The organism is Halomarina halobia, assembly GCF_029338575.1.
Classification (GTDB): domain Archaea; phylum Halobacteriota; class Halobacteria; order Halobacteriales; family Haloarculaceae; genus Halomarina; species Halomarina halobia.
In genome coordinates this window covers 1758439-1865379 of sequence record NZ_CP119992.1, presented here as the reverse complement: position 1 = coordinate 1865379, position 106941 = coordinate 1758439, and the positions used below count along the sequence as shown (strand labels likewise).

General features: G+C 69.9%; 122 protein-coding genes, 3 tRNA genes and 1 pseudogene (2 of these 126 cut by a window edge). 61 read left to right on the top strand and 65 right to left on the bottom strand.

All coding sequences use genetic code 11. The features are described 5' to 3' along the window. Positions 1–500, bottom strand: the 5' end (the start) of a protein-coding gene (locus P1K31_RS09875; RefSeq protein ID WP_276303158.1) for an elongation factor EF-2. The gene continues 1687 nt to the left of window position 1, outside the view; the window shows 500 of its 2187 coding nt (coding positions 1–500); its start codon is at positions 498–500; its stop codon lies beyond the left edge, outside the window. A 144-nt stretch (positions 501–644) separates the two neighbouring features. Then, complete coding sequence (locus P1K31_RS09870) at positions 645–1295, bottom strand: J domain-containing protein (RefSeq protein WP_276303157.1); 651 nt, start codon at positions 1293–1295, stop codon at positions 645–647. A gap of 113 nt (positions 1296–1408) precedes the next feature. Here P1K31_RS09870 and P1K31_RS09865 point away from each other — a divergent pair, with 113 nt between their 5' ends. Then, complete coding sequence (locus P1K31_RS09865) at positions 1409–2158, top strand: DUF5781 family protein (protein WP_276303156.1); 750 nt, start codon at positions 1409–1411, stop codon at positions 2156–2158. Between the two features lie 117 nt (positions 2159–2275). Here the strand turns inward: P1K31_RS09865 and P1K31_RS09860 are convergent, their stop codons facing one another. The 3 genes from P1K31_RS09860 to P1K31_RS09850 form a co-directional block, all read right to left on the bottom strand. Continuing rightward, on the bottom strand, positions 2276–2875 hold the full coding sequence (locus P1K31_RS09860; RefSeq protein WP_276303155.1) for a hypothetical protein: 600 nt from the start codon (positions 2873–2875) through the stop codon (positions 2276–2278). Positions 2876–3025: 150 nt separating this feature from the next. Continuing rightward, the gene (locus P1K31_RS09855) at positions 3026–3646 is read right to left on the bottom strand and encodes a 30S ribosomal protein S7 (protein ID WP_276303154.1); all 621 of its coding nucleotides are present in this window, start codon (positions 3644–3646) and stop codon (positions 3026–3028) included. Between the two features lie 84 nt (positions 3647–3730). Then, positions 3731–4159, bottom strand: a complete 429-nt coding sequence (locus tag P1K31_RS09850) for a 30S ribosomal protein S12 (RefSeq protein WP_276303153.1) — start codon at positions 4157–4159, stop codon at positions 3731–3733. Between the two features lie 170 nt (positions 4160–4329). Here P1K31_RS09850 and P1K31_RS09845 point away from each other — a divergent pair, with 170 nt between their 5' ends. After that, positions 4330–4605 (top strand): hypothetical protein, encoded by a 276-nt coding sequence (locus P1K31_RS09845; RefSeq protein WP_276303152.1) that lies wholly within the window; start codon positions 4330–4332, stop codon positions 4603–4605. A 130-nt stretch (positions 4606–4735) separates the two neighbouring features. Here P1K31_RS09845 and P1K31_RS09840 read toward each other — a convergent pair whose 3' ends face one another. The 6 genes from P1K31_RS09840 to P1K31_RS09805 form a co-directional block, all read right to left on the bottom strand. Further along, positions 4736–5161: a NusA-like transcription termination signal-binding factor gene (locus tag P1K31_RS09840; protein ID WP_276303151.1), complete on the bottom strand. Its 426-nt coding sequence runs from the start codon at positions 5159–5161 to the stop codon at positions 4736–4738. A 4-nt stretch (positions 5162–5165) separates the two neighbouring features. After that, positions 5166–6776 (bottom strand): DNA-directed RNA polymerase subunit A'', encoded by a 1611-nt coding sequence (rpoA2, locus tag P1K31_RS22055; protein ID WP_379801549.1) that lies wholly within the window; start codon positions 6774–6776, stop codon positions 5166–5168. A 230-nt stretch (positions 6777–7006) separates the two neighbouring features. Continuing rightward, entirely contained in the window at positions 7007–9928 is a 2922-nt protein-coding gene (locus tag P1K31_RS09820) for a DNA-directed RNA polymerase subunit A' (RefSeq protein WP_276303150.1), read from the bottom strand. 9 nt (positions 9929–9937) lie between these two features. Next, positions 9938–11764: a DNA-directed RNA polymerase subunit B gene (rpoB, locus tag P1K31_RS09815; protein ID WP_276303149.1), complete on the bottom strand. Its 1827-nt coding sequence runs from the start codon at positions 11762–11764 to the stop codon at positions 9938–9940. A 1-nt stretch (position 11765) separates the two neighbouring features. Continuing rightward, complete coding sequence (locus P1K31_RS09810; RefSeq protein WP_276303148.1) at positions 11766–13331, bottom strand: DNA-directed RNA polymerase subunit B''; 1566 nt, start codon at positions 13329–13331, stop codon at positions 11766–11768. Then, complete coding sequence (locus P1K31_RS09805) at positions 13328–13558, bottom strand: DNA-directed RNA polymerase subunit H (protein ID WP_254543145.1); 231 nt, start codon at positions 13556–13558, stop codon at positions 13328–13330. The genes P1K31_RS09810 and P1K31_RS09805 overlap by 4 nt, the downstream gene beginning before the upstream one ends. 262 nt (positions 13559–13820) lie before the next feature. Here P1K31_RS09805 and P1K31_RS09800 point away from each other — a divergent pair. After that, a tRNA-Asp gene (locus P1K31_RS09800) sits at positions 13821–13893 on the top strand. A gap of 177 nt (positions 13894–14070) precedes the next feature. Beyond that, positions 14071–14282 (top strand): annotated as a pseudogene (locus P1K31_RS21870) (tyrosine-type recombinase/integrase); the annotation flags it as partial. A gap of 47 nt (positions 14283–14329) precedes the next feature. On the opposite strand, the gene P1K31_RS09795 reads toward P1K31_RS21870, so the two are convergent. After that, on the bottom strand, positions 14330–14542 hold the full coding sequence (locus P1K31_RS09795) for a hypothetical protein (protein ID WP_276303147.1): 213 nt from the start codon (positions 14540–14542) through the stop codon (positions 14330–14332). Between the two features lie 737 nt (positions 14543–15279). Between P1K31_RS09795 and P1K31_RS09790 the strand changes: the two genes are divergently transcribed. Together P1K31_RS09790 and P1K31_RS09785 are read left to right on the top strand one after the other, a co-directional pair. Next, positions 15280–15834: a hypothetical protein gene (locus tag P1K31_RS09790; protein ID WP_276303146.1), complete on the top strand. Its 555-nt coding sequence runs from the start codon at positions 15280–15282 to the stop codon at positions 15832–15834. A gap of 178 nt (positions 15835–16012) precedes the next feature. Next, positions 16013–16082: transfer RNA gene (locus P1K31_RS09785), tRNA-Asp, on the top strand. 212 nt (positions 16083–16294) lie between these two features. Here the strand turns inward: P1K31_RS09785 and P1K31_RS09780 are convergent. The 3 genes from P1K31_RS09780 to P1K31_RS09770 all read right to left on the bottom strand — a co-directional run bounded on the left by P1K31_RS09780 (position 16295) and on the right by P1K31_RS09770 (position 20104). Beyond that, the gene (locus P1K31_RS09780) at positions 16295–18079 is read right to left on the bottom strand and encodes an SLC13 family permease (RefSeq protein ID WP_276305734.1); all 1785 of its coding nucleotides are present in this window, start codon (positions 18077–18079) and stop codon (positions 16295–16297) included. A 205-nt stretch (positions 18080–18284) separates the two neighbouring features. Beyond that, complete coding sequence (locus P1K31_RS09775) at positions 18285–19256, bottom strand: fumarylacetoacetate hydrolase family protein (RefSeq protein WP_276303145.1); 972 nt, start codon at positions 19254–19256, stop codon at positions 18285–18287. Continuing rightward, on the bottom strand, positions 19253–20104 hold the full coding sequence (locus P1K31_RS09770; RefSeq protein WP_276303144.1) for a cyclase family protein: 852 nt from the start codon (positions 20102–20104) through the stop codon (positions 19253–19255). The genes P1K31_RS09775 and P1K31_RS09770 overlap by 4 nt, the downstream gene beginning before the upstream one ends. A gap of 246 nt (positions 20105–20350) precedes the next feature. Here P1K31_RS09770 and P1K31_RS09765 point away from each other — a divergent pair, with 246 nt between their 5' ends. Both P1K31_RS09765 and crcB read left to right on the top strand, forming a co-directional pair. Continuing rightward, positions 20351–20740 carry a fluoride efflux transporter FluC gene (locus P1K31_RS09765; protein ID WP_276303143.1) on the top strand — a complete coding sequence of 130 codons (390 nt, stop codon included), beginning with the start codon at positions 20351–20353 and terminating at the stop codon, positions 20738–20740. Continuing rightward, on the top strand, positions 20740–21099 hold the full coding sequence (gene crcB / locus P1K31_RS09760; protein ID WP_276303142.1) for a fluoride efflux transporter CrcB: 360 nt from the start codon (positions 20740–20742) through the stop codon (positions 21097–21099). The genes P1K31_RS09765 and crcB overlap by 1 nt, the downstream gene beginning before the upstream one ends. 85 nt (positions 21100–21184) lie before the next feature. Here crcB and P1K31_RS09755 read toward each other — a convergent pair whose 3' ends face one another. Together P1K31_RS09755 and P1K31_RS09750 are read right to left on the bottom strand one after the other, a co-directional pair. Then, on the bottom strand, positions 21185–21622 hold the full coding sequence (locus P1K31_RS09755; protein WP_276303141.1) for a universal stress protein: 438 nt from the start codon (positions 21620–21622) through the stop codon (positions 21185–21187). Between the two features lie 44 nt (positions 21623–21666). Further along, positions 21667–22770 (bottom strand): ATP-binding protein, encoded by a 1104-nt coding sequence (locus tag P1K31_RS09750; RefSeq protein WP_276303140.1) that lies wholly within the window; start codon positions 22768–22770, stop codon positions 21667–21669. A 75-nt stretch (positions 22771–22845) separates the two neighbouring features. Here P1K31_RS09750 and P1K31_RS09745 point away from each other — a divergent pair, with 75 nt between their 5' ends. Next, positions 22846–23307 carry a DUF7382 domain-containing protein gene (locus P1K31_RS09745; RefSeq protein ID WP_276303139.1) on the top strand — a complete coding sequence of 154 codons (462 nt, stop codon included), beginning with the start codon at positions 22846–22848 and terminating at the stop codon, positions 23305–23307. A 75-nt stretch (positions 23308–23382) separates the two neighbouring features. On the opposite strand, the gene P1K31_RS09740 is transcribed toward P1K31_RS09745, so the two are convergent. From P1K31_RS09740 to P1K31_RS09720, 5 genes are all read right to left on the bottom strand, one after another. Then, positions 23383–24519 carry a pyridoxal-phosphate-dependent aminotransferase family protein gene (locus tag P1K31_RS09740; RefSeq protein WP_276305733.1) on the bottom strand — a complete coding sequence of 379 codons (1137 nt, stop codon included), beginning with the start codon at positions 24517–24519 and terminating at the stop codon, positions 23383–23385. 129 nt (positions 24520–24648) lie between these two features. Further along, positions 24649–25389 (bottom strand): protein-L-isoaspartate O-methyltransferase family protein, encoded by a 741-nt coding sequence (locus P1K31_RS09735; RefSeq protein ID WP_276303138.1) that lies wholly within the window; start codon positions 25387–25389, stop codon positions 24649–24651. A gap of 21 nt (positions 25390–25410) precedes the next feature. Next, positions 25411–26391 carry a class I SAM-dependent methyltransferase gene (locus tag P1K31_RS09730; RefSeq protein ID WP_276303137.1) on the bottom strand — a complete coding sequence of 327 codons (981 nt, stop codon included), beginning with the start codon at positions 26389–26391 and terminating at the stop codon, positions 25411–25413. A 49-nt stretch (positions 26392–26440) separates the two neighbouring features. Next, the gene (locus P1K31_RS09725) at positions 26441–27100 is read right to left on the bottom strand and encodes an HVO_0476 family zinc finger protein (protein ID WP_276303136.1); all 660 of its coding nucleotides are present in this window, start codon (positions 27098–27100) and stop codon (positions 26441–26443) included. 102 nt (positions 27101–27202) lie between these two features. Then, positions 27203–28159, bottom strand: a complete 957-nt coding sequence (locus P1K31_RS09720; RefSeq protein ID WP_276303135.1) for an aminopeptidase — start codon at positions 28157–28159, stop codon at positions 27203–27205. Positions 28160–28352: 193 nt separating this feature from the next. Between P1K31_RS09720 and P1K31_RS09715 the strand changes: the two genes are divergently transcribed. The 11 genes from P1K31_RS09715 (at position 28353) to P1K31_RS09665 (ending at position 36780) form a co-directional block, all read left to right on the top strand. Continuing rightward, positions 28353–29405: a type II glyceraldehyde-3-phosphate dehydrogenase gene (locus P1K31_RS09715; RefSeq protein WP_276303134.1), complete on the top strand. Its 1053-nt coding sequence runs from the start codon at positions 28353–28355 to the stop codon at positions 29403–29405. A 58-nt stretch (positions 29406–29463) separates the two neighbouring features. Beyond that, a complete protein-coding gene (locus tag P1K31_RS09710) occupies positions 29464–29859 on the top strand; it encodes an Hsp20/alpha crystallin family protein (RefSeq protein WP_276303133.1) in 396 nt (131 codons plus the stop codon). Between the two features lie 254 nt (positions 29860–30113). After that, positions 30114–30641 carry an amino acid-binding protein gene (locus P1K31_RS09705; protein WP_276303132.1) on the top strand — a complete coding sequence of 176 codons (528 nt, stop codon included), beginning with the start codon at positions 30114–30116 and terminating at the stop codon, positions 30639–30641. After that, on the top strand, positions 30638–31600 hold the full coding sequence (locus P1K31_RS09700; RefSeq protein WP_276303131.1) for a homoserine dehydrogenase: 963 nt from the start codon (positions 30638–30640) through the stop codon (positions 31598–31600). Before P1K31_RS09705 ends, P1K31_RS09700 begins: the two co-directional genes overlap by 4 nt. Positions 31601–31815: 215 nt before the next feature. Further along, positions 31816–33081 (top strand): translation elongation factor EF-1 subunit alpha, encoded by a 1266-nt coding sequence (gene tuf, locus P1K31_RS09695; RefSeq protein WP_276303130.1) that lies wholly within the window; start codon positions 31816–31818, stop codon positions 33079–33081. Next, entirely contained in the window at positions 33082–33390 is a 309-nt protein-coding gene (gene rpsJ, locus P1K31_RS09690) for a 30S ribosomal protein S10 (RefSeq protein ID WP_254543164.1), read from the top strand. 197 nt (positions 33391–33587) lie between these two features. Next, positions 33588–33659: transfer RNA gene (locus tag P1K31_RS09685), tRNA-Ala, on the top strand. Between the two features lie 110 nt (positions 33660–33769). Further along, a complete protein-coding gene (locus P1K31_RS09680) occupies positions 33770–34378 on the top strand; it encodes a hypothetical protein (RefSeq protein WP_276303129.1) in 609 nt (202 codons plus the stop codon). A 316-nt stretch (positions 34379–34694) separates the two neighbouring features. Further along, positions 34695–35426, top strand: a complete 732-nt coding sequence (locus tag P1K31_RS09675) for an enoyl-CoA hydratase/isomerase family protein (protein ID WP_276303128.1) — start codon at positions 34695–34697, stop codon at positions 35424–35426. A 130-nt stretch (positions 35427–35556) separates the two neighbouring features. Next, positions 35557–36015: an ester cyclase gene (locus P1K31_RS09670; RefSeq protein ID WP_276303127.1), complete on the top strand. Its 459-nt coding sequence runs from the start codon at positions 35557–35559 to the stop codon at positions 36013–36015. A 366-nt stretch (positions 36016–36381) separates the two neighbouring features. Next, positions 36382–36780, top strand: a complete 399-nt coding sequence (locus P1K31_RS09665; protein ID WP_276303126.1) for a DUF7344 domain-containing protein — start codon at positions 36382–36384, stop codon at positions 36778–36780. Positions 36781–36797: 17 nt separating this feature from the next. On the opposite strand, the gene P1K31_RS09660 is transcribed toward P1K31_RS09665, so the two are convergent. Continuing rightward, positions 36798–38177 carry an RNB domain-containing ribonuclease gene (locus P1K31_RS09660; RefSeq protein WP_276303125.1) on the bottom strand — a complete coding sequence of 460 codons (1380 nt, stop codon included), beginning with the start codon at positions 38175–38177 and terminating at the stop codon, positions 36798–36800. 60 nt (positions 38178–38237) lie between these two features. Then, positions 38238–38540, bottom strand: coding sequence for a DUF7562 family protein (locus P1K31_RS09655; protein ID WP_276303124.1), 303 nt, complete (start codon positions 38538–38540; stop codon positions 38238–38240). A 136-nt stretch (positions 38541–38676) separates the two neighbouring features. Here P1K31_RS09655 and P1K31_RS09650 point away from each other — a divergent pair, with 136 nt between their 5' ends. Beyond that, on the top strand, positions 38677–39156 hold the full coding sequence (locus P1K31_RS09650; RefSeq protein WP_276303123.1) for an RNA-binding protein: 480 nt from the start codon (positions 38677–38679) through the stop codon (positions 39154–39156). A 471-nt stretch (positions 39157–39627) separates the two neighbouring features. Here P1K31_RS09650 and P1K31_RS09645 read toward each other — a convergent pair whose 3' ends face one another. Next, complete coding sequence (locus P1K31_RS09645; protein WP_276303122.1) at positions 39628–40293, bottom strand: hypothetical protein; 666 nt, start codon at positions 40291–40293, stop codon at positions 39628–39630. A gap of 97 nt (positions 40294–40390) precedes the next feature. Between P1K31_RS09645 and P1K31_RS09640 the strand changes: the two genes are divergently transcribed. Further along, entirely contained in the window at positions 40391–40852 is a 462-nt protein-coding gene (locus tag P1K31_RS09640; RefSeq protein WP_276303121.1) for a CopD family protein, read from the top strand. Then, positions 40845–41351 (top strand): DUF7965 family protein, encoded by a 507-nt coding sequence (locus P1K31_RS09635; protein ID WP_276303120.1) that lies wholly within the window; start codon positions 40845–40847, stop codon positions 41349–41351. Before P1K31_RS09640 ends, P1K31_RS09635 begins: the two co-directional genes overlap by 8 nt. 57 nt (positions 41352–41408) lie before the next feature. Here P1K31_RS09635 and ygfZ read toward each other — a convergent pair whose 3' ends face one another. Continuing rightward, complete coding sequence (gene ygfZ, locus P1K31_RS09630) at positions 41409–42497, bottom strand: CAF17-like 4Fe-4S cluster assembly/insertion protein YgfZ (protein ID WP_276303119.1); 1089 nt, start codon at positions 42495–42497, stop codon at positions 41409–41411. A gap of 88 nt (positions 42498–42585) precedes the next feature. Next, positions 42586–42882: a DUF6432 family protein gene (locus P1K31_RS09625; protein ID WP_276303118.1), complete on the bottom strand. Its 297-nt coding sequence runs from the start codon at positions 42880–42882 to the stop codon at positions 42586–42588. Positions 42883–42979: 97 nt separating this feature from the next. Here P1K31_RS09625 and P1K31_RS09620 point away from each other — a divergent pair, with 97 nt between their 5' ends. Both P1K31_RS09620 and P1K31_RS09615 read left to right on the top strand, forming a co-directional pair. Beyond that, on the top strand, positions 42980–43741 hold the full coding sequence (locus P1K31_RS09620) for a DUF7093 family protein (protein ID WP_276303117.1): 762 nt from the start codon (positions 42980–42982) through the stop codon (positions 43739–43741). A gap of 25 nt (positions 43742–43766) precedes the next feature. Continuing rightward, the gene (locus tag P1K31_RS09615; protein WP_276303116.1) at positions 43767–44147 is read left to right on the top strand and encodes a DUF5611 family protein; all 381 of its coding nucleotides are present in this window, start codon (positions 43767–43769) and stop codon (positions 44145–44147) included. On the opposite strand, the gene P1K31_RS09610 is transcribed toward P1K31_RS09615, so the two are convergent. From P1K31_RS09610 to P1K31_RS09600, 3 genes are all read right to left on the bottom strand, one after another. Next, positions 44144–44929 (bottom strand): ABC transporter permease, encoded by a 786-nt coding sequence (locus P1K31_RS09610; RefSeq protein ID WP_276303115.1) that lies wholly within the window; start codon positions 44927–44929, stop codon positions 44144–44146. The two genes, P1K31_RS09615 and P1K31_RS09610, sit on opposite strands and share 4 nt — an antisense overlap. Then, on the bottom strand, positions 44926–45894 hold the full coding sequence (locus P1K31_RS09605) for an ABC transporter ATP-binding protein (RefSeq protein ID WP_276303114.1): 969 nt from the start codon (positions 45892–45894) through the stop codon (positions 44926–44928). The genes P1K31_RS09610 and P1K31_RS09605 overlap by 4 nt, the downstream gene beginning before the upstream one ends. Positions 45895–46109: 215 nt before the next feature. Further along, positions 46110–46460, bottom strand: a complete 351-nt coding sequence (locus tag P1K31_RS09600; protein ID WP_276303113.1) for a cell division protein SepF — start codon at positions 46458–46460, stop codon at positions 46110–46112. A 137-nt stretch (positions 46461–46597) separates the two neighbouring features. Between P1K31_RS09600 and P1K31_RS09595 the strand changes: the two genes are divergently transcribed. After that, positions 46598–47812, top strand: a complete 1215-nt coding sequence (locus P1K31_RS09595; RefSeq protein WP_276303112.1) for a S8 family peptidase — start codon at positions 46598–46600, stop codon at positions 47810–47812. Positions 47813–47845: 33 nt separating this feature from the next. Here P1K31_RS09595 and P1K31_RS09590 read toward each other — a convergent pair whose 3' ends face one another. Both P1K31_RS09590 and P1K31_RS09585 read right to left on the bottom strand, forming a co-directional pair. Next, entirely contained in the window at positions 47846–48928 is a 1083-nt protein-coding gene (locus P1K31_RS09590; RefSeq protein ID WP_276303111.1) for a geranylgeranyl reductase family protein, read from the bottom strand. A gap of 45 nt (positions 48929–48973) precedes the next feature. Beyond that, entirely contained in the window at positions 48974–49966 is a 993-nt protein-coding gene (locus P1K31_RS09585) for a beta propeller repeat protein (RefSeq protein WP_276303110.1), read from the bottom strand. Between the two features lie 130 nt (positions 49967–50096). Here P1K31_RS09585 and P1K31_RS09580 point away from each other — a divergent pair, with 130 nt between their 5' ends. Beyond that, entirely contained in the window at positions 50097–51206 is a 1110-nt protein-coding gene (locus P1K31_RS09580) for a DUF7537 family lipoprotein (protein ID WP_276303109.1), read from the top strand. Between the two features lie 30 nt (positions 51207–51236). On the opposite strand, the gene uvrA is transcribed toward P1K31_RS09580, so the two are convergent. Further along, positions 51237–54182 carry an excinuclease ABC subunit UvrA gene (uvrA, locus tag P1K31_RS09575; RefSeq protein ID WP_276303108.1) on the bottom strand — a complete coding sequence of 982 codons (2946 nt, stop codon included), beginning with the start codon at positions 54180–54182 and terminating at the stop codon, positions 51237–51239. Positions 54183–54357: 175 nt separating this feature from the next. Here uvrA and P1K31_RS09570 point away from each other — a divergent pair, with 175 nt between their 5' ends. Next, positions 54358–55287: a DMT family transporter gene (locus P1K31_RS09570; protein ID WP_276303107.1), complete on the top strand. Its 930-nt coding sequence runs from the start codon at positions 54358–54360 to the stop codon at positions 55285–55287. Between the two features lie 84 nt (positions 55288–55371). After that, a complete protein-coding gene (locus tag P1K31_RS09565) occupies positions 55372–55953 on the top strand; it encodes an LURP-one-related/scramblase family protein (RefSeq protein ID WP_276303106.1) in 582 nt (193 codons plus the stop codon). Between the two features lie 104 nt (positions 55954–56057). Here the strand turns inward: P1K31_RS09565 and P1K31_RS09560 are convergent, their stop codons facing one another. Further along, on the bottom strand, positions 56058–56447 hold the full coding sequence (locus P1K31_RS09560) for a DUF7475 family protein (RefSeq protein WP_276303105.1): 390 nt from the start codon (positions 56445–56447) through the stop codon (positions 56058–56060). Positions 56448–56523: 76 nt separating this feature from the next. Here P1K31_RS09560 and P1K31_RS09555 point away from each other — a divergent pair, with 76 nt between their 5' ends. Then, positions 56524–57081, top strand: a complete 558-nt coding sequence (locus tag P1K31_RS09555) for a metal-dependent hydrolase (protein WP_368410801.1) — start codon at positions 56524–56526, stop codon at positions 57079–57081. Here the strand turns inward: P1K31_RS09555 and P1K31_RS09550 are convergent. Then, the gene (locus P1K31_RS09550; RefSeq protein WP_276303103.1) at positions 57059–57892 is read right to left on the bottom strand and encodes a CDP-alcohol phosphatidyltransferase family protein; all 834 of its coding nucleotides are present in this window, start codon (positions 57890–57892) and stop codon (positions 57059–57061) included. The genes P1K31_RS09555 and P1K31_RS09550 overlap by 23 nt on opposite strands. Positions 57893–58269: 377 nt before the next feature. Between P1K31_RS09550 and P1K31_RS09545 the strand changes: the two genes are divergently transcribed. Next, the gene (locus P1K31_RS09545; protein WP_276303102.1) at positions 58270–59040 is read left to right on the top strand and encodes an FkbM family methyltransferase; all 771 of its coding nucleotides are present in this window, start codon (positions 58270–58272) and stop codon (positions 59038–59040) included. A gap of 12 nt (positions 59041–59052) precedes the next feature. On the opposite strand, the gene P1K31_RS09540 is transcribed toward P1K31_RS09545, so the two are convergent. Continuing rightward, a complete protein-coding gene (locus P1K31_RS09540) occupies positions 59053–59790 on the bottom strand; it encodes an SDR family NAD(P)-dependent oxidoreductase (protein WP_276303101.1) in 738 nt (245 codons plus the stop codon). 60 nt (positions 59791–59850) lie between these two features. Here P1K31_RS09540 and P1K31_RS09535 point away from each other — a divergent pair, with 60 nt between their 5' ends. From P1K31_RS09535 to P1K31_RS09525, 3 genes are all read left to right on the top strand, one after another. Next, positions 59851–59979: a hypothetical protein gene (locus P1K31_RS09535; RefSeq protein ID WP_276303100.1), complete on the top strand. Its 129-nt coding sequence runs from the start codon at positions 59851–59853 to the stop codon at positions 59977–59979. 121 nt (positions 59980–60100) lie between these two features. Next, positions 60101–61072, top strand: coding sequence for an ROK family protein (locus P1K31_RS09530; protein WP_276303099.1), 972 nt, complete (start codon positions 60101–60103; stop codon positions 61070–61072). A 54-nt stretch (positions 61073–61126) separates the two neighbouring features. Next, entirely contained in the window at positions 61127–62566 is a 1440-nt protein-coding gene (locus P1K31_RS09525) for an LVIVD repeat-containing protein (protein ID WP_276303098.1), read from the top strand. Positions 62567–62576: 10 nt separating this feature from the next. Here P1K31_RS09525 and P1K31_RS09520 read toward each other — a convergent pair whose 3' ends face one another. Together P1K31_RS09520 and P1K31_RS09515 are read right to left on the bottom strand one after the other, a co-directional pair. Then, positions 62577–63959, bottom strand: coding sequence for a ribonuclease FAU-1 family protein (locus P1K31_RS09520; protein ID WP_276303097.1), 1383 nt, complete (start codon positions 63957–63959; stop codon positions 62577–62579). Continuing rightward, positions 63956–64330 (bottom strand): DUF7532 family protein, encoded by a 375-nt coding sequence (locus P1K31_RS09515; protein WP_276303096.1) that lies wholly within the window; start codon positions 64328–64330, stop codon positions 63956–63958. Before P1K31_RS09515 ends, P1K31_RS09520 begins: the two co-directional genes overlap by 4 nt. A gap of 87 nt (positions 64331–64417) precedes the next feature. Here P1K31_RS09515 and P1K31_RS09510 point away from each other — a divergent pair, with 87 nt between their 5' ends. Continuing rightward, complete coding sequence (locus P1K31_RS09510; RefSeq protein ID WP_276303095.1) at positions 64418–65425, top strand: PrsW family intramembrane metalloprotease; 1008 nt, start codon at positions 64418–64420, stop codon at positions 65423–65425. A 525-nt stretch (positions 65426–65950) separates the two neighbouring features. Here P1K31_RS09510 and P1K31_RS09505 read toward each other — a convergent pair. Beyond that, positions 65951–66577 (bottom strand): riboflavin synthase, encoded by a 627-nt coding sequence (locus P1K31_RS09505; protein ID WP_276303094.1) that lies wholly within the window; start codon positions 66575–66577, stop codon positions 65951–65953. 123 nt (positions 66578–66700) lie between these two features. Here P1K31_RS09505 and P1K31_RS09500 point away from each other — a divergent pair, with 123 nt between their 5' ends. Beyond that, the gene (locus P1K31_RS09500; protein WP_276303093.1) at positions 66701–66937 is read left to right on the top strand and encodes a DUF7533 family protein; all 237 of its coding nucleotides are present in this window, start codon (positions 66701–66703) and stop codon (positions 66935–66937) included. Here P1K31_RS09500 and P1K31_RS09495 read toward each other — a convergent pair. The 4 genes from P1K31_RS09495 to P1K31_RS09480 form a co-directional block, all read right to left on the bottom strand. Beyond that, positions 66934–68769 (bottom strand): UvrD-helicase domain-containing protein, encoded by a 1836-nt coding sequence (locus P1K31_RS09495; protein WP_276303092.1) that lies wholly within the window; start codon positions 68767–68769, stop codon positions 66934–66936. The two genes, P1K31_RS09500 and P1K31_RS09495, sit on opposite strands and share 4 nt — an antisense overlap. Positions 68770–68856: 87 nt before the next feature. Next, a complete protein-coding gene (locus P1K31_RS09490; protein WP_276303091.1) occupies positions 68857–69024 on the bottom strand; it encodes an HVO_0416 family zinc finger protein in 168 nt (55 codons plus the stop codon). A gap of 132 nt (positions 69025–69156) precedes the next feature. Beyond that, the gene (locus tag P1K31_RS09485; protein WP_276303090.1) at positions 69157–71025 is read right to left on the bottom strand and encodes a DUF2070 family protein; all 1869 of its coding nucleotides are present in this window, start codon (positions 71023–71025) and stop codon (positions 69157–69159) included. Positions 71026–71043: 18 nt separating this feature from the next. Beyond that, entirely contained in the window at positions 71044–71595 is a 552-nt protein-coding gene (locus tag P1K31_RS09480) for a GMP synthase subunit A (RefSeq protein ID WP_276303089.1), read from the bottom strand. Between the two features lie 265 nt (positions 71596–71860). Between P1K31_RS09480 and P1K31_RS09475 the strand changes: the two genes are divergently transcribed. Continuing rightward, a complete protein-coding gene (locus P1K31_RS09475) occupies positions 71861–72682 on the top strand; it encodes a TrmB family transcriptional regulator (protein ID WP_276303088.1) in 822 nt (273 codons plus the stop codon). A 1-nt stretch (position 72683) separates the two neighbouring features. Here P1K31_RS09475 and P1K31_RS09470 read toward each other — a convergent pair whose 3' ends face one another. The 4 genes from P1K31_RS09470 to P1K31_RS09455 all read right to left on the bottom strand — a co-directional run bounded on the left by P1K31_RS09470 (position 72684) and on the right by P1K31_RS09455 (position 76580). Then, a complete protein-coding gene (locus P1K31_RS09470) occupies positions 72684–73124 on the bottom strand; it encodes a VOC family protein (protein ID WP_276303087.1) in 441 nt (146 codons plus the stop codon). A 45-nt stretch (positions 73125–73169) separates the two neighbouring features. After that, positions 73170–73601, bottom strand: a complete 432-nt coding sequence (locus tag P1K31_RS09465; protein WP_276303086.1) for an ester cyclase — start codon at positions 73599–73601, stop codon at positions 73170–73172. Positions 73602–73705: 104 nt separating this feature from the next. Continuing rightward, positions 73706–74269 carry a DUF7097 family protein gene (locus P1K31_RS09460; protein WP_276303085.1) on the bottom strand — a complete coding sequence of 188 codons (564 nt, stop codon included), beginning with the start codon at positions 74267–74269 and terminating at the stop codon, positions 73706–73708. 121 nt (positions 74270–74390) lie between these two features. After that, positions 74391–76580, bottom strand: coding sequence for a M6 family metallopeptidase (locus P1K31_RS09455; RefSeq protein ID WP_276303084.1), 2190 nt, complete (start codon positions 76578–76580; stop codon positions 74391–74393). A gap of 122 nt (positions 76581–76702) precedes the next feature. Here P1K31_RS09455 and P1K31_RS09450 point away from each other — a divergent pair, with 122 nt between their 5' ends. Continuing rightward, positions 76703–77038, top strand: coding sequence for a DUF192 domain-containing protein (locus P1K31_RS09450; RefSeq protein WP_276303083.1), 336 nt, complete (start codon positions 76703–76705; stop codon positions 77036–77038). An 81-nt stretch (positions 77039–77119) separates the two neighbouring features. On the opposite strand, the gene P1K31_RS09445 is transcribed toward P1K31_RS09450, so the two are convergent. After that, a complete protein-coding gene (locus P1K31_RS09445) occupies positions 77120–77407 on the bottom strand; it encodes an ArsR family transcriptional regulator (RefSeq protein WP_276303082.1) in 288 nt (95 codons plus the stop codon). A gap of 154 nt (positions 77408–77561) precedes the next feature. Between P1K31_RS09445 and P1K31_RS09440 the strand changes: the two genes are divergently transcribed. Genes P1K31_RS09440 through P1K31_RS09430 form a run of 3 tightly spaced genes read left to right on the top strand, consistent with a single transcriptional unit; the run spans position 77562 to position 80534 of the window. Next, positions 77562–77861: an EMC6-like membrane protein gene (locus P1K31_RS09440; protein ID WP_276303081.1), complete on the top strand. Its 300-nt coding sequence runs from the start codon at positions 77562–77564 to the stop codon at positions 77859–77861. Further along, positions 77861–79708 (top strand): ribosome biogenesis/translation initiation ATPase RLI, encoded by a 1848-nt coding sequence (locus P1K31_RS09435; protein WP_276303080.1) that lies wholly within the window; start codon positions 77861–77863, stop codon positions 79706–79708. The genes P1K31_RS09440 and P1K31_RS09435 overlap by 1 nt, the downstream gene beginning before the upstream one ends. 52 nt (positions 79709–79760) lie before the next feature. Next, complete coding sequence (locus P1K31_RS09430; RefSeq protein ID WP_276303079.1) at positions 79761–80534, top strand: PHP domain-containing protein; 774 nt, start codon at positions 79761–79763, stop codon at positions 80532–80534. Between the two features lie 401 nt (positions 80535–80935). Here the strand turns inward: P1K31_RS09430 and P1K31_RS09425 are convergent, their stop codons facing one another. Continuing rightward, positions 80936–81457, bottom strand: a complete 522-nt coding sequence (locus P1K31_RS09425; protein WP_276303078.1) for an archaemetzincin family Zn-dependent metalloprotease — start codon at positions 81455–81457, stop codon at positions 80936–80938. Between the two features lie 39 nt (positions 81458–81496). On the opposite strand from P1K31_RS09425, the gene P1K31_RS09420 reads away from it, so the two are divergent. The 3 genes from P1K31_RS09420 (at position 81497) to npdG (ending at position 83547) form a co-directional block, all read left to right on the top strand. Continuing rightward, positions 81497–81898, top strand: coding sequence for a UPF0146 family protein (locus tag P1K31_RS09420; RefSeq protein ID WP_276303077.1), 402 nt, complete (start codon positions 81497–81499; stop codon positions 81896–81898). Continuing rightward, the gene (locus P1K31_RS09415; protein ID WP_276303076.1) at positions 81895–82773 is read left to right on the top strand and encodes a TIGR01548 family HAD-type hydrolase; all 879 of its coding nucleotides are present in this window, start codon (positions 81895–81897) and stop codon (positions 82771–82773) included. Before P1K31_RS09420 ends, P1K31_RS09415 begins: the two co-directional genes overlap by 4 nt. Positions 82774–82878: 105 nt before the next feature. After that, complete coding sequence (npdG, locus tag P1K31_RS09410; RefSeq protein ID WP_276303075.1) at positions 82879–83547, top strand: NADPH-dependent F420 reductase; 669 nt, start codon at positions 82879–82881, stop codon at positions 83545–83547. A 142-nt stretch (positions 83548–83689) separates the two neighbouring features. On the opposite strand, the gene P1K31_RS09405 is transcribed toward npdG, so the two are convergent. Beyond that, positions 83690–83959 carry a thioredoxin family protein gene (locus tag P1K31_RS09405; RefSeq protein WP_276303074.1) on the bottom strand — a complete coding sequence of 90 codons (270 nt, stop codon included), beginning with the start codon at positions 83957–83959 and terminating at the stop codon, positions 83690–83692. Between the two features lie 100 nt (positions 83960–84059). On the opposite strand from P1K31_RS09405, the gene P1K31_RS09400 reads away from it, so the two are divergent. The 4 genes from P1K31_RS09400 to hisE all read left to right on the top strand — a co-directional run bounded on the left by P1K31_RS09400 (position 84060) and on the right by hisE (position 86038). Next, positions 84060–84218: a preprotein translocase subunit Sec61beta gene (locus P1K31_RS09400; protein WP_276303073.1), complete on the top strand. Its 159-nt coding sequence runs from the start codon at positions 84060–84062 to the stop codon at positions 84216–84218. Between the two features lie 434 nt (positions 84219–84652). After that, positions 84653–85249: a pyridoxal 5'-phosphate synthase glutaminase subunit PdxT gene (pdxT, locus tag P1K31_RS09395; RefSeq protein WP_276303072.1), complete on the top strand. Its 597-nt coding sequence runs from the start codon at positions 84653–84655 to the stop codon at positions 85247–85249. 61 nt (positions 85250–85310) lie between these two features. After that, positions 85311–85754 (top strand): bifunctional nuclease family protein, encoded by a 444-nt coding sequence (locus P1K31_RS09390; RefSeq protein WP_276303071.1) that lies wholly within the window; start codon positions 85311–85313, stop codon positions 85752–85754. Next, the gene (gene hisE / locus P1K31_RS09385) at positions 85751–86038 is read left to right on the top strand and encodes a phosphoribosyl-ATP diphosphatase (RefSeq protein ID WP_276303070.1); all 288 of its coding nucleotides are present in this window, start codon (positions 85751–85753) and stop codon (positions 86036–86038) included. Before P1K31_RS09390 ends, hisE begins: the two co-directional genes overlap by 4 nt. A 46-nt stretch (positions 86039–86084) precedes the next feature. On the opposite strand, the gene P1K31_RS09380 is transcribed toward hisE, so the two are convergent. Together P1K31_RS09380 and P1K31_RS09375 are read right to left on the bottom strand one after the other, a co-directional pair. Further along, a complete protein-coding gene (locus tag P1K31_RS09380; RefSeq protein WP_276303069.1) occupies positions 86085–86399 on the bottom strand; it encodes an ASCH domain-containing protein in 315 nt (104 codons plus the stop codon). A gap of 41 nt (positions 86400–86440) precedes the next feature. Beyond that, entirely contained in the window at positions 86441–86800 is a 360-nt protein-coding gene (locus P1K31_RS09375) for a DUF5518 domain-containing protein (protein WP_276303068.1), read from the bottom strand. Between the two features lie 90 nt (positions 86801–86890). On the opposite strand from P1K31_RS09375, the gene P1K31_RS09370 reads away from it, so the two are divergent. Continuing rightward, complete coding sequence (locus P1K31_RS09370; RefSeq protein ID WP_276303067.1) at positions 86891–87877, top strand: NOG1 family protein; 987 nt, start codon at positions 86891–86893, stop codon at positions 87875–87877. A 58-nt stretch (positions 87878–87935) separates the two neighbouring features. Here the strand turns inward: P1K31_RS09370 and P1K31_RS09365 are convergent, their stop codons facing one another. From P1K31_RS09365 to P1K31_RS09350, 4 genes are read right to left on the bottom strand one after another with little or no spacing between them, the layout of a single operon-like run. Further along, positions 87936–88673 carry an SIMPL domain-containing protein gene (locus tag P1K31_RS09365; RefSeq protein WP_276303066.1) on the bottom strand — a complete coding sequence of 246 codons (738 nt, stop codon included), beginning with the start codon at positions 88671–88673 and terminating at the stop codon, positions 87936–87938. A gap of 37 nt (positions 88674–88710) precedes the next feature. Beyond that, positions 88711–90030, bottom strand: coding sequence for a TIGR00341 family protein (locus P1K31_RS09360; protein WP_276303065.1), 1320 nt, complete (start codon positions 90028–90030; stop codon positions 88711–88713). A 47-nt stretch (positions 90031–90077) separates the two neighbouring features. Beyond that, on the bottom strand, positions 90078–90794 hold the full coding sequence (locus P1K31_RS09355) for a 5-formyltetrahydrofolate cyclo-ligase (RefSeq protein WP_276303064.1): 717 nt from the start codon (positions 90792–90794) through the stop codon (positions 90078–90080). A gap of 49 nt (positions 90795–90843) precedes the next feature. Beyond that, positions 90844–91245: a DUF5518 domain-containing protein gene (locus tag P1K31_RS09350; protein WP_276303063.1), complete on the bottom strand. Its 402-nt coding sequence runs from the start codon at positions 91243–91245 to the stop codon at positions 90844–90846. A 173-nt stretch (positions 91246–91418) separates the two neighbouring features. Between P1K31_RS09350 and engB the strand changes: the two genes are divergently transcribed. After that, positions 91419–92036 carry a GTP-binding protein EngB gene (gene engB, locus P1K31_RS09345; RefSeq protein WP_276303062.1) on the top strand — a complete coding sequence of 206 codons (618 nt, stop codon included), beginning with the start codon at positions 91419–91421 and terminating at the stop codon, positions 92034–92036. 493 nt (positions 92037–92529) lie between these two features. On the opposite strand, the gene P1K31_RS09340 is transcribed toward engB, so the two are convergent. From P1K31_RS09340 to dcd, 3 genes are all read right to left on the bottom strand, one after another. Continuing rightward, positions 92530–93198, bottom strand: a complete 669-nt coding sequence (locus tag P1K31_RS09340) for a class I SAM-dependent methyltransferase (RefSeq protein WP_276303061.1) — start codon at positions 93196–93198, stop codon at positions 92530–92532. Then, positions 93195–94091 carry a thiamine-phosphate synthase family protein gene (locus tag P1K31_RS09335; RefSeq protein ID WP_276303060.1) on the bottom strand — a complete coding sequence of 299 codons (897 nt, stop codon included), beginning with the start codon at positions 94089–94091 and terminating at the stop codon, positions 93195–93197. Before P1K31_RS09335 ends, P1K31_RS09340 begins: the two co-directional genes overlap by 4 nt. A gap of 72 nt (positions 94092–94163) precedes the next feature. After that, the gene (dcd, locus tag P1K31_RS09330) at positions 94164–94751 is read right to left on the bottom strand and encodes a dCTP deaminase (RefSeq protein WP_276303059.1); all 588 of its coding nucleotides are present in this window, start codon (positions 94749–94751) and stop codon (positions 94164–94166) included. A 144-nt stretch (positions 94752–94895) separates the two neighbouring features. Between dcd and pth2 the strand changes: the two genes are divergently transcribed. Beyond that, positions 94896–95234, top strand: coding sequence for a peptidyl-tRNA hydrolase Pth2 (gene pth2 / locus P1K31_RS09325; RefSeq protein ID WP_276305732.1), 339 nt, complete (start codon positions 94896–94898; stop codon positions 95232–95234). Here the strand turns inward: pth2 and P1K31_RS09320 are convergent, their stop codons facing one another. Further along, a complete protein-coding gene (locus P1K31_RS09320) occupies positions 95235–96314 on the bottom strand; it encodes an NADH:flavin oxidoreductase/NADH oxidase (protein WP_276303058.1) in 1080 nt (359 codons plus the stop codon). A gap of 190 nt (positions 96315–96504) precedes the next feature. Between P1K31_RS09320 and truD the strand changes: the two genes are divergently transcribed. The 7 genes from truD to P1K31_RS09285 all read left to right on the top strand — a co-directional run bounded on the left by truD (position 96505) and on the right by P1K31_RS09285 (position 100178). Beyond that, the gene (gene truD / locus P1K31_RS09315) at positions 96505–97821 is read left to right on the top strand and encodes a tRNA pseudouridine(13) synthase TruD (RefSeq protein ID WP_276303057.1); all 1317 of its coding nucleotides are present in this window, start codon (positions 96505–96507) and stop codon (positions 97819–97821) included. Positions 97822–97891: 70 nt separating this feature from the next. Next, positions 97892–98611, top strand: coding sequence for a DUF2103 domain-containing protein (locus P1K31_RS09310; RefSeq protein WP_276303056.1), 720 nt, complete (start codon positions 97892–97894; stop codon positions 98609–98611). Between the two features lie 114 nt (positions 98612–98725). Beyond that, positions 98726–98992: an eL43 family ribosomal protein gene (locus tag P1K31_RS09305; protein WP_276303055.1), complete on the top strand. Its 267-nt coding sequence runs from the start codon at positions 98726–98728 to the stop codon at positions 98990–98992. A 24-nt stretch (positions 98993–99016) separates the two neighbouring features. Next, the gene (locus P1K31_RS09300) at positions 99017–99151 is read left to right on the top strand and encodes a DNA-directed RNA polymerase subunit P (RefSeq protein WP_254543259.1); all 135 of its coding nucleotides are present in this window, start codon (positions 99017–99019) and stop codon (positions 99149–99151) included. A gap of 4 nt (positions 99152–99155) precedes the next feature. Beyond that, positions 99156–99431, top strand: a complete 276-nt coding sequence (locus P1K31_RS09295; protein ID WP_276303054.1) for a KEOPS complex subunit Pcc1 — start codon at positions 99156–99158, stop codon at positions 99429–99431. 98 nt (positions 99432–99529) lie between these two features. Continuing rightward, positions 99530–99931: a prefoldin subunit beta gene (locus tag P1K31_RS09290; RefSeq protein ID WP_276303053.1), complete on the top strand. Its 402-nt coding sequence runs from the start codon at positions 99530–99532 to the stop codon at positions 99929–99931. A gap of 1 nt (position 99932) precedes the next feature. Then, positions 99933–100178 carry a DUF3194 domain-containing protein gene (locus P1K31_RS09285; protein WP_276303052.1) on the top strand — a complete coding sequence of 82 codons (246 nt, stop codon included), beginning with the start codon at positions 99933–99935 and terminating at the stop codon, positions 100176–100178. A gap of 38 nt (positions 100179–100216) precedes the next feature. Here P1K31_RS09285 and P1K31_RS09280 read toward each other — a convergent pair whose 3' ends face one another. From P1K31_RS09280 to P1K31_RS09260, 5 genes are all read right to left on the bottom strand, one after another. Beyond that, positions 100217–100975, bottom strand: a complete 759-nt coding sequence (locus P1K31_RS09280; RefSeq protein ID WP_276303051.1) for a DUF7001 family protein — start codon at positions 100973–100975, stop codon at positions 100217–100219. A gap of 4 nt (positions 100976–100979) precedes the next feature. After that, positions 100980–101906 (bottom strand): sulfide-dependent adenosine diphosphate thiazole synthase, encoded by a 927-nt coding sequence (locus tag P1K31_RS09275; protein WP_276303050.1) that lies wholly within the window; start codon positions 101904–101906, stop codon positions 100980–100982. 126 nt (positions 101907–102032) lie between these two features. Continuing rightward, positions 102033–102779 (bottom strand): 4-phosphopantoate--beta-alanine ligase, encoded by a 747-nt coding sequence (locus P1K31_RS09270; protein WP_276303049.1) that lies wholly within the window; start codon positions 102777–102779, stop codon positions 102033–102035. Positions 102780–102824: 45 nt separating this feature from the next. Further along, positions 102825–103661, bottom strand: a complete 837-nt coding sequence (locus P1K31_RS09265) for a pantoate kinase (RefSeq protein ID WP_276303048.1) — start codon at positions 103659–103661, stop codon at positions 102825–102827. Between the two features lie 438 nt (positions 103662–104099). Continuing rightward, a complete protein-coding gene (locus P1K31_RS09260; RefSeq protein ID WP_276303047.1) occupies positions 104100–105359 on the bottom strand; it encodes a cation:proton antiporter in 1260 nt (419 codons plus the stop codon). A 184-nt stretch (positions 105360–105543) separates the two neighbouring features. Here P1K31_RS09260 and P1K31_RS09255 point away from each other — a divergent pair, with 184 nt between their 5' ends. The 3 genes from P1K31_RS09255 to P1K31_RS09245 all read left to right on the top strand — a co-directional run. After that, entirely contained in the window at positions 105544–106071 is a 528-nt protein-coding gene (locus tag P1K31_RS09255) for a DUF8159 domain-containing protein (protein WP_276303046.1), read from the top strand. 75 nt (positions 106072–106146) lie between these two features. Then, complete coding sequence (locus P1K31_RS09250) at positions 106147–106449, top strand: UPF0175 family protein (RefSeq protein ID WP_276303045.1); 303 nt, start codon at positions 106147–106149, stop codon at positions 106447–106449. Next, positions 106446–106941, top strand: partial view of a PIN domain-containing protein gene (locus P1K31_RS09245; protein WP_276303044.1) — the 5' portion only. Its footprint extends 17 nt past the window's final position; only the first 496 of its 513 coding nucleotides appear in the window; it begins with the start codon at positions 106446–106448; its stop codon lies off the right edge, out of view. Before P1K31_RS09250 ends, P1K31_RS09245 begins: the two co-directional genes overlap by 4 nt.

Genomic DNA, 106941 nt, shown 5'->3' with positions numbered 1-106941 from the left:
CGCTGCTGCATCTCCTGGGGGCCCTCCTGGAGCTCGGAGATGAGGCGGTCGACCTTGTTGATGAACAGCGCGGGCTTCACGCCCTCGCGGAGCGCCTGCCGCAGGACGGTCTCCGTCTGGGGCATCGCGCCCTCGACGGCGTCGACGACCACGAGCGCCCCGTCGACGGCGCGCATCGCGCGCGTCACGTCGCCGCCGAAGTCGACGTGGCCGGGCGTGTCGATGAGGTTGATGAGGTGGTTCTTCTCGTCGTACTCGTGGGTCATCGAGACGTTCGCGGCGTCGATCGTGATGCCGCGCTCCTGCTCGTCCTCCTCCGTGTCCATCGCGAGCTGGTGGCCCGCCGTGTCCTCCGAGATCATGCCCGCGCCCGCGAGGAGGTTGTCCGAGAGCGTCGTCTTCCCGTGGTCGACGTGAGCGGCGATCGCGATGTTCCGGATGTTCTCCGGCTTGTCCATCAGCCGCTCGCATTCCTGTACGATTTTCTTACGTCGGCCCATTACCGGGTCATACCGACAGCGTAGTGAAAAGGGTAGTGTTTCGACGGCAGGATTTCCCCCGTATACCGTGAGAATGCGCCTCATACTGCGCGAACTCGCTCGTTCGGAGGAGACGGTCTCCGCGCCGTTACTTCGCGAACCGCCTCACTCCCGAATCGCCCCCTCCGACTCCTGGACGCGCTCGTAGGCCCACCGGACGCGCTTGAACGCCTCCCGAGAACCGCCGGCGTCGGGGTGGGTCTCCTTCGCCCGCTCGCGGTACGCCCGCCTGACGGCGGCCTCGTCGGCGTCGGGGCTCACGCCGAGAACGCGGTAGGCCGCGGCGGTCGCCGGGTCGAGTCGGACGGTCGCCTGTCGGCCGTCCGCCGACGGCGCATCCGCGGCTCCGCGCCGGACGCCCCGGGCGTCCGGATCGCTCCCGTCGTCGCGGAGGTTCCCGGGACGTCCGGCGTCACGACCGTCCCACCCGCCGTCCGCCCAGCGCCAGTCGTCGCCGTCCCACTCGGCGTCCCACGCCTCGCGCCCGCAGACGGTCGCCCGCCAGCCCTCTCGGTGCCAGTCGTCGCTCGTCCGTCGTTCGCGCCCCTCGTCGGTCCACTCCGGATCGACGCCGATGCGCTCGTAGATGTCCCCGACGACGCGTCCGCGGCCGTAGCGCCAGCAGTGGTGGCTCCCCGCGCCGAGCGCGAGCGCGCCGAGCAGGGCCAGCGGCGTCCCGGTGACGCCGACGATGCAGGCGACGATCGCCGCGGCTCCGAGGACCGCGGCGAGCGCGAGGACGACCCAGCCGAACACGGTCCCCCTTCCGTCGCTCGCGTAGTAAATCTCCCGCCCCGACGGGTTCGTCGCCCTCCCTCGCACGCGCCGTCACAAGAGTCATACTCGCCCCGGCCGTGTTACACGTGAGCATGGACGTTCGAGTGTTAGGCGGCGGACCGACGGAGCCGTTTCTCAGCGCGCAGGGACTGTTCGAGACGGAGTACGACCTCTCGAAGCCGGTGCGCGTGCGCGTCCGGCGGGACCCCGACGAGCGGACGTGGACCGGCCACTACCCCGACCACCACGTCCTCAACATCTCCGCACAGGCGGCCACCAGCGCGATGTCGCGCGAACTCGCCCTCCACGAGTACGCCCACATGCGGCGCAACGAGGAGGCCCACCCATCGCACACCCAGTCGACCGCGGAGGCCATCTACATCGGACTGGCCGGGCGGCGCGTCGAGCAGCGCAAACTCACTCACTGCTACCAGATCGCGAACCACATGAAGGACATCTACGCCGACGACATCACGCTCTCGGTCGCCCCGGCGGACAAACTCGTCTCCTTCCTGGAGGCGAGCCTCGCGGCGGCGCTCGCCGACCGTCCGCACGACCCGCCGCGCGGCCACCGGCTCACGCCCGCCTCCGACCCCGACATCACTGCCGTGAACGCCGCGTTCGCCCTCGCGCTGGTCGAGCGCCACGACCTCGTCGCCCCGGACCACCGCCTCTACGACCTCGCGCACGCCGCGGCCGACGACGCGCCGGGCGTCCCCCTCGAGCGGTTCAAACACCACTTCGAGACGCTGGCGGACGATCCCGACGAGAGCGAGTACCGAAAGGCGCTGGTCGACGTCACCCGCCGGTACGCGGTCGAGACGGGGCAGGCGGCCGACTGACGCTTCCTCGTCCGCCGTCCCCGGTCGTTCGACGTGCGAGGCGGTCGCCCGCGAGGAGCGGTCGCGGTGACTGCCGGCCGGATCCGTTCCGGCCGCGGGCTCGCGGCTCCGACCCGTCTACTCCCTGTCGACTACGTCCTCGCCGGCCAGGTCCGCGCGGTCGTAGTCGACCTGGTCGGCCAGGTAGACGTTCGCGTCGGGGTGCTGATCCGCGTCCTCGACGACCTCGCCCTCCCTCCGCAGGCGTTCGACGGCGGCCTTCGCCTCCTGGCGATCGACGTGGCCGACGACGCTCATCACGTCGAGCAGGCGCTCCCTGGGGATGCCCGGGCTCCCGGTGGGGTTCTTCGGTTCGAAGGCGGCCTCCCCCTGGAGGAACCGCAGGTAGGACCGGGGGTCGTTCGACCCGGCCAGCCGCTCGTGCCAGTTCGCGGGGTAGGTGCTGAGCCGTCCCGAGGGGAGTTCGTACACCGCGTCGTCGCCGACCCACGTCTCGCTGTCCGTGCGCCGCTCGTCCAGGGCGCTCCACGGGTCCTGAATCTCGGTGGGAACGTTCCGATCGGCGAGCGCCGTCGCGTAGGCCTCGACGACCTCGCGCTCGGCCCCCGGCGTCTCGTCGCCGTGGTAGCGTTCGACCAGCGACAGGACCTCCTTCGGGAGGAGGTTCTCGCCGCGGTGCTCCGCCGTGTCGAGGACGCGCTCGTTCAGGTCGACCATCGTTCCGACCTTCACGCGCCGACTGTAAAAACCCGGTGCGAGCGTTCGCCGGATCGCCGCGACGGTCGCGAAAACGGCTTCGAGACGGGAGGAGGGAGGAGATGAGAGGAGACGGGTGGAGGGAGGAGATGCCGGAAGGGAGACCGAGCGTTACCGTGCCGCGGCGGCGACGCGCTCCTTCTCTTCCTTCTGGTTGATCGCGTAGGTCTGGACGTCGTAGTTGGCCGCGCCGACGATCTGGGAGGCGAGCGCCTCGGCCGCGGACGTCGACGTCTTGAACGACGCCTTGTGGGTGCCCTCCGCGATGAACTTGAGCGACTGGTCGACGCGGCGCTGGGGCGCGACGTCGACGGCCTTCGGGACCGAGATGCCGCCGTACTTGAGGCGGACCGTCTCCTCGCGCGGACCGGCGTTCTCGACCGCCTGCACGAGCACCTGCACGGGGTTCTCCTCCGTGCGCTCGTGGACGATGTCGAACGCGTCGCGGACGATCTTCATCGTCTTCTGCTTCTTGCCGGTGTTCTCCTCGGTCTGCATCAGGCGGTTCACGAGCCGCTCGACGACGCTGATCTCCGACTTCTTGAACTGCTTCCCGGAGTGGCGACCCATCGTGTGGGCGATGGGCGTGAGCGTGATGTACCGCTCCATCGAGGGGTCGGAGAAGGCGATGTCGGAGACGTCCCACTTCGCGAAGAGCAGCGCGTCGACGGTCCCCTCCTCCTCGTCGGTGCCGGCGGGCGGCTCCGGATCGGGGGCTTCGCTCTCGCTCACGCGAACCACCCTCGGTGGTGAGTGTGAGTAGATGAGTCACAGCCCGCACAGCGGAGCGAGCAGGAATGTCTTAGCGGACTCATGTTATCGCACCGGTTTCTCCGCGTTGCCGCGCACCAGTTCGATGAGCGACACGCCGTTTACCTTCTCGACCTTGTAGTTCACGCCCGAGAGGTCGCCCATCGCGCGACCCTTCGCGCCGCCGATCCCGGCGATGGTGACCTCGTCGTGCTCGTCGATGAACGAGATCGCGCCGTCGCCCGGACAGAACGCGGTGACCTGCTTCCCGTTCTTGATGAGCTGGACCCGGACGCACTTCCGGATGGCGGAGTTGGGCTGTTTCGCCTCGATCCCCACCTTCTCCAGGACGATACCTCGACCCTGCGGAGCGCCCTCGAGCGGGTCGGACTTCTTGCCGAGCCCGCGGGCGCGCCGCGCGTACTCCGAGTCGGACCACCGGTGGTTCTGGCGGTCCTTCTTGAGCTTCCGCGCGGCGTACTTGCCGTTCGCCATAGTGCACGTCGATACCTGTCCGAGCTACTTAAGGCTCCCCTTTCGAGCCAGCGCCGTTCGGGCCGTGTGTGGGGGTTTCACGCCCGTTCCCGGCGCGGCGGATCGCCGCGCGCGCCGCGTCGCGTCGCGTCTCCGAAGCCTCATGTAGGTCCGCGGTATAGCGAACCGACATGGCAGACACGTCGTCCCCGAGGGACGTGGGGAACGCGGCGGCCGCGAACGGCGCGGGAACCGACTGGTTCTCCAGCATCGCTCGACGCGTCGGCGGCTTCGTCGTCCTGATGGTCGGTTTCGCCGTCGCTCTCGAGTTTCTCATCTCGATCGGAGTGCTCGACGACACCGAGATGAACAACGTCTTCATCGGCATCGCGCTCAGCCTCGCCATCCTGACGGTGCTGACCGCGGCCGTCGCGTTCGTCGTCTCGGCCGTCCGACGCGCGCTCTGAGCGGGTTCGAGGGCGAGGTAGAGCGGCCTCGCCGGTCGACCGTTCGGTCGGCCGCGCGGGCGCAAGTCCTGAACCCTCTCGCGGCCGCGTCGACGCGCGGGACAGGCTCCCCCTCACGACTGTGCCGCCGTCACGTCAGCTGTATGTCGTCGATGTCGAAGTGCCGCCGGGCGAGCGTCCGCGCCCGCTCTATGTTCCTCCCGTCCGCCCCGATGGCGACGCCGCGGTCCTCGCGGGCGACCTCGGCGTACGCCACCACGTCCCGGTTTCGGCTGATCGTGACGTTGTACACGGCCGCCGGCGCGAGGACGTTCGCCACGAACGCCTCGGGCGTGTCCGCGTCCTCGACGAGTTCGACCCGCCGGTCGAGGCGTTCCTCGACCTGACGGACGGCCCGGCCGCCGGGGCCGATCGCCCGGCCCATGTCGCCGGGCGGAACGAGGTAGACGACCCGGTCGTACTCGTCGTCGACGATACAGTCGCGGGCGGCGACGTCCGTCACGTCCTCGAACAGCCCGATGTACCGGCGCGCCTCGTCCGAGAGGGTGACGCGCATCGGCTCAGTCGGCGTCGGCGCGCTCCCGGTCGCGCTTTACCGTTCCCATCCGCAGGTTCACGTCGCCGGTGCCGAGCCGGATGGGCTTGCCGACGATGACGTTCTCCGTCACGCCGTTGAGGTCGTCGACCTCGCCGTGGATCGCGGCGTCGAGCAGGTGGTTGACGGTCACCTCGAACGCCGCACGGGCGAGCACGGAGTCCTTGTTCCCCGAGATGCCGTGGCGACCGATCGATTCGATCTCGCCGCGGTTGGTCATGATGTCCGCCACGAGCATGAGGTGGCGGATGTTCACGTCGCCGAGCCCCTGCTCCTCGAGCGTGTTCATCGTCTCCTCGATGATCGCCTCGCGGGCGGCCTCGATGCCGAGCTGGCGGTGGACCTCGTGGATGTTGTTACACGTGGTCCGCGTGGCGTCCACGCCCTCGATGTCGAGCGTCTTACCGAACGCCGACCCCTCGGTGTAGAGGACGAACTCCTCGCCCCCGTCGTCGGTCGCCTCCTTCCGGATGACGACGCGGGAGACCTCGTCGATGCCCTTGAAGACGATGTCCCGGAGCTCCTCCACGAGCTGGAGCAGCCCGCGGTAGCTCGGCTCCTCGGGGCCGAACTCCACGACCGTCGGCTGGGGTCGGGCGGTCTCGACGTCGAGTTCGCCCTCGATGGTCGCCGCGATCTCGGCCGCGACCTCGTCGGTCGAGTCCACGGTCGGCCACCGCTCGCGCAGCGTGTCCTCGTTGAGGTCGATCCGCACGAGCATGTCCGCGACGTTCGTCGAGACGTCGCCGAGCGCGAGGATGCGCGTCGCCTCCACCTTCCAGACGACCTCGTGGGCGCGCTCGCGGTCGGTGGCGAACTCGTCCTCGAGGTAGACCGTCATCATCGGCGTGTCCGGCGTCTTCCGGGCGTCCACCAGCTCGATGAGCCGGGGGAGCCCCTGCGTGACGTCGATCTCCGCGACGCCCGCGTAGTGGAACGTGTTCATCGTGTTGTGCGTCACGACGCCCGACGCGGTCGTGAACGTCTCCAGCCCGGCGACCGAGAAGTCGTACACGTACTCGTGGTCGCTCGTCACCGGCTCGATGGATTCGATACGCTCCCAGTTAACCGCACCAAGACTCGCCGACTGGCTCGCGCTCTTACCCTGCGCGTCGATGAGTACTCCCCCGTCCGTTACGACTGGCTCACTCTCCGCAGGCGGGACATACGCCCCGAAATCGGCGGTTTTCGTGTCTGCGTTGTATTCTCCGACGGTGGGGAGCGTATCGTCGGTCGTCAGGGTGTCTGCGGCGACGGGACCTATCTTGCCATCCTCGCGCGTGACGAACGAGTGGCCCTTCGTCGCCCGAATGGTCCGTCCCGATTCGAGTTCGATGCGGAGGAGTTCATCCGGCGTCTCGTGTCGGCTGATCTCCTCGACCGGTTTCCACCGTACTTGTTCGTCGCGTCCGAGACTGAGTACCTCCAGTCCGTCGGGAGCGAGCGATACCTCGTGGCCGTCGAACGATCGCGTCTCCCGCGAGGCCATCAGACGATCGACGAGCGGTCCGATCTCCGTGATCGTCGTTTCGCCGTCGTTCCTGACGAGTACCCGCTCGTCGGCCGGGATTGACATCTGCGTTCCCGGTTCCCCGATGGACTGCGCGCTCACGGTCCCGACGGGGTCGAGCGGATCGACGCGCGTGTCGACGTAGCGCTCCTCGACGCGCTCGGCGATCTCCTCGACCGTGTCCGGATCGGAGACGCCCTTCTCCTCGATGACGCGGTACACCTCGTCCTTGAGCCGTCGGGGGAGGTCGGATCCCTCCACGACCGCCCTCACGTCGTTGTCGACTGTTGCTGCCATTAGTCGTCACCCAGTGCGAAGTGGTCCATGTGTTCGGAGAGGTTGGTCTGCCTGTCCTGGGCGGCCAGGAACTCCTCCCCCTCGTCCTCGAACTCCGCGTCGAGGACGCGCTCCGCGATGTCGTCCACGTCGATGTCGTTGTCCGCCGCCGAGGACACCTTCACCGGGCTGGTGCCGTCCTCGCCGAACTCGAACTGCACGATGGTGTCGCTGGTGTCGCGCACCGTGCCGTCGTACTGCGTCTCCAGCTCCGACAGCGCGTTGATGAGCCGCCGCTGGAGGTACCCGGACTTCGACGTGCGAACCGCCGTGTCGACCAGCCCCTCGCGGCCACCCATCGCGTGGAAGAAGAACTCCCGCGGGCTCAACCCGGCGCGATAGGACGACTCGACGAAGCCGTGGGCGTCCGCCGAGAGGTCGTTCTTCTGGTAGTGGCTGAGGGTGCGGTCCTCGTAGCCGCGGTTGATACGCTCGCCCCGGACCGCCTGCTGGCCGACGCAGCCGGCCATCTGGGTCAGGTTGAGCAGCGATCCGCGCGCCCCCGAGCGGGCCATGATGACCGCCGGGTTGTTCTCGTCCAGGTACTCCTCGGCGATGTCGCCCGCGCTGTCGCGGGCCTTCCCGAGCGTCTGCATGATCTTCATCTCCAGCGTCTCGTCGACCGTCCGCCCGGGCAGGGACTCGAGGTCGCCGTTCTCGTACGTCCGGATGAGTTCCTCGACGCGGTCGTAGGCGTTGCCGATGGCCTCGGTGATCTGCTCCTCGGCCTCGACGGGCACCGACTCGTCGTCGATGCCGACGGAGAACCCGAAGTGCATGATGGCGCGCATCGCGAGCGCCGCCACCTCGTTGATGAACATGCGGGCGCGGGTCGTCGAGTACTGTTTGCAGATCGTGTCCACGACCTCGCCGCCGAACGCCCCGACGGCGTCCTCGTCGACGGTACCGCCCGTGAGGACGCCGTCCTCGATGGTGACCGTGTCGCCGGCCGAGGAGGTGAACTCCAGGTTCAGCCCCGCCGGGAGCAGTTCGGAGAAGATGGTCCGACCGTTCCAGTAGGGGACGCCGCCGTCGTCGGTGCCGTCCGGTTCGGGGAGTTCGTCCACGCGCGTCGCGCGCAGGAGGTCGAGCGCCTGCGTCTCGTTGAAGCGCGGGTTCTCGTTGGTGAGCAGGTAGGTCCCGCTGATGTGGTCCTGGATCGCACCGATGATGTTCTCGCCGAAGCGCGGGCTGAGGATCTGCTCCTGTACGCGCATCAGCACGCGCGCCTCGGCGCGCGCCTCCTCGTTCTGGAGGGCGTGCATGTTCATCTCGTCGCCGTCGAAGTCGGCGTTATACGGCGGGCAGACGACCGTGTTCAGCCGGAACGTCTTGTACGGCATCACCACGACCTCGTGGGCCATGATGGACATCCGGTGGAGCGACGGCTGCCGGTTGAAGATGACGATGTCGCCGTCCACGAGGTGGCGGTTGACCTCCCAGCCGGGTTCGACCTTCTCCGACAGTTCCTCGCAGTTCTTCTCGGTCACCTTCAGACGGCGGTTGTCCGGGCGCTTGACGTAGTTCGCGCCGGGGTGGCCCTCGGGGCCGTTGCGGACGTACCGCCGGGCGTCCTCGAGGTTGCGCTCGGTGACGTTCATCGTCTGGGTCATCTCCGTCGCCACGCGCTCGGGGACGCCGACCTCGTTGAGCGAGAGCGTCGGGTCCGGCGAGATGACGGTGCGGGCGGAGAAGTTCACGCGCTTACCGGACAGCGAGCCGCGGAAGCGCCCCTCCTTGCCCTTGAGGCGCTGGCTGAGCGTCTTGAGCGGCCGCCCGGAGCGGTGGCGCGCGGGCGGCGTGCCCGAGATCTCGTTGTCCATGAACGTCGTCACGTGGTACTGGAGTAGCTCCCACAGGTCCTCGATGATGAGCTGGGGTGCGCCGGCCTCGCGGTTCTCCATGAACCGCTGGTTGATGCGGATGATGTCCACCAGCTTGTGGGTCAGGTCGTCCTCGGAGCGCTGGCCGTTGTCGAGCGTGATCGAGGGCCGTGCCGTCACCGGGGGTACCGGCAGGACCGTCAGGATCATCCACTCGGGGCGGGACTTCTCGGCGCTGATGCCGAGCACGCGGATGTCCTCGTCCGGGATGTCCTCGAACCAGTCCCGGATGTCGCTCGGCATCAGCTTGTTCATGTCCTCCTCGGTGAGGTCGATGTCGAGGGCCTTCTCCAGCGCCTCCCGGTCGGCCGGGCGGGGGCGGAACTCGCCCGAGATGATCTCGTTGACTCGCGAGACCTCGATGCCGGTCTCGTCCGCGAGTTCCGTGGGCGAGGTGGGCTCGCGCTCCGTCTCGTCGTCCTCGTCGACCGGACGGCCCTCCATGGCGGCCGCGATGCGCTCGGCGTAGTCCGAGGAGAGCACGTCCTGGACCTCGTAGTAGGTGGTCGGCTTCTCGTGATTGATGTCGTACTGCTTCGAGCCGCAGTACGGGCAGCGCGACTTCTTGCGCGCCTGTCGGATCGCCGCCTTCGTGACGTTGTTGAGGTCGTTCCCGAGCTGGCGGTCGCGCTCCAGGCGCTCGCGGAACTCGTCGCGCTCCTCCTCGGTCAGGAGGAGGCGGGAGCACTCCCGGCAGGTGCCGCGGAGCAACCGCCGGATGAGCTTCGAGAATCCGACGTGGATGACCGGCGCGGCGAGTTCGATGTGGCCGAAGTGGCCGTTGCACGACCCGGAGTGCTTCCCGCAGGTCTTACACTCGAGTCCGGGGTCGATGACGCCCAGCCGGGGGTCCATCAGCCCCATGTCGATGGGGAACCCGTCGTCGTCGTACGTGTCCGCGGTGATGACCTTCGTCGCGGACATGTCGCGATACTCTTCCGGGTTCATCAGCCCGAAGCTGATTGCCCCGATTTCCTTGGGAGACTGGTTTACACTCATTCGTTGGGGTTAGACTGCGTCCTTCAGTTCGATGCGCGGCGCGATGCCGAGCGCCTTCATCTCGTCCAGGAGGAGCTTGAACGCGTAGCTCATCTCGATCCGGTGGATGTCCGTCTCCTCGCCACAGTTCGGACAGTACACCCGCCGCTGCTCGACGTTCTCGACGGCGGTCATCCCGCAGTTGCCACAGACGTCGATGAACTCGCGGTCGGACTCGTCGAGCAGCCGCTCCTTGAGGGCCATGGCCGCCCCGTGGCCGATCAGCACGTCGCGCTCCATCTCGCCCACCCGCAGGCCGCCCTCGCGGGCCCGCCCCTCGGTGGGCTGGCGCGTGAGCACCTGCACCGGTCCACGCGAGCGGGCGTGGATCTTGTTCGAGACCATGTGGTAGAGCTTCTGGTAGAAGATGATCCCGACGAAGATCTCGGCCTCGATCTTCTCGCCGGTGACCCCGGAGTACATGACCTCCTTCCCGGAGGACTCGAACCCGTGGTCGACCAGCGCGTCGCGCAGCTCCTGCTCGCTCTCGCCCTGGAAGGCGGTCCCGTCGACGCGCCGCCCCTCGAGCGCGCCGACCTTCCCGCCGAGCATCTCCAGCACGTGACCGACCGTCATGCGCGAGGGCAGCGCGTGCGGGTTGACGATGAGGTCCGGGACGACGCCGTCCTGCGTGAACGGCATGTCCTCCTGGGGCGCGATGTGGCCGATGACGCCCTTCTGTCCGTGGCGCGACGCGAACTTGTCCCCCAGTTCGGGGATGCGCTCGTCGCGCACCGACACCTTCGAGAGCTTCGAGCCGTCCTCGCCCTCCATCAGCGTCACCGTGTCGACGGTGCCGTTCTCGCCCGAGCGCATCGTGACGCTCGTCTCGCGGCGCTTCTGGGGCGACAGGCCGCCCATGTCGTCCGGCTCCTCGAGGAACCGCGGGGGGCTCGTCTTCCCGAGCAGCACGTCGTTCTCGTCGACGACCGTCTCTGGGTTGACGAGGCCGTCCTCGTCCAGGTGCGTGTACGCCTCCTCGCCGCGCGCGCCCCGCACGTCGTCGTCGGGGATCTCGAAGCGGTCCTCCTGACCGCCCGGGTAGCGCCGCTCCTCGCCCTCGTAGGTGCGGAAGAAGTGCGAGCGACCGAGCGCGCGGTCCACCGAACCGCCGTTGAGGACGAGCGCGTCCTCGATGTTGAACCCCTCGTAGCTCATGACCGCGACGACGAAGTTCTGGGCCGCCGGGCGGTCGTCGAACCCGATCTGCTCCGTGGTCTGGGTCTTGACCATCGAGAGCTGCGGGTAGTGGAGCAGGTGCTGGCGGGTGTCCGGGCGGATGCGGTAGTTCGCGGAGGGCAGCCCGAGCGACTGCTTGATCATCCCCGATCCCATCGTGATGCGGGGCGAGGCGTTGTGCTCGGGGTAGGGGATCATCCCCGCGCCGATGCCGAAGATGAGCGCGGGGTCGATCTCGAGGTGGGTGTGTTCGGTCGTGAGTTCCTCCTCGTCGACGGCCACGTAGATGTCCTCCTCCTCCTCGGCGTCGATGAACTCGATCGCTCCCGTCTGGACGAGATCGTGGAACGCGATCCCCCCGGCCTCCATGGCCTCGATGTCCTCGTCGGTGACCCGCGGTTCGCCGTTCTCGACGACGATGAGCGGGCGGCGCGCGCGCCCCGCGTCGGCGTTGATGATGACCTCGTCGGTCCGGTCCTTGACCGAGACGTTCACCATCGAGCTGACGTCGCCGCGGCGGCGCGCCTGCCTGATGTCGCTCGCGAGCTTGTGCGGGTCGGGGTGGGTGCCGACCAGACTGCCGTTGACGTAGATCTTCGCGTCTCGTGCCTGACTCATGTTAATCGTCCGCTGGTTGTTGGTCGAACGTCTCGATACCCGGCATCCCCTGGACGCCCATCGTGGCGAGTTCGCGCTTGAGTGCGCGCTCGTCCTCGACGTTCTGGGAGAGCTCCATCGCCTGCGCGAAGTTCTTCACGAGGCCGCAGTTCGGCCCCTCGGGCGTCTCGGAGGGACAGATCCGCCCCCACTGGGTGGCGTGCAGGTCGCGCGCCTCGAAGTGGGGCTGGGACCGCGAGAGCGGCGAGCGAAGCCGCCTGAGGTGCGACAGCACGCCCATGTAGTCCGTGCGGTCGACCAGCTGGGAGACGCCCGAGCGCCCGCCGACCCAGTTGCCCGTCGCGATGGGGTGTTCGAGGCGCTCGGTGAGCACGTCCGAGCGGACGACGGTGCTCACGGTGAGGTTGCGGTTGCGCATGTTCGCGCGCTCGAGCTGGTACTTCACGTCGCGCGCGAGCTTGTTCAGCGCCGTGCGGAAGAGGTCGCGCATGAGGTCGCCGCTCACCTTCAGGCGCTTGTTCGCGTAGTGGTCCTTGTCGTCGGAGTCGCGGCGCTTCAGCGCGAGTTCGAAGCACGCCTCCGCCATCCGACAGAGGTAGTACGCCTTGTTCATCCGTACCTCCTCCTCGTCGATGCCGTCCTCGTGGAGGTGCGGCAGGAGGTAGCGGTCGATGACGTAGTTGGCGCGCTTCAGCTGGTAGTTCTTGCCCTGCCCGCTGGCGACGCGCTTGCCCAGCGCCTCGATGGCCTCGTGGGTCGACTGGACCTCGGCGGCCTCCAGGTTCTCGAGCATGAACTTCACGATCTCGGGGTCGTCGCTCACGCGGTGGACGATCTCCTCGTCGGACTCCAGCCCGAGCGCGCGCACGAGCGTGACGAAGTTGATGCTCCCCGACACGGAGGGGAACGACACCTCGAGGATGCCGCTCCGGTTGCGCTCGCAGAGCACCAGCGCGCGGTACCCGCGGCGCTGGCTGAACGTCTTCGCGACCTGGATCTCGTCGCCGTAGCGCGTGTCGTACTCCGCGAGGATCTTGTTCGGCGCGAGGTCCTCGCTGGTCATCAGCACGCGCTCGGAGCCGTTGACGATGAAGTAGCCGCCGGGGTCGGCGGGGTCCTCGCCGATCTCGACGAGCTCCTCGCGGGAGAAGCCCGCGATGTTGCACTTGTTCGAGCCGACCATGACGGGCATGCGCCCGACCTTCGTCTCCGCCTGGTCGACGACGTGCTCCTCCTCCTCCTTACCCCCGCGGATGATCGTCATCTCCATGAACACCGGGGCGGCGTAGGTGATGTTGCGGAGGCGCGCCTCCTGCGGGTAGAGCAGTTCCTCGCTCCCGTCTGCCTCACGCACGCGCGGCGTGGTTACCCGCACGTCGCCCAGTTCCACGAAGACGGGTTCCTGGCCCTCCTTGTCGCCGATGTCGGTGTCGATGGTGCCCTTTTCCTCGACGACCTCCTGCATCCCGCGCTCGAGAAACGCGTTGAACGAGCGGAAGTGGTGCTCGGCGAGGCGGTCGCGCGAGAAGTACTCTCGGGAGATGACGCGTCGGTCTTGCCTGTTCATTCTATCACGAGTCGGTATACGACGGCGACGTCTGCGGTTCGCGAGTTGCGCTCGATGCGGACGACGTCGCCCACGTCGGCGTCCATCGAGCGCAGCGCGGGGTCACGTCGCTTGATCTTCGGTAAGTCGGTGCGGTCGATGTCGTACTCGGCGAGCACGTCGTCGACCTCCGCGTCGTCGACGATGGTGTGCTCTGGCACGAGGTCGTGTTGGCTTGCGTCTACCATGTGTGGCTCTGGACGGTCGAGAAGGCTATCACGAGATACTACAGCGCGTTAATCGTTCCGGCCACATAACGCTTACTAAGTAGGGCAGCGGCGCTCTCGCTACGTCGGAGCCGGGGTCCGACGGGTCGCTTCACGCCAACCGGTATGCCGGCGTCACTGATGTATTAATCGGTGCGTTCCGCGGTATCATACGCTTTGCGGCGCGTCGTTTGGAAAGGGTTAAATGAAGTCGCTATCAACGATTGAGTGCAGCACACTCGGTGCCCGGGTGGTGTAGTGGCCCATCATACGACCCTGTCACGGTCGTGACGCGGGTTCAAATCCCGCCTCGGGCGCTCTCAACGGGGCTTCGCCCTGCAGTTTTCAGGTACTTACAAGCATGGAACAAACATGGCACCAAAGGTTCGTTACGTGGGTCTATTCCCCACGATTGTACCGCCGTACAGTGGTTTTGAATTAGTGTCAGGGTCGCTACCGCTACCCCCACGTGAGGTCATTCGATGAGTCGGGACTTACACCGCCTCTGTGAGATAGCGGGTATCTCGGTGGAGAATCGCCAAATGAGTTGGTACACTATCCGTCACTCGGTCGGCACGTATATGGCCCGAGAGGAGGACTTAGCGGCGGCGGCATCCCAACTTCGGCAAAGAGCCCCGAGACGACCATGAAGTACGACCAAGCACCTGTAGACGACAGGCGCGCCGCCCTGGATAGAATGGGCTGAAAGTCACCGCGTCCGCCCCCGCCGCTCGGGAGCACCGACCGCCCCGCCTACGCGCCCACAGATTTGAGGAGTCCTTTCCCGAGGGTGTAGAACACCGTCCCGATTATGGCGAGTACCCCAACCCGAACGATGATGTCCACCGCCGCGGTCGTAAGGTTCGTTATCAGGGACGTGTCAGCCCCGAACAGTACCGCTACAATGGCGAAGGTGAACACCGCGAATACCGCCGCAACAAGTCCGTTTACCACTTTGTCGAACATGTGAGAATATTTCACTGAACGACCAAATACTTCCTCCCCTGTTTAACGTCGTCTCCCCGCTTCACGCCCATGTCACTTCGTAACAAGGGTTTACGTGTCATCTTTAGCGTTCGAGCAATGGGCGCGAGGTTCGTCGGACTGTTGACCGCCCCACTGTCGTCCGCCGTCGTTCGCTTTCGGGGCGACCGCTCATGGCGACGACCACACCGCAGTCACAGTCGAAACCACATGGTTCAATGGGTGGGCTTGGGAACTCGCCACTTTCGTTTTCCGCTTTTCGACGTTTTTCGTACATTATCCGCCTCCTATTCTCCTACTATCCGCGCCCGAACCGCCACGCGAATGACCTACAAAGTGGCTACGAGCGTGGAGGGGTGGCATGCCCCCGTCAAGATTACAGAGCGGACGGGTCCCATACTCCACTGGCCATGTAGTCCATTACTGGTCACTAAATTAGCCTATTCTTCCGGGGGGACTGCGCGGTGGAAGGAGTTGTATGGAATGTAGGCCACCTGATTACTGTGGTCATCATAAAGGGTAACTCCCTCCTCGCCTTCTTTGATGTGGTCACACTCGATGACTTGACTATCCCTCCTATGAGAATAATGCACTTGAAGAGTCGTTCACACAAGAATATTGACTCACTTGATATAAAAATAAGTGTTGAGAATACACTCGGCCTCATACTGACGAATTTGGTACATATGCTTTTACAATCAGGTGATTAAGAGTGTCCTATGCCAGAACAAAACGACAAAATAGACCGTGGTGAAAGGGAGGCACTTGGGGCAATTGCGAACGACGCGCTAAAGACGTTCAGAGCGGGTCTGTTCCTGATTGTAATCTATATCTCAATAATATCTCTCACGCTTCAAACAGGCGGTGCCGAATACGTGGAGAACATCATAAACTCATTCTATACCATCAACGGCACTGTATTCTGGATTGGCTCAATGACGGTCAGTGTATTTACTCACCGAACGGCGCGCCGAGTCACGCTCAAAGAGCACTACCCTCAGTTGGGTCGGATAGATGACAAATTTGACGTGTTAAATCTATCCAGCACAAGCACGTTCGGGTTGCTAATCTCGGTGTTCTCCCTAATTATGGGACTATTGGAGGGATGGGCGAATACCGTAAACGACACCTCGGTGACTGTCGGGTTTGAGCAACCGTTACTAATAGTCGGATTTTCAGTAGTTATAGTTTCTATCCTCTATTCTGCGTTCTCTGTCTTAGATATGATTCGAGGGCGGTGGGGACCAATCAGAGAGGTTCTCCGAATGTTGTAGAACCTTCGTTCTGTAGGGGTCCCATGTCGATGGGTTCAGCCAACAGCATGGCGACTCATTGAACCGAATATATCCCCAGGATTGTCGTGTGGTGGATTTATGTGTGTGGTTCTCATCGAATGATGTGTAGACACCTGGAAACGGGTGGCACGAGGCGGTTCACGCACTGGCCTTAAAAGGAAAGTGTAGTGGCCAATCATACGACCCTGTCACGGTCGTGACGCGGGTTCAAATCCTGCCTCGGCGCTTCTTCGGTCTCTACTCCGTGAGCGACCGGCGTAGCCGTGATTCGATCCCACAACCGAAGCGCCGGCGGCTACCGCTTCACCTCCACTCCGATCTCGGCCGCTTATCCGCGAACGGCTCGTCCGCACGACTACCGGTAGCTCACGTCCCGCGCCACGCCGCCTTCGGGGTGGTAGCCGTTGTCAGTGGTACGTCCAGTCGCCGTCGCTCCGCGTCACGTGACGCCCCAGATGAGGGCGATGCCGACCACCGTCGCGACCGAGAGCAGCACCTGCAGCGGCGCGCCGACGCGGAAGTAGTCGGTGAAGCGGTAGCCGCCGGGGCCGTAGACGAGCAGGTTCGTCTGGTAGCCGATCGGCGTCATGAAGTCGGCGCTGGCGGCGAACGTCACGGCGAGGACGAACGCGAACGGGTCCGCCCCGATCTGCGCCGCGGTCGCCACGCCGACCGGGATGAGTAGCACGACGCTCCCGGCGTTGCTCACCAGCGCGGTCGTCAGCGCCGTCACGACGTAGAACAGCCAGAGCACGCCGATGGGCGGGAGGACGGTACCGCTCTGGGCGACGAGCGCGCCGATGAGCGCGGCCGCGCCCGTCTCCTCGAACGCGATGCCGAGCGGGATGAGCCCGGCGAGCAGGAAGATGACGTTCCACTCGATGGCGTCGTAGAGTTCGTCGGGGTTCAACACCCCGGTGAAGAGCATGAGGATGACGCCGCTGAGCGCCGCGACGAGGATGTCCACCACGCCGAGGGCGGCGAGGCCGACGACGCTGCCGATGATGGCCACCGCGACGGGGATCTTCCCCGTCCGGTAGTCCGGGTCGGCGACCTGGTGGGCGACGATGACGTCCGGATCGGTCGCGAGTGCGTTGAGGCTCTCCTCGGTCGCCTGCACGAGCAGCGTGTCGCCGCCGCGCAGCAGCAGTTCGTCGAGGCGGTTGTGCAGGAGCGTCCGCTCGCGGCGGATGGCGAGGACGTTCGCGTCGTAGCGCTCGCGGAAGAGCGATTCGGAGAGCGACGCGCCGACGAGCCGCGACTGGGCGGGGATGACGAGTTCGACCAGCGTCTTGCGCCGGCTGACGGCCTCGAGTTCCTCCTCGGTCACGTCGGGCGAGGCGAACGAGAGCCCCTCGGCCCGTATGAGCGCCTGTACGGTCGCGAGGTTGGCCCGGACGATGAACACGTCCCCCGCTCGGATCTCGACCTCGCTGAACGGCTCGATGTACCGCTCCCCGTCCCGGATGAGCTGGATGACCTCCACGTCGAGGTCCGTCTCCTCCAGGATCGCATCGACGCTCTCGCCGAGGAGCGGCGAGTCCTCGTCGACGACGACCTCGGTCAGGTAGCCCTCCATCTCGTACTCCTCCAGGAGCCCCTCGTCGGGGTCGATCCGCTCGGGGAGCAGACGCTGGCCGACGAGCACGAGGTAGACCGTGCCGGTCACGAACACGATGGCCCCGAGCACGGTGAACTCGAACATCGAGAAGGGGTGGCCGAGTAGTCGCCGTGAGACGTCGCTCGCGACGATGTTCGTGGAGGTGCCGATGAGGGTGAGCATCCCGCCCACCATCGCCGAGTACGAGAGCGGTATCAGCAGCTTCGACGGGGAGGTCCCGCCGCCCCGCGCGAGATCCGAGACCGCGGGGATGAGCATGGCGACGATGGGCGTGTTGTTGAGCACGGCCGACGGGAGCCCCGCGACGCCGATGACGGCGAGTAGCTGTTTGCGCTCGTCGGTCCCGGCGTACGACGCCATCCAGCGGCTGAGCATCTGTACCGCACCCGTGCGGCTGATGCCCGCGCTCAGGATGAACATCGCAAGGACGGTGATGGTCGCCTCGTTCGAGAAGCCGGAGATGCCCTCGTCGATGGAGATCCGCGTCCACGGCTCCAGGATCATCAGCAGCGCCATCGTGATGAGCGCGGTGACGTCGACCGGCACCACCTCGCTCGCGAACAGGAGGAACGCGAGCAGGGTGATCCCGAACACGACGAGCATCTCGATCGTCACCGGCGGCACATCCGCCGCTGATTGCGACAGCGTCGACGTGACCCCCACTACCCACATGCCATCCCATTCAACGGAGTTGCATTAAAGCGTCATCTCCGCTTTCCGAGAACGTCGTCGGGTGGGAACTCCCGGCCGTCGTGAAACATCGTCGAGCGATCCCCGCACCTCGCTCCGCTCGCTCGCCCCGTTCGGATCACTCCCGAACGACGCGGTTCCGGAGCGTCCCGATGCCCGCGACGGTGAGCGCGACCTCCTCGCCGTCCTCGAGGAACCGACCGTGCTCCAGCCCGCAGCCGCCGCCGACGGTCCCGCTCCCGAGCACGTCGCCGGGGAGGAGCGGTTCCGACTGCGAGACGTGAGCGATCAGTTCCGCGAACGAGTGGTACATCTCGCCGGGCGTCCCCGAGGAGACGGTCTCGCCGTCGATCTCCGCGGTCATCTCCGCGGACGGGAGATCGAACTCGTCGGGCGTTACGAGGTACGGCCCGAGCGCGCTGGCGAAGTCCTTCCCCTTCGCGGGCCCGAGCTTCCCCCGCATCTCGTCCAACTGCGCGTCGCGGGCGCTGAAGTCGTTGAGCACGGTGTAGCCGGCGACGTACGCCGCCGCCGCCTCGACGGGGACGTCGACGCCGCGCTTCCCGATCACCGCCGCGAGTTCGAGTTCGTAGTCCATCGTGTCCGAGTAGGCGGGCCAGCGCACCGTCTCGCCCGGCCCGACGACGGTGTCCGGATTGCCCTTGTAGTAGACGGGCTGCTCGTACCAGACGTCGGGCACGTCGCCGCCGAGGCTGTTCCGCACGTGCTCCTCGAACGCCATGAAGTCGCGCAGCGAGTTGGGACGGGGGACGGGCGCGAGGGGGCGGACGCCCGACTCGTCGGGATCGAGTACGAGGCGGCCGCCGGCGGGGCCGCGCTCCGGACCGCCGTCGAGCGCGAAGGCGACGGCCTCCTCGGCGGCGTCCAGGGCTCGCTCGCCGCGTTCGAGGAACGCGATCATCTCCGGCGGGGTGAGCGCCTCGGCCACCTCGACGGGCGCGCCCTCGCCGCGTTCGTCGAGCAGCGCCGCGTGCGCCGTCGTCACGTCGATCAGGCCCGCGTCGTCGGCGACGCAGACGCGCCGGGCCTCGCCGACGGGCGTCTCGACGGCGACGGTGGTGAGCCTCACGCGTCCACCCCCCGCCCGCTGGCGGCTTTTCGACCACCCTCCCCGTCTGCCCCGTCGCCCTCGAGCAGCGCGACCGGTCGCACCCAGCCCGCGCTCGCGCCCTCGATCTTCACCGGGGCCGTCACCAGCGGCACCTTCCGATCGCGGGGGAGCGCGTCGAGGTTCGCCATCTTCTCGATCTGGCAGTACTCGCGCTCGCGGCCGGCGAAGTGCGCGGGCCAGAGTTCGTCCGCGTCGCCCGTCTCCTCGTACCGGCGGCCCATCTCGGCGAACGGCTTGTCGAAGCCGTAGGCGTCCGTCCCGATGACGCGCGCGCCCCGCTCGACCAGCTGTCGGGTCGCGTCCGCGCCCATCCCCGGGAACTCCGTGAGGTACTCCGGCGTCCCCCACAGCGCGTCCGCGCCGGTCCGGAGGAGGACGATGTCCCCCGGCGAGAGGTCGACGTCGAGGTCGGCCAGCGCCGCGTCGACGTCCTCGGGGGCGATCTCGTCGCCCGGCTCCAGGTGCGTCACGTCGAGGACGACCGCGTCGCCGCAACACCACTCTAGGGGGACCTCGTCGATCGTCCGCGCGCGCTCGCCGCCGGACTCGGGGCCGTAGTGCCACGGCGCGTCGAGGTGCGTCCCCGTGTGGGTGATGGCGGTCACCTCCTCCCACGCGAGACCGATCCCGTCGGGAAAGTCCTCCGCCCTCACGTCGTACCCCTGCTCGCGGAGGTTCCCGGCCAGCTGCTCGGCCCCGGCGCGGTGATCGAAGCGTTCGATCGTCGCCGGCCACGGTTCGCTCGCGACGCCCGGTTCGACGCCGATGCTCAGGTCGACGACCCGAACGTTGGCCAGTGAGAGCATACCCCGTCCACCGGGCGCGAGGGGGTATAGGTTTCCCCGCTCGCCCTGCGCCCGCATCGTCCCACCGTACTCCGTCCGATCCCGCCGCGCCGCGCCCCGCCGCGCCTATCCGTCTCTCCTCGCACGGCTCCGCCCGCGTCGCGGAACGACTTTACTCCGCCGTCGTGACTCTCCCCTATCCGTGCGACGGAGTCCGCCCGTCCCGACCGGCGGAGACGCCGGCCGACGACTCCCTCTCGGAGAGCCATGACCGACACGCACCCCATCCTTCGGCTCGAATCGCTCGCGCTCGTCGCCGTCGGCGGCTTCGCGGGGGCCAACGCCCGATACCTCGTGGGGCAGTTCGTCCCCGGTGCCCTCGGCACGCTCGCGGTGAACGTCCTCGGGAGCTTTCTCCTCGGCTTCCTGCTCTACGAGGCGATCCTCGGCGGCTTCATCGGGCAGGAGACGCGCGCGGTTCTCGGCACCGGGGTCCTCTCCTCCTTTACCACCTACAGCACGTTCGCGCTCGAGACCGCCCTGCTCGACTCGCCGCTGTGGATGGTCGGCAACGTCGTCGCCACCTACGGACTCGGGTTCGCGGGGGTCCTCCTGGGTCGCGCCGTCGCTCGCGCGCTCTACGGAGGTGCCGCCTGATGGTCGCGCTCGATCCGGCCCAGCTGGTCGGGATCGGGGGCGTCCTCGGCGCGGTCGCGCGCTACCTCGTGGGCGAGGCCGTCGAGGTCGAGTGGTTCCCCCTCGAGACGTTCACCGTGAACGTCCTCGGGAGCTTCGCCCTCGGGCTACTCGCGTTCGGTGGGTCGGGGAGCGACGCCGCGCTCCTGCTCGGGACGGGCGCGTGCGGGTCGTTCACCACGTTCTCGTCGTTCTCGTTCCAGACCGTGCGGCTGTGGGAGACGGGCGAGCGCGCCCGGTCGGTCGTCAACGCGCTCGGCACGCTCGCTGCGGCGCTCGCCGCCCTCGGCCTGGCGTGGCTGATCGCGGGTGCGCTCTGAGCGACAGAGCGCATGCTCGGCGCGGGGCGCTCCCGCCAGCGCTCCGTACATCGCCGCACGCGTCGCACCGCTACGCCCCGTCCCGTCACTCGTCGTCGCCGACGCGGACGGTCAGGACGGGGATCGGCGACGCTCTGACTACCTTCTCGGTGACGCTCCCGAGCAGGAGGTGGCTGAGCCCGGTCCGACCGTGCGTGGCCATGACGACGAGGTCGACGTCGTTGCGCTCGGCGTAGTCGAGGATGACGCTGTGCGGGATTCCCGGTTCCAGCGTCGTCGTCACCTCCACCCCTACCTCCCTCCCCCGCGTCTCCACCCGCTCGACGGCGCGTTCGCCGGCGTCCTCGACGGTCTCCTGGACGGTCATCCAGTCCTCCTCCGACAGCGTGCTGTAGTTGCGCACGTCGACGACGTACAGCGCGTGCACCGTCGCGCCCGCGGCCTCCGCGAGCGCGATCGCCTCGTCGACGGCGCGCTCGGCCGCCTCGCTCCCGTCGGTCGGCACGAGTATGTGCTCGAACATACCCCCCGTAGGGCCCCTGGGACCATAGTCGTGGGGCGCGGGCGTCACCCTCCTCCCGCCGACAGCCCTGACTGTCCCGACAGCCGTGGGCTCTCTCCCCCGTGGGGCGTCGCCCGCTCCCGTACCTGCACGGTGTGGACGCGCTCGGTCGCGTCGTCGACGACGAGCGCCTCGCCGGGACGGGTCGGCATCCGCTCGTCGAACGTCTCGCGCATCGAGGCGGGCCGGGCGGCGCGCATCGCCTCGCGGTCGTCCCGGCTCGACAGCCGGTGCATCACCACCAAATCGGCCTGCGACACCGCGACGGCCGGGAGCGCTGCCGGGCGCTGGGTCGCGGCGACGAGGCTGACCCCCGGCTGCCGTCCCCGGGTGAGCAGGCGGCGGAGCGCGGGCGCGGCGAGTCCGCCGAAGAGGGCGTGCGCCTCGTCGACGAGCAACCACGGGAGGCGGTCGGTCCCGCCGGCGAGCCGGGCCCGGTAACACCGGTTCGCCGCGGCCCGGCACACGGCGTTCATCGGCGCGCGGTCGACCCCGGAACAGTCGAGGACCGTCGTTCGCCCGTCGGACAGCGGGGGCAGTTCGCCGCCGAAGACGTCCCACGCGGCGGCGAGGTCGAGGTGGTTCGACGCGGCGCGTCTCGTCGCGCCGGGTGCGTCGGCCTCGGCGACGAACGCGCGCATCCCGTCGAGCGTCGTCGCGGCCGCCGCCGCCCGCCAGACGAGCGCCCCCGCCGCGCCCTCGGGATCGAGGCCGAGCAGGTCGCACCACGCCCGCGGTTCGAGCGCGTCGGCGCGGACGCGCGGCCGGACGACCCGCGCGCCGACCGGCTCCGCGGCGAGCGTCCCGAACGCGCCCATGGGATCGACGATCACCGGCGCGATCCCCTCCACGCGGTCGAGCTCCTCCGCGAGCACGCCGAGCGTGTAGGACTTTCCCGACCCGCGCTTGCCGACGACGAGCGCCGCGTGCGGCCCGCCGAGGTCCACCGTCACCCGCGCCCCGGCGCTCTCGTCGCGCGCCCGGTAGGCCCCGAGGTGGCCGACCGGTCCGTTCTCGTCCGTCCCCCCTGCGTCCCGTCTTCCCTCGTCCGACCCGTCGCCGTCTGATCCGACGCCGCCCGCGCCCGCCGTTCGCCCGATGATCGACATGGGGTCGCTGGTCCCGCCCTGGTTCATAAACCCTCGTCCGAGCCTTCAAGTAGGATACCGGGACCAGCGACCCCCATGCGCCTCCCACGGAGTACGGCGGGACGGTTCGTCGCCGACGAGCGCGCCATCGAGGGGTTGCCGATCCGCCTCGTGATCGCGCTGGTCGTCGGCGTCGCCAGCCTGAGCGTCATGATGAACATGCTGTCGGGCGTCAACGGCCTCGCGGTCGTCGAACTCGACACGAAGCCGACGCCGGAGGTGATCACGCCGGGCGAGCGGGGGATCGACGTGCGCGTGATCGGACTGGAGGGGGATCCCGTGTCGGGCGCGACGGTCGTCGCGCGCGGCGGGAGCGCCCGCCTCGACGGGATCGAGACCGCGCGGACGGACGAGAACGGGGTGGCGACGCTGACGCTCGACCCGCGGCTCGGGCCGAACCAGGCGGACGGGACGGTCGCGTTCGACGTGAAACCGCCCGCGGGGAGCCAGTACGTCGACCGGCGGGAGAACACGGCGGTGCTCGTGGTGCGGGAGTAGCGGCACTCCCCCGGCGGTCGAATGCGGCTCGGAGTACTCGGAACGCGTACCCGCCGGCGGGGATCGCCCGCCGCTCTACTCGCCGAGTTCGCGGTTCGTCGCGGCGACGCCGGCCCCGACGTCCACGTCGACGCCCTGGGCGTCGAGCGCCCGGCCGAGCGCCCCGACCGTCGGGAGGACGTTGGCCGGGCGGGCGGAGTGGCCCATGCAGCCGACGCGGACGACCTCGCCCGCGAGGTCGCCGAGGCCGGCCGCGATCTCGATGCCGTCGTCCTCGAGGAGGCGGCTCGTGAGGGCGTCGCCGTCCGCCGCGGCGGGGATGCGGACGGCGTTCAGGCTGGGCAGCCAGTGCTCGTCGGCGGGAAGGAGTTCGAGGCCCATCGCCTCGACGCCGGCCTTGAGCGCGCCGGCCAGCCGACGGTGGCGCTCCCAGCGCGCCTGGATTCCCTCCTCGGCGACCAGCCGCAGCGCCTCGCGGAGGGCGTACACCGTCGAGGTCATCCCGGTGTGGTGGTACTGCGGGTCGTCGCCCCAGTAGGTCCAGAGCCCCTCCAAGTCGAGGTACCACGACCGGGGTTGCGTCTCGCGGTTCCGCACCTTCTCCATCGCCCGGTCGGAGAGGGTGAGCGGGCTCGCGCCCGGGGGGGCCGAGAGGCACTTCTGGGAGCCCGAATAGACGAGGTCCGCGCCCCACTCGTCGGTGCGGAACTCCACGCCGCCGAGGGAGGCGACGGTGTCCACGACGAGGTAGGCGTCGTACTCGTGGACGATACGGGCGATCTCGTCGATCTCGGGCTGGCGCACGCCGGTGCTGGTCTCGCCGTGGACCACGCCGACGACCGTCGGCTGGTGCTCGTCGAATGCGGCTTCGATCGTCGCGGGATCGAGCGGCTCGCCCCAGGGGGCGTCCGCGGTGACGACCTCGCCGCCGACGCGGGCGGCCATCTCGCCCATCCGTCCGCCGAAGTAGCCGTTCGACGGCACGAGGACCGTCTCCCCCGGCTCGACGAGGTTGGCGAAGGCGGCCTCCATCGCGGCCGAGCCCGTACCGGAGACGGCGAGCGTGTACTCGTTGTCCGTCCGGAAGACGTACCGGAGCAGCTCCTGCACGTCGGTCATGATCTCCACGAACGAGGGATCGAGGTAGCCCACGAGCGGCGTCGCCATCGCCCGGAGGACGCGCGGGTGGACGTCGCTCGGTCCCGGTCCCATCAGCGTCCTGTCCGCGGGCGTCAGTTCGTCGGTGTCTGGTGCGTCAGTCACGGTCACGGTCGAACGAACACGCTACACGGATAAATATCACGAGTACGCGATCGGACGGTCGGACGGTCGGGCGTCCGATCAGTGGGCGTCCCAGTCGATCCAGTCCTGCTCCCAGCCGCGCCGCCCGTGGGTGGTGCGCCGGGCGAACTCGCGGTCCTCGCGGACGGTGCGGTTGCGCTCGACCGCGTCGGCCTGTTCGCCCTCGACGAGCATCGGCGCGAACGCGACGGGGCCGAAGCGGTCGGTCACCCGCCCCGAGTCGTCGACCGCGACGAGCGACTGCTCGGTCGCGCCCAGCGGCATCACGAGGCGGCCGCCGGGCGCGAGCTGGCGGACGAGCGCGCGCGGCGGGTCGACGGCGGCCGCCTCGAGGAGGATGCGGTCGTAGGGCGCGTACTCGGGCAGGCCGTCGGTCCCGTCGCGGCGGTCGACGAGGACGCCGCCGTAGCCCGCCCGGTCGAGGTTGTCCCGCGCCTCGTAGACGAGTCGGCGGGCGATGTCCACGCCCTGGACGGTCTCCTGTCCGGCGATCTCGGCGGCGACGGCCGCCGTGTAGCCGACGCCGACGCCCACGACGAGCACCAAGTCGCCCGGTTCGGGCGAGAGGGCCTCGAGGAGGCGCGCCGCAGTGCTCGGCGAGAGGACGCGCGTGCCGAACCGTTCGAGCGTGCGGTCGGCGTACGCGCTCGCCTCGTCGTCGACGAACTCGTGGCGGGGGACGGTGCGCATGGCGAGGCTGACCGCGTCGCTCCGGACGCAGCCCTTGGCCTCGTACTCGAGGCCGTCGACCATGTCGTCCCGCAGCACCGTCCGATCCATGATCGCCCTCCGCGACGGAGCTTAATCAACTACGCGGCCGGCGACCGCGCGGTCGTCCAGTCCGGGGATCTCGATCACGTCCGGCGCGAGGCCCGCCTCCGCCAGCCAGCCCGTCAGTTCGTCGGCGGTGTGCGCGCCCCCCTCGCCGTGCAGCGCGTACCCGTGGAGCGCCCGCAGGGCCGCGCCGGGGGTCTCGCCGCGCACCGAACCGACGAAGACGGCGACCCCGTCGTCGGTCAGCGTTCCCCGCGCGTTCGCGAACACCCGCCGGAGGTGGGCCGCGCCGTACCGCGACAGGAGGCCGACCGCGAAGACGAGGTCCGCCTCGGGGTACGCCCCGCCGTCGAGCGGGTCGCCCGCGGCGAGCGAGACGGCCTCGTGTTCCAGTGCGGCCTCGTTCACCTCGGTCACCTCGGGCGCGTCGAGGAGGTGCGCGTCGTAGCCCCGGCGGGCGAACTCGACGGCGTGGCGGCCGGGACCGTCGGCGAGGACGAGGACGCGCTCCGCGCGCGGGTAGTAGCGGACGGCGGCGGTGACGGCAGCGCGCACGGCGGCCTCGTCGCGGGCGGCCGCCGCGCCCATCGCGTTGCGCGTCCAGTCCGGGGAGCGTTCCGGGCGCTCGGAATCACCGGACGCGCTCGGCCGCCGGCTCGCGCCCGAGGGGCGCTCCCCGGTTCGCATCGTCTCCGGGAGTGCGAGCCACGCGTCGAGCGCGTCGAGTTCGTGCGGCAGGCGGCCGATGGAGCGCACGTCGGTCTTCGCGAGAAACCCGAGGGTTCGATTGGTCGGCTGGTACTCCCCGCCGAGGCGCTTCAGGAAGCCGCGCTCCGCGAGCGCCTCGACGAGGAGGCGGGCGGCGCGCTCCTCGATCCCCGTCTCCCGCGCGACGCCCTGGACGGTGCCGGTCGTCCGCGCCAGCGCCTCCATCGCGCCGGTCCGGCGCGCGACGTGGAGCAGGAGGAGTTCGCGCACCGCCGGGTCGGTCCGGTCCTGCGTCGGCATGGCTCCCGGTTCGCGCCGGGTGGTAAAAGGCGCTCAGTTCGAGTCGGCCCTACCACGCGGACCAGGCGTCGCTGGTCTCGTCGTCGGCGTACAGCCGCTTCACGTCCTTCGCGGTGGCGGTGTCCCCCCGATGTCGTAGCTGGTCGTGGTCGTACCCGCGGGCGTCGTGGCGCAGGCGGATGGACTTCACGGTGAACTCCTCGTCGCCGAAGGTCTCGGTCGCGCCGACGACGAACTCGTGGTCGCCCGGGAGGAGCAGCTTCAGGCTCCGCGTGTCGTCGCGCCGGCCGTCCCTCGGGTTGAGCGTCACGGGGACCTGCACGTTGTCGACCGCGCGGGTCCAGAACGTCTCGACCTCGCTCGCGGGCGCTCGCTCGGCGCGCCGCTCGTCGCCCACCTCGAGGCTTGTGATGCGGACGGTCATCAGCGCCTCCTCGGTGTCGACGATGAACTCCTCGCCGACGGCGACGACCTCGTCCGCGGGGGCCTCGACGCGCGTGCTGAACGACTCGCCCTCCTGGGAGACGATCACGTCGCGCTCGACGGTCCGCTCCTCCTCGATCGTCGTCTTGTGGGTGTGCCCGCACCCGGCGCAGCGGACGGTCAGCGTCCGCCCGTCCCCGCCCGACGAGAGCACCTCGTGGACCGTCTCGACGTCCGGCGAGCACGCCGGACACGGGACGGCCACCTGCTGGCCTGGTTCGCTCATACCCGCCCTACTCGGCGGGGCGTTAAAGGGGCGTTCAATCGCTCCTCCGCGTTCCGCGTCGCGTACGGAGCGGACCGCGCGGGCGGTGGACGCCGCGGCGCACTACGGCCGCGGGAGGTCGACCTCCTCGCCGTCGGCGTACACCGTCGGCTCGGTGACGATGCCGTCGAGGTGGAGCGGGGCCTCGACGTCGCCGCCGATGCCCGCGTCGTCGCCGAGCGCGACGTGGACCGTCCCGGCGGCCTTCTCGTCGAGCAGGACGCTCCCCACCAGCTCGGTGACGGCCACGTTCGTCCCGATGCCCAGCTCGGCGAGGTTGTAGGCGTCCTCGCCCACCTCCTCGGCGGCGGCCTCGACCTGCTCGCGGATCCTGTCGTCGCTGATGCGCGTGACGACGCCGTCCTCGACCTCGAACTCGAGGGTCCGCCCCTCCTCCAGTCGCCCGTAGGGCATCATCGTCCCGTCCACGACGTAGGTGCCGTCGGCCGACTCGGGGCTGACGAACGTCTCGCCCGCGGGGAGGTTCGAGAACGCGCCGGGCTCGTGGACGATGCCGGTGTCCTGGAGCCAGTCGCGCCCGCCCGGGTAGAACGCGATGTCCGTCCCCGCGGGGGCGGTGACGCGGACCTCCTCGGCCCCGGCGACCTGCTCGTAGACCGCCCGGCAGTGGCTCGCGATGGAGTCGTAATCCGCGTCGAGGCCGGTCACGAACACCTCCTCGGTGATCCCGGGGAGGGTAGCGGCGCGGACGCCCGCCTCGGTCGCCCGCCGCCGCGCGTTGGTGTGGCTCAGGCTCTTCGTCGTCGGCGCGAGCACCGCGTCCGCCTCGCGCATCGCCGCCGCGACCGGTCGCGGGGGCTCCTCGCCGTGCTGGTCGCCCGGCGGGTAGCGGACGATCACCGCGTCGTCGGTCACCTCGCGGGCGGCCGCGAACAGCGCCTCGCCGATCGCCTCGCGTCCGTCGTCCGTCACGACGAGGCACGACTCGTCGTCCCGCAGTCCCATGCACTGTCCGATCGCGGTCCTGGCCGGGGCGGCGAGGGCGGATTCGTCGCTCATGGGCCGGGGTTCGCGGGAGGGACGGTTAGCCCTTGCCGTGTGCGGCTCCCACCCCCCGCTCGATCCGGGGCGGGGCCTCCGCGTTCGGCTCGCTCGCCGAACTAGAAACTCGAATTCGAGTAAAAAATCGGGGTATGACGGCGGTACCCACGCAATAATTATCCCCGTCGCTGTGGGACGGGCGGGTAGGTACATGATCAAGGTCGCGATCAACGGCTACGGCACGATCGGAAAGCGCGTCGCGGACGCGGTCGCCCTCCAGCCGGACATGGAGCTCGTCGGCGTCGCCAAGACCCGCCCGAACTTCGAGGCGGAGACGGCCGTAGCGAAGGGCTACCCGCTGTACGCCGCCGTCGAGGAGCGCCGTCCGCAGTTCGACGAGGCGGGCATCGACGTCGCGGGCGGCGTGGAGAAACTCGTCGACGCGGCCGACGTGGTGGTCGACGCCTGCCCCTCCGGCATCGGCGCGGAGAACAGGTCGATGTACGAGGAGCACGACACGCCCGCGCTCTACCAGGGCGGCGAGAGCGCCGACCTCGTGGACGTCTCGTTCAACGCCCGCGGGAACTACAGCGAGGCGGAGGGCGCCGACCACGTCCGCGTCGTCTCCTGCAACACGACCGGGCTCTCGCGGCTGCTCGCCCCGCTACAGGAGGCCTACGGCGTGCAGAAGGCGCGCGTCACGCTCGTCCGCCGCGGCGGCGACCCCGGACAGACCGGGCGGGGGCCGATCGACGACATCCTCCCGAACCCCGTCACGCTCCCCTCCCACCACGGGCCGGACGTGAACACGATCTTCCCGGACCTGAACATCGACACGCTCGGGCTGAAGGTACCCGCGACGCTCATGCACACCCACAGCGTGAACGTCCAGCTGGACGCCGCCCCGACCGCGGAGGAGGTGCGCGACCTGCTCGCGGACGAGTCGCGGCTCTTCCTCGTACCCGCCTCCTACGACATCGACGGCGCGGGCAAGCTGAAGGAGTTCGCGATGGACCGGGGTCGCCCGCGCGGCGACATCTGGGAGAACTGCATCTGGGAGGAGTCGATCACCGTCGAGGACGGCGTCGCGCCGGCGGGACAGGGCGACGCGGCCGCCGGAGCGGACCTCTACCTCTTTCAGGCCATCCACCAGGAGTCGGACGTGGTGCCGGAGAACGTCGACGCGATCCGCGCCGTGCTCGGCGCGGCCGACGCCGACGAGAGCGTGGCGACGACCGACGAAGCGCTCGGAATCGGGCTCTGAGGCGCTCGGGACGCGCACAGACAGAAGGCTTTTGCGGCGAGCGCACCTGGGTTCTTACATGGGACCTCGTGACAGGGACGACAGGGACCCCTTCGACGACATCTTCCGGGAACTGAGTCGAATGATGAACGATATGATGGGCGACGACGTGGGGGTACACGTGCAGGGTAACGACGCCGGCTTCGGCGACGACGTCCACATCACCACGCAGCAGGACGACGAGCGCGTCTACGTCGTCGCCGACCTCCCGGGCGTGCAGAAGGACGCGATCGACATCAAGTGCGACGGCCGCACGCTCACCGTCGCGGCCGCGACCGACCACCGCGAGTACGAGGAGCGCCTCCGCCTCCCCGTGCGCGTCGACGAGCACTCCGCGACGGCGACGTTCAAGAACGGCATCCTCGAGGTGATCTTCGAGCGCGCGGACTCCTCGGCCAACATCGACCTCGACTAGGCCCGGTCGTCTCCCCCGCCCTCCTCCTCACCCTCTACCGCCTTCGTACTGCCCGCCCGTACCGCCGTCCCGCAGACCGATGTGCACGCGGCCGGGTGACGGTTTCGACGCGGGAGTCGCCCTCCCTCTGCCCGTTCGACCGTGTGTCCCGTCCGCAAACACCGGCAACGCTTCGCGGGAGCGCGAGGCTTCTTAACCTTCGGTCGCTTGCCAACGCCAATGAGCCGCGCCGACCCCCTGCGGCGGTGGAGTCGATGAGCGACGACGTGGTTCGGGCGTACACCGTGCGCCTCGAACTCGTCGACGAGCCCGGCGAGCTGCTGAACGCGCTGGGACCGATATCCCGGAACGGCGCGAACCTCCTCTCGATATTCCACGAGCGCGGCAACCTCACCCCCCGGGGGCACATCCCCGTCGAGGTCGACCTCGAGGCGACGCCCGAGCGCTTCGCCCAGATAGTAGAGGACCTCCGCGACGCCGGGGTGAACGTGATCCAGGCGGGAGCCGAGCGCTACGGCGAGGAGTTGACGGTGCTCCTCATCGGCGACCTCGTCCGGACCGACCTCTCGGACACGCTCTCCCGGCTCGAAACGTGCACGAACGCGTCGGTCGCCGACATCACGCTGACGGCCGCCGACGGGACGGGGAGCACCTCGAGCGCTCGACTCCGCCTCGCCACGCAGACCGGGGAGGCAGAGCACGTCCTGGAGACGGTCCGCGAACTCGCCGACGAGAAGGGGTTGACGGTCATCGAACCGCTCACGCCCGGAGGTGCCCAATGAAGCTCGCGGTCGCGGGCGTCGGGGCGGTCGGCCGCTCGGTCGCCGAACTGGCCGGGGAGTACGGCCACACGGTCGTCGCGCTCGCGGACTCGCGGTCCGCGGCGGTCGCCGACGCGCTCGACGTCGAGGCGGCACTCGCCGAGAAGCGGGAGGCCGGCCGCGTCGGCGATCTCGACCCCGAGGCGGCGCTCGAGGCGGACTACGACGTCCTCGTGGAGGCGACGCCGACGACGCTCGGGGACGCCGAGCCGGGGTACGGCCACGTCGTCGAGGCGCTCGCGCGCGACCGACACGTCGTCCTCGCCAACAAGGGGCCGGTCGCCGAGCGTTACGACGAGGTGCGAGCGCGGGAGCGCGAGAGCGCGGGGAGCGTGCGCTTCGAGGCGACCGTCGGGGGCGCGATCCCGGTGCTCTCGACCATCGCCGACCTCGGTCCGGGCCAGGTGACGGCCGCCCGCGGCGTGCTCAACGGCACGGCGAACTTCATACTAACCAGGATGGCCGCCGAAGGCCTGGGCTACGAACACGTCCTCGCGGAGGCACAGGACCTGGGCGTCGCGGAGGCCGACCCCTCCTTCGACGTCGAGGGGACCGACGCCGCGCTCAAGTGCGTCATCCTCGCGAACGTGCTCAACGACGGCGCGGGAGCCGGTCGGGGGTTCACGCTCGACGACGCCGAGGTGACGGGCATCAGCGACGTCCCCGGCGAGGCGCTCGACCTCGCGGCCGAGGACGGCCGGACGATCCGCCTCATCGGCGAGGTCGCGGGCGAGCGGATCCGCGTCGGCCCGCGACTCGTCCCCGAGCACGGAACGCTCGCCGTCTCCGGCACGCGCAACATCGTCCAGTTGGAGACGACCCACGCAGGCCGGCTGAACATCAGCGGCCGCGGAGCCGGGGGTCCCGAGACCGCGACGGCGGTGCTCTCGGACGTGGGGCGACTCCCCCCGCTCGAGTGAGTCGCACGGCGTCCGATCGCCCGCTCTCGCGCCCCGGTCCGATCCGTTCGAGGTGATTCCCGCCGAAGAGAGGGGGTCGTTCGGCGCCCTGCGAATCGTGGTAGTGCGTGCCAAACCGCTATACTGCGGCGGGGTGCCCGGTATATCGTTTCGAAATCGTTTTATCCGGTTCAGTCGAAAGCTTTCCCCACAGCGCCTTTGCGCGTGAGCTATCAATGAGCGACAAACCCCACCAGAACTTGGCCGTAATCGGCCACGTCGACCACGGGAAGAGCACGATGGTCGGGCGACTCCTGTTCGAGACAGGGAGCGTACCCGAGCACGTCATCGAGCAGTACCGCGAGGAAGCCGAGGAGAAGGGCAAGGGCGGCTTCGAGTTCGCCTACGTGATGGACAACCTCGCCGAGGAGCGCGAGCGCGGCGTCACCATCGACATCGCCCACCAGGAGTTCGACACGGACAACTACTACTTCACGATCGTCGACTGTCCGGGTCACCGCGACTTCGTGAAGAACATGATCACCGGCGCGAGCCAGGCGGACAACGCCGTGCTCGTGGTGGCGGCCGACGACGGCGTCGCGCCCCAGACCCAGGAGCACGTCTTCCTGGCGCGCACCCTCGGCATCGGCGAACTCATCGTCGCGGTCAACAAGATGGACCTCGTCGACTACGACGAGGACAAGTACCGCGGCGTCGTCGACGACGTGAAGAAGCTCCTCCAGCAGGTCCGCTTCAGCACGGACGACGCGAGCTTCATTCCGACCTCGGCGTTCGAGGGCGACAACGTCTCCGAGAAGAGCGACAACACGCCCTGGTACGACGGCCCGACGCTCCTCGAGGCGCTCAACAACCTCCCCGAGCCGTCCGAGCCGACGGACGCGCCGCTGCGGCTGCCGATCCAGGACGTCTACACCATCTCCGGCATCGGAACCGTTCCGGTGGGGCGCGTCGAGACGGGCATCCTCGAGACGGGCGCGAACGTCTCGTTCCAGCCCTCTGACGTGAGCGGCGAGGTCAAGACCGTCGAGATGCACCACGAGGAGGTCCCCGAGGCCCGCCCCGGCGACAACGTCGGGTTCAACGTGCGCGGCATCGGGAAGGACGACATCCGCCGCGGCGACGTCTGCGGTCCGGCCGAGGACCCGCCGAAGGTCGCCGAGACCTTCCAGGCCCAGATCGTCGTGATGCAGCACCCCTCGGTCATCACCGCCGGCTACACGCCCGTCTTCCACGCCCACACGGCGCAGGTCGCGTGTACCATCGAGTCCATCGACAAGAAGCTCGACCCTGCGAGCGGCGAGGTCGCCGAGGAGAACCCGGACTTCATCCAGGCCGGCGACGCCGCGGTCGTCACGGTTCGCCCGCAGAAGCCGCTGAGCATCGAGCCGTCGTCGGAGATCCCGGAACTCGGGAGCTTCGCGGTGCGCGACATGGGCCAGACCATCGCCGCCGGGAAGGTCCTCAGCGTCCAGGAACGATAGATGCAGCAGGCACGCGTCCGACTCGCGGGGACGAACCCCTCGGACCTCGACAACATCTGCACCGACGTCCGCGAGATCGCGAACAAGACGGGCGTCAACCTCTCGGGGCCGGTCCCGCTGCCCACGAAGAAACTGCAGGTGCCCACCCGCAAGTCGCCCGACGGTGAGGGTACCGCGACGTGGGAGCACTGGGAGATGCGCGTCCACAAGCGTCTCATCGACATCGACGCCGACGAACGGGCGCTGCGCCAGCTGATGCGCATTCAGGTGCCCAACGACGTCAGCATCGAGATCGTCCTCGAGGACTGACGTCGGCTCTTCCCGTTCTCTCTCGCCGGGGAAGCGCTCGCTATCCAGCAAAGCGTTTATCTCGTGACCGCACAGCGACAGGTATGCGTCGGTCTCACACGGTCGACGCCTGCCGTCGGTGCCGTCGTGACACCGCCCCGCATCCTGATACCCAAAGCAGAAGGTACAAGTACGAAACGGCGGCAATCCGATAATGCGGGCTCGTAGATCAGCGGCAGATCGCTTCCTTCGCAAGGAAGAGGCCCCGGGTTCAAATCCCGGCGAGTCCACTTCCTTCCCTCACTTCGTTCGGTCAGTCGTGGACTCGCCGACGTCACGCTCGCTCACGCTCGCGTGACTCCCGGCGAGTCTATCGGAGGAGCGAGTTTTCGAGCGAGCGATGCGTGAGGTTGTGGCGAGGCGCTCGATGAGCACGGCGAGAGGGCCGTTCGCCCCTCGAAACCCGTCGAATTCAGTGACCTCGGCCACGGTTCTCGAGAACGCCGTCGGGACGAGGAACGCGGCGAACACGACCACGACGTCCATCGCGAAGTCGGCGTTCGTCGGCCGCTGGGAGCACTCTGTCGCTGCTATCGCGTTCGACAGGAGGGGTCAGAGACCGTCAAAGACCGACAGAGAACCCGTCGGGAGCCGGGGGGTTGCAGTGGGAACCGCGGGGTCCCTCGGGCTTTCCGGGGGTCGCGCGACAGGTGACGGAAGCAGGGGGTGTAACGCTCTTAGAGCCGTATATCCGAATACATGGCATGGTGAAACCATCCGCGTCTCGGAGGAGTACCACGAGTGGCTGACCGCCCACAAGCGGGACGACGAGACGATGGAGGAGACGCTGCGCCGAATGACGCGCGGTCCCCACCCCAGCGACGTCGCCGGCCTCCTCTCGGACGCGGAAGTCGAGGACGCGAAGGCGGCTGTCGAGCGTCTCCGCGGGCGCGATCGCGACCGGCTCGACGCCGCCCGTAACGCCTTCGAAAACGAGGATGCAGGATAGATGATCATCGACTCGTCGTACCTGTTCGCCCGCGTCGTCCGAGTAGATCCACTCCGATCCGGTGATCGCCCCGTCGGCGTCGGTGAACTTCCGCACGGAGACGGCTCCCGCGTCCGGCGCACGGAGCGCCGCGGGGAGGCGTAGCGGGGACTGCCCCCGGCCGGTTGCTCCTCGGAGGGGCTCGGCCGCGAGCGAGACCCAACACCGCTGCGACGGACGAGAGGGGACGGGTGCGACTCCGTCCCCTCTGTCGACACCCTCCTCGTCCCTCTCACCCGACGCTCACGCTCAAGACCCTCCCGACCGTCGGTGGGGCATGATCCGCACTGACCTGCGCGACGACGTCGCCTGGATCACCATCGACAGACCCGAGAAGCTGAACGCGCTCCACCTGGAGGGGTGGGACGACCTGCGAGCGGCGCTCGACCGCGCGAGCGCCGAGGCCCGCGTCGCGGTCGTCACCGGGGCGGGCGACGCCTTCTGCGCGGGCGACGACATCGCGACCCTCGCCGAACTGGACACCGAGGCCGACGTGCGCGCGCTGAGCGACCGCCTGTACGAGTGCCTCCACGGCGTGGAGACGCTCTCGATCCCCGTGATCGCCGCCGTCAACGGACTCGCCTACGGCGGCGGGTTCGAACTCGTCGCCGCGGCCGATCTCGCGGTCGCCGTCGAGGATGCGACGTTCGCGCTCCCCGAGACGCGCATCGGCGCGTACCCGCCCTACGCGATGGCCCGCGTCGGCGACCTCTGCGGGAAGAAGCGGCTCACGGAACTCGCGCTCACCGGCGAACCGATCGACGCCGTCACCGCCCGCGAGTGGGGGCTGGTCAACCGCGTCGTCCCCGCGGACGAACTGCCCGACGCGGTCGGAACGCTCGTCGGTCGGATCGTCGAGTCGCCGGCCCCCGCGACGCGGCTGGCGAAGGCGTACGCCGCCGTCGCGCTGTCGGACGCCGACGAGCGCGAGCGGATCGCCGGCGGGTTCGCGCGCGTCGCCGCGTCGGAGGCCTGCCGCGACGCGGCCCGGGCGTTCCTCGAACGGTAACTGCGTCAGTTATAGGATAATCGATGTGTGGGGGGTGGGTTCGCTGATCATCAGCGTGTCCGACTGGTCGGATGTCCGCCCGTCATCGATATTTCTTCCCGTGACCAACCTCACACTTGGTGGGGAAGTAATGGCAACGCAGCAGTCGATCGAGGAGCGAAACATGGACCTCGTCCGGCGGTTCGTAACGGAGGTCGTAAACGACCAGCGCTACGAGCGCATCCCGGAGTTCTTCTCCCCGGAGTACGTCCGTCACGATCCCGCCGTCGCGGGTGACGCGCGCGGGCCGGAACGCTTCGAGGAGACGGTCCGGGCGTTCCGCGCGGGCTTCCCGGACGAGGAGATGGTCATCGACGACCTCTTCGCGTCCGGCGACAAGGTGTGCCTCCGGTACACCGCGCGCGGAACGCACACGGGCGAGTTCATGGGAGTGGAGCCGACGGGCACGCCCGTCGAGATGACGGCCATCGCCGTCCACCGCATCGGCGAGGACGGCACGGTCGCGGAGACCTGGGTGAACTACGACTCGCTCGGCCTCATGGAACAGATCGGGGCCGTCCCGCCCCGCGAGGAACCGACGGCGGAGTGAGCGGTTCAGCCCCGTTTTTTCGGTTGCGTTGAGATCCCCGATAGACGACGGGCCGTAGCCGTCCCGGAGACAGAGGGCGTTCGGATCGACCCCGATCGGCGCGGCCGTGATGCTCACCGTCTCCCCGGTTACAGCCGCGGTTCTGCGAGATCGAATGCCGGCCGGCAGGAACTGCCACCACCCGCCCGTTTAGGGTGGGTGCCCGATCAGTGTTATCACCAAGTGGTATGCATGGGTTGTACACGAGCAATCGGGCGGATACGCGGCGGACGGGGTCAGACGGTCGTTCGGACGAGCCGTCGCCGGACAGCGCTCCTCTCACGGGCGGAGCGAAGCGGACGCGGCGGCGCGGGGGTGAGCGATACGATGAGTGAGGACCAGTCGGACACCGGCTGGGAGGCCCGGCTAGCCGATCGGCGGCGACGATACCTCCTCTACTGTCTCCATCTCTACGCGCCGCCGCTGAAACTCGCCGACGTCGCCCATCAACTCACGGTCTGGGAGACGGGCGAACCCGCGGACGATCGACTGGACGAACGGCTTCGGATATACATGTCCCTCTACCACGATCATCTCCCGGCCCTGATCGACAGCCGTCTCGTCGACTATCGACAGGACGAGGACGTGGTCGGGCCGGGTCCCGCCACGGAGCGGATCGAACCGCTGTTGAAACGCGCCTTACGCGCCGACGCCGCCGACCTGCTGCGAGCCGAACGCGCCGCCTTCGATCGTGAGCGTGACGGGCGGGCCGGTGCTCTCCGGTAAGCCGGGAGCGGAACGCGCTACTCCACGGTCCCCTCGGTCTCGGCGTCCGCCTCGACCGCCGCTTCCTCCACCGTCCCCTCGTCGGTTTCTTCGTCGGTCCCCTCGGACTCCCTCTCCTCGTCCTCGACGACGCGCAGCCCGCGGTTGTTCACGGCGTACGGGTCGAGGCCGACCTCCTGGAGGAACTGCTTGTACTCGCGTTCGCACTGCTCTGCGTTCTTCTGCTTGTCGCTGGCGCGGTCGCAGAGCTCGACGAGGTCCTCGGGCACGTCGTTCTCGTGGACGATCCAGTGGTTGATGAGGTCGGACAGCCGGCGGATGGGGCTGGTGAAGTGGCCGTAGATCTCGAAGTTGAGCGCGTGGTGGCCGCCGAAGGGGTCGTTCATGTACTTCGCGCGCGGCATCACGCGCATCACGGCGCGCTGGATCTTGTGGAGCTGTCGGCCGGGTGCCCGTTCGAGCGTGGCGTTGACCGCCTTGCGGGGATCGTCCCACGAGTCCCCCGGGATGCTCACGCCGTCGAGTTCCTGGATCTCCTTGAGCGCGCGGTCCCACTCCTGGGGCGTGGGCTGGGGGTGGACGCGGTACATCGCCTCGACGCCGCGCTGGAACATGAGCACGTGCGTGACGGCCTTGTTCGCCTTCAGCATGCACTCCTCGATGATGGTGTGGGCGCGGTCCCGTGCGGGGTTCAGGACGAGCGAGCCGTCTTCCTTGCGCTGCTCGTGCATCCGATCCGCGAGTTCGAAGACGAGCGAGCACTCCTCGTGCAGCGGGGCGTCTGGGTCGTCGAGGCGGTTCTCCGCCTGCGTGTAGGTGAGGCGCTCGTCGCTCCGGATGACGGACTTGTAGATGTCGATGGACTCGTAGGAGAGCGTCTCGTCGTCGATGACCATCTCGACGGTGTGCGCGAGCCGGTCCTCCTCGGGCACGAGCGAGCAGACGGTCTCCGCCAGCACCGGCGGGAGCATGTGGATGGTGTACGCGGGGAGGTAGACGGTGTTGCCGCGCTCTACGGCCTCCGCCCACATCTCGCTGCCCGGGTGGACGTAGTGGGTGACGTCGGCGATGTGGACCCAGAGGCGGTACGCGCCGTCCTCGCGCTCGATCGAGAGCGCGTCGTCGAAGTCCTGGGCGTCGATCGGGTCGGTCGTCCACGCCGTCAGGTCGCGGAGGTCCCGCCGGTCGTCGACCTCGTCCTGTATCTCCTGCTGGACGCTCTCGGTACGCCGTTCGGCCTCGGAGAGCACCGCTGGAGGGAACGCGTCGCGGATGTCGAACTTCTCGAAGAGCTGCTCGCGCTTGTTCCGCAGGTGTCGCGCGAGTTCCTCGTCGATCTCGACCGGACCCTGGCCCTCGGCCGTCCCGGCCGCCGCCTGGTCCTGCTGACTGGTCATAGCGGCGCTAAGTGAAGAACGCAGTTAGTCGTGTCGGGGTCGGCGAACCGGACGAACGGCCTATCGCCCACGCTCTTCGAGCGACCCGTACCGCTCCTCGACGATCTCGTTGTACCGCCGAAGGAAGTCCCGCTGTTCCTGTCGTCCCTCCCGCTCGATGTCGACGAGCAGGTCCTCCAGTTCGTTGCGCGGCTGGTGACACAGCTCGCGGTGACAGCGCTTACAGAGGTACTCGAACGTCTTCCCGCGGCGCGACCACCGGTCGCCCTCCTTGTCGTACTCGCGCGCGGCGGATCGCCGGACGGTCTGCCCGCAGGCGACACAGACGACGCCGCCGTTCTCGCCGTTTCGCGTGCCCCACATCCTACCTGCACCTTCGCTCGCTGTCACTTATCCCTTTTCGCTGGTATATGAGAGTATGTGAGGTGCCCCCACTCCTCCGGTGGCGACCTCGCGGGTCGCCGGGCGGTTTATCTTTCCGGCACCCGCACACCCCCTCATGCAGGTCAAGTCCCGTCACCACCTCCGCAGCGACGAGATCGAGCGCGTGAAGGAGACGCTCGCCGACGGCCTCGGCGTCGACCTCGACGGCGACTCCTTCGAGCGCGTCGAGTTCGTCGACCACGACACGGACCTCGTGCTCGTCGACGGCGACCCCGCAGTCGTCTACTTCGACGACGAACCGTTCCTCACCGTCCGCGGGGCCAACGAGTTCCCCCCGGAGCACCACCTCGTCACCGTGGACGCGGGCGCGGTCTCGTTCGTCTCCGACGGCGCGGACGTGATGCGCCCCGGCATCACCGAGGCGGACGGGGACATCGAGGCGGGCGATCTGGTCGCCATCGCCGAGGAGACCCACGGGAAGGTCCTCGCCGTCGGGCGCGCGCTGGAGGACGGCGACGACCTCACCGGGGACTCCGGGAAGGTGATCGAGTCGCTCCACCACGTCGGGGACGAACTCTACAACGCCACCTTTTAGAACGGGGTCCTCCTCGGCGCGCTCCGTGCGCCTCGTCGAACCCCATACCAAAATCTGTTCCCGCGAGGGAGCGGCAGCGATCGAGGGGGAGCTCGATGGACGAGCGAAGCGAGTCCATCGGCGGACCAAAAAGCGGAATCTCCCTCGCTCCCGCCGAACCGCTCGCGTCTCGGCACCGCTCGGTCGATTCCAAGGAGCGCGCACGTAGGGAGGTCCCGACCGCTACCGTTCGGGTAGATCGGTGTCCGTATCGCAGGACGTGTTTCCCATCGTCGAGTCGGATCGTCGCTCCGTTCCCCTCGTCTACCCCCGTACCGAAATCTCCATTCCGAGACACTGCGCGTCTCGCAGGCTTCCAGACCTGCGTGCGGGTCTGGAAGGACCAAAACGAGCCGTTCGCTCGGCGCTTCGCGCCTCGCTCGCGGTACGACGACAGAGACGTTGATCTCCTTCGTCGAACAACCCAATGGATCAGCTAGACGCCGGTTCGCACGTCACGTTCGCGTCGACGTTCTCGTCGGTGATCGCGACCGACGCGCGCCGGAGCGTCGTCCCGTCGGCGCACCGGGCGATCCCGTACCGCACCGGCGTCTCCCCCTCGTGGTAGCCCTCGGCGTAGATCGCGTAGAACACCGCGTAGTCGTCTAGCGGCGGGCCGAGGCGCACAGGGAGGGTTTGTCCGGCGTCGAGCGCGTACGCCCCCGAGTCGAGGGATCGGTTCGGCGTCACCAGGCTGACGTTCCCTATCACGCTCGCGACGGTGTCGTTCGGAACGACCCGCGTCGCCCTCGTCCCGTTCCGGTAGCGGACGTTGACCCGCTCGACCGAGGGCGCGAGCGTGTACACCTCGACGTCGTAGCGGTCCGCCCCCCGGTTCTCCAGGATCGCGACGCCCTCCCGGTCCGCGACTGGCGTATTCGGGGGTTCTTCGGCCGGCGTATCGGTCGGCACGTCCGCGGGCGTCACCGCCGGAACCGTCACGTTCCCGTCGCCGCCGGGGCCGACGTTGCATCCGGCGAGGAGGACGAGCGCGGCGACCGCGAGCGCGGGGAGGGCGAAGCGTCGCATCCGAGCGACGCTCGCGGTCGTGCCGGCATACGTCTTTCCGTCGAACGCGACGATCAACCAGATAGACACGTCCGGGTCGGCGGCGGACGGCCGCGCCCCGCGATCGACGCGCTCCAGCCGACTCCCACGCGCGGCTTTATTACCTCCCTCATTTGACGTTCGAGCGATGGTTTTCCCGATCCACCTCGCGATCCGCTGGCTGCACGTCCTCAGCGTGGCGCTCCTGCTCGGCGGGGCCGTCCTCGCGTGGGTGTCTCTCCGGCGGATCGGCGAGGTGGAACGACGAGAGCGGTACGGTGAGTACGCGGTAGCCGTCGCCGCGGGGTACGAGCGGCTGTTCTGGGGGGCCGCGGGCGTCGCGGTGATGACCGGCGTGGGGAACCTGGGCGCGCTCGCGCCGGGCCTCCCGCCGAGCGACTCCGCGTGGGGGCTCGCCCTGACGGTGAAGCTCGCGGGCGTTCTCGGACTCCTCCTCGCGGCGGTCCCGCGGACGCTCCTCGTCGCTCGATGCGACGAGGCGGCCGGCGCGACCGGAAGGCGGGTGCGGACGCTCCGACGGGGCTACGGCGCGACGGCGCTCTACCTGACGGGGGTGCTCGGACTGGCGGAGGTGCTCGCGCATGGGTGAGCGCGCCCCCGACCCGCTCCTCGTCTGGGCGTTCGGCACGTTCCACGTCGCGTTCCTGGTCGCGGCACTCGTCGCGCTGCTCCACGTCGCCGCGCCGCTCGGTGACCTCCTCCGGGGGCTCGACACCGTCACGGGACTCGCGCTCTATCTCGTCCTCTGGGCGACGACGTGGTGGACGGCGCGGGCCGTCCTCGCGCGGGCGACAGTCGGCGGGGGCGTCGACCGCCTCGCGCTCCTTAAACAGGGGCTCCTCTGGGGCGGCGTCAACGGCGTCTGCTTCCTGCTCGCGCTCGTGCTCGTTCTGCTCGGCCCGCGGTTGATCGCCGAGGGCGAGTTCGTCGCGCTCGTGCTCGTCGCGGGGATCGGCGTCGCGGTCGCCCTCGTCGTCGGGGGCCTCGTCGGCGGTCTGTTCGCCCTGCTCGACCTCCTCCTGTTCCGGCTGGCGGGGTGGCCCCGGCGGGGGAGCGACGCGACAACCGACGACCCGGAACGGCGATAGTACGACTGACGTGCCTCCGCATCGGTTCTCCGCGTCGTTCGCCGGCGTTTCCTCGGCTTACCCGTCTAGGTACGTCGGCAGCCGCGCCGAGCGCGCGCTCCCCTCGACGAACGGCAGGGCGACCGTCCGCGCGTCGCGTTCCTCGCCGTCGATCCGCACCGTCGGGTCGCCGTCGAAGTCGAACGGGACGTAGGCGAGCGCGATCGGCCCGCCGTAGCTCGGTCCCTCCGTGCCCCGGGTGACCTCGCCGACCGCCGAGTCGCCCGAGAGGACGGCCGCGCCGGGTTCGGGGACGGCGTCGCACGCGAGGCCGACGAGGCGCTTCGAGGGCCGTCCGCGGTTCTCGACGCGCGAGACGACCTCCTGGCCGACGTAGCAGCCCTTCTCGAAGTCGAGGGCGTTGCGGACGCCCGCGACGTTGGGGACCCGCCCGCGGAGTTCCGTCTCGTAGAGGGGGGTGCCGGCCTCGAGGGTGAGCGAGTCCCACGTCTCGTAGCCGAAGGGGACGGCGTTCATCCCGTGGTTGACGAGCGTGTCGAACACCGACTCGGCGGCGTCCGCGGCGCAGATCACCTCGTAACCCTCCTCGCCCGCGAGGCCGTCGCCCGCGATCACGGTGACGCCGGCGTCGCCCATCGACCCGCGGACGAAGGTGAGCGCGGGTTCGGGCGCGCCGGCGCGGTTGAGGACGCTCGCGATCTTCTCGGTAGCCCTGGGGCCGTGAACGCCGAAGACGGCGAGGTCGTCGGTGGCGACGCGGATCGAGACGTCCTGGATGAACGTCTTCCCGCGCCAGTCGTCGGCGATGGGGGCCGCGCGGTCGGGCGGGCAGAACAGGAGCAGGCGCTCGCCGGCGTTGTACGCGTAGAGGTCGGCCTCGATACCGCCCTGCGGGTCGAGCAGGAGGCAGTACGCGCCGCGGCCGTCCTCGTCGGGGACGCGGTTCGAGACGGCGTTGTCGACGAACTCGACGCGATCCTCGCCGGTCACCTCGACGACCCCGGAGCCGAGTTCGACGACGCCGACCCCGTTGCGCACCGCGCGGTGGGTGCGCTCGGTGCGGCCGTAGGTGGCGACCACGCGCCGCCCGCCGCGCTCGACGAACGTCGCGCCGTGGTCGGCGTGCACGTCCTCGATGACAGTCATCGCTTCGAGTTGGCCGCGACGGCCCATGACCTCTGCGGTCCCCGCGGGATCGGCGCGGGATCGACCGGGCGCGATGCGCCCGACGGGATCAGAAGGGGAGGCGCTCGCGGAGGCGCTCGAACAGCGACGGCGGGTCGTCCTCGTCGCCGTCGGGGACGACGCGGGCCGCCGGGACGAGGACCACCTGATCGTTCGAGCGGGTGTCGGTCTCGATGAGGCCGTCGGCCTTCAGCGCCCGGAGCGCCTCGTCGAGCGCGTCTATCTCGGCGTCGACGCGCGTCCGGAGTTCGAGGACGGTCATCCCCTCGCTTCCGCGCTCGACGAGGGCGTCGAGCACCGCGACCTGCGTCTCGTCGCGGTTGCGGAACTCCCGCTTGGCACGCATAGCCGTCGGTAGCACGCGGTGGCTCTTAACCTGTGCCCCGCGCGAACGCCGCCCGGAGGACAGTACGCTTATACTTGGGACGCGGTAGTTCCCCACAATGGCTCTCACATGTTCGCTCCTCGGACACGAGTTCGGCGAGCCCGACGTCCTGCGCGAGCGCGAAGAGCGCGGGAGCGAGGTCGTCACGTCCGTTCGGGAGGTGGTCGTCTGCGAGCGCTGCGGCGCGGAGCGCGTGCTCTCGGAGAACACCGAGATCACGGCCGTCGTCGACGAGGACGAGGTCGATCTCCCGCCGTCCGGGGCCTCCGACGCCCCCGGTGCGGAGACCCGCACCCCCGCGGACGGGGAGGCCGACGCGGACGGGGAGGCCGACGCGGACGGGGAGGCCGACGCGGACGGGGAGGCCGACGCGGCGGAGGCGGTTCCGGAGGCGGCGTCCGAGGACGTCGCCCCGTCTCCGACCGACCCGGACGAGCGCCCCGATCCCGAGGAGGAGGACGCGATCATCCTGACCGACGGTCCCGACGAGCGCGGCTACGGCGAGTGGCCCGCCGAGTCCGGGCACGACTACCGGCCGTGGAACCCCGACGAACTGCTCGACGGCCCGGAGGAACCCGAGGACGCGGGTCCCACCGTCGCCGAGGCGGTCGGCGCGGGAGCGGGCGAGGGGGACGACCCGGACGACGACCTCGCTCCCGGCGTCGAGCCCGCGGCCGAACCCACCTCCGCGCGGGACGCGGCGTACGCCTGCGACTCCTGTGGCTACGCCGTCGAGGCGTTCGAGACCTCCCTCAGGCGGGGCGATGCGTGTCCGTCCTGTCGAACGGGGTACCTCCGCGAGGCTGAACGGAATCAATAAACCTCCGCTCGCCCACCACACGTCTATGCGAGAGTACAAGATGCGCCGAGGCGAACACCTCGAAGAGCGCGTACCGGACCTGAAGGCGAAGATAGAGGAGATGTTCGGTCCGGTCACGGGGACCGAGGAGTTCAAGGGGAGCGACCTCTACGTCGTCGACGAGCCGTCGAATCCGGTGTTCACGCGCATCGTCGCCGGTGCCGTCGAGTACAGCGGCAAGAAGGACAAGCTCGCGGTCGAGTTCGAGGAGGCCGACCCGACCGAACTCTCGCCGGACGAACTCGAAGCCGCCGGCGAGGCCGTCTCGCTCAAGAACGACTTCCTCCTCGAGTGCACCGGTCGCGACGCGAAGAGTCGGCGCGAGTCCATGAAGAACGCCGTCCAGGACGACGCGCCCGACGTCTAGTCCACCAGTCCGTACCCCTTCTCGAAGAGGTAGACGTCTAGCAGCAGCACGGCGACAGTCATCGCCGTCAGCACCGCGAGCGAGAGGTTCGGGTCGAGCTCGGCGTAGCCGAGGACGCCGTACCGCACGCCGTCGACCATGTAGACCAGCGGATCGAGCAGCGAGAGGGTCAGAAACGGCTCGGGGAGTACCGACAGGGAGTAGAACACCCCGCCGAAGAAGACCAGCGGCCGGAGGATGAACTGGGTGAGCACGGTCAGGTAATCGAAGTCGCGCGCCCAGAGGCCGCCGATGACGCCAAGCCCCGCGAACAGCGTGGGGACGACGACGGCGAACGCGAGCAGGTAGAACGGCCGCGCGGGGACGACCGGCGCGAACAGGTAGCCGACGGCGTAGATGAGCGCGCCGACGAGCAGGCCGCGCAGCGCGCTCGAGAGGACGTACGCGAGCACCATCGACGTGTACGACAGGGGCGAGGTGAGCGTCTCGTGGATGTACTCGTTCCAGCGGCCGTGGAAGATGGAGAACGAGGCGTTCTCGAAGGCGTTCGACACGATCCCGAGGACGACGAGCCCGGGGAGGACGAACTCGACGTAGCCGAAGTCGCCGCTGACGCCCGAGAGTCGCGAGCCGAGGATGACGCCGAACACCGAGAAGTAGAGCACGTTGGTGATCACCGGCGGGAGGAACGTGTTGCGCGGCCGGCGGACGAACCGCAGGATCTCGCGGCGAAGCAGCGACCGGAACCCGGTCGTCGAGGCGCCGCAGAGGAGCGAACTCACGCGATCACCTCCGCACCGGCCTCCGTCTCGGCCTCGCGGTCCTCCTCGTCGTCCTGTCGGGTCAGCTCGACGAACACCTCCTCCAGCGAGGCGCGCCGGATGCTCACGTCCACGACGCGCTCGTCCGCGCGGTCCAGGTCGCGGAGCACGTCCGGCGCGAGGCGGCCCGCGCCGACCGCGCGGATGCGGACCGTGTCGCCCTCGACGCGCACGCTCGCGACGTCCTCGTAGTCGAACTCGGGCAGCGAGGTCGGTACCGACGCGAGCGTGATCTCGAGTTCGTCGGTGCTGCGCGCCCTGAGCTCGTCGGGCGTCGCCACCTCCACGCGGCGGCCGTCGTCCACGATCGCGACGCGGTCGCAGAGGCGCTCTGCCTCCTCGATGTAGTGCGTCGTGAGGAGGATCGTCGTCCCCTCGTCGTTGAGCCGCCGGACGAGGTCCCAGAGGTCGCGGCGCAGCTCCACGTCCACGCCCGCCGTCGGCTCGTCGAGGATGAGCAGGTCGGGGTCGGAGACGAGCGCGCGGGCGATCACGAACCGGCGCTTCATCCCGCCGGAGAGCCAGTCGAAGCGCGTGTCGCGCTTGTCGTAGATGCCGACGGTCTTCAGGGCCTCCTCCGCGCGTCGTCGGGCCTCCTTCGGGGGGATGCCGTGGTACCCCGCCTTGTGCTCCAGCACCTCGATGATGGGGAAGAAGCGATCGACGTTGAACTCCTGGGGGGCGAGGCCGACGGCGTCGCGCGCCCGCTGGTACTCCGACTCGACGTCGTAGCCGAACACCTCGGCGGTGCCGCCCGTCTTGCGCGCGAGGCCGACCAGGACGTTGATGAACGTCGTCTTCCCCGCGCCGTTGGGGCCGAGCAGGCCGAAGAATTCGCCTTCCTCGACGTCGAGCGAGAGTCCATCGAGCGCCCGAACGTCGCCGTACTCCTTGCGGAGGTCGCGGACACGGATGGCCTGTGTCATCGTCTAAATCGAGGGGCGGACGTCGGATAAGACTGCTGAAGCCGGCGTTCCGACCGGCCGCGAGGGGGGAGATGGTGGCGAGCGTGAGCAGTGAGCGGTGAGCAGTGAGCGGTGAACGGTGAGGAGAGGAACGATGAGCGATGGCAGAGAGCAACGGTGAGCGAGGAGTGAGAGGCGAGAGAGAACGACGTCCACCGAACGCGCGCCGGGGGTGCCTAGAGTTTGGTCCGACTGATCGTCACGTCCGTCGGCGTGATGATGATCTGATCGTCGTCTTTCTGGACGATGTCGCCGCCGACCTCGCGGGCGACCTGCTTCAGTTCGTCGGTGATGTGCTCCATCGTCCGGTCGGAGGTCGTGTGCCGGGTGATGTCGGCGATGACGAGGTCGCCGTCGTAGACCGCGTCCTTGATGGCGATCACGTCGTCCTGCCCGCCGATGTTGGCGATGCGGACCTGCGTCCCCGGGGTACCGGACTCCGTGTGGAAGTCGTCGAGGTCCAACTCGACGTACTCGTCGGTGCTTCGCGTCCCGGTCCCCCCCATCAGCTTGTCCATGAGACCCATAGCACGTGAGGTGTCCGGCGCGGCAATAATTCTTGCGTCAGACACCGTCTCCCCCTCCGGCACCACCGTCCCTTCCTCCTGTCTTCACCTAATTTCACCGGAATAGTAAAGTAACGACTACTCGCAGACCTGATGGTATGGTACGAGATAACACCACACGACGCCGCTTCCTGGCGGGTACCGCCGCGGGAACCGTCGGGACGCTGTTCGTCGGCGGGGCCGGCGCGAGCCGCGCGCCGAGCCGTGTCGTCGGCGTCACCTCTCCCGAGGCGGCGGCGGACGCCCGCGACCGCGCCGAATCGGTCCGACGCACGCTCGACTTCGGCGACATCGGGATGGCCGTCGCCGGTCGCTTCTCCGACCGGACCGTCGAGGAACTGCGGCGTCGGCGGGACGTGCGGTACGTCGAGGCCGACGGCACGGTCCACGCCATCGGCGATCGGCCGGGCGCGAACGCGCCACCCTGGGAGGGCGGCGGGGGCGAGGACGAGGGCCAGACGCTCCCCTACGGCGTCGATCGCGTGGACGCGGAGGTGGCCCACGCGAACGGGTACACCGGCGCGGGCGCGGACGTCGCCGTCCTCGACACGGGTATCGACTCCGATCACCCCGACCTGGAGGCGAACCTGGGGGAGGGGAAGGCGTTCGTGAAGTGCCGCGGTCGGTCGTGCAACGTCGACTGGGACGACGACAACGACCACGGTACCCACTGCGCGGGGACGACCGACGCCGTCGACAACGCGGAGGGCGTCGTCGGCGTGAGCACCGAGGCCACGCTCCACGCGGTGAAGGTCCTCGACAAGCGCGGCTCGGGGTCGTTCTCCGACGTCGCCGCCGGACTCGAGTACACTGCCGATCGGGGGTGGGACGTCGCCAGCATGAGCCTCGGGGCGAGCTCCGGGTCGCAAACGGTGAAGGACGCCTGCACGTACGCCTACGGGCGAGGTGTGCTGCTCGTCGCCGCGGCGGGCAACAGCGGCCCCTGCACCGACTGCGTCGGCTACCCCGCCGCCTACTCCGAGGTGATCGCCGTCAGCGCGACGGACGCCGCCGACGCGCTCGCGAGCTTCTCCTCGACCGGTTCCGAGGTCGAACTCGCCGCCCCCGGCGCGGACGTCCTCTCGACGGTTCCCGGCGGCGGCTACGACACCTTCTCGGGCACGTCGATGGCGTGTCCGCACGTCGCCGGCGCGGGCGGTCAGTTGATGGCCCGGGGGTACACGAACGCGGAGGCGCGCGACCGTCTCGCCGCGACCGCCGAGGACGTCGGCCTCTCCGCCGACGAACAGGGTAACGGCCTGCTCGACGTCGCGGCCGCGCTCGGGCTGAACTCCGACGACGACCTGAACTGACGAATCGACGGCCCGCCCTTCTCGCTTCCCGCGCTATCGACCGAGCAGCGCCCGCAACTGGTCCCGGGAGAAGAGCGTCGAGGGCTCGTCCATGTGCACCCCGATCTCCCCCGAGAGCGCCCGCAGCCCGACCCGCTGGAGGGGCTTCGGGAGGGAGTAGCCCGCGCGGACGAGGCGGCCGAGTCGGATCTCGTTCCGGAGGTCGGCGCGCCACGCCCGCTCGTAGTCGTCGAGCGTCTCCGGGCGGTCCGGATCGACTCGGTCGGCCGCGCGGTCGGCCGCGCGCATGCCGTAGAGGATGCCGCCGCCGGTGAACGGCTTGGTCTGCCCCGCCGCGTCGCCGATCAGGAGGCTGCGGCGGCCCGTCACCCGGTCGGGCGGTCCGACGGGGATCAGCCCGGAGCAGCGCCGTTCGAGTTCGACGCCGTAGGCGGTACACAGGTCGTCGAACCGCCCGGACACGTCCGCGCCCGGCGCACAGCCCAGCCCGTACTCGACGCCCGCCTCGCCGCGCGGGATGCGCCACGCGAAGAAGCGCGGGACGGTGAGGTGCACGTCCACGAAGTCCCGGTGGTCGGGTTCGGGGTCGAACCCGAGCACGCCGTGGAGGAACTCGTTCGGTTCGGGGAGGCCGCACTCCGCGCGCACCCGGGAGCGCGGCCCGTCGCTCCCGACGACCATCCGCGCCCCGTGGCGCTCCGTGCCGTCTGGCCCCTTGACCGTCACCCGTACGCCGTCTGGGCGCTCCTCCACGCCGGTGACGGTGTGGCCGTCGCGCACGTCCGCGCCCGCGTCGCTCGCCGCACGCGCGAGGACTCGATCGAGGCCGACGCGGTCGATCGCGTTCGAGATCACCTCACGCCTGTAGAACGCTTCGCCGGGGGTGTCCGGCCCGCCGACGTGGAAGCGCGCGCCGTAGATGTCGTTCTGGAAGAGGTCCGCGCGCGCCGCCTCGGGGACGTACTCCCAGATATCGAGGCTCACGTGGCCGGAACAGGCGAGGGGCTCGCCGATCTCCCCCTGCTCGAAGACGAGCACGTCCCGACCGCGCTCGGCCGCCCGTCGCGCGAAGCGCGACCCCGCGGGCCCCGCGCCGACGACGATGAAGTCGTGCATCACTCCCCCGTCGGAGGGGGTCCGCAAATAGCTTCTCGCTTCGCCTCAGAGCACGACCAGCCCGCGCGGCGTCTGGCGCTCGTAGCCGTCCTGCCAGGGCCAGACCTGCCGCATCCACGTCTCACCGCCGTCCATCGAGCGGAAGGGGCCGCGGTTCGTGAGCGCGTAGAACTCCTCCGGACCGCCCGACGCGAGGACGGGCCGGAGGAGGCCGTCGGGTCCCGGCAGGCCGTCCATCGACCGCTCCCACGCGCCGTCGCCCTCGCGGCGGTAGACGTAGGTCTCCGCGCGGTCGGGGTTGTGGGCGGTGTAGGCCCCCCGCGCGGACGAGAGGAGGACCGCGTCCGGGTCGGCCGCGTCCACGGCGACGCTCCAGCAGTAGCGGTGATCGAGGCCCTCCTGCGGGTGCGCCCACGTCTCGCCGCCGTCGCGCGTCTCCGCGTAGCCGTCGCCCGCGGCCGCCCAGGCCCACCCCGGCGCGTCGGGGTGGGTCGCCATCGAGTGCGTGTCGCGCCGCGCGGAGGGGACGCGGTCCGTCCAGGTCTCGCCGCGGTCGCGCGTCTGGACGAGCGCGCCCGCCTCGACGGCGACGTACAGGTGCGCCGGGTCGTTCGGATCCACCTCCAGCCAGCGGACGTGGTGGGTGTGCGGGCGCGGCGGGTACGACCACTCCGACGCCGAGGGGAGGTCGGTCAGCCCCTCGCGTTCCGCCCACGTCTCGCCGCCGTCGCCCGACCGGTAGACCCGACTCGGCTCCGTTCCGGCCCACAGCTCGTCGGGGTCGTCGGGCGAGACGGCGAGCGCCGTCACCCGGTCGCCGACGACGCCCTCGCCGACGCGGTTCCACGTCTCGCCGCCGTTCGACGACAGGTAGACGCCGTCGTCGGCCGTCCCGCAGAGGACGCGGTCGGGGCGGCCGGGCGCGGCGACGACGCACTGGATCTCCTCGCCGGCGAGGCGCTCGGTGACGTGCCAGTCGCCCGGTTCGCCGTCGGCCACGAGCAGGGCGTTTCGCAGAGCGGCGTAGATGCGGGTCATCGGTAGCTAGTCGCACGCGTGGTCGGAAACGCCTGTCGCCCCGCCGTCATCCGGGTGCTCCCGTCGACGCGCGCTCGCGCCCGTTCCGCCCCTCGAACATTTATACTCGAACGGGAGAAAGTACGGATCAATGGTACGAACGATGGCGAGGGTACTCGCGGCGCTGGTGCTCCTGCTCGCAGGCTGTAGCGGCCTATCGACGGTTCCGGGTGCGAACGAGACGAACGCGTCCGCGGAACCCGCCGGGAACGGGACGACGGCCACGCTTGACGGCGGGGCGGACGGCACGGCGGTCGTCGGCATCGACGACGGGCGGTTGACGAACGCCTCGGCGCTGATCGACGCTCACGTCGAGGCGCTCGCCGGTTCCGGCTACGCCTACGCGGCCACGGTCGAGAGCCGCCCGACCGAAGGCAACGCGACCCACTCGAACACGGTGCGCTGGGAGGTGCGCGTCGGCGCGGACGGCTCGGCCTACGAACTGTACGACCGGAGCGGCGGGCTCTCCCGTGATCAGTACACCGAGACGTGGCGGAACGACACCGTCAGCGTCGAGTACAGCGTCCGCTCGACGCCCTTCGGGAACGACACCGGGATCTACCGCGCCTCGGAGCCGTCGGGCGCGCTCGGGGCTAACTATTCCGCGAACCTCGCGCCGACGTTCCTGCGGGCGGGCGAGTACGTCGTCGCCGGGCGACACGGGAACGGTTCACTGACGCTCGCGGCGAACGGGACCCGCGACGGTACCGTCGACGGTCACGCCGTCTCGTCGTTCGACGGCCGGGCGCTCGTCGACGCGGAGGGCCGCGTCCGCTCGCTCTCGGTGACCCTCTCCGTCGCCGATCCCGAGATCACCCAGGAGTATCGATACCGACTCACGGATGTCGGCGACGTGTCGGTCTCGCGTCCCGACTGGTTCGACACCGCGCTCGAACGCGCGGTGATCGTCGAGGCGATCATGCGGGACGACTACGTCGCCGTGACGAACACCGGACGGTCGACGGTCGACGCCGGAACGCGCGTGTTCCTCTGGGAGGGCGCCTCGGGAGCGGACGCGCGTCTCGATGCCCCGATCGCGCCCGGAGAAACGGTCTACCTCTACCGCCCCGCGGGGGAGACGGGCGCGGTCGAGGTGAGTCGGACGCCGCCCTCGGGCGCGGTCGCGACGCTCGACGGCTCCTACCGCGTCGAACTGACCGACGGGGCGTACGACCCGCTGGCCGAGGTGCGCGTCGGGTAGCGCCGGTCGAGCGCGGGGAGCGAGCCGCGGTCAGTCGTCGCCCGCGACCCTCGCTGCCGGGCGATCCGCGCGCGGTCCCTCCAGCTCCACCGTCGGCAGGAGGTCGCGCAGGTAGCGGCCGGTGTAGGAGTCGTCGTCCTGGGCGAGTTCCTCGGGGGTCCCCTGCGCGACGACGCGTCCGCCGTTCTCGCCGCCCTCCGGCCCGAGGTCGATGACGCGGTCCGCGTTCTTCACGAGGTCGAGCTCGTGTTCGACGACCACGACCGTGTTGCCGTTGTCGACGAGGCGCTGGAGCACGTCGATGAGCTTGCGCTCGTCCTCGGAGTGGAGGCCGGTCGTCGGCTCGTCGAGCAGGTAGAGTGTGTCGCCGGTGTCCTTCTTCCCCAGTTCCTCGGCGAGCTTGATGCGCTGGGCCTCGCCGCCGGAGAGCGTCGTCGAGGGCTGGCCGAGGCGCATGTAGCCGAGGCCGACGTCCTTGAGCAACTGGAGTCGCCGGCGGATGCCCGTGTGGCTCTCGAAGAACGCGTGGGCCTCGTCCACGTCCATCGCGAGCACGTCGGCGATCGTCTTCCCCCTGTAGGTCACGTCGAGCGTCTCGTCGTTGTAGCGCCGCCCGTCGCACTCCTCGCAGGGGACGTACACGTCCGAGAGGAAGTTCATCTCGATCTTCACCGTCCCCTGCCCGCCGCACTCCTCGCAGCGGCCGCCCTTGACGTTGAACGAGAAGCGGCCCGGTTCGTAGCCGCGCTGCTTCGAGAGCTTCGTCTCCGCGAACAGGTCGCGGACGTAGTCGAAGACCCCGGTGTAGGTTGCGGGGTTCGAGCGCGGCGTCCGGCCGATCGGCGACTGATCGATGAGGCGGACGTTCTCGATCTCCTCAATCCCCTCGATGTCGTCGTGGTCGCCGGGGGTCACGTCCGTGTCGTTCATCCGGCGGACGAGCCCCTTGTAGAGGATCTCGTGGAGGAGCGTGGACTTCCCGGAGCCGGAGACGCCCGTGATCGCGACGAAGGTGCCGAGGGGCACCGTCACGTCGAGGTCGCGGAGGTTGTGCTGGCGCGCGCCGCGGACGGTGAGCGCGCCGGTCGGTTCGCGGCGCTCCTCGGGCACGGGGATCTGCTTCCGCCCGGCGAGGTAGTCGCCGGTGATCGACGCCTCGGTCGCCATCACCTCCTCGACGTCGCCGTTGACGACGACCTCGCCGCCGCGCTTGCCGGGCCCGGGCCCCATGTCGACGACGGTGTCCGCGCGGTACATCGTCTCGGTGTCGTGCTCGACGACGATCAGCGTGTTCCCGAGGTCGCGCAGTTCCTCCAGCGTGTTGAGCAGGCGGTCGTTGTCGCGCTGGTGGAGGCCGATGGAGGGCTCGTCGAGGACGTAGAGCACGCCCACCAGCCCGGAGCCGATCTGCGTCGCGAGCCTGATCCGCTGGCTCTCGCCGCCCGAGAGGGTGGTCGCCTCGCGGTCGAGCGTGAGGTAGTCCAGCCCGACCTCGCACATGAACCCGAGGCGGGCGCGGATCTCCTTCAGGATCTCCTCGGCGATGGTGCGCTCGCGGTCGGTGAGGTCGGCCTCCAGGTGCTCGAAGTGCGAGAGCGCGTCGCCGATCGACAGGCGGTTGACCTCGGTGATCGCGGTGCCGTCGACGAGCACGGCGCGCGACGCCGGCTTGAGCCGCGTCCCGTCGCAGGCCGAGCAGGTCGTCGCCGCCATGTACCTCTCGATGTGCTCGCGGGCGCGGGAGCTGTCGGTCTCGACGTAGCGCCGTTCGAGGTTCTCGATCACGCCCTCGAAGGGGTGTTCCTTCCGGCGGATGCCGTTCTTCGTGTTCCACTTGAACAGCACGTCCTCGTCGGTGCCGCGCAGGAACGCGTCCCTGACCTCCTCGTCGAGTTCCTCGAAGGGGGTGTCGAGCGAGACGCCGAAGTGCGCCGCCACGGAGTCGAGCTGCCGGCGGTAGTACGACCGCGAGTAGCTCCACGGCTCGAAGACGTCGCGCAGGGGTTTCGAGGGATCGGTCACGACGAGGTCCTCGTCCACCTCCTTGGTGACGCCGATGCCGTCGCAGGCGGGGCACGCGCCGTGGGGGCTGTTGAACGAGAAGCTGCGCGTCTCGATTTCCGGGAGGTCGATGCCGCAGTGGGTGCACGCGAGGTCCTCGGAGAAGGTGACGACGAGCCGGTCGTCGTCCTCCCCGGCGAGGTCTCCGGTCGCCCGCGCCTCCGCGCCGCCCAGTTCGACGCCCTCGGGCGGGTCGGGGAGGATCACCTTGAGCGCCCCGTCGGCCTCGGACAGGGCGGTCTCCACGCTGTCGGTGATGCGCGAGCGGGCTTCCGCCGACACCTTCACGCGGTCGACGATCACGTCGACCGTGTGGTTGTAGTTCTCGTCCAGTTCGGGCCGCTCGACAGTGAGGTCGTACTCCTCGCCGTCGACCTCGACGCGGGCGTACCCCTGGGCCACGAGGTCGTCGAACAGGTCGGCGAACGCGCCCTTCTGGTCGCGGACGACGGGGGCGGCGAGCTTCGCTCGGGTCCCCTCGGGGAGTTCGAGGATCCGCCGGACCATGTTCTGGGCGCTCTGCTCGCCCACCTCGCGGCCGCACTCGGGGCAGTGGGGCGTGCCCACGCGGGCGTACAGCAGGCGGAGGTAGTCGTGGAGTTCGGTGACCGTCCCGACGGTCGAGCGGGGGTTGTTCGCGCCGTTCTTCTGGTCGATCGAGATGGCGGGCGAGAGCCCCTCGACCGTCTCGACCTGCGGCTTGTCCATCTGCCCCAGGAAGTTGCGGGCGTAGGCGGAGAGCGACTCGATGTAGCGGCGTTGCCCCTCCGCGTAGATCGTCTCGAACGCGAGCGAGGACTTCCCCGATCCCGAGAGCCCGGTGACGACGGTGAACGACTCCCGGGGGATCTGCACGTCGATGTCCTTGAGGTTGTGCTCCTCAGCCCCACGGACCTCGATGAACTCCTTCATCATCTGCGTCAAGTGTGCGAGCGGTGAAACGCTGTCGGTCCGGGCGCGACCGGCACGCGGCGCGAACGCGTCGGTCGAGCGCCGTCGACCGTTTCCGTCTCGCGGGACCGCCGACGCTCGCGGTCATACCGTCCGGTGACGCGGGCGCTTTATCCGCCCTGTCCGTAACCGGGAACGAATGGATACCGCCGGGCCGTTTCGTCGCCTCTGGCTGTTCGTCCTCGCCGCGTCCACGTTCGGCGGCGTGTTCGTCGCGGTCGAGGTCGGGCTGTCGTACTTCCCGCCGCTCCTGTTTCTCGCCCTCCGGTTCGACCTCGCGGCGGCGTTCCTGCTCGCCTACGTCGCGGTCACGCGCGAGCGGTGGCGTCCCCGCACCCGCGGCGACATCGCGGCGGTGCTCGTCGCCGGCCTGCTCGCCATCGGGCTGACGAACGCGCTCCTGTTTCTCGGGCAGCGAACCGTCCCCGGCGCGGTCGCGTCCGTCGTCTTCAGCCTCGCGCCGGTCCTGACCCCGGCGTTCGCACTGGCGCTGCTACCCGGGGAGAAACTGTCGTACCGCGGGCTGGCCGGCCTGCTGCTCGGGCTGGTCGGCGTCGGGCTGGTCGTCCAGCCCGACCCGTCGTCGCTGCTCGGCGGCGACGTCGGCGGCCGCGTGGTGCTCCTCGGCGGGGCGCTCGCGCTCGCGTTCGGGACGACCCTCCTGAAGCGCGCGGACGCCGGGATCCCGAGCATCGCCGTCGTCGCGTGGGCGCTGCCGGTGAGCGCGCTCGTCGTCCACGCGGCGAGCGCGCTCGCGGGCGAGTCGCTCGCGGCCGTCGAGTGGACGCCGACGGCCTTCGCGACCGTCGGCTACGTGAGCGTCTTCGGCGCCGCGATCGCCTACAACGCCTACTTCGAACTGCTCGACCTCGTCGGCCCCATCGAGGCCACCCTCGTGAGTTACGCCGTTCCGATGGTCGCCACGGTCCTCTCGTGGACGCTGCTCGATCGGGTCGTCTCCGCGACGACCGTCGCCGGCTTCGCGGTCATCTTCCTCGGCTTCGCCCTCCTCGAGTACCGGACGCTCCGGGGGATCGTACCGGCGGTCCGCGCGGCGCTGGATCGGTGACTCCGGCCATTCGCGTCCGACGGTCGACCGACACGGACCCGTCGGAGCCGGAGACTTATTACGCATGGCGCAGGAATCGTCGTCATGAGCGATACGACGGGCCGGGACGTCATCGGCGGCATCGACCTCTCGAGCGACGCGTACGTCATCAAACAGAGCTACATCCGCAGCAAGTACGCCGTCGAGGACGCGAGCGGGAACGTCGTCCTCAAGGGGCGAAAGAAGCGCTTCAAGCTCAAGGAGGAGTTCCCCTTCACCGACCCGCAGGGGAACGTCGTCTTCCGGATCAAGGCGCGGAACCTCCTCGACGTGTCGGGCAACTACGCGCTGGAGGACGAGGCCACGGGCGAGGTCTTCGCGGTCATCGAGAAGGAGTTCACCCTGTTCACGCACGTGTACAACGTCCGCAGCCCCGACGGGGTCCTCTGGGCGCGCATCGAGTCCGAGAGCGCCCTCGTCATGGCCCTGAAGAGCGTCTCCGGGCTGTTCGGCCTCCTCCCGCACTCCTACTCCGTCGTGGGACCGAACGGCGAGGTCATCGGGAGCATCGAGGAGCGGTTCTCCCTGCGGGACGTCTATGACGTGCGCGTCGGCGACGCGGGCGACGCCCCCCGCGAGGCGATCATCGCCGCCGCCGTCGCCATCGACGCGCTGGAGGAGAACTGAGACGAGGAGCCACGCCGACAGCGGCGTAGCTACGGTCGTGGCGCCCGACGGCGGCGGCGCTCCCCCGGCGTTCGGTACGCCGCTCTCGGAGCGCTCCTGATCCCCTAGCGGTCGCGCAGCAGCAGCGCGACGAGCAGCGCGAGGAGGAGCACCTGCGCGACCTTGTCTACGTAGTCGACGACGCCCAGTTCGCCGACGGTCTTGCCGAGGTCGACGACGTTCACCTGGTACCAGAGGGCGATCTGGACCGCCGTGTACGGGATGCCGAGGAGGTAGACCAGCCGTCGCCGGTAGTCGAGCAGGACGAGCGCGATCGCCCCGAAGAAGCCGAGGCCGGCGAGCAGGAACGCGATTCCCATCGGCTCGGCGAGGAACTGCACGCCCAGCCGGAGGTGGATCGCGCCCGACAGCGCCGCGAGCGCGATGGCGGCCCAGTGGAGACCCGAGAGCGTGCTCGTGTCGAACGCGAACCCGTCTGCGGTGGTCGTTACCATGCCACGACAGTACACACCTAATCGTATTGATGGTACCGCCGTCGAGTACTTACCCCGCGGGCGTCATCTCCCGCCGATGATGGTCACCACCCACGCGGCGGTCGGGGTGGCGCTCGCCTCGTCGCTGGTGGTCCTCGCGCCGGAGCACGCGACCGTCGGCGCGCTCGCCGCGCTCGCGGGCGGCGTCCTCCCGGACCTCGATCTTCTGGTGGGCGCGCACCGCCGGACGCTGCACTTCCCCGCGCTCTACTGGGTGGCGGCGCTCCCGGCGCTGGCGTGGGCCGTCGTCGCCCCCGCCGCGGGGTCGGTCGCGCTCGCGTGCTTCCTCCTCGCGGCCGCGGTCCACTCCCTCTCGGACGTCCTCGGCGCGGGCGAGGAACTCCGCCCCTGGGAGCGCACCACCGACCGCGCGGTCTACCTCCACCCGGCGGGGCGGTGGCTCGTCGCCCGCCGGTGGGTGCGCTACGACGGCGCGCCGGAGGACCTCGCGCTGACGGCTCTCTTCGCCACGCCGGGAATCCTGCTCTTCCCGGGGGTGGTCCGCTACCTCTGCCTCTCCGGGGTCGCGGTCGCCACCGTCTACGCCCTCGTGCGCAAGCGCATCCCCGACCTCATCGAGGGGTCGATCCGGTAGCCTCGGGGGACGTCACCGCCGACCAGTCGCGGGCGAACTGCGCGAGGAAGGGGAGCATCGCCGCCGTCGCGAGGACCGTCGTGGTCGGCGGGCCGAGCACCGGCAGGAGCGCGAGGCTCACGACGGCCATCTGGACGCCCGCGAGGACCCGGCGGACGGGTCGCTCCGGCAGCGGCGCGATCGGCCGCCCCCGCCGCCGGCGCAGGAAGAGCCCCGCGAGAAAGACGTAGCGGGCGGCGCTCACCGCGAGGTACCAGACCGGGAGCTGCCCGTAGCGCACGGCGAGCACCGGCGCGACCAGCAGACCGACCGTGTCGAACGCCGTGTCCAGTCGCACGCCGAGCAGGGTCGTCCGCCCGCGCCCGCGGGCGACGCGCCCGTCGAGTTGGTCGAGCAGCACCGCCGTCCCGTACAGCAGTCCGGGGATCCACGCGAGCGCCCCCGAGGGCGGCGGCAGGAGGAGGAAGCCGGCGACCCCCGAGAGCGCCAGGCCGCGGACGAGCGTGAGGGCGTTCGCCAGGCCCAGCGTGGGCAGGAGGGGTCCCCCGGCGCTCGTTCGGTTGTCGCCGAGCGCGCGCCACAGCAGCGCCGCCTCCGCACCGAGGAGCGCGCCCGCACCGACCAGCCAGCGGAGGCCCGTCCCCGGCGGTCCGGCGACGGCGAGCGCGCTCGCCCCGCCGACGAGGGCGACGATGCCCGCGGCGACGGCCGCCGCCCACCCGCGACGCAGGCGGTCGGTCGCGGCGCTACCGTCGGACGGGCTGCGCGCCCGGTGGGACGTCCTGTCAGCGTCGGCGTCGTAGCTGTCCATCTGCGGCGAGAGCGGGCGCGGAGCGCCGGTCGTTCCCCGTTACGCTCGCCGGGCGGGTTAAACTGTCCCGTCAGTGGCCGTCCTCGCGATCCCCGTCGGAACGACCGGGGACGTCAGTTACCGTCGCTATCGAGGCACTCGCGCGGAAAACCAGCAGCGTCAACTGACCCGTCGTGGTGAGCGAGGACTTCGCCGGTGGTCTCGACGACGCTGAAAGCACGCCCTGCCGTTCTCCACGACAGTCGCACTCGGAGTGCCAGAGCAGCAAAGGTTAAATGAGATTGCCGAATAACACTCCCAAGGATATGATCAGAGAATTATCTAATGGAATAAAGTCGGCACCGTCGTACCTGTACCGAGGGCCGGTGAGGAGCGTGATGGAGGCCACCAACGCGACGCCGTACGCGCGCGAGGCCTACTGGCGCGTGTTACAGCCGTTCGTGGACGACGAGGTCGCCGTTCGAGTCGGTCGAGCGAGCGCCTCGTTCCCGATATCGACGTATCCCGAGTACCGCGTCGTGAACGCCATCGCCGGTGAGGAGCAACCGGTGATCGAGGCACTGTTAGACCGTCTCGAACCCGACGACGTGTTCTACGACGTCGGCGCGAACGTCGGCACGTACACCTGCCTCATCGGCGACGCTCTCCCCGGGGGTGAGGTCGTTGCGTTCGAACCGTATCCGCCAAATCTCGCGTCGCTCCGTCGAAACATCGAGGTGAACGGCGTCGGCGCGACGGTCCAGGAGGTCGCCCTCTCGGACAGCGAGGGAACAGTCACGTTCAGCGTGTTGAACACGAGAAAGGCAGGTAGCCAACAGGGATCGCTCGTTCGCGACGTCTCCAGCGATCGGATCGATGTGGTGTCCGTCGATGCTGTTCCGGGCGACGCCCTCGTGGAGGCGGGAGAGATACCTGCGCCGACAGTGGTGAAGATCGACGTCGAGGGTGCTGCCCCCGCGGTGATTCGCGGTCTGTGGCGGTCGTTGTCGGCCGACCATTGTCGCGTCGTCTGCGTCGAGCCTCACGGGAACACCGAGACGATTCGTGATGCCCTGTCGGATCTGGGATTTCACGTTCGATCGATCGGTCTCTCCGGACCGCGCGCGGAGGAGAGTCCGACCCTCCTCGCCACCACCGAGGACGCGTAATCGTCCCTCGACTCACACGTCCTCCGGGAGCCATCCGCCGTCGATCTCGACGTTCTCGCCGCTCACGTACTCGCTCCCCTCGTCACAGAAGAACAGGAGCGCCTGCCGGAGGTCGTCGTAGGTCGCCCACCGGCCGCGCGGGGCCTCCTCGGGGAACTCCTCCGAGTTCTCGACGACGTACGGCGAGATCGCGTTGACCGTGATCCCGTCGTCCTGCGTGTCGGCGGCGAGCATGCGCGTGAACATGAGAACGCCCGCCTTCGCCACGAAGTAGGGGAAGTTCTTCGGGTTCACGAGGCCCCTCTCGCTCGACGCGTAGCCGACGTTGACGATGCGTCCCCACCCCCCCTCGCGCATCGGCCCGAGCGCGCGCTTCGAACAGAGAACGGTCGCGTTGAAGTTCGTGTCGAGCACCGAGTTCCACGTCGCCCAGTCGATCTCCGCCCAGTGTTCCGGCGCGAACCGGCCGACGTTGTTCACGAGCACGTCCGGCGCGCCGAGGTCGGCCTCGACGCCGGCGAACAGCTCGTCCACCGCCGTCGGGTCGGTCACGTCGCCGCGGACGGTCGTCGCCTCGACGCCGCGCTCGCGTGCCGCGTCGGCCGTCTCGCGGGCAGCCTCGTCGCTGGTGTGGTAGTGGACGGCCGCGTCCGCACCGCGGTCCGCGAGCGCGAGCAGGAGCGCCCGACCGATGCCCCTGGAGCTCCCCGTGACGAGCGCCGTGCGCCCCGAGAGATCCGGCTGGATCATGCGTCCCCTTCGGCCACGCGGGGTATATACTGCCGGGCGTCCCCGGGGCGTGTTCGTCGGGTGATTGGCGCGAGTCGGAACGCGGGGCGGGGGATCGCCCTCGAACTCGGCGAGGAGTGCGGCTTCGTCGACGTGGACGGGCAGCGCGTGCCGCCGTTCGTGATCCCCGAGGAGTACGCGCTCGACTGAGTGGATCGCCGAGGGCGACGACGCGAGCGCACGGGAGCCCGGGCAGCGCCGCGTGACGTTTTCACCCGCTGTCGAAATAATCTCTTGAATTTTAAGTGCGGCGAGCGTCCGTGTCCGAGTAATGGCCTATTACGTGGGCGTCGACCTCGGGGCGACGAACGTCCGGGCGGTCGTCGCCGACGGCGAGGCGACGATACTGGGTCGCGGTCGCGAACCGACGCCCGACGGACCGACCGGCATCGCGGTCACGGAGGCGGTGCTCTCGGTGGTCCGCGGGGCGTGCGAGGACGCGGGGATCGCCCCCCGACGGGTGAGCGCCGCCGGGATCGCGTCGTTCGGTCCGCTCGACCTCACCGAGGGGACGGTCGAGAACCCGGCGAACCTCCCGGAGGCGATCGACCGCATCCCGCTCACGGGGCCGCTCGAGAACCTCGTCGACAGCGACCGGGTCTACCTGCACAACGACACGAACGCGGGCGTCATCGGCGAGCGCTACTTCAGCGAACGCAACCCCGACGACATGGTGTACCTGACGCTGTCGTCCGGCATCGGGGCGGGCGTCTGCGTCGACGGACACGTCCTGCGCGGCTGGGACGGCAACGCCGGCGAGGTCGGCCACATGACCGTCGACCCGGCGGGTCGGATGACCTGCGGCTGCGGGCACGACGGCCACTGGGAGGCGTACTGCTCGGGCAACAACATCCCCCGGTACGCCCGCCTGATCCACGAGACGGACGACGTGCCGACCGACCTCCCGATCGACGCCCCCGACTTCGACGCGGCCGCCGTCTTCGCCGCCGCGGACGAGGACCCGCTGGCCGAGTACGTCATCGACCGCTTCTGTGACTGGAACACGATGGGCGTCGCGAACCTCTGTCACGCCTTCGCCCCGCTCGTCGTCTACGTCGGCGGGGCGGTCACGCTCAACAACCCGGACGTCGTACTCGACCCCATCCGCGACCGGCTCGACGAGCAGGTCATGGTGAACATCCCCGACGTCGAACTCACGACGCTCGGCGACGACGTGGTCGTCCTCGGCGCGCTCGCCAGCGCCATCACGGACGGAACCGGCGACGGGAGCGGCCGCCGCTGATCGTGATGACAGTGTCATCGGAACGCCTACCGTTCTGCACGGAGAGATATCGCCATGGCTAGCAGCGGTCTCTCGCGGCGCACCGCCCTCCGCGCGCTCGGCGGCGCGCTCTCCCTCTCCGCCCTCCCCGCCGTCTCGGCCGCCTCCGGCCGCGCTGTCGGTCAGGGCGACTTCGGTCCGCTCGGTCGCGTCGAAGTCGAGGGGACGAAGGAGGCCGTCGTGGGCGACGGCGGGGACACCGTCTACCTGGCGACGACCGACGGCTTCGCCGCCGTCGACGTGAGCGACCCCGAGGGCCCGACCGTCCTCGCCGAGCGGCGCTCGCTCCTCGGGGACCGCGACGGCGGGCCGCTCACCCAGATCTACGACGTGAAGGTCGACGGCGACCGGCTCGTCGTTCCGGGTCCCGCGAACCCCGTCCGCGACGGCCTCCAGGCGGCCGTCCTCTACGACGTGAGCGACCCCTCCGCCCCCGAGCAGTTGGCCGTCTACGAGACGGACTTCTACCACCACAACGTCTACTTCCACGACGGCGTGCTCTATTTCGGCGGCAACGGCGTTCCCGGGAATCCGCTCGTGATGGTGGACGCGGACGCGCTCGCGTCGGACGCTCCGACGCCCGAACTCGGCCGCTGGTCGCCCGCCGACGAGGACGAACGGTGGCTCGACGTCCCCCTCCCCGTGTTCAACCTGCACGACCTCTGGGTGCAGGACGGGATCGCGGCGCTCGCCTACTGGGACGCCGGGACGTGGCTCGTGGACGTGAGCGATCCGGCGAGTCCCGAGCCTGTCGTCAAGGTGCGCGGCACGGAGCCGGGTGAACTCACCGACCTCTCGGGCCAGGAGGTGACCGTCCGGGCGTTCGAACCGCCGGGGAACGACCACTACGTCGCGTTCGACGACGACGGGGGGCTGCTCGGCCTCGGTATCGAGTCGTGGGACCAGAACCCGAACGACGACGCGGGGGGACCGGGCGGCATCGAACTCTACGACGTCTCGACGCCCGAGAGCCCGGAGCTCGTCCACTCCATCGCCGCCCCGTCCGCCGACGACGAGTCCTACCAGGGGACGTGGACCACCTCCCACAACTTCGAACTCGCCGCCGGGCGGCTCTACTCCTCGTGGTACCAGGGCGGCGTGAAGCTCTACGACGTGCGCGACCCCGCGTCCCCGGAACTCCTGGGCGAGTGGGAGGATCGCTCCGAGGCCAGCTTCTGGACGGCGCAGGCCGCCCGCCCGGGCGAGTTCTTCGTCGCCAGCAGCGCGGACTTCCTCGACTGGGGGACGACCGAGGCGCTCTACACGTTCCCCGAACCGGCGCTCGACGAGGGCGGGGGGAAGGGGGAGAACGGAACGGCCCCCGGTGAGAACGACTCGTCGAACGGAACCCGGGGGGACGGCTCGGGGGTCACGGGACCGGGGGTCGGCGTCCTCGGCGGTGCGGCCGCCCTCGGGATCGCCGCGTGGCGGTTCGCGCGCCGCGAGCGCGAGTGAGCGGCGCGCGTCAGCGGAGCGCCCGCTCGACGGCCGTCGCCACCCGCCGCGCCCGCTCGGCGAGCGCTTCCGTCACCTGACCGGCGGCGACGGCCTCGTCGAGTTCGTCGTCGTCCACGCGCTCGACCGTCCCGTCCGCGTGCTTCACCACGTCGACGTGGAGGTCGACGTAGCGCGCCGCGTCGGGGAAGAGTTCGACCGGCGTACAGACGTTGACGTAGGTTCCCCGGCGCTCGCCGTCGGCCCCGCGGTAGACCGTCGCGTACCACCAGCGCCCCTCCTTGAGCTTCGTGATCGCCACGTCGCCCGCCCGCCGCTCGACGCCGAGCGCGTCGTAGCGGCCGCCGGGGGTCATCTCCCGTTCGACGGTGATGCCGCCCTCGGGGTCGTAGTCGGTCACCTCGCCGCGCCCGAGGACGAGGAGCCGACCGTCAGGCTTGCCGTGTTCGAGCGCCACGGTGTCGCCCTCGCGCGGGCCGAACTGCCGGGTGACGGCGGCGAAGGGGAACTCGCCGCCCGGCTCGCAGACGGCCTCGGCGAAGTCGACGGCGGCGCTCGCCGCGCTCGCGTGGGCCTTCGTCCGGTGGTGTCCAGGCATCGTCGCGGCGACCGCGCGCCGGTGTTCGTCGAGCGCGAAGCGTGACTCGCGGCCGAACCACACCCACGCCGTCGCGCGCCCGTCGGTGAGCCGGCGAGGCGCACCCACCTCGTCAGACAGCGCCTCGTCCAACCGCTCGGCGCGCTCGTCGAGATCGGCGAGCGCGGCCCCGAGCGCGTCGAGGTCGGCGTCGTCCGCCCGCTCGTCCCACCGGACGGCCCACCCCTCCCGCGGGTCGGTCGGGAGCAGCGACGCGAGGTCCACGCTCGCGCCGCCGCCGCTCGCCCCGCGGACCAGGCGGGCGAGGCCGTTCCCCACCTCGACGCGCGTCGTACACTCCGGCGCGCGGTCGCTCCACGGCGGCTCGCCCGCGGCGACCTGCACGCGGACCGCGTCGCCCGTCTCCACGTAGCCGTCCGCGCGGTCGAACGGGAGGTACCCCTCGGCGTCGCCCAGGTCGAGGACCGCGCCGCCGCCGCGGGTGTCGGTCACCGCGGCGTCGGAGATCGCCCCCTCCGGCGCGGGGTCGTCCCACGCGAAGGCGTCGACGCCGACGCCCCGGAGTTCGGCGGCGATCGACGCGACCCGCTCGGCGCGGCCGCTGACGCCGACGCCCTGCCGGTCGTACGTCGTCTCGACCGCGACGGCGGCGGGCCGGGTCGGGAGGTCGGCGTCGAAGCGACCGCGGATGGGCTCCGAGGCCTGGACGATCTCGTGGTCCCCGCGGAGGAGGCGCGTCAGCGCCGTCGCGTAGATCCCCCGGACGCGGACGCCCGCGCCGTCGCGGTCGCTCATAGGTCGTCGGGGTCGTCGGCGAAGCGCACGCGATCGTTCACCGTCGGCCCGAGCGTCAACTCGACGGTCCCGTCGGGGAGGGGTCTACCTCCCTCGACGGGGACGCCCCACGAGTCGAAGCGGAGGTACCCGCGGATGTCGGCGGCGTGCGTGTAGAGATCGAGGTACTCGACCGCGTGCTCCCGGACGCCGCTCGGGCCGTGGGCCGCCTCCATGTCGGAGTAGACCGTCCCGCGGCCGTCGAAGAACGCCTCCAGGGCGGCCGCGTCCGCTCTGGCGGCTTCCTTCACGAGGTCGCTCGCCTCCCGCAGCCGGTCGGTCGAGAGGCCGACCTCGCGGAGGGCTGCCTGCGTTCGCTGGTCGAAGTGCATGACCGCGCTTGGCGTGCGGGCGTAGAAAACCCCCGCGAAACCGGCGTCGAGGCCTAGAGTTAGGGGACTGGCACGCGTGGGGCACGCATGGGAGAACGCGACCCCGTCGAGGCGCGCTCGGACGACACGCGCGACCTGTACGACGTCGCGACGTGGGAGCCGCGCAGCGCGCTCGACCGCCTCTCGATCAAGGTCTACGGCGGCGCGGTCACGGTCGGCAAGTGGATCGTCGTCCTGCTCGCGCTCGCCTTCACCGTCGCGATCGGCGCGTTCGGGGCGCTCAGCGACCCGTTCGTCGGGACGCTCACCGTCCTGTCGGCGATCCCGGCGCTGGCGCTCGCCGCGTACGTCTACTACGCCGACATCACCAGCGGCGAGCCGATCTGGCTGCTGACCGCGACGTTCGCGCTGAGCATCTTCTTCGCCAGCTTCGCCGCCGTCATCAACTCGCTGTTCAGCCCGCTCTCGCTTCTCGGCCCGATCGGGCTCGTGCTCTTCTTCTATCTCGTCGTCGGCCCGGTCGAGGAGTCCGTGAAGCTGCTCGCCGTCCGGCTCTACGCCTACCGCGATCCGCGCTTCGACGCCGTCGTGGACGGGGCGGTCTACGGCGCGTTCGCCGGACTCGGCTTCGCCTTCGTCGAGAACGCCATCTACATCAACCGCGGGCTGGAGATGTCTCCCTCGACGGGGACGGAGGCGCAACTCGCCGTGGCGGGCGGCACCGCCGCCTTCCGCGCGCTCGCCGGACCGGGTCACGTCATCTACTCCGCCTTCGCCGGCTACTACCTCGGGCTGGCGAAGTTCAACCCCGAGAACGCGGGCCCCATCGTGGCCAAGGGCCTCCTCATCGCCGCGTTCATCCACGCGACGTACAACACGCTGGTCAGTTTCATCCCCGGCATCGTGTCCCTGAGCTTCCCGAACGTCCCGCAGTTCGTCGTCTTCCTCGCGTTCGTGCTCGTCTACCAGGGCTTCTTCGGCTACCTGCTCTACCGGAAGATCGCCCGCTACCGCGCGGCCTACCGCGCCGTCCGCACGGAGACCGAACGACAGGACGGCGACGTCCCTGTCGACACGACCGAGTTCGACGGGTAGAATCCACCTCCAGCTTTTGCCAGCGAGCCGCCAGCGACCGCGAAGCGTGTCGCTGGCACGCGAGCGCAGCAAAAGCTGGATCAAAACCCTCCTCACCCCCTCAGTCGCTTCGCTCCTTCGGGGGTTCCGTCGGTCCGCTCGCTCACTACGTTCGCTCGCGGCTGCCGCGCTGGCGCCGGCGGTGATAAAAACCGGTCTACCGTCCGCACCTTTATATCGGAGAGCGGGACCAGCGTCCGTGTGACCTGACGTTCGTCGCGGGGCGCTCGCGGGTGTGCGACGCCACGCCCCGCGAAGCTGCCCCCGCCGCGGCGTCGCCTGTCCGCTAGGAGGAGTTGCCAGCGACCGCGAAACGCGTCGCCGGCGGCTCGCCGGCAACCCCTCCACTAAAACCGCGGCTCTCCCTGCGGTCGTTCGGCGCGTCCGCTCGTTCGTTGCACTCGCTCGCGGTGCAACGCGCCGGCGCGAGCGGCGGACGCGTCCGCGGCGAGTGGAAACGCCGGCCGTCGTCGCTTCGCGCTTCGTTCACCGCGGGCCGTCGAGCAGCGGGCTCTCCACGTCGCCATCGCGGAGCATCCGCTCTACGTACTTCGCGATCACGTCCACCTCCAGGTGGACCGGATCGCCGACCTCCTTCGCCGAGAGGTTCGTCAGGTCGTAGGTCGCCGGGATGATCGCGACGGCGAACTCGCCCGCCTCCCGGTCGAGTTCGGCGACCGTGAGCGAGATCCCGTCCACCGTGATCGACCCCTTCTCGACGACGTAGCGGGCGAGCGACGCGGGCACCGAGAAGCCGAAGGTCCAGTCGTCGCCCACGCGCTCGATCCGGGTCACCTCGCCAGTCCCGTCGACGTGCCCCTGGACGAGGTGGCCGTCGAAGCGCCCGTCGGCGGGCATGGCGCGCTCGAGGTTCACGTGATCCCCCTCCTCCAACCCGCCGAGGTACGTCCGATCGAGCGTCTCCCGCGAGAGGAACAGCCCGAACGAGTCCGCGTCGTGGTCCTCGACCGTCAGGCAGGCACCGCTGACGCTGATGCTCTCGCCGTGATCTAGCTCGGCGGCGAAGCCGCTCGCGACGCGGATTCGCCTCCCTCCCTCGTCCGACTCGACGCCGACGACCTCGCCGGTCTCCTCGACGATTCCGGTGAACATGTCGTCCGCTTGGCGGGCGCGCGTTCAAAGCGTTGCTATCGCCGCCGACCGGAAGGGAGTGAGAGCGCGACGCTCCCCGAGCGGTATCGCTGGCTTTTATCCCTCGGGCGCGTACCACCGGGCATGGCGCGCGGTATCATCGGGACGCTCCAGTTGGCCGTCGCCGTCGCGTTCGCCGCGCCGGTCGCGCTGCTCGGACTCGAGTTCCTGCGTTCGGGAGATGTCCTGCTCGGTGGGGGCTTTCTCGCGTTCGCGGCGCTGATGATCCTGATCGAGGAGTACCTCACGACTCCGCAGGACGTGCCCGCGAAGGTCGCGGAGCGGGCGGTCGGGACGGCGCTGCCGGACGACGAGGACTAGACCGTCGCCAGCGGCTCCTGGGCCTCGTCGATGAGTTGATCGAGCGGCACGCCGGTCGGCTCGTTGTGCAGCAGCACGTCGATGGGGAGCGTCGGCGCGCCGTCGACGAGGTTCTCGAGGAGCACGAGGCGCTCGCGGGCGCGCGACATGCCGACGTAGAAGACGCGGCGCTCGTTGTCGGTCAGCGTCGGGACGGGGTTTGTCGTCTTGGTGAACTCGACGCCGCCGGGCACCTCGATGCCCTCGTCCTCGATGGTCGCGGCCATCTGCTCTACGACCTTCTCCGTGAGGTCGGTGGCGACGAAGACGTGGTCGGCCTCGCGGCCCTTCGCGGAGTGGATGGTGCCGACGCGGACGCGCGAGCGGTCCACGTCCTGGTAGCCCCCGGAGAAGTACGCCTTGACGGAGCGCTTCTGGTAGTTCGTGATCTTCCGGACCATGTCGTGGGCGCTCTTCCTGCCGGGCGTGAACGGGGCGTGCTCCTTCACGAAGTCGGGGTCGACCTCGAAGGCCGTGAGGTCCTCGACGCCCTCCGCCTCCTGTCGTTCGTCGATGGCGTCGTAGAGGTCGTCGCGCTCGCCGGTGCCGAAGGCGGCGCTGTCGAGCATCTCGGCGAGGCGGCGGACCTGGAGCCCGTTCACGGGGTCGCCGTCCTCGATGGCCTCGACCGCGCGGACGTAGTCGGTCAGTCGGTCCGTCCAGAGCCGCTGGTCGGTGAGCGCCTGGAAGGGGATCCCCTCGCCGATGAACTCATCGACGAACTGGTACATCTGGTAGCGCGCGCGGAACAGCACCATCACGCTGCCCTCCTCGTCGGTCTCGACCGTGTGGCGGATGTTCCGCACGAGGTCGAGCACCGAGGGGTCGCGGACGGCCTCGACGACCCCGCCCTCCTTGCGGGGCAGGAAGTCCTTCTCCTGGCGTTCGACGACGTGGGCGATCTCGCGGTTCACGACGTTGAGGATGCGCGAGGGGAGGCGGTAGGAGGTGTCGAGGATGACGTCCTCGCCGACCTCGTTGAGCAGCAGGTGAGGATCCGCGCCCTGCCAGGCGTAGACGACCTGGTCGTCGTCGCCCGCGATCAGGACGCGCTTCATGTGCGGCTTCCACTCGTCGTAGACGTCGTACTGGAGCGTGGTGATGTCCTGGAACTCGTCGATGACGAGGTAGTCGACGCTCGGGAGCAGCGACCGCTGCTTGACGCGCTCGAGCATGTCCGCGAACCCGACGAGGCCGTTGTCGCCCTTGTACGCCCGCCACGCGCGGATGGCCTCGGGCACGTCGAGGCGGTCATCGCCGCTCGACCACGTCGGCGTGTACTTGTTTCCGGTCTGCGCGTTGGGGTCGATGTCGGGGGGGAGCCGAACCGTCTCGACGTCCCACTGGAACGGGACGTCGTACCAGTCGGCCACGTCGCGGCGGGTCCGCTGGAGCCACTGGCTCGTGGCGATGATCTTGTTCCCCATCGTCGTCGAGCGCGAGGAGCGCCGCCGCGACGCCTCGTACTCGTCCTCGTACTCCAGCCCGTACTCCTCGCAGAACTCCTTCTTGTGCTTCTCGCCTACCACGTCGCCGCGCGAGAGGTCGAGTAGCTGGTAGGCCTTCGCGTGCATCGTGCAGACGTTGCCGCGGAGCGAGCGCGGGTTCCGGTCGAGGCGCTCGGCCAACCGCTCGCGGATCTCGGTCGCGGCCGCCCGGGTGTACGAGACGACGAGGACGTCGTCGATCCCGACCTCCTCCTCCTCGAGGAGCGAATCGACGCGGTCGAGAAGCGCCGTGGTCTTCCCACAGCCCGGCCCGCCGAACAGCCGGGTAACCTGCGTGTCGGTCATTGCGACCACGAACGGTTCCCTGCAGTATAAGTCACGTGACTTCGAGAAGGAACCCGAACGGTTCGTCGAGCGACGATCGGTCGTCGGCTACGGAGCCCACCCGCAGACGGTACACTCCGTGGCGGACATGTCGTGGAGACCACCGCATTCGGGACACTGTTTCTTGTTATAGTCCTGCTCCCAACTCGGCCGCTCGGTGGTGTGACCACGCTGTGACAGGAACTCGTCGAACAGGTCGGTGTCTGCGGTTGCCATACGAGTCATGGTATGACACACCACGGCAATAAAGGTACTGGCGGTTCTCCTCGATCGAGACTTTGTCGGATCGTCACACGACGATCCCCACGTTGACCGACGGCGAACCGCGGGACGGAGCGGCCGACGTCCTCACGTGACGAAGAAGATGAGCACGCTCACCGCGACGACGACGAGGATGAACGCGGCGGCGAGTGCCCCGCCCATCGAGATCATCGCGTTGGCGTGGCTGGCGAGCGTCTCGGTCCGGTCGTTGCCGAAGACCGTCACCTCGGCGCGCTCGACGGCCATCCCCGCCTCGACCGGTTCCAGGTCCGCCAGCGCGTCCGCGACGAGATCGGCGACGAGCGATTCCAGTTCGTCGTGCGGAACGGCGGCCCCCACCTGGTTGTCCGCCTTGACGGTGTTGACGATGTGGGTGTCGGTCGTCATCATCTCGGCCTCGTCGACGCCGGTCCGGGCGGTCACCGCGGCCACGAGGCGGGCCCGCAGGCCGGGTTCCATGTTGTTCCCGTCGACGAGGACGTAGGCCGTCCGCTGGTCGCCGACCTCGACGCACGCGACGCGTACGCCGAGCGGGCCGATCCCCTCCTGGGGCGTCCACCGGGTGCGATCCCACGCCACGCCGAGGCGGATCGGCCCCTGCTCCGCGGAGGCGAGCCGTCGCCCCGCCTCGCCGGCGGCCTGGATCATCGAGAACGACCGACGGCTCCCCGGCGTGACGTGACCGAGGGTCTCGCCGTCGAGTCCGTCGTTGCTGTTGTGCGCGTCGACGAGCATCACGTCGTCGAGCCCGGTCGTGCGCGCCTCGGCGGCCGCGGAGAGGCCGACGGCGTACTCGACGTCGTCCGCGAAGCCGGGCGCGTAGGTCGCCACGAGGAGCGCGTCGTCGCCGAAGGCCTGCCCGAGGATCGACGCCTCCCCGTCGAGCGTCCGGACGCTCTCGCTCGCCGTCCGCGCGTACTCGATGCGCTCGTGGGCGCGCGTCGCCGCCTCGATGACGGTGTCCACCTCGCGCTCCGTGACGAGGTTGAAGTCGTGTCCCGCGGTCGCGTGCGGCGGGAAGGCCATCCCCTCGGAACTCGCCGCGACGCGGGCCGGGAGGTTACCGCCCCCGATCTCGCCCATCGGACCGGGGTGGATCATCGGGAGAACGAACCGTGCCTTCTCGACGCCGTCCTCGATCCGACGGAACGAGAGGACGGTGACGGGAACGATGGCCTCCTCGCCCAGTTGCTCGAAGAAGTCCTCGAGTTCGCGGGTCCCCTCGGCGATGTGGCCGATGAACCCCCGGGCGAAGTCGAGGACGCTAACGCCCAGCCCGCGCTTCCACGGCGTGTCGATGATGACGACGAACAGCCACGCCGCCCCGCCGTAGAGGAGGCACATCACGGCGAGCAGGAGGAAGTCCTGCGGGACGATGAGCGACAGCGCCTCGGGGGCGCGCTCGGGCCGTGAGAGGTACGACCGGAAGATCGGCCCGCCGATCTCGAGGTACGTCATCGTGCCGCTGTAGACGAACAGCAGGAGCGCCGCCGCGAGCGTCTGGATGCTCGCGGGGACGGCCGCGATGAGTAGCGACTTGCGCGAGACGGCCATCACGACCAGCAGCCGGACGGCGAAGACGCTCGCCAGCGCCACCAGCAGCGCGTCGAAGACGAACTGCTGTCCGAGGGGCGTGAGGATGGCGACGACGCCCGCGAGCGTCATTATCCCGACGGTGACGAGCTCGCAGAACAGCGCGAGCAGGGAGGCGCGGTTCGGCGTCAACTGGCCGTCGAGGCGGCGGTCGACCCAGGGCGTGAGCACGCTCGCTACGACGGTCGGGATCCCGATGTAGAAGACGCCCTGCCAGGCGTCCTCGAGGACGTAGCGCGAGTCGAAGGCCGCAACGCCGGCGAGCGCGGCGATGATGAGCGAGAAGGCGACGCTCGCGTACCAGTTCGGCGCGCGGAAGATGTACCGCGAGAGGTCCGCGAGGTCGCCCTGGGTCGTCGTCATCGTGGGATGAGGGCTCTCTCAGTCCTCACAGCGCGCGAGGAAGTTCTCGAACACCGCATCGCCCTCCTCCGTGTGGGCGACCTCGGGGTGCCACTGGACCCCGTAGAGATCGCGCTCTGCGTTGCCCATCGCCTCGATGTCGCAGACGTCGCTGCGGGCCGTGAGACGGAACCCCGGCGGCAGTTCCTTCACCTCGTCCGCGTGGCTCGCCCAGACGCGCGTCTCGGGGGCGAGCGACCCGACGAGGGGGTCGTCCTCGTCGACGATCTCGACGGTCACGTCCGCGTAGCCGCCGTAGTCGCCGCCGCCGACGCGCCCGCCCAGTTCGTCGGCGATCACCTGCATGCCGAGACAGATGCCGAGCACGGGGACGCCGAGGTCGAGGTACTCGGCGCTGCGGCCCGCGCGGTCGATGTCGGGGCCGCCGGAGAGCACGACGCCGTCGGCGTCGACCTCGGCGGCGGGGGTGGCGTTGTCGACGAGCGAGACGTCCACCCCCATGTCGCGGAGCGCGCGCTGCTCGAGATGGGTGAACTGCCCGTGGTTATCCACCACGACGATGCGGGTCATTGCTGGCACCTACGACGGTGCCCCGATAAAAACCTCCGGAAACCGTCGCTCCCCGTTTCGCGTCGGTCAGCCTCCCCCGCGACTCGACTACCCGTAGTGGAGCGACGCGGACGCGCCCGACGACGGACGAGGCGGCGGCCTCGCGGGATACGCGACCTGCATAATCAGGACGCACACTTATTTGCGTGCATAGGTTAATCTCGCTGTCCTAGCGGTCTGGTCGGAGGCGCGGCGGGCTCCGAACGCCGAGGGACGCACCCTGGTCATGGCAAACACCGAACACGAAACGCGAGCGGTCGACTCCCTCGAAGAGCTCGGTCTCAGGGAGTACGAGGCGAGGTGCTTCGTCGCGCTGTCCCAGCTCTCGGAGGGGACGGCGAAGGAGATCAGCAAGGTCGCGGGCGTCCCGCGCTCGCGCGTCTACGACTCGCTCGACCAGTTGCGGGATCGCGGCCTCGTCGACATCCGGGAGTCGAATCCCCGCGTCTACCGGGGCGTCCCCACCGAGACGGCGATCCGGACGCTCCGGAACGAGTTCAGTTCCCACATCGAGACGATAAGCGACAGCCTCACCGAGTTGCAGGTCTCCCCCCGGCGAAACGACGACGAGTTCTGGACCGTCACGGGCGAGGAGAACGTCGCCGAGCGGGGCCGCGAACTCATCGACGACGCCGAGCGCGAGGTCGTGATCGTCGTCCAGGACGACGACCGCGTCGTCGCCCGCTCGATCCCGTGGATCCGCGTCGCGCTCGACCGCGGCGTGACGACGCTGGTCAGGGTGCCCTCGGAGGAGATCCGCAACCACGTCGAGCAACTGGTCCCGGGCGCGCAGGTGTTCGTCACGTCCCGTCCGGCGCTCGGGACGGATCGGCGCGCCATCGGCCGCACCCTCCTCGTCGACGACGCCGCCGCGCTGCTGAGCAGCATCGAGGACGACGCCGCGAGGGAGACGGCCGTCCTGAGCACCGGCGGCCTCGGGTCGCGCCTCGTCTCGCTCGTTCACGAGGTGTCGTCGGCGGATCGGGGGTTCACGGACCTGTCCGAGTCGCCCCTCGCCGAGCCCGGCGAGGGCCTCTCCAACGACTGAGTCAGAGGGTCGTCGGGTCGAACGGGGCGCTCTCGCCCCGCCACTCATCGCGGTCGTTCTCCGCTCGCGTGTCGAGGTACACCTCGACGCCGTTTCCGTCGGGATCGTCGAAGTAGAGCGCCTTGCTGATCCCATGGTCGACGGACGACACCTCGACGCCGCGCTCGCGGAGCGTCTCGTAGCTCTCCCGCAGGGCGGTCGCGTCGGGCACCTCCCAGGCGGTGTGGTAGAGACCGACGCCGCGGCCGGGGGCCGCGGCGTGTGGTCCGACCGCCTGCAGCGCGAGGTCGTGGTGGTGTTCGCCGAACGAGAGGAACGCGAAGCTCGGTAACCGTTCGCCGACCGAGAGGCCGAGGACGGCCTCGTAGAAGCCGATCGCGCGGTCGAGGTCGCGGACCTTCAGGTGGACGTGGCCGAGGCGGCTCGCGCTCGCTGAACTCATGCTATCCCTTCGCGGGCGAAAAAGGAAAGCGTTCGCGCTGACCGCCTAGCGGTTGTCGGGGATCGCGCCAAGCTGTTCGAGCATGCCGAGCGCGTCGTCGTGGACCCACCGCTCCGCGATCTTTCCGTCGCTCAGGTGGTCGACGACGACGCCCGTCACTTCGATGCGCTCGCCCGACGCCTCGACGCCGCGGAGTTCGCCTTCGACCGTCCCCCGCGTCGTGAACCGCGTCGCGACGCGGTCCCCGTCGCCGAACATCTCCTCGACGGTCATCTCGAAGTCCCGAACGGCCTCGCGGTACTCCTCGATCAGGTGGCGGTACCCCCCCGGCCCGCGTATCTCCTCGTCCACCATCGGGTTGTGGTAGACGAAGCCCTCGGTCACGAAATCCGGGATCGCGTCCCTGTCGTCGCCGTTCCACACCTCCTCGATCTCCCGTCGTACGATGTCGATGTTGTCTCGGGTTGTCACTGCCATCTCTCTCCCCCGTACACTCTCTCTCGTTGTCACGAGATAACGTTTCCCGCGGGTCCTCCCGACAGTACCGGGGCGGTGACGCTCCCCGCCGCGGGTCGTTCGGCCTACTCGTCGTGAGCGCCGCGACCGTGGCGCTCGTCGCGGCCATCGTCGCTGGACCGCCCGGCGCGCTCGCTCGCGGTCGAGAAGGAGAACTCGGCGAGTTCGCGCCCCCGACGCTCCTCGCGGGCGGCCAGGGCCTCCGGGTCCGGCGCGTCGTCGTCGTCGACGCGCGCCCACGAGGCGTGGACCTTCGAGTGACACCACCGACAGAGGGAGACCGTGATCTCGTGGGAGAGGTGCGAGTCGTCGCGGTAGGAGAGGTGGTGTTCCTCCAGCAGCGGGCGATCCCGGTCGTGGGCCATGCGGACCTCCTCGATCCCGCAACGGGCGCACTCCCCCGCGCGGTTTCGACAGCGCATGTGCGGACAGTCGCGCCACTCCCAGCGCCCCTCGGCGACGGGACAGGCGTAGTCGTCCAGTCGGCGCGCCTCGGCGAAGCGCGGATCGGCCTCGGGGCGCTCGAACGCGAACCGGCAGCGTCCGTCGTCGGTGAGGTGGTCGCACCGCTCGACGTAGTCGTAGGGGTCGTCCACGCCGACCGACGACCCGGCGGGCGTCTTCTCCATGCCCGGGGTTGCGCGCCCTCCGATTTCAACCCTCGCCCGCGCGGCCGTCGAGGAGAGACGGCGGTCGGCGTAACGCCGCGCGACGTGCCGTGGCCGCCGTCGGTCCTGGCCGCCGCGGCGATCAGCGACCCTTCGCCCTCCCGGGGACGTTGCCGGGACCGTTGCCGTCGTTACCGCCGCCGTTCCCGCCCCTCTTCCCGGTCTGTCTGAATTCGAGGTCGACGTCGTAGGGAACGGTGCCGGTGTCCCCCTCGGGGGCCGCCCACGTCGCCGAGACGACGACCTCCTCGAAGTTGCCGTTGCGCAGGAACTTCTTCAGCTCCTCGGCGTCACCGGCGTCGAACGTCCGCATGTCGAGTTGCTGGACGCGGTAGTTGCCGTTGTTCGTCACGCCGACGGTCGTGAACTGGTACTCGACGTAGTCCTCGCGCACCTCGCGGAGGCTCCGGAACGGCGCGGCGCTCGACCCGTCGTAACTCACGTCCGTGCCGGACACCGCGACGTCGCGCACGTACCAGCCCTCGTTCGCGACCGCCCAGTCGGTCCGGTAGCGGAAGGCGACGAGTACCTCCCGGCCCGCGTACGCCGAGAGGTCGAACTCCTCGGTCACCCACGCGCCGTTCGTGCTCCCGGTGAAGCCGGGGGCGTTGGCCGCCACGTCGGGGTGCGCGCCGTCGGCGAGTTCGGTCGAGGTGTTCCCGTTTTCGAGGCTGGTCCACGTCTCGCCGCCGTCGGTCGATACCTGCACGAAGCCGTAGTCCCACGCCCGCTCGATGTCGTAGTACGTCTCGAAGGTGAGCGCCGGGTTCTCCGCGTCCGCGAGGTCGACCGCGAAGATGGCGCGGTTGTCGAGGAGATTCCCCCGCCCGCTGTAGAGGACGTCGTCGCCGGAGCCGGTCGGGTCGGCGGCGGTCGTCCAGGCCGTCCCCGTGAAGTCGACGCCGTCGACCGTGACGCCCGCGACCGGCCCCTCGCCCGCGGCGTCGACGGTGGTGTGGGAGGCACCCCACGCGGCGGCCTCCCGGTCCGGGTCGGTCGTGTTCACGTCGAGGTCGATGGTGCGGAACTCGTAGCGGGGCTTGTTCGCGTTCCCGAGGCCGTCCGTGACGGTCGCGGTCGTGAAGTCCTGGTAGAGCGAGTAGAAGTCGCCCTCGTGACCGCGAGCGTCGAGGGCGCCCTCGACGCTCGCGATGCCGTTCGCGTCGTCCCGGGCGATCTCCGCGATCACCTCCTCGCCGTACTGCTCGTAGAGGTACAGCTGAAAGAGGTAGGCGTGACCGTAGTCAGCGAGGACGTTGACGGCCCCCTCGTCCTCCCACTCGACCAGCGAGTTGTCGGGGCTCGCCTCGAAGGCGCTGACGTGCCCCTCGGGGTGGCCGTAGCCGACCGCGTACTCCGCGAAGTCCGAGAGCCCCTCGTTCACCCACGTCGTCTCGTCGGGATCGAGGTCCCCGTGGATGAGGTGCTGGTACTCGTGGGCGAAGGTGCCCTCGACGAGGTAGGCGAGGTTCCGCTCGTCGCCCGGTTCCTTCCACGGCGCGTCGTTCGGACCGACACGGTGCTGCCAGTCGTAGGCGTCGACCGTCACGACGTTGCGGTCGGTGTACCGCTGGATGGTCGGCGAGTAGAACCCGGCGACGTAGTTGGGGTAGTCGGCGTCGTAGTAGTTCTCGTCGCGGACGTTGTCCACGAGGACGACCGAGCGCCCCTGGCCATCGGTCCGCCAGTAGTTCTCGGGCAGGCCGAGCGCCCCGTCGAGCGCCTCGGTCCCGTTGCGCGCGGCGGGCTCGCCGAACAGCTCGGTCTCCGTCGGATGGATGTTCCCGTCGAACTCCGCCGCGAGGTAGTCGAGCTGTTCGTCGGTCACCTGCGGCGTCTCGCGCGGGTCGTCGGACGACCACGCGAGGTCCTCCGCGACCCAGATCTCCACCCCGTCGCCGACCTTCCGGAGGGTGAACTCCTTGAAGTAGTACCCGCCGCTCGCGTAGTCGAGCGCGAGGAAGTATTTCCTCTGGCCCTCGCGCGCGTCGGTCGATCCGGCCTCACCGCCCGATCCGGCGGCGCTCGTCCCGACGCCGCTCGCGCCCGCCGCGTCCTCGGGCAGCGTGTTTGCGTCGACGGGGTGCCGCGTGTCGTTCGGCGTCACCGCCGCCGGGCGGTACTCGACGGGCCGCTCCGCGGGGTTGGTCCCGGCGACCGACGCAGAGGCGTTCTCGGGAGACGGGGCCACCCCCCCGGCGGCCCCCCCGATCCACACGGTCGCGGTCGACGCCACGACCAGGGCTGTCAGTACGATGGTACAGATTCGCATCCGAGAACGACTCTAAAGTTCAGCAACTTAACCATTGCGTGATTAAATTATCTCACTCCCTACAGAATTCCATCTCGGCCCGCGCTCGACACTGTTTTACCACCGCTACCGTTCCCTCGGACATGCGCGTCGTGCACGGGTCGGGACGGGTGCTCGCGACCGAGGTCGAGCGGGCAGAGGGGCTGCTCGCCCAGGGACGGGGGTTGATGTTCCGGCGCTCGGTGCCCGACGGCTACGCGCTCGTCTTCCCCTTCGGCCGGCAGGCTCGGCGGGGGATCCACATGCTCTGCGTCCCCTTCGCGATCGACGCCTGCTGGCTCTGCGACGGCGTCGTCCAGCGGACTGCGACGCTCGCCCCGTGGCGCGGCTACGGCCGCGCGGTCGCGGACACCGTGATCGAGTTTCCGGCGGGCGCGCTCGACGGGGTGGGGCGCGGGGACAGGATTCGGATCGAGTGAGCGAGGCCGGGCCGACGCGGCTCGAGGAAAGCGCCGGTGTCGCCCGTCGCGCGACCGAAGCCGAGGCGATCGAGAGGGCGCTCAGTCGTCGCAGACGGCCTTCGTCTCCTCGGCTTCGTCGGTCTCGGTCGGCTGCGCTGACTGGTTTATCTCGTAGAGGTTCTGGCGCGCGTCGGCGAAGTAGACGTCCTCGTCGACGGCGCTGATGGATTCGAGCCGTTCGAGCGCGTACCGGACGGTGCGAGCGGAGAGCATCGACTCCTCCACGATGCCCTTCTGCGTCAGCGGGCCGTTGTACTCGAGCACCTTGTACACGAGCTTCGCGCTCGGCGGTAGGTCCGTTATCCCCTCGGCAGTAGTGTCGCTCATCAGTGGACGAAGGGACACGTCCACGCCGCATAAAGGTTGAGGCGTTCTTCCGGTTCCGGACACAACCGCCGGTATCTGCGCCGGCCGTCGCACCGTCGGTACCGTCGAGGGGCCAACCGAACGGCTTTTGCGGCCGGACGGCCGATCCAGGGACATGGCAACCGACACCGTCGAGCGACGACGCGCCCACGTTCGGGGGCTCACGGTCACCGCGCTGTCCGCGGTGGCCGGGCTCCTCTCGGGGGTCGCCGCGAGCGCCGTCGCCTCCGGCCCAGAGGACGTCCTGTCGGCGTCGGTCCTTCTCGTCGCCATCGCCGTGCAGATCCCCCTGCTTCGCGTCACCGGCGTCGTCGACGAATTCTCCGCGAAGGACTACCTCTACGTCGCCTTCATGACGTTCGCCTTCTGGTTCGTCAGCCTGACCGTCCTGTACACCGCGGGAGTCAGCCTGTAATGGCCGAGGACAGCATCGCGGTCGTCGATCTCGACCGCTGTTCGCCCGACCGCTGCAACTACGAGTGCGCCAACTACTGCCCGCCCAACCGGACGGGCAAGGAGTGCATCACGACCCGCGGCGACGCGGCGAAGGAGGGCAGGATAGCGGGCGATCCCGACCAGGTGCGCATCTCGGAGGAGATCTGCCTCGGCGAGACCTGTGGCATCTGCGTGGTGAAGTGCCCGTTCGACGCCATCGAGATCATCAATCTCCCGCAGGAACTCGACGAGGAACCCGTCCACCGATACGGCGAGAACGCGTTCTCGCTGTACGGCCTGCCCGCACCGCAGGGCGGACAGGTGACGGGCATCCTCGGTCCGAACGGGATCGGGAAGACGACCGCCGTCCGCATCCTCGCCGAGGAGATCACCCCCAACCTCGGGGACTACGACGCCGAGCCGAGCTGGGAGGCGGCCATCGACCGCTTCCGCGGCACCGAACTCCAGAACTACCTCGAGGCGATGCGCGACAGCGACATCGCCGTGGCGCGCAAGCCCCAGTACGTCGATAAGATCCCCGACCGGTTCGACGGAAACACCCACCAGTTGCTCGATTCGACCGACGAGCGGGGTGTCGTCGACGACCTCGTCGACCGCCTCGACATCGGGCCGGTCGTCGATCAGCCCATCGACACGCTCTCCGGCGGCGAGCTCCAGCGCGTCGCGCTCGCCGCGACGCTCGCGCGCGACGCCGACTTCTACTTCCTCGACGAGATTACGCCCTACCTCGACATCGGCCAGCGGGTCGCCGCCGCGCGACTCATCCGCGAACTGGCCGAGGAGGGCGACCGCTCGATGCTCGTCGTGGAGCACGACCTCGCCGTCCTCGACCTGCTGGCCGACTCGCTGCACGTCGCGTACGGCGAACCCGGGGCGTTCGGCGTCATCACGCCCCCGAAGTCCACCCGCCAGGGGATCAACGAGTACCTCGCGGGCTACCTGGAGGCCCAGAACATGCGCATCCGGCCCGAGGCGATCGAGTTCGAGCGCCACGCGCCGCGGGCGGCGCGAAAGGGCGAGGTGCTCGTCGAGTACCCGGACCTGGAGATGAGCTACGGCGAGGGCGAGTTCACCCTGGAGGTCGAGGCCGGCGCGATCCACGAGAACGAGGTGCTCGGCGTGGTCGGCCCGAACGGGATCGGGAAGTCCACCTTCGCAAAGCTCCTCACCGGGCGACTGGAACCGACCGAGGGCGAACTCGACGCGCGCCTCGACATCTCCTACAAGCCCCAGTACGTGGAGATCGACCAGCCGATGCGGGTCGACGCGTTCCTCGCCTCGATCACGGACGACTTCGGTTCCTCGTACTGGGAGACGGAGGTCGCGGGGCCGCTCCAGCTGGAGCGCATCATGGAGCAGAACCTCACCGACCTCTCGGGCGGCGAGCGCCAGCGCGTCGCCATCGCGGCCTGCCTCTCCGAGGACGCCGACCTCTATCTGCTCGACGAGCCGTCGGCGCACCTCGACGTCGAGCAGCGCGTGCTCGCCACGCGCGCCATCCGCCGCTACACGGAGAACCACGACGCGACGGCGCTCGTCATCGACCACGACATCTACATGATCGACCTCCTCGCGGACCGCCTGATGGTCTTCGACGGCGAGCCCGCTATCCGTGGCGAGACCAGCCCGCCCGTCGGTATGCGCGAGGGGATGAACCGCTTCCTGGGCAACCTCGACGTCACGTTCCGCCGCGACCAGCGCACGAGCCGTCCACGCATCAACAAGCCGGGATCGCAACTCGACCGCGAGCAGAAGCGGGCGGGCGAGTACTACTACGCCCCCGAGCGCGACGACGAGCAGGAGTAGGGGAGGCTCACACCGGGGGTACGTTTAACCCCGACGATGGACACCCGTCCACATGGACTACGACTACCACGTCCACTCGACCTACTCGGACGGGAGCTTCCTGCGCTGGATGGTCCGCGCCGCCGAGCGAGCAGGTCTGGGGGGCGTCGGTATCGCCGATCACTGTAACGTGTCCGAGCGCGAGCCGATGGTGGCGGCCAAGCGCGACCACGGGTTCAACCTCGATCTGACCTACGAGCGCCGGCGGGCGGCCATCGAGCGCGTCCGCGAGGACGCGGCGATCCGGGTCTTCGACGCGGTCGAGGTGGACTACGATCCCCGCGACGAGGACGCCATCCGCGCCTTCCTCGACGAGGCGGACTTCGACTACGCCGTCGGGAGCGTCCACGCCATCGACGACCTGAACGTGCAGGTGCCGCCGCTGTTCGAGGACTGGTCCGAGGCGGAGCGTCGGAACCTCACCGAAGACTACTTCGACGCCTTGGTCGCGCTGATCGAGTCCGAGCTCTTCGAGATCGCGGCCCACCCCGACCTCCTCGAGCGCAACCCCGAACTACGGGGGTTCGCCACCGACGAACACTACCACCGAGTCGCCGAGGCGTTCGAGCGGTCGCGAACCATCCCCGAGCTGAACGCCGGACGCGTCCTCCGCGACGGCGGCGCGTTCTCCCCCCATCCGGAGTTCCTCTCCGTGCTCCGCGAGTACGACGTGGCCGTCACGCTCGGTTCGGACTCCCACCGCCCGAACGAGATCGCCCCCCGCCACGATCGAATCCGCGAGTTCCAGGAGGAGAGCGGACTGGAACTCGTCGAACTGAACGTGTAGGCGTCCTCTGCCGTATCGTGGTCCGACGGCGATCCGAGTTTCGCCGGCGAGCGGAGCGCACAGCACGAGTACAGTGCCGGTACTGGCGAACAGGCGACGCCGCGGGCTGCTTACGGGGTGTGGCGTCGCGCAACCGCGGAGCACCCCGTGACGGGAGTTACGTCACACGGACGCTGGTCCCGCTCTCCGATATAAAGTTACGGCGCGAGTGAACGATCCGACAGCCCCGACCGCCACCGCCGACGCCAGCGCACCGTACCGCGAGCGAGTGCAACGAGCGAGCGGACGCGCCGAGTCCCCCGAGCGAAGCGAGGGGGTGAGGCGCGGTTTTCGTCGAGGTTTTACCAGCGACCGAGCGCGAGCGAAGCGAGCGCGAGGGAGCGCAGTAAAACGTCGTGGTTCTAGTGAACGAGCCGGGAGCAGGACCCACAGAGGTTCTGCTCCTTCGTGTCGACTTCGCGGACGGTCGGCGAGAAGTTCATCACGCAGCGGTTGTTGTCGCAGTGTTCGAGCCCGAGCGTGTGCCCGATCTCGTGGACGACCTCCTTGCGGACGCGGTCGGAGAACACCTCGCTCGCCGGTTTCGAGGCGATGCCACCGTCGGAGGAGGTCTGGAGGCGATAGGTGGAGATGACGCTCCCGTTGCCGTCGAGGTAGGCGAGCCCGAAGACGTAGTTCCGCCGCCGGTAGAAGAGATCCTTCGGCGTGATGGCGATGTTCTTGTCGCCGTCGCCGATGCGGCCGGCGAGCTCGATGAACTCCTCGGCGCGGTACTGCCCTCGGCTCGAATCGTAGGACCCCTCGGGGATCTCTTGGACGTTGTGGATGGTCACGTTGCAGTCGTAGACCGCACGCAGACCCGAAGATGCCTCGCGCTTGACGGCGGGGGGCACGTCGCCGACCGGCACGATGTCAACGTGCATGGCAAGAGATTAGAGCGGGCCAGCTATAAATATCCCGACGTGAACCCGGCAACACGCGACGCACTGCTCGAGCGCCTCCGCTACTACGATAGCGTCGTCGAGGTCGGCATCGGCTATCGCGACGACGTCGCACGCCTGCTCGCGCAGTGCGCGTCGGTCGTCGCCACCGACATCCACGACCGTCCGACGCCGCTGGGCGTCGAATTCGTGCGCGACGACGTCACCGACCCGACGCTCTCGGTGTACGAGGGGGCCGAAGCGCTGTACGCCATCTGCCTGCCGCCGGAACTGCACCGGCCGGCGTGGGCCGTCGCCCGTCGCGTCGGTGCGGCGTTCCACTTCACCACGCTCGGCGGTGACCAGCCGGCGGTCCCGGTCGCCAGGGAGACGCTCCCCGGGACGACGCTGTTCACCGCCCGCGAGCGGGAGGTGCCGGCGTGACGCTCGCCGTCGACGCCGTCGTCCTCGACGTCGACGGCGTACTCATCGACGTCTCAGAGTCCTACCGCCGCGCCATCGTGGAGTCCATAGAGCGCGTCTACGGCGAGACGGTCGACCGCGAGACCGTCCAGCTGTTCAAGGACGCCGGCGGGTTCAACGACGACTGGGATCTCACCCACGCCGCCGCGCTGCTCGTCCTCGCGCGCCGCCACGGCTACGAGTACTCGACGAAGACCTTCGCGGACGCCATCGCGGCGAGCGGTGGCGGTCTCGACGGCGCGCAGACCGTCGTCGCCGACAAGCTCGACCCCGACCAGCGAGAGCGAGTCCTCGCCGCCTGGGACCCCGAGAAGCTGACCGACGTCTTCCAGCAGCTCTACCTCGGCAGCGACCTGTACCGCGAACTGGAGGGCGGCGAACCCTCCCTCGACACGGCGGGGTTCATCAACGACGAGACGGTCCTCGTCGAGGAGGGAACGCTCGCGGCGCTCGTCGAACGCTTCGACGTGGGCGTGGTGACGGGCCGTCCCGCGGCCGAGGCGGCCATCGCCCTGGACCGTGTCGGCCTCGACGTGCCCGACGCCTACCTGTTCACGATGGACCACGACGCGCCCGGGAAACCCGAACCGGACGCGCTCGCCCACCTCGCGGAACGCTTCGACGCCGAGGCGCTCGCGTTCGTCGGCGATACGCTCGACGACGTGCGGACGGCCGTCAACGCCGAGGAGCAGGACCCGGAACGCGCCTACCACGGGATCGGCGTCCTGACGGGTGGCCTCACGGGCGAGTCGGGCCGCCGGAAGTTCGAACGGGCCGGCGCGCGGGCGATCTGCGACAGCGTCAACGACGTGCCGGCCCTGCTCGAACCGCGCTGACGACCGCTCCCCGCCGGTGTGCCTCCGGCGTCCCGATCCACCCTCGGTGCGAGTCGAGCGAGCGCGTCGCACAACGCTTAATCGTCCCTCGTCCGACTCCCGGGTATGCGAATCGCACTCTGCGGCGGTACCGGCGACATCGGCGAGGCGCTCGCGCTCCGCTGGGCGTACGACACCGACCACGAGATCCTGATCGGCTCGCGCGACCCCGAGCGCGCCCGTGGGAAGGCCGAGGAGTACGTGACCGAACTCGACAGCCGCGGCGTCGAGGCGGACGTGAAGGGCTTCGCGAACGAGATGGCCGCCGACCGCGCGGACGTGGTGGTCGTCGCGGTCCCCGCGTACCACCTGGTCGACACCGTCGAGGCCATCGGCGACCGGCTCGACCCCGACACCGTCCTCGTCACGCCCGCCGTGGGGATGAAGCGCGACGATTCGGGGCTGCACTACAACCCACCCAGCGCGGGCAGCGTGGCGGCGCTCTGTGCCGACGCCGCCCCCGACGACGTGTCGGTCGTCGGGGCGTTCCACAACCTCGCCGCGGGCAGGTTCGCCGACCTGGACGCCGAGGTCGAGTGGGACACGCTCGTCTTCGGCGACGACGCGGACGCCAAGGACATCGTCACGCTGCTCGCCGACGAGATCGAGGGACTGCGCCCGCTCGACGCGGGCGGCCTCGCCAACGCGGGCGAGGTGGAGGCGCTGACGCCCCTGCTCATCAACGTCGCGATGCACAACGAGGGCATGAACGACCTCGGCGTCCGCTTCCAGTAGCGACGCCGCCTCGTACCGCGCAGTAGGGGGGACGCCGCCGGCGCGTCCGAATTACCGTCGAGGGTGCTAATCGGCTGCTCGGCTCCCCGGCTCCTCGGCCGTGATCGCTCTCGGAGAACGCGACTGCGGTTCGCTCTCCGTCCTATGCGCCCGCGGATTCGAGGGCGTCCTCGATGTCCTCGCGCTGGGTGACGCCGACGAAGCGCTCGACGACGCCGTCGTCGTTCTCGATGATGAGCGTCGGGAGCGAGCGGACCTGGTACTCGTTGGCGACGTCCTGCTCCTCGTCGACGTTTACCTTCTCGACCTCGAAGCGGCCGTTCCAGTCCTCCGCTAGGTCCTCCAGGATCGGGTCCTGGGTCTTACACGGGCCGCACCAGTCTGCGTAGAAATCTTTGAGGGTGACAGTCATCGGTCCACCCTCGCTTACCCGTTGACCGGAATAAGAGTTTCCACTGCTCGGGGTGTCGGTAGTCGAAAAGGTTACGGGGATACCGACCCGAAAGGGGACCATGAGCCGTGGCCAGAACTCCGGCGGTCTGATGTCGAGCGCCGGACTCGTCCGCTATTTCGACTCCGAGGACCGCAACGCCCCCCAGATCGACCCTCGCACTGTCGTCGCCTTCGGCGTCCTGTTCGGACTGCTGGTGATGGTGCTGAACGTCGTCTGAACCACCACGTTTTGCTGCGCTCGTTCGCGCGCCTACGGCGCGCTCACTCGCTGGCAAAACCTGGACTAAAACCCTCCTTCACCCCCTCGTCGCGCCTCCGGCGCTCCTCGGGGGTTCCGTCGGTCCGCTCGCTCCCTCCGGTCACTCGCGGGTGCCGCGCTGGTGGTGGTGGTGAACTTGGGTCATCCGCCTCGTCCGTACGTTTATATCGGAGCACGGGACCAGCGTCCGTGTGACCTGACTTCGGTCGCGGGGCGCTCGCGGTCGTGCGACGCCACGCCCCGCGCCCCGCCCGCGGCGTCGCCTGCACGCCCACTCGTCCGCTCGCCCACCCTCCACCGCGGGAAGCCCCCGAGCCCTCGCGCCGGGTGACGCCGACGAGGCGTTCGACTCGGAGCGCGCCGCTTTTCACCGCGACGTCCGTATCCCTCTCCATGACACTCATCGCCGGCGTCGTCGCCGTCCAGGGCGACGTCTCCGAGCACGCCGACGCGATCCGTCGCGCGGCGGCGGCCCACGGCGAGACCGCCGAGGTCCGCGAGATCCGGACGGCGGGAATCGTCCCCGAGTGCGACGTCCTGCTCGTGCCGGGCGGCGAGTCGACGACCATCTCGCGGCTCCTCCGCTCGCAGGGGATCGACGAGGAGATCCGGGAGCACGTCGCGGCCGGGAGGCCCCTGCTGGCGACGTGCGCGGGACTCATCGTCGCCAGTTCGGACGCGAAGGACGACCGCGTGCGGACGCTCGACCTCGTCGACGTGACCGTCGATCGGAACGCGTTCGGCCGACAGGTTGACAGCTTCGAGGCCCCGCTCGACGTGGCCGGTCTCGACGATCCCTTTCCGGCGGTGTTCATCCGCGCGCCGCTCATCGACGAGGTGGGCGAGGGCGTCGAGGTGCTCGCCGAGTGGGAGGGTCGCCCCGTCGCGGTGCGCGACGGGGCGGTCGTCGCCACGTCCTTCCACCCCGAACTGACGCCCGACTCCCGCGTTCACCGCCTCGCCTTCTTCGAGGCCCTCCCGGCCCGGTGACGGCGCTCGTTCGCCCGCTCCATCCCGCAGACGTTTTGCGCGGGGCGCTCGTCCGGCAGGTATGAACGCGTTCATCGAGGCGGTTCGCGTCGCCGGCACGCCTCAGGGACCGGCACCGGTCGTCCTTCTCGGTGCCGAGGGCACCGTCGACGTGCTCCCGATCGTCATCGGGTTCGACGAGGCGGCCAGCATCGCGCGCGGCCTCGACGCGATCGACATCGGTCGACCGCTCACCCACGACCTCCTGCTCGACGTCGTAGAGGAGTTGGGCGGGCGGGTCGACCGCGTCCACGTCTCGGAGGTGCGCGACGAGACGTACATCGCGGACCTCTACCTGAACACGCCCCGGAACGACGTGATCGTGGACGCCCGTCCCAGCGACGCGCTGGCGCTCGCCGCCCGCACCGACTGTCCGATCACCGTCGACGAGACGGTGTTCGAGGACGGCGGCGAACCCCTCGACCGGTTCGACGACCTCGACGACATCCGCGAGGTGGTCCAGTGAGCGACGACGTGCTCCGGGAGCTATTCGACGTCATCGAGAGCAGGCGGGAGACGCTTCCCGAGGGGTCCTACACGGCGTCGCTGTTCACCCACGAGAAGGGCGAGAACGCCGTCCTCGAGAAGCTGGGCGAGGAGACGACCGAACTCGTCCTCGCCGCGAAGGACGACGACCGCGAGGAGATCGCCCACGAGAGCGCGGACATCGTCTACCACCTGCTCGTCCTGCTCTCGATGAAGGGAATGGAGTTGGACGACCTGCTCGCCGAGCTGGAGTCGCGGCGATAGGCGGGCCGACCGTCGGCGGTAGCGGAGCCGATCGCCGCCGCGGCGCTCAGACCGCCTCGAAGCGGTGGCGTACGACCTCGGCCTCGTCGTCCCACTCGAAGCGGTCGCGGTGGACGCGCTCCATCCGCTCCCTGTACGCGGCCAGGTCCTCCGATCCCTCGGCGCGGGCGTCCTCGTCCGTGAGGTCGCCGAGCGTCCGGTGCTCGACGGCCGTCACCTCGAACGTCTCGCCGTCGATCTCGAACGTGTCTCCCTCCTCGGCGTACTGGTCGCCGCGGTGGATCTGCACGAGTTCGCCGTCCTCGGCCAGTTCCCGCAGGCGCTCGTTCGGCAGGAGTACCTCGGGGTCTATCGTCGCCATGTCGGACGGTCGCACCGGACGGTGTAAAGCGTACGCCCTGCTCACGACAGCGCCGCGCCGAGCGCCCCGCCGACCGCGGAGGGGAGCGACAGCAGCAGCCAGATGACGACGACGAGCGCCGTCACGCCGAGGCCGGCGAGCAGGCCCTCGGAACCGCCCGCGAGACCGAGCACCGCGGTGCCGCCGACCCCGACGATTAGGGCGACGACGAGCCCGCCGAACGCCCCGGCGAGCAGCCCGTGCCACGCGCCGTTGCCGACGCCGCCCTTCGCGATGTAGCCCGCGACGAACCCGCCGACGACGGCCGCGGTGAGCTGACCGAGGACCGGGACGACCAGGCCGACGATGCCGAGGACCAGTTCGACGCCGAACCCGACGAGGACGGCGCGCCAGTTGACCATGGCCGGGATACGTCCTCGCGGGGTAAAGCGCTGATCCCTCTCCCCGCGCACAAGGAACGTGCTTTTGCGTGCTCGTCCGGTACGGAGGGTATGACCTACGAAGACCTCCCCACCGTACCGCGGGCGGAGGAACTCGTCGACAAGGCGTTCTCGCGGGCGGCGCGGGCGGGCCGCGCGAAGTCGGGCGCGGAGGCCCAGCGGTCGATGCTGCAGACCGCGGGCAACATCCTCTCGGACAACCTCCAGAACGTGACCACCTCCTGGCCCGACTTCGACCGCGTCGATCCGTTCTACCGCGAACTCGCCGACGCCGTCGTCCCGGCCCACGGCGACTGCCCGGGCGGCGTCGACGGTCTCCGTACACACCTCTCGGAGGTGATGTGGGCCGGGCGGCAGGCCGGGCACATCCGCGACGAGTACCAGTCGAAGCTGCGCGGCGTCGACGCCGACCTCGCGCGCAAGCACCGAAAGCAGGCGTTCGCCCGCCTCGCCGACGTCACGCGCGAGGTCTCTGAGGATCTCGAAGCCCTCGGCGAGGCCCGGGACACGCTGAAGACGCTGCCCGACATCCGCGCCGACCAGCCGACGATCGTCGTCGCGGGCTACCCGAACGTCGGGAAGTCCACGTTCGTCAACCGCGTGACGAACGCGAGAAACGAGGTGGCATCCTACCCGTTCACCACGAAGCAGGTCCGCGTGGGCCACGTCGAGCGCGACCACGTCCGTTACCAGCTCATCGACACGCCGGGGCTGCTCGACCGCCCCGAGGCCGAGCGCAACGGCATCGAGCGCCAGGCCGTCAGCGCACTGCGGCACCTCGCCGACTGCATCCTCGTCTTCGTCGACGCGAGCGCGGAGTGCGGCTATCCGGTCGAGGTGCAACTCGCCCTGCGCGACGAGCTGGCGGACCGCTTCGCCGACATCCCCGTCCTCACCGTCTGTACGAAGGCCGACCGGTCGCGCGACCTCGACGCCGACGCCTACGTCAGTGTCACGGAGGAGGAGGGCGTCGAGGAACTGCTCGACGCGGCGGTCGAGGCGGTGGACTACGAGATCGAACTCCCGTTCGAGGGGTAGTCGCTCCTCGCGAGGAGCGACTACCGACTACTGAACCACCGATCGCCGGTCGTCGGAGCTACTCCTCGATCGCGTAGGCGACCGTCACGGTCGCCGTCACCGACGCGCGACCGGGATCGAACCGCGTCCCTCCGCCCGCGTCGCCGCTCGCCGCCTCGGCGTACACCGGGTACGGGCCGCCGCGGTCCGTCGTCGAGACCGACTCGATCCCGCCGAGCGTCAGGTCGCCCGCCGCCGCGACGGCCTCGGCGTCGCCTCGCGCGCGATCCATCGCCCGCTCGATGGCCTGCCCGCGGAGTTCCTCGCGGCGCTCCTCGGAGAGCGTGAACCGGACCGACGAGACGCGCGCCGCTCCGTTCTCGACCGCCGTGTCGACGACCGATCCGGCGGCGTCCACGTCGGACAGCGTGACGCGGTAGGTGTGGACGGCGCGGTGGCCGACGACCTCGCGCCGCTCGCCGCCGCGGTCGTACTCCGCGCCGAGCGAGTAGCCGACCGTCTCGACGGCGTCGTCGGGGATCCCGGCCGCGCGGAGCGCGTCCCGCATCCGCGCGGCGGCCTCGGCCGCCCGTTCGCGCGCCTCGTCGGCGCTGTCGGCGGTTCCCACGACCGCGAGGTGAAGCTCCGCCCGGTCGGGAGCGGCCTCGACCGTGCCGGTGCCCGTCACGGTGACGGCGTCGCGTTCGTTCTCGCTCGGCGGGGCGTCCGCCCCCGGCGCCGCGGTGCCGAGGCATCCCGCGGTGACGAGCAGGAGCGCGAGCGCCCCCGCCAGTGTGACCTTCGTTCTCGATCGCATGTGTGAGGGAAGCTGACGCTCGCGCCCGGCATCACCTTCACGAAGCCTCAAACGCCGGTTTGATGCTCGCCCGGGTGACCTCGACGTAGCGCACCTCGACGGCCAGGTCGGTCCCTGTCTGGCGACGGATGCGGCGGTCGATGCGCTCGGCGAGGTCGTCCGGCCGTTCGCCGGGCGGCGCGCCGACGGTGACGACGACTTCCGTCGGTTCGTCCAGGAACAGGCCGCCGCGGTCCGTCTCGATGCTCGTCTCGAGGAGGACCACCGGGGAGTCCGTCTCCGCGACGGCGGCGTCGACCTGCGCGTTTATCGCCTCCTTCGTCTTCGCGGTCTGGTAGCTGTCGTAGGTGACGCCGCCGAGGAACACCGAGAGGACGGCGATGGCGAACAGGAGCGCCGCGACGCGCTTCGCCGTCGCGCTCCGCGCCTCCTCCCGCCGGAAGAACTGCTCGGGGCGGTAGCCCGAGTACCAGAGCACGACGAGGGCCGCGAGGTTGATAGAGAGGACGTTCACGAGCACGAGCACGCTGGAGGAGAGCGCCACCCCGGGGATGCCGTAGGCCACGCCGATGCCGACGGTCGCGGCGGGCGGGATGAGCGCGACGGCGATCATCACGCCGACGAGCGCGGTGGAGACGCCCGTACGGAGGCTCAGCGCGCCGGCCGTTCCCGCCCCGAGGGCGACCGCGAGCGAGAGGAAGTCCGGCGCGATGCGCTCGCGCACCTGCGGGATCGTCGTCGGGTCGACGCTCGGCGGGACGAGGTTGGTCCACCGGACGAGCAGGGCGAACGCGGCCGCGGAGAGGACCGACAGCCCGAGCCCGAGAAACTGCATGCGGACGCCGCGGATCCAGAGCTCGCGGTCGTCGACGACCGTCCCCACGCTCGCGGCCATCGCGGGCCCGATGAGCGGCGCGATCACCATCGACCCGACGACCGTGGCGGGCGAGTCGAGCAGCAGCCCAGCGGTGGCGATGACGGCGCTGATGACCGTCAGCGCCACGTAGATGCCCGGTTTGCTGGCGAGGTCGTTCGCGCGCGTCAGTAGCTCCTCCCGGGCGATCCGGTCCTCGGAGCCGCCGTCCTCCTCGTACGATTCCTCGAGGGCGTCGAACCGCTCCGAGACGACCGTCGTCGCGTCGGTGACGACGGTGTAGGAGCGTTCGTCGATACCGACGCCACGCAGGCGCGCGAGGACGTCCTCGACCGCGCTCGTGGGGACGGGAAAGGAGACGACTGCGTCGTACTCACGACCCGACGTCTCGTCGCTCACGACGTAGTCGATCCCCTCGTCGTCGAGCGCGCCGAGTACCGTCTCCCGCTTCGCGGTCGGGAGCGCGATCTGTACGAGTCGCACGAGTGGCCCGTCTCGTCCCGACGAGAAATAGCTGCCCCCGACGTCGGCTACCGGCGGAGCCGTCGCAGGACGGGGATCTCCTCGACGCGCTCGTCGTCGAGCAGCCCCCAGTCGATCCCGCCGGGCTTCGTCGCGTCCGTCGAAGCGGCGCGGATCACCCGCCCCGGGGTGGCGATCAGGTCGAGGGGGACGTCGTGGGCGTCCGCCGTCGCGTCCCAGTCCCCGACCTGCGCCTCGTGGACGGTCGTCGCCAGCGGCGTCCCGTCGTCCACCGCGCCGAGTTCCCGCAGGATCGCGTACTCGAGGTCGCTGTAGCCCTCGCCCTTGCCGATCCGGACGCCCGCCTCCGAGACCGCCACGCTCCCGGCGACGACGAGGTCGATCTCGGGGAGCGCGTCCGGGCCGACCCGGACGCCGAGCTCAGAGGAGCCCTTGATGGTGGACGCGTGGTCGTAGTCATCGATGCGGGCCGGGTCGAGTTCGACGAAGCACTCCTCATCGCGCAGGCGAGGGACGGCCATGTAGACGGTCTTACCGGCCGCGAGCGCGCGCTTCCTGACCGGACGCTGCGGCGAGTCGGGGTTCGCCTTGAGCACCGCCGCGCGCTTCCACTCGGGCGTCCCGAACAGCCGTTCGGCGGCGCGCTCGGCTCCGACGAAGTTGGGAATGCGCCCCCGCGGCGGGAACGGGAACCGGGCGAAGTCGCCCTCCTCGAATCGCGTCCAGACCGCGTCGCGCACGGCTGCCTTGCTCGCGTCCTCCATGGCTCACGCTCGTCGGGCGGGTACAAAAAAGTCGAATCCGTCGAGGCGCTCAGGCGGTCGGCCGGCCGGTCATGCGGGTCTCGGAGCGACCCTTGGCCCACGCGCCGATGGCACCGCCGACCGCGCCGGGAATGGCCGCGACGACGAGGAGCACGATCCCGGCGACGAAGATACCGACGCCAAGGAGTCCGGCGGCGAGCGTCCCGATGAGGGTCAGGATGACGAGCGCGACGAGCGCGCCGACGATCGTCGCCACGCCGCCGTTGAGCGCCCCGTTTCCGAGCGAGCCGCCCGCCACGTATCCCGCGACGAGCCCGCCGATGACGCCGGTGAGACCGTACCCGACGGCCGGGAGGCTCATGTCCGTGAAGGGGACGACCGCTCCGCTGAGGAGCCCGACGATCACAGTCGCTACGAACCCGTATATCACTGCACGTACGTTCAGTTTCATACCGATACAATATCCGTCACGAACGAATATAACGATTTTTTACCACCTTCGAGACGATATCGGCCCGATGGACGTCCGATTTTTCGGCCGGTCGATGGATCGCGCGGCGCGTTTCGCCCCGTCGTCCGATTGCGACCCGGCGGGTTTTTGCTCGCCGCTCGGGTATCGCGGGTATGTTCGACTCCCGTCCCGACCGCGACGCCGAGGTGGTGTTCGTCGGGCGCTCGAACGTCGGTAAATCGACGCTCATGCGCCAGTTGACCGGACACCAGTTCTCGACCGGCGGGAAGCCCGGCGTCACGCGCCGGCCCAACCACTACGACTGGGCCCCGGAGAGCTTCGTCCTCACGGACCTCCCCGGTTTCGGCTTCATGGAGGGCGTCCCCGAGGAGCGCCGCGAGCGAATCAAGACCGACATCGTCCGCTACCTCGAAACCCACGCCGATGATATCCTCGTCGGCGTGCTCGTCGTGGACGGCAAGAGCGTCGTGGACATCATCGACCGCCACGCGGAGCGCGGCGAGATCCCTCACGACGTCGAGCTGTTTCACTTCCTCGAGGAGCTCGGCATCCCGCCGGTCGTCGCCGTGAACAAGATGGACAAGGTCGACGACCGCGACGAACGGCTGAACGAACTCTGCGAGCGCCTCGGCCTCCTCCCGCCCTGGCAGCAGTGGCGGGACACGATCGCCCCCATCTCCGCCAAGCGCGGGAACGTCGACGCGCTGACGGACGCCGTCCGCACCCACCTCCACGAGGCGAAGCGCGACGACCTGCTCAAGTTCTTCTAGAACCACCAGCTTTTGCTGCGGTCGCTCGCTTCGCTCGCTTCCCGGCAAAAGCTGGAGCAAAACCCTCCTCACCCCCTCGCTTCGCTCGGGGGGTCGTCACCGGAACGCGCCGCGTTCCGGTCGGCTCACGAGAGCCCTACTCCCGTGAACGTCGGTCCGCTCGCTCGGCCGTCGGCCTCACTCACGGCCGGCGCTGCCGGCCGTTCGCGTTGTCCGCGCTCCTCGCGGGTGCCGCGCTGGTGCCGGTGGTGATGATCGGGGCGTTCGGGCTGCTCGCACGCTCCGCACCTTTATAACTGAGAACGGGACCAGGGTCCCCGTGCGCTGACTCTCGACGCGGGGTGCTCGCGGTTGTGCGACGCCACGCCCCGCGAACCGGATCTCTCCCGCGGCGTCGCCTGCTTGCCCCACCGGTTCTGCGTTCGCGCAGCGTGCCTCCACCCGTTCGGCGACCGGCGAGCGCCGCGAGCGGAGGTGTCGAGGAACGGGGCGCTCACTCGACCCGGCCGCTCGTGACGCCGACGAACCCCAGGGCGCGCTCCTCGTGGCGGCGGTCCGCGGTCCGGGCGGCGAGGGCGTCGCGCGCCGCCCGGACCCGCTCGTCGAGGCGACGGCGTGCGCGCCCCCCGGCGAGCGCCTGCTGTACCGATCCGGCGAGCGCGTCGGCCGGCGCGCCCGCACCCACGAACGCGCCGAAGGCGGGGTTGAGGAGCGAGCCGACCGGGTGGGCGCTGCTCGTCGCGTCCAGGAGGGCGACCCGGCCGGACGCGAGGTCACACCAGCCGTCGACGGCGGCGGCCGGATCGGCGAGCAACCCGACGACGAACGACCCGAGGACGGCGTCGGCGCGACCGATCGGCGGTCGAGCGGCGTCCGCCTGCGCGAGGTGGACGTTCGCCCACCCCTCGGCGCGGACGCGCGTCCGGGCGTACCGCAGCAGCGGGCGGGTGAGGTCGACGCCGACCACCGTCCCCTCCGGTCCGACGCGCTCGCGCAGGTGGCGGAGGTTCGCGCCCGTCCCGCAGCCCATCTCGACGACGGTGTCGCCGGGATCGAGGTCGAGCGCGTCCGCGGCGACGGCGCGCCAGCGGGCGACGCCGGGGGCGGTGGCGATGGCGTCGTACAGCGCCGCGTAGCGCCCGTAGAACGCGCGGACGCTCATCGGAGATCGCGGACGCGCTCGGCGGCCGTCGCGGCGTCGGGCGCGAGCACGTAGGCGATCGGTTCGATGCCGAACCCTCCCGTCTGATAGAGGACGTCCACGTCGGGGTCGTCGGTCAGCGCGGCCTCAACGGCGGCGTCGAGATCGCCCTCGGCGTCGAACTCGCGGACAGTCAACCCCCGCTCCTCGGCGCGGGCGACGAGGGCGGGGTCGTAGCGGACGTTCAGCGCACCGCGCGCGTCGCTGCCGCCGGCCCGGGCCGCGAGCAGGACGCCAGCGACGTGCTCGCTGACGCCGAACTCGGGCTCACCGGGGACGGTCGCCCGCCCCTTGATGTCGAGGATGCGCCCCGGGACGGCGGCCACGTCGTCGATGTCGTCCGCCTCGGGGAGGCACTCGACGAGGTTCGACCCGACCGCGGGGATGAGCGCGGCGAACCCGCTCGCGTTCGAGAGAATACGGAGGCCGCGCCGGATCGAAGCCAGCGCGCGCTCGGCCTCCCGGAGCCCGCTGTCGGCGTCGTGGACGGCGAAGTCGCCGTCGTACTCCGCGAGTTCGGGCATCGCCTGCTCGTGGAGCGTCGCGAGCAGGTCGCCCCGCTCCAGCCGCCGGATGAGCACCTCCGTCTCGACGAGCGCCTGCACGCGGCTCATCTCTCCGGCGGCGAGACCCTCGCCGAGGCGGGCGACGAGAGCGCGCACGCGCTCGTCTGCGAGCACCTCCTCGCGGCGGTCGATGTCGCCGTGGGCGTACTTCGAGACGGCGCTCTGACTGATGCCGAGCAGCGTCGCCACCTCGTTCTGCGTGAGCCCCCGTCCACGGAGGTCCTCGGCGAGCATCGAGCGGAACGTCGGCAGGAAGTCGTCGACGACCACCTCCTCGATGAAGCGCATCTTACTGGTCGCCCCCGACCTCCAGTCGCTCGTGGTCGAGATTCGCGCTCCTCGCGTTCACTCGTGATCGCTTCATTGGTCGCCCCCGAACTCCCTGTCGCCGCCGATCCGCGACGCCTGCGGTCCGGCCTGGTCCTGGTACTTCGAGCCGCGCCCGCTCCCGTAGGGTCGCTCGGCGGCCGACGTCAGCTCCGTGAACGTGAGCTGCGAGACGCGCATCCCCGGCGTCAGCGCGACGGGCGCGCTGCCGAGGTTCGACAGTTCCAGGGTGATCTGCCCGCGGTAACCGGGATCGCAGAGTCCGGCGGTGGCGTGGACGACCACCGCGAGCCGCCCCAGCGAGGATCGCCCCTCGACGTGCGCGATGAGGTCCGGCGGGATCTCGACGCGCTCCTCGGTCGTGCCGAGGACGAAGTCCCCGGGGTGGAGGATGAACTCCTCCCCCTCGTCCACGACCGTCTCCGTGACGTATTCGGAGACCTCCCGCTCGCTGTTCGGGTGGATGCAGGGGATGTTCGTCCGCCGGAACTCGAGGAACTCCCGACCCAGCCGGAGGTCGACGCTCGCGGGCTGGATCTGGATGTCGGGATCGTCGAGCGGCTCGATGACGAGGTCTCCCGCCTCGAGCCGTTCGAGGATGTCCGCGTCGGCGAGTATCATTGGATGTATCAGCGCCCGACGGACGCTAAAACCTCCCGGTCGGCTCCCACGGTGGCGGGGGGACGTCCGGGTGACGGCCGCCCGCCGCGAGTCGCCGGGGGTCGCCAGCGCTTTCACCCCCACCCGCCATGCCCGCGTATGGGCATGAAGCAGGCCATCGTCGCCCGCACGGACATCGGCATGGGGACTGGCAAGCTCGCCGCACAGGTCGCCCACGCCTCGCTCGAGGCCTACGAGTCGGCCGGGCCGGACGCGCGACGGGAGTGGAAGTCGGGGGGAAAGAAGAAGATCGTCCTGCAGGCGGGCGGGGAGCGCGAGCTGTTCGAACTCGCCGAGCAGGCCCGTCGCGAGGGCCTCCCACACGCCGTCATCCGCGACGCCGGCCACACGCAGCTCGATCCGGGAACCGTGACGACGCTCGCGGTCGGTCCGGCCCCGGAGAACCTCGTGGACCGCGTGACGGGCGACCTCTCGCTGTTCTAATCAGAACCCGCGGCGGTACTGCACGGGGACGCGCGCGTCGTCCATCCGGCCGAGCGCGTCCGCGGCGTGGAGGGTGAAGTACGGGTCGCGGAGGTGCTCTCGGCCGACGATGGCGAGGTCGGCCCGCCCGTTGCGGATCACCTCGTCCGCCCCCTCGGGCGTCGTGATCTTCCCGACCGCGCCGACGGCGACGTCGTTCGCCTCGCGGACGGCCTCCGCGAGGGGCGTCTGGTAGTGCGGACCGGTGTCGGGGAGCCCCTGGTCGGGATGGACGCCGCCCGCGCTCACGTCGATCAGGTCCGCGCCGATCTCCGCGAGGTCGCCCGCCAGCCTGACGGTGTCGTCGACGGTCCAGGACTCCCGGTCGGGCAGCCAGTCGGTCGCGGAGAGGCGGACGAAGACGGGCTTCTCGTCGGGCCACACCTCGCGGACGGCGGCGGTGACCTCTCGCACGAGCCGCGTCCGCCCGCCGAAGTCGCCGCCGTAGTCGTCCTCGCGGGCGTTCGTGACCGGCGAGTAGAACTCGTGGAGGAGGTAGCCGTGCGCGCCGTGGACCTCCGCGATCTCGAAGCCCGCCTCGAGGGCGAACTCGGCGGCCTCCCGGAAGGCGTCGATGACGCCCTCGATCCCCGCCTGGTCGAGCGCCTCCGTCGCGAGCGGCTCGTCGTGGGGCCACGGCTCGTCGGTCGGGCCGACGGGCGTCCAGCCGTCGTCACCGTGGACGGGGCCGTAGCCGTCGGCGGGCGGGTAGGTGGAGGCCTTCCGGCCCGCGTGGGCGAGCTGGATCGCGGGCACCGACCCCTGCGAGCGGACGAACCCCGTGATCGGCGCGAGCGCGTCGGCGTGCGCCCGACTCCAGATCCCGAGGTCGTTCGGTGAGATGCGCCCCCGCGGCTCGACGGCCGCCGCCTCGCTCATCACGATCCCCGCGCCGCCGACGGCGCGCGAGCCGAGGTGAACGCGGTGCCACTCCGTCGCCAGCCCGACGGGCTGGCAGGAGTACTGACACATGGGCGATACCATCACGCGGTTGGGGATCTCCGTGCCGCGCAGCGACAGCGGCGTGAACAGGTCCGACATCGACCGGGGTTCGGGGCGGTACCCGAAAGCCCCGTCGAAGCCAGCAGGCGCTTCCTCCCTCCGTTCCCTTCCCTCCTCACGGTGTCGAGCGCGGCGAGGGGGACGCGGAGGATGTCAATACGCACATACGGCCGCGCCGAGAAGGGCGGGGTATGCGACGAGCGGCGGCGGGAACGGTGGGGGGACGCTGATGCGTCCGGCGCACCCGGTCGAGCGGGCGGTCGGCATCGACTACTACGTGAGCGACGCCGACGGCGTCGGCGGGCGACTGCGCGCCGCCCCCGAGGACTTCCGCGTGCGCGAGCGAGAGGCGGTCGACGTCGAGCCCCTGGACGCCGACCCGGGGGCGTACCCGAACGTCGTCTTCCGCGCGACGCTGCGCAACTGGGACACCAACGACTTCGTCGCCGCGCTCGCCGACCGCCTCGGGTTCAGCCGCGAGCGCTTCTCCTGGGCGGGGACGAAGGACAAGCGCGCCGTGACGACGCAGTTGTTCTCCGTGCGCTGGCTCGACGACCCCGCGTTCCCCGACGTGGGCGGCGCGGAGATCGAGGTCCTCGGACGGACCGGCCGCCCCGTCCTCTTCGGCGACCTCCGGGGCAACGAGTTCGAGATCGCGGTGCGCGACGCGGAGCACCCCGACCGCGTCCCCGCCGTCTCCGAGGACCTGCGCGCGTTCGGCGACCGCGCGGCGGGGGAGGTGGCCGTCCCGAACTACTTCGGCCAGCAGCGCTTCGGGACGCGCCGGCCCGTCACCCATAAGGTGGGGCTCGCCGTCGCCTGCGGGGACTGGGAGGGGGCCGTCCTCGCCTACGTCGGCAACCCGAGCGAGCGGGAGCCCGAGTCCACACGGGAGGCCCGCGCCTACGTCGAGGAGACCCGCGACTGGGCGGGGGCGCTGGAGCGCCTCCCCGCCCACCTCGGCTACGAGCGCGCGATGGTCCACCGGCTGGTCGAGAACGGCGGCGAGTCGGAGGCGGACTTCGCGGACGCCCTGCGGACGGCCCCGAACAACATCCAGCGGCTGTTCGTCAACGCCGCGCAGTCCTCCCTGTTCAACCGGACGCTCTCCGCGCGCCTGGATCGGGGGCTCCCGTTTCACCGACCGGTCGTCGGCGACGTGGTCTGCTTCGCGGACGACGCCGGGCTCCCCGACCCGGATCGCAGCCAGCGCGTCACCGAGCGCCGGGTGGACACGATCGCCCGCCACTGCGCCCGCGGTCGGGCGTTCGTCACCGCCCCGCTCGTCGGCACCGAGACGGAACTCGCGGACGGCGAGCAGGGCGAGATCGAGCGAGGGGTGCTCGACGACGAGGGGGTCGCCCCTGGGGACTTCGACCTCCCGGGCGAGTTCGGCTCGACGGGCACCCGCCGCGCGATCCTCGCCGCGACGGAACTCGACGTGGCGGACGACCCGCTCACCTTCTCCTTCTCGCTCCCCTCCGGGTCGTACGCGACGGTGCTCCTGCGCGAGTACCTGAAGGCCGACCCCGCGGAGATGCGGTGAGCGGGCGGGTTCCGTCGTCGTCCCGCGTCCGATCCGGCAAGTTATACGCCTCGATCGAGTGTCGTTCGACATGACGTGTCGGCAGTGCGCGAGCGACCTCGACCGGCCGGGAGACTTCTGTCTCGTCTGTCGGACGCGCAACGCCGACACCGTCGTCCTCGACCTCTCACGGGAGCACGCGACCGTCACCGCCCTGCTCGACGACGAGGTGATCGCGCGTCGCGAGGTGACGACCACGCCCGAGGCGGGCGAGCGCGAGACGACCGAACTGCGCAACTTCGCGGGGCTGATCGCGGACGACCTCCTCAGGAAGCGCCCGGAGGAGGTGTACGCCGTCGGCGACCGCGAGGTGCTCTCGGCGGTGCGCGAGCAGGTCCACTACCCCTTCTTCCGCGTCGAGGGCGAGGACCCCGTCCGGACGGTCGTCGAGCGGCGGGGGGAGCCGGCGCTCGAAACCGTCGAGCGACCCCCGGCGGCGAAGCTCGGCGGGTCGCACTCGACGCTCATCGGCGGGCGCGACGGCCGCCGAGCCGTCGAGACGGTCGCGGCCCACCCCCACGTGAAGAAGCTGATCCCCGGCCCGATCGACGCCGGCGGGTCCGGCTCCCGGAGCGGCGTGCGCGCGAAGGCGACCCGCGCCGACGAGAACGGCAACGTCCGGATGCTCCTCCGAGACGGCTCGAGCGTCCAGGAGAACCGCGTCGTCACCACCGCCTACGACCGCGAGACGGGCGAGCGCGTCCGCGCCGACCTCGACGAGTGGCTCCGGGACGCCGGACTCCGGGAGTAGCGCCGACGCCGCACCTTCACCCGACAACGCGCACCGCGTGCCGCGCGGTGCGCGTTGCCCGCACGGATTCGACTCAACGGATTTATACCCCTGTCGGGGGTATCGACGCGTATCATGGCCAAGAAGAAGGGACGCACGGGCAGCGCGGGTCGCTTCGGCGCGCGCTACGGCCGCGTCGCCCGTCGCCGCGTCGCGGAGATCGAGGAGGACACGCGAAACTCGACGGTCGACGGCGCGCCCGTCAAGCGCGTCGGCACGGGCATCTGGATCAACGAGGAGACCGGCGAGAAGTTCACCGGAGGAGCCTACCGCGCGCAGACGCCGGGCGGTCGCACCGTCCGCCGCTCGATCCGCGCCGCCCTCTCCGAGGACGACACCTAAGTACGCCCGCCCGATACTACCAGTATGAGCTACAAGTGTTCTCGCTGCAAGCGCGACGTCGAGCTCGACGAGTACGGCGGCGTCCGCTGTCCGTACTGTGGTCACCGCGTGCTGCTCAAGGAACGCGCCGGCGACGTCAAGACGATCGACGTCGAGTAGCGGCGTGTCGGCGCAGACACCGCACGGCGTTCTCCTCGAATTCGAGTACGAGTCGCCCGACCGCGCGGCGCTCGTCGAGCGGTGCGTCCGCCAGGAGGTCGGGGATATCGAGGGCGACCGCACCGGGGCCGCGGTCGGCCGGGACGGCGCGACCGTCGAGGTGCGCATCGACGCCGACGACCTCGTGGCGCTCCGCGCCGGGCTGAACACGTGGTGCACCCTGATCGAGGTCGCCGAGGGCGTGGTGGCGGCGTCCCTCGGCGACCGTGACGGTCGGTGACGACCCCGGTGGCGACCGTCGACGGCGAACGCCCTCGTCTCCCCCGTCAGTGAGTCGAATGCCGTGCCTTTTTGCGTCGTCGTCCCGTCGGCACAGCCATGCAGGGAAATCTTCCGCCCGAGGCCCAGGAGAAGATCGAGGACCTTCAGGACCTTCAGGAGACGGCACAGCAGGTAGCGGCTCAGAAACAGCAGGCGGAGACGACGCTCTCGGAGTCGCGCGCGGCGCTCGACCAGCTCGAGGACGTCGACGAGGCGACGACGATGTACCGCGAGGTCGGCGAGCTGATGGTCGAGACGACCTACGACGAGGCCGTCGAGGCGCTCGAGGAGAAGGTCGATAGCCTCGAGATCCGCGTCGAGACGCTGAACAAGCAGGAAGAGCGCGTCCAGCAGCAGTTCGAGAAGCTCCAGGGCGAACTCCAGCAGATGCTCGGCGGCGGTCCGTCCGGCCCCCAGGGTCCGCAGGGTCCCGGCATGGGTGGCCCCGGCGGCGACTGAGATGCCGAGCGACGAGGAGGTCGTCCGGGCCGCGAGCGACGCCGCCGAGGACGTCATCTTTTCTCGGTACAAGCAGTCCGCGGTGCGCGACTTCGACGTCGCGGTGACGTTCGAGGGGGGCGTCCTCGACGTGGACGTCTACCTCAACGCGCCGGACGACCCCGACGACCCTGACCCCGAACGGGTGGCCGAGGACGCGGCGCTCGCGGCGCAGGGGGCCGTCGACGAACTGTTCGAAGAGGAGTAGCGGCCGTCGTTCCGCCGCCGCACGGCCGTCGGGGCCGATCACCCGTACCGCTCGGCGTGGCGCGGGCAGAACTCGGGCTCCCGTAGCTGCGCCCGTACTACTCCCTCCTGCCGGTGGGGGTTCGACAGGCGACAGCGCTCGTCGTCGCAGAAGGCCTCGCCCGTCTCGAGGTAGTGGACCGCCCCGAGGACGTACCCCGCGAGGGCCTCCGTGGTGCGGGGGTCGTCCTCGATCAGGAACTCCCCCTCGACCTCGTTTTCCAGGACCTCCCGCGGCGGCGGGTCGCCGGAGAGCAGTGCGCGCCGTCCCTGTTCGCGGTAGTACGCCTCTGGCTTCGCGGGGGCCTCGTACAGCCCCGGTACGGAGACGAGCGCCGGCCACCCGAGCACGCTCACGCGCTTGTGCCAGCGGCCGTCGTGCTCCCCCCACGTGCCGAGCACGCGGTCGAGCAGGATCACGTGCGCGTGCTCGGGCGACCGCTCCCCGCGCGGCAGGCGCTCGCGCAGGGCGTCCTGCACCCGCAGCCCGTCGTAGATGACGCCGCCGGCCCGCTCGGGGTTCTCGAGCGCGCGCTCCTCGTAGCGGACGACGCCGAGCATCTCGCTGCCCGTCTCCCGGTCGTACGGGGAGCGGACGCGCGCCCGGGCGAACCCGCGGGCGAGTTCGTCGCTCGCGTCGTCGAGGAACCGCCCCCGCACGTCAACGGCCCACTCGCCGCGCTCGTCGAGCCAGCGCGCGATACGGTCGGCGTCCGCGGCGGCGGTGGGCGCGCGGTAGACGCTGACGCGCTCGACCATCCGCCTAGTCGTCGGCGGGCGTCCGCGAGGTGAGCGCGACGGGCTCTGCGTCCACCTCGAGCTCGTCGAGGGCGAGCTGGGCGGCGCGCTTACCCGACAGCAGCATCGCGCCGAAGGTCGGCCCCATCCGCGGCAGCCCGTAGGTCGTCGCCACCGCCATTCCCGTCACCAGCAGCCCCTCGTGGGCGAGGCCCGTGTGCTCGACGACCGCGTCCTCGCTCCGCCCGACCCACATCGAGTCGTGGCCCGGCGAGTCGTGCCCCGGCGCGCCGTACTGCCCGTCCTCGGTCTGGTCCATCACCCGGCCGCGCTCGCGGGCGCTCCGGATGCCCGGCGCGTCGAGGACGCCCCGCTCGTCGAGTTTCGTGACGGCCATCGCGTCGTGGCCCGTCGCGTCGATCACCAGGTCGGCCTCGACGGCGATCGGGTCGACGCAGGTGAGCTCGCGGGGCAGCGCGTGCACCGGCGTCCAGTTCATGACGATGCCGCCGACGCGGTGGTCCTCGCGGATGACGATGTCGGTGAACTCCGTCATGTTCTGGACCTTCGCGCCCGCGTCGCAGGCCGCCTTGATGAGCGCGCTGCAGGCGTGGGGGCCGTCGGCCACGTACAGCCCCTCGGTGTCGCGCGCCGGTCGGTGATCCACGTCCAGTTCCTCGAGCACCCGCTCTGCGGGCGAGCGCACGGTCACCTTGTTCATGAGGAAGCCACCGAGCCAGAACCCCCCGCCGAGGTAGTTGTTCTTCTCGACGATCATCGTCTTGACGCCGCGCTCGGCGAGTTCGGTCGCCGCCATGAGCCCCGACGGTCCCCCGCCGACGACGATGACGTCAGAGCCCGAGAAGTCCATGAACTCCTCGGTCCACTCCTGACCGATCGCGCGCGTCACGTCCGCCTCGCTCGCCTCGCTGAATCGCTCGAATTCCGTCATACCACCTAGTGATATTCTAGAGTAGTAATAGTAGTTTGGGTACGACTAGCACCGGTTATGTGTCTTTTTATAGATATGTCTCGGACGGAAGGCGGGTGCTCGAGGAAGTGGTGCCTGGCTCGGCCCTCAGCCCCCGCCCTCCCGGATCGCCCGCTCCGCGTCGGCGAGCGCCGCCTCGCGGTCGAACGCCTCGACGATCGCCTCCAGTTCCTCGCGGGGGGCGTCGCGCAGGTCGCGGGCGTAGCGGGTGACGTTCGGGATCGCCCGGATCACGTTGTCTACGATGGGGACGGCCGCCACCCGCGGCGACCGGGAGAGCGGGTTGAGGTCGACGACGAGTTCGGTCTTGCCCATCCGCCCGAGCGCCTCGGCGCGGTCGCCGTCCTCCAGCGGGACGAGCACCACGTCGGCGTCGTGGATGCCGTCGGCGTCCACCTTGGCGCGCTCGTGGTCGAGGCCGGGGACGCGCTCGTCGGCCGCCAGTCCCTTCACCTCCCGCGCGCCGTGCTCGCGCAGGTGGTCGGCGATGGCGCGCACGCGCTCCTCGGTGCGGTTGAAGAGGTTCACCTCGAGGTCGGCCCCGGTCGCCTCCGCGAGTTCGACCAGTTCCGCGGGGCACAGCGCCGCGACGTTTCCGTTGACGGAGACGACGGGGTGGCGCGCGAGGAGGAGGTGGGCGGCGGCGGCGCGTTCGGCCTCGTCGGCGCTGTCGAGCGTGCGCTCGCCGAGCAGGTAGTCGAACGCCTCGCCGCGGCCCTCGGCGATGAGTCCCTGCTTGCTGGTGATGCCCTTCTCGACGCCAGCCTCGATGCGGTGGCGCGTGAGGAGAGACTGATAGCGCGGGTGGCTCTCCGGCACCTCGATGTCGCCCATGGGCGGGATTTGCGAGAGGGGGTGAAAAGCGCCGCGCTCTCGGACTCACAGCCGGGTCGCGCCGCCCGTCACGCGGCAGGACCGCGCCTCGTCGTACCCCGCCTCGCTCAGCCCGTCGCCGAGCGCGAACACCGTCCGGCCGAGCATCGCCATCGCCGCCTCGCCGCCCGCGCTCCGCACGTCCTCGACGGTCGCCTCGACGCGGTCGGTCAGCAGGTCGGCCTCCCGCGCGAACGCCCGCGAGGCGGCCATGAAGGTGTCGAGGGTGGGGTCGTCGAGGAGGCGGGCGAGGGCGGCCTCGCCCGCGCGGGTGAGCCGGGTCGTGTCGCCCGTGATGATCTCCGCGGTGTCGAGGCCGCCGAAGGTGACGTACTCCACCTCGGGGCATCCCGGCAGGCCGTCGAGGCGGCCGTGGGGCGGCGCGCCGGGTTCGAGGCGGAGGGGGACACCGCCGCGGGCCTGCGCGACCACGTCGCCGAGGCCGGTCCCGGCCTCCACCTCGGCGGCGTGTGCGACCGCGACGAGTTCGTTCTCCGTCCGCGGGCGGAGGTCTGGGTGCGACGGCGCGCGGGCGTCCGCGGCGAGCGCCGCCCCGAGCGCGCACGCGCCCGAGACGCCGAAGCCGGCGCTCACCGGGAGCGCCGTCTCGCACTCCACGCGCGCGTCGACGCCGAGTCGCGCGAGCGCGTTCGTCACGGCCGCCATCGTCGTGCGCTCGCCGTTCACCCGCACCGTCGTCCGGTCGGCGGGGGTGACCGTCACCCGGACGCCGTCGGAGAGCGCGAGGCCCGCCCCCCGCGATCCCGCGCGCGCGGGATCGTCGTGCGGGTGAGCGCTGAAGAAACCGGTGACGTGGCCGGGGACGAACGCGCGCGCTGGCATGGTTCCGTCACCGACTCGGACGCTCGCGCGCTTGAATCTTACAGTTCGTCCCCGGCGATCCGGGGCGCTTCGTCGAGTCCCCCGGTGGCGAGCGGGCGCGTTCGCGACCGGTCCGCCCGGCGATGGCAGTCGTGACCAGCCGGTCGACGGTCGGCTGCGCTCCCGGTCGACGTCACGTAGAACGGATCGGCGGGCGCGGTCTGGCACGAGGCCGCGCCCGCCGACGAGCACGAAGCAGGGGCGGATGGCACACGATTTTCGACGCCCCGCGTAGTCCGCGGGCGTCGAACGTGGTATGTCTTCGCCCGGCAGTGGCCGGGCTACCGAGACGGGGGGCGCGGTCCCGGGGTCGACGGCTGCGGACGAGCGGCCGGAACGGCCGCTCCCGGGCCGCTGCGGGACACGCGCCGCCAGGGCGCTCGCCGCGGTAGCTCGTCGCTACTCGGTTTCGAGCCGGTTCATCACCGGCGTCGCCGTGATCCCGTGGACGACGACCGAGACGAGCACGACGAAGCCGACGAGCGCCCACAGGGAGTCGGCGTCCGGGAACGGGGCCTGGTTCAGTCCGTAGGCGAGGTAGTAGAACGACCCGATGCCGCGGATGCCGAAGAAGGCGATGGCGGCACGCTCGCGCGGATCGCGATCGAACCCGAGCAGCCCCACCGCGCCGGCGAGCGGCCGCACGAGAAAGACGAGCGCGAGACCGATCAGGGCCGCCTCGACGGTGAGTGGGTCGAGGAGACCGGTCGCGAGCGCGCCGCCGAACAGCACCATCACGGCCACCATCACCACGTACTCGGTCATCTCCGCGGCCGCGTGGAGCGCGTCGTCGTACTCGTGGCCGCGCTCGTAGTCTCGGATCACGACCGCGGCGACGAAGACGGCGATGAAGCCGTAGCCGCCGACGAGCTCGGTCAGCCCGTACACCAGCAGCGTCGCGGCGAGCGCCTCGAGCCCCGCCAGCGAGATTCCGAGCCGCGTCTCGGCCTGCGTCGCGAAGACGAGCCGCGCGACGACGTACCCGGCGGCCGCGCCCATCAGGAAGCCGACGAGGATCTTGTAGCCGACGTAGACGATCGCCCACTCGCCCGCCCAGTTCCCCGGCGCGAGGCCGACCAGCGCGAACAGGATCGCGAGGTAGGTGAAGGGGAACGCGAGGCCGTCGTTCAGCCCCGCCTCGGTGGTGAGCGCGAAGCGAACCTCGTGGCCCATCCCCGCCTGCTCGGGCGTCGGTTCGTCCTCGTAGCCCTCCCCGGGATCCTTCACCTGCACCTCCGAGGCGAGGACGGGGTCGGTGGGGGCGACGACCGCCCCGAGCAGCATCGCGGTCGGCACCGCGAACCCGAGCACGCCCCAGCCGAGCACCGCGGCGGCGGCGATGGTGAGCGGCATCGTCACGGCGAGCAGTCGGACGGCGGAACTCCAGGCCGGCCAGCTCACGGGTCGATCGATCTTCAGCCCAGCGCCCATCAGGGCGACGATGACCCCCAACTCCGCTAGGCGTTCGGCGGCGTCGCCGTATTCGATCGGATCGGGCGCGGGGAGTCCGAGGGGTAGCGAGAAGACGACCGCGCCGAAGGCGAGCGCGAGGATCGGCAGCGAGACGGGTCGCTCGGCCACGCGCTGGGGCAGCAGCACCACGCCGAGGACGACGAGTCCCACCAGCACCAACACGAGATCGTACTGCGCCAACGCCATGTCTTCGAACCTACGACGGCCCGACTGAAATATACTGTCCGCCGGGCGTCACCGCCCGAGGCCTCCGCCTCGGGGCCTCCACTATCGTCGCGACGGTACGGCGGACGGCGTCGTTCGCACGAGCGGCAGGGATCTCGCGACTGCCGGGCGCACGCTTTTCCGCCTTCCGGCCGACTTTCCCCGCGTGCGCCGACGCGACTTCCTCCCCCTCGTCGTCCTCCCGATCGCCGGGTGCGCGGAGCGGGTCCGACTCCCGGCCGAGGGATCGCAGCGACACGCAAAGGAGCCGCCGGTGAGCGAACTGACGCCCGACCTCCCCGTCACCCGGAAGACGTCCATCGCGAAGCGGGGTATCGAGGACGCCCCCGGGGAGGTGTCCGACGTGGAGGGGTTCCGGGGGGCGCTCGAAGCGCGCGCAGTCGCGGTCGAGCGCCTCGAACAGGGCGACGAGAGGCACTCTCTCGATCACGCGCTCGGCTCGTTCGACGAGACCGGCCTCGCGCACGCGCTCGGCGACGTCGCGGGCGTCTACGCCGCGTACGCGCGGTCGGTCGACGACCCGCGCCCGCTCGCCGCGACCGTGCTCTACGAGGGCGAACCGGCTGGCGAGTACGAGATCCCCGTCGCGTGGGCCGCCGAGTACGACGAGGGCATCCTCACGGCGAAGGAGTACGCTGAGAAGGTCCTCGGGACGGCGAAGGCGACGGCCTAGGGCGGGACGTTTCGACACCCCGTCTCGTCCCATCGACACTCGTTTAAGCGAATACGCTGTAGTACTGTGTATACAATGCCGTCGATAAGCGCCCGCATCCCGGACGAGGACGTGGATTCGCTCGAAGAGGTCGCGGAACTTCTCGGCGAGGATCGGAGTACGACGATACGAAAGGCACTCGGCGAGGGGCTGCGAGAGCTCCGGATCCGCGTCGCCGCCGAACGCTACCTGTCGGGGGAGCTATCGGTGAATCAGGCGGCCCGCGTGGCCGGCGTTTCGCTCGGCGAGTGGTTCGAGATCGCGCGCGATCGAAACCTCACGACGCAACTGACGCCGGAGGAACTGGAGGAGGACGTTCGGGACGCGAGCGAACTGTGATCGTCCTCCTCGACGCCACGACCCTCATCTCGCTGGGAACTGCCCGCGAGCTCGACGTGCTACACTGTCTGGACGGGGAGCTGACGATCCCGAGCGAAGTCCTGGGAGAGGTGACGACGGAACCGGCGCGGTCGCAGGTCGAGCGATTCACGGCGAACGAGCGCGTGCGCGTCGTGGACGACGTTCCGTTTCGAGACGCCGCGCTCTCGATCCTCGGCGACGACGAGGTGACCGGCGACGCGCAGATCGTCGGACTCGTTCGCCGCGTCGACGCGCGCGGCGATCGCGTGGCGGTCGTCTCGGACGACCGCCGCGTCAGAACCGTCGCCCGCGGTCTCGACGCGGCCGTCACGGGGACCATCGGCGTCGTCGTTCGCGCCGTCGAGACGTCCCGTCTCGACCCGGACGAGGCGAGGGCACTCGTCCGCCGGATCGACGCGCACGGACTCCACACGACCGGCGAGCTTCGGGAGCGGGCGTACGAGTTGATCG

Excerpts from the sequence above, each read along its gene's own strand:
- P1K31_RS09865 (WP_276303156.1), top strand. The coding sequence starts at position 1,409 with ATGGACGTTCGAGTGTTAGGCGGCGGACCGACGGAGCCGTTTCTCAGC.
- P1K31_RS09860 (WP_276303155.1), bottom strand. The coding sequence starts at position 2,875 with ATGGTCGACCTGAACGAGCGCGTCCTCGACACGGCGGAGCACCGCGGC.
- P1K31_RS09850 (WP_276303153.1), bottom strand. The coding sequence starts at position 4,159 with ATGGCGAACGGCAAGTACGCCGCGCGGAAGCTCAAGAAGGACCGCCAG.
- P1K31_RS09845 (WP_276303152.1), top strand. The coding sequence starts at position 4,330 with ATGGCAGACACGTCGTCCCCGAGGGACGTGGGGAACGCGGCGGCCGCG.
- P1K31_RS09840 (WP_276303151.1), bottom strand. The coding sequence starts at position 5,161 with ATGCGCGTCACCCTCTCGGACGAGGCGCGCCGGTACATCGGGCTGTTC.
- rpoA2 (WP_379801549.1), bottom strand. The coding sequence starts at position 6,776 with ATGTCAATCCCGGCCGACGAGCGGGTACTCGTCAGGAACGACGGCGAA.
- P1K31_RS09820 (WP_276303150.1), bottom strand. The coding sequence starts at position 9,928 with ATGAGTGTAAACCAGTCTCCCAAGGAAATCGGGGCAATCAGCTTCGGG.
- rpoB (WP_276303149.1), bottom strand. The coding sequence starts at position 11,764 with ATGAGTCAGGCACGAGACGCGAAGATCTACGTCAACGGCAGTCTGGTC.
- P1K31_RS09810 (WP_276303148.1), bottom strand. The coding sequence starts at position 13,331 with ATGAACAGGCAAGACCGACGCGTCATCTCCCGAGAGTACTTCTCGCGC.
- P1K31_RS09805 (WP_254543145.1), bottom strand. The coding sequence starts at position 13,558 with ATGGTAGACGCAAGCCAACACGACCTCGTGCCAGAGCACACCATCGTC.
- P1K31_RS09795 (WP_276303147.1), bottom strand. The coding sequence starts at position 14,542 with ATGTTCGACAAAGTGGTAAACGGACTTGTTGCGGCGGTATTCGCGGTG.
- P1K31_RS09790 (WP_276303146.1), top strand. The coding sequence starts at position 15,280 with ATGCCAGAACAAAACGACAAAATAGACCGTGGTGAAAGGGAGGCACTT.
- P1K31_RS09780 (WP_276305734.1), bottom strand. The coding sequence starts at position 18,079 with ATGCTCGTCGTGTTCGGGATCACCCTGCTCGCGTTCCTCCTGTTCGCG.
- P1K31_RS09770 (WP_276303144.1), bottom strand. The coding sequence starts at position 20,104 with ATGCTCTCACTGGCCAACGTTCGGGTCGTCGACCTGAGCATCGGCGTC.
- P1K31_RS09765 (WP_276303143.1), top strand. The coding sequence starts at position 20,351 with ATGACCGACACGCACCCCATCCTTCGGCTCGAATCGCTCGCGCTCGTC.
- crcB (WP_276303142.1), top strand. The coding sequence starts at position 20,740 with ATGGTCGCGCTCGATCCGGCCCAGCTGGTCGGGATCGGGGGCGTCCTC.
- P1K31_RS09755 (WP_276303141.1), bottom strand. The coding sequence starts at position 21,622 with ATGTTCGAGCACATACTCGTGCCGACCGACGGGAGCGAGGCGGCCGAG.
- P1K31_RS09750 (WP_276303140.1), bottom strand. The coding sequence starts at position 22,770 with ATGTCGATCATCGGGCGAACGGCGGGCGCGGGCGGCGTCGGATCAGAC.
- P1K31_RS09745 (WP_276303139.1), top strand. The coding sequence starts at position 22,846 with ATGCGCCTCCCACGGAGTACGGCGGGACGGTTCGTCGCCGACGAGCGC.
- P1K31_RS09740 (WP_276305733.1), bottom strand. The coding sequence starts at position 24,519 with ATGGGACCGGGACCGAGCGACGTCCACCCGCGCGTCCTCCGGGCGATG.
- P1K31_RS09735 (WP_276303138.1), bottom strand. The coding sequence starts at position 25,389 with ATGGATCGGACGGTGCTGCGGGACGACATGGTCGACGGCCTCGAGTAC.
- P1K31_RS09730 (WP_276303137.1), bottom strand. The coding sequence starts at position 26,391 with ATGCCGACGCAGGACCGGACCGACCCGGCGGTGCGCGAACTCCTCCTG.
- P1K31_RS09725 (WP_276303136.1), bottom strand. The coding sequence starts at position 27,100 with ATGAGCGAACCAGGCCAGCAGGTGGCCGTCCCGTGTCCGGCGTGCTCG.
- P1K31_RS09720 (WP_276303135.1), bottom strand. The coding sequence starts at position 28,159 with ATGAGCGACGAATCCGCCCTCGCCGCCCCGGCCAGGACCGCGATCGGA.
- P1K31_RS09715 (WP_276303134.1), top strand. The coding sequence starts at position 28,353 with ATGATCAAGGTCGCGATCAACGGCTACGGCACGATCGGAAAGCGCGTC.
- P1K31_RS09710 (WP_276303133.1), top strand. The coding sequence starts at position 29,464 with ATGGGACCTCGTGACAGGGACGACAGGGACCCCTTCGACGACATCTTC.
- P1K31_RS09705 (WP_276303132.1), top strand. The coding sequence starts at position 30,114 with ATGAGCGACGACGTGGTTCGGGCGTACACCGTGCGCCTCGAACTCGTC.
- P1K31_RS09700 (WP_276303131.1), top strand. The coding sequence starts at position 30,638 with ATGAAGCTCGCGGTCGCGGGCGTCGGGGCGGTCGGCCGCTCGGTCGCC.
- tuf (WP_276303130.1), top strand. The coding sequence starts at position 31,816 with ATGAGCGACAAACCCCACCAGAACTTGGCCGTAATCGGCCACGTCGAC.
- rpsJ (WP_254543164.1), top strand. The coding sequence starts at position 33,082 with ATGCAGCAGGCACGCGTCCGACTCGCGGGGACGAACCCCTCGGACCTC.
- P1K31_RS09680 (WP_276303129.1), top strand. The coding sequence starts at position 33,770 with ATGCGTGAGGTTGTGGCGAGGCGCTCGATGAGCACGGCGAGAGGGCCG.
- P1K31_RS09675 (WP_276303128.1), top strand. The coding sequence starts at position 34,695 with ATGATCCGCACTGACCTGCGCGACGACGTCGCCTGGATCACCATCGAC.
- P1K31_RS09670 (WP_276303127.1), top strand. The coding sequence starts at position 35,557 with ATGGCAACGCAGCAGTCGATCGAGGAGCGAAACATGGACCTCGTCCGG.
- P1K31_RS09665 (WP_276303126.1), top strand. The coding sequence starts at position 36,382 with ATGAGTGAGGACCAGTCGGACACCGGCTGGGAGGCCCGGCTAGCCGAT.
- P1K31_RS09660 (WP_276303125.1), bottom strand. The coding sequence starts at position 38,177 with ATGACCAGTCAGCAGGACCAGGCGGCGGCCGGGACGGCCGAGGGCCAG.
- P1K31_RS09655 (WP_276303124.1), bottom strand. The coding sequence starts at position 38,540 with ATGTGGGGCACGCGAAACGGCGAGAACGGCGGCGTCGTCTGTGTCGCC.
- P1K31_RS09650 (WP_276303123.1), top strand. The coding sequence starts at position 38,677 with ATGCAGGTCAAGTCCCGTCACCACCTCCGCAGCGACGAGATCGAGCGC.
- P1K31_RS09640 (WP_276303121.1), top strand. The coding sequence starts at position 40,391 with ATGGTTTTCCCGATCCACCTCGCGATCCGCTGGCTGCACGTCCTCAGC.
- P1K31_RS09635 (WP_276303120.1), top strand. The coding sequence starts at position 40,845 with ATGGGTGAGCGCGCCCCCGACCCGCTCCTCGTCTGGGCGTTCGGCACG.
- ygfZ (WP_276303119.1), bottom strand. The coding sequence starts at position 42,497 with ATGACTGTCATCGAGGACGTGCACGCCGACCACGGCGCGACGTTCGTC.
- P1K31_RS09625 (WP_276303118.1), bottom strand. The coding sequence starts at position 42,882 with ATGCGTGCCAAGCGGGAGTTCCGCAACCGCGACGAGACGCAGGTCGCG.
- P1K31_RS09620 (WP_276303117.1), top strand. The coding sequence starts at position 42,980 with ATGGCTCTCACATGTTCGCTCCTCGGACACGAGTTCGGCGAGCCCGAC.
- P1K31_RS09615 (WP_276303116.1), top strand. The coding sequence starts at position 43,767 with ATGCGAGAGTACAAGATGCGCCGAGGCGAACACCTCGAAGAGCGCGTA.
- P1K31_RS09605 (WP_276303114.1), bottom strand. The coding sequence starts at position 45,894 with ATGACACAGGCCATCCGTGTCCGCGACCTCCGCAAGGAGTACGGCGAC.
- P1K31_RS09600 (WP_276303113.1), bottom strand. The coding sequence starts at position 46,460 with ATGGGTCTCATGGACAAGCTGATGGGGGGGACCGGGACGCGAAGCACC.
- P1K31_RS09595 (WP_276303112.1), top strand. The coding sequence starts at position 46,598 with ATGGTACGAGATAACACCACACGACGCCGCTTCCTGGCGGGTACCGCC.
- P1K31_RS09590 (WP_276303111.1), bottom strand. The coding sequence starts at position 48,928 with ATGCACGACTTCATCGTCGTCGGCGCGGGGCCCGCGGGGTCGCGCTTC.
- P1K31_RS09585 (WP_276303110.1), bottom strand. The coding sequence starts at position 49,966 with ATGACCCGCATCTACGCCGCTCTGCGAAACGCCCTGCTCGTGGCCGAC.
- P1K31_RS09580 (WP_276303109.1), top strand. The coding sequence starts at position 50,097 with ATGGTACGAACGATGGCGAGGGTACTCGCGGCGCTGGTGCTCCTGCTC.
- uvrA (WP_276303108.1), bottom strand. The coding sequence starts at position 54,182 with ATGATGAAGGAGTTCATCGAGGTCCGTGGGGCTGAGGAGCACAACCTC.
- P1K31_RS09570 (WP_276303107.1), top strand. The coding sequence starts at position 54,358 with ATGGATACCGCCGGGCCGTTTCGTCGCCTCTGGCTGTTCGTCCTCGCC.
- P1K31_RS09565 (WP_276303106.1), top strand. The coding sequence starts at position 55,372 with ATGAGCGATACGACGGGCCGGGACGTCATCGGCGGCATCGACCTCTCG.
- P1K31_RS09560 (WP_276303105.1), bottom strand. The coding sequence starts at position 56,447 with ATGGTAACGACCACCGCAGACGGGTTCGCGTTCGACACGAGCACGCTC.
- P1K31_RS09555 (WP_368410801.1), top strand. The coding sequence starts at position 56,524 with ATGATGGTCACCACCCACGCGGCGGTCGGGGTGGCGCTCGCCTCGTCG.
- P1K31_RS09550 (WP_276303103.1), bottom strand. The coding sequence starts at position 57,892 with ATGGACAGCTACGACGCCGACGCTGACAGGACGTCCCACCGGGCGCGC.
- P1K31_RS09545 (WP_276303102.1), top strand. The coding sequence starts at position 58,270 with ATGGAGGCCACCAACGCGACGCCGTACGCGCGCGAGGCCTACTGGCGC.
- P1K31_RS09540 (WP_276303101.1), bottom strand. The coding sequence starts at position 59,790 with ATGATCCAGCCGGATCTCTCGGGGCGCACGGCGCTCGTCACGGGGAGC.
- P1K31_RS09530 (WP_276303099.1), top strand. The coding sequence starts at position 60,101 with ATGGCCTATTACGTGGGCGTCGACCTCGGGGCGACGAACGTCCGGGCG.
- P1K31_RS09525 (WP_276303098.1), top strand. The coding sequence starts at position 61,127 with ATGGCTAGCAGCGGTCTCTCGCGGCGCACCGCCCTCCGCGCGCTCGGC.
- P1K31_RS09520 (WP_276303097.1), bottom strand. The coding sequence starts at position 63,959 with ATGAGCGACCGCGACGGCGCGGGCGTCCGCGTCCGGGGGATCTACGCG.
- P1K31_RS09515 (WP_276303096.1), bottom strand. The coding sequence starts at position 64,330 with ATGCACTTCGACCAGCGAACGCAGGCAGCCCTCCGCGAGGTCGGCCTC.
- P1K31_RS09510 (WP_276303095.1), top strand. The coding sequence starts at position 64,418 with ATGGGAGAACGCGACCCCGTCGAGGCGCGCTCGGACGACACGCGCGAC.
- P1K31_RS09505 (WP_276303094.1), bottom strand. The coding sequence starts at position 66,577 with ATGTTCACCGGAATCGTCGAGGAGACCGGCGAGGTCGTCGGCGTCGAG.
- P1K31_RS09500 (WP_276303093.1), top strand. The coding sequence starts at position 66,701 with ATGGCGCGCGGTATCATCGGGACGCTCCAGTTGGCCGTCGCCGTCGCG.
- P1K31_RS09495 (WP_276303092.1), bottom strand. The coding sequence starts at position 68,769 with ATGACCGACACGCAGGTTACCCGGCTGTTCGGCGGGCCGGGCTGTGGG.
- P1K31_RS09490 (WP_276303091.1), bottom strand. The coding sequence starts at position 69,024 with ATGGCAACCGCAGACACCGACCTGTTCGACGAGTTCCTGTCACAGCGT.
- P1K31_RS09485 (WP_276303090.1), bottom strand. The coding sequence starts at position 71,025 with ATGACGACGACCCAGGGCGACCTCGCGGACCTCTCGCGGTACATCTTC.
- P1K31_RS09480 (WP_276303089.1), bottom strand. The coding sequence starts at position 71,595 with ATGACCCGCATCGTCGTGGTGGATAACCACGGGCAGTTCACCCATCTC.
- P1K31_RS09475 (WP_276303088.1), top strand. The coding sequence starts at position 71,861 with ATGGCAAACACCGAACACGAAACGCGAGCGGTCGACTCCCTCGAAGAG.
- P1K31_RS09470 (WP_276303087.1), bottom strand. The coding sequence starts at position 73,124 with ATGAGTTCAGCGAGCGCGAGCCGCCTCGGCCACGTCCACCTGAAGGTC.
- P1K31_RS09465 (WP_276303086.1), bottom strand. The coding sequence starts at position 73,601 with ATGGCAGTGACAACCCGAGACAACATCGACATCGTACGACGGGAGATC.
- P1K31_RS09460 (WP_276303085.1), bottom strand. The coding sequence starts at position 74,269 with ATGGAGAAGACGCCCGCCGGGTCGTCGGTCGGCGTGGACGACCCCTAC.
- P1K31_RS09455 (WP_276303084.1), bottom strand. The coding sequence starts at position 76,580 with ATGCGAATCTGTACCATCGTACTGACAGCCCTGGTCGTGGCGTCGACC.
- P1K31_RS09450 (WP_276303083.1), top strand. The coding sequence starts at position 76,703 with ATGCGCGTCGTGCACGGGTCGGGACGGGTGCTCGCGACCGAGGTCGAG.
- P1K31_RS09445 (WP_276303082.1), bottom strand. The coding sequence starts at position 77,407 with ATGAGCGACACTACTGCCGAGGGGATAACGGACCTACCGCCGAGCGCG.
- P1K31_RS09440 (WP_276303081.1), top strand. The coding sequence starts at position 77,562 with ATGGCAACCGACACCGTCGAGCGACGACGCGCCCACGTTCGGGGGCTC.
- P1K31_RS09435 (WP_276303080.1), top strand. The coding sequence starts at position 77,861 with ATGGCCGAGGACAGCATCGCGGTCGTCGATCTCGACCGCTGTTCGCCC.
- P1K31_RS09430 (WP_276303079.1), top strand. The coding sequence starts at position 79,761 with ATGGACTACGACTACCACGTCCACTCGACCTACTCGGACGGGAGCTTC.
- P1K31_RS09425 (WP_276303078.1), bottom strand. The coding sequence starts at position 81,457 with ATGCACGTTGACATCGTGCCGGTCGGCGACGTGCCCCCCGCCGTCAAG.
- npdG (WP_276303075.1), top strand. The coding sequence starts at position 82,879 with ATGCGAATCGCACTCTGCGGCGGTACCGGCGACATCGGCGAGGCGCTC.
- P1K31_RS09405 (WP_276303074.1), bottom strand. The coding sequence starts at position 83,959 with ATGACTGTCACCCTCAAAGATTTCTACGCAGACTGGTGCGGCCCGTGT.
- P1K31_RS09400 (WP_276303073.1), top strand. The coding sequence starts at position 84,060 with ATGAGCCGTGGCCAGAACTCCGGCGGTCTGATGTCGAGCGCCGGACTC.
- pdxT (WP_276303072.1), top strand. The coding sequence starts at position 84,653 with ATGACACTCATCGCCGGCGTCGTCGCCGTCCAGGGCGACGTCTCCGAG.
- P1K31_RS09390 (WP_276303071.1), top strand. The coding sequence starts at position 85,311 with ATGAACGCGTTCATCGAGGCGGTTCGCGTCGCCGGCACGCCTCAGGGA.
- P1K31_RS09380 (WP_276303069.1), bottom strand. The coding sequence starts at position 86,399 with ATGGCGACGATAGACCCCGAGGTACTCCTGCCGAACGAGCGCCTGCGG.
- P1K31_RS09375 (WP_276303068.1), bottom strand. The coding sequence starts at position 86,800 with ATGGTCAACTGGCGCGCCGTCCTCGTCGGGTTCGGCGTCGAACTGGTC.
- P1K31_RS09370 (WP_276303067.1), top strand. The coding sequence starts at position 86,891 with ATGACCTACGAAGACCTCCCCACCGTACCGCGGGCGGAGGAACTCGTC.
- P1K31_RS09365 (WP_276303066.1), bottom strand. The coding sequence starts at position 88,673 with ATGCGATCGAGAACGAAGGTCACACTGGCGGGGGCGCTCGCGCTCCTG.
- P1K31_RS09355 (WP_276303064.1), bottom strand. The coding sequence starts at position 90,794 with ATGGAGGACGCGAGCAAGGCAGCCGTGCGCGACGCGGTCTGGACGCGA.
- P1K31_RS09350 (WP_276303063.1), bottom strand. The coding sequence starts at position 91,245 with ATGAAACTGAACGTACGTGCAGTGATATACGGGTTCGTAGCGACTGTG.
- engB (WP_276303062.1), top strand. The coding sequence starts at position 91,419 with ATGTTCGACTCCCGTCCCGACCGCGACGCCGAGGTGGTGTTCGTCGGG.
- P1K31_RS09340 (WP_276303061.1), bottom strand. The coding sequence starts at position 93,198 with ATGAGCGTCCGCGCGTTCTACGGGCGCTACGCGGCGCTGTACGACGCC.
- P1K31_RS09335 (WP_276303060.1), bottom strand. The coding sequence starts at position 94,091 with ATGCGCTTCATCGAGGAGGTGGTCGTCGACGACTTCCTGCCGACGTTC.
- dcd (WP_276303059.1), bottom strand. The coding sequence starts at position 94,751 with ATGATACTCGCCGACGCGGACATCCTCGAACGGCTCGAGGCGGGAGAC.
- pth2 (WP_276305732.1), top strand. The coding sequence starts at position 94,896 with ATGAAGCAGGCCATCGTCGCCCGCACGGACATCGGCATGGGGACTGGC.
- P1K31_RS09320 (WP_276303058.1), bottom strand. The coding sequence starts at position 96,314 with ATGTCGGACCTGTTCACGCCGCTGTCGCTGCGCGGCACGGAGATCCCC.
- truD (WP_276303057.1), top strand. The coding sequence starts at position 96,505 with ATGCGTCCGGCGCACCCGGTCGAGCGGGCGGTCGGCATCGACTACTAC.
- P1K31_RS09310 (WP_276303056.1), top strand. The coding sequence starts at position 97,892 with ATGACGTGTCGGCAGTGCGCGAGCGACCTCGACCGGCCGGGAGACTTC.
- P1K31_RS09305 (WP_276303055.1), top strand. The coding sequence starts at position 98,726 with ATGGCCAAGAAGAAGGGACGCACGGGCAGCGCGGGTCGCTTCGGCGCG.
- P1K31_RS09300 (WP_254543259.1), top strand. The coding sequence starts at position 99,017 with ATGAGCTACAAGTGTTCTCGCTGCAAGCGCGACGTCGAGCTCGACGAG.
- P1K31_RS09290 (WP_276303053.1), top strand. The coding sequence starts at position 99,530 with ATGCAGGGAAATCTTCCGCCCGAGGCCCAGGAGAAGATCGAGGACCTT.
- P1K31_RS09285 (WP_276303052.1), top strand. The coding sequence starts at position 99,933 with ATGCCGAGCGACGAGGAGGTCGTCCGGGCCGCGAGCGACGCCGCCGAG.
- P1K31_RS09280 (WP_276303051.1), bottom strand. The coding sequence starts at position 100,975 with ATGGTCGAGCGCGTCAGCGTCTACCGCGCGCCCACCGCCGCCGCGGAC.
- P1K31_RS09275 (WP_276303050.1), bottom strand. The coding sequence starts at position 101,906 with ATGACGGAATTCGAGCGATTCAGCGAGGCGAGCGAGGCGGACGTGACG.
- P1K31_RS09270 (WP_276303049.1), bottom strand. The coding sequence starts at position 102,779 with ATGGGCGACATCGAGGTGCCGGAGAGCCACCCGCGCTATCAGTCTCTC.
- P1K31_RS09265 (WP_276303048.1), bottom strand. The coding sequence starts at position 103,661 with ATGCCAGCGCGCGCGTTCGTCCCCGGCCACGTCACCGGTTTCTTCAGC.
- P1K31_RS09260 (WP_276303047.1), bottom strand. The coding sequence starts at position 105,359 with ATGGCGTTGGCGCAGTACGATCTCGTGTTGGTGCTGGTGGGACTCGTC.
- P1K31_RS09250 (WP_276303045.1), top strand. The coding sequence starts at position 106,147 with ATGCCGTCGATAAGCGCCCGCATCCCGGACGAGGACGTGGATTCGCTC.